This is a genomic window from Rhodococcus sp. NPDC060090, assembly GCF_042729855.1.
Taxonomy (GTDB): Bacteria; Actinomycetota; Actinomycetes; order Mycobacteriales; family Mycobacteriaceae; genus Rhodococcus.
This window is the reverse complement of record NZ_JBHWXB010000002.1, coordinates 337,289-452,631: the sequence shown is the minus strand read 5'-3', so window position 1 is coordinate 452,631 and position 115,343 is coordinate 337,289. Positions and strand designations below refer to the sequence as shown.

Here is a 115,343-nt window from a genome sequence, read left to right as displayed (position 1 = left end):
CCCGGCCACAGCGACAGTGCGGTCACGCCGGTACCGCGCAGGTCGACGGCCATGTCGGCAGCCATCTTGTCCAGGCCCGCTTTCGACATGCCGTACAGCACCGAGTGCAGGTATCCACGCGTGCCGAACGACGAGATGTTGACGATCATCCCGTGGCCCTGCGGCACCATGAGCTGGGCAGCCTCGACCGAGGCGACGTAGTGGGCCCGCAAACCGACGCCGATGAGACTGTCCCAATCATCGACCGGACGCTTCCAGAACGGGTCGGTGAATCCGGCGAACCCTTTGGGACTTGCCCACACATTGTTCACCAGTAGATCGAGCCGGCCGTTCTGCTCGTCGGCGATGCGCGTGAACAACCCGGCGATCTGCTTGTCGTCACGGTGATCGCACTGCACGGCAATGCCATGGCCGCCGCGTTCGGTGATCGCCGCGGCGGCCTTGTCGAGCGGACCGTCCTCTCCGACCGGTCCGCGTGCCGTGACGTAGACAGTCCAGCCGTCGGACCCGAGCGCGCAGGCAATGCCCTTACCCACGCTACGGCTCGCTCCGGTAACGAGCGCCACTTTCCGTTCTGCCGTGTCCCGTTCTGCCATGTACCGTTCTGCCATGTCACTGAACCACTTTCACATCGTCGGTCAGAGTGCGTTCGATCGACCACAACACCTTCACGTGACACCTGGAGATCTTCCACTCGCCATTCTCGATGACGTAGTCGTCGTCGTAGTCGAGCGCAGTGACCCGCTCGGTACGGGCACGAAGATCCACCTGCCGGAACCGCAGTGTCCACGCGCCTGTCGCGAAATCCGGCCTGGTGATCGAAATACTCGGGTGCATTCCGTGGTGCATGTCGAGGATGATGTAGCGGTCGTCGACACGCTGCAGGGCGATTCTGGAGTAGATGTCGACGAGTCCATCGGCGTTGTCGAAACTTCCGAGTGCAGGCCCGTAATAAATATCGGCGCCCTTCGAGACGAAGCACGCCCGCATCGCTTCCGCGTCCTTGGCGTCGCACGCCCGGAAGTATCGATGCTTGAGCATCTTGATTTCCTCGAGCGCTTCGAGACGAGTGAGACGGTCCTCGATGTTGGACATGCGCCTCTCCTTCCAGGCCGGATGTGCGACGGGGCCTCGGATGCCCGTCGCGCCATCCTTACATAGAACTTGTTCTAGAAGTGCCTCGTTTCCCGGTTGACGGAAGGACATCGGCACGTCCGGGGACGTCCTCGTTTGTGACATATACGCATTCGTTCGCACATCTGTGACAGTTCGCGGCCCGACTCCGATAGACCGATTGCATCTCTATCTGCAGGTCACATGGATATCGAAATAGCGGAGGAGTGGTCATGAGCAAGCGAAACATGCGTCGTATGGGTGCTTCCGCACTCACGGCAGCCGGACTGGGTGCGGCAATGCTGGTCGGTGGAGGCGGCGTCGCTAACGCTGCACCGACGTCCACGGATATGACGTGCACGAGCGCGAATCCGCTCCCGTGGTCACCGTCGTTCACGTGGTTCGTCAGGGCAGGGTCCGGCGAATCACTTCCACCGGGCGGCAACGACTTGGTTCCGTCACTTCTGCTCAGCGGCGGCAACGATCTACCTCGCCCGACGGGCGGTATCGTCTCGAGCATCGGACCCAACTGGTATGGCACGCAGGTACTCGTCGACTGGACCAATCGGAACACGGGTGAGTCCGGGCGCAGCGTCAGCGACCAGGCTGCGTGGAGTCCGAACCCTGGCATTCCGATCAACCGGACCTTCACCGGGACGGGAACGGTCGACTTCACCGTCACCGTTCAGACCGGTGGTGGATGGTGGTTCGTCAACACCAAGAATGCCGTCTGCCAGGGCACCATCGATATCGTCGAACGCGACTGGTAGGGCTCCGGGACGAGGCCGCTCGCACCCGGCGCGAGCGGCCTTCTCAGCTCACGAGTACGAGAAGTAGTGCAGCGGCCACGACGACGTCCGGCCCTCGCATCCGTTGCCGGATCAGATCGACAGGTATCTGTCCCACTGCCGTTTCCAGAATCAGACCGTCGTAATCCGTGTGGGGATGCGTCCTTGCCCGGTAGGCTGCCACGCATCCTCCGACCAGGACGATCATCATCACCACGGGATTCATCGCCGCCAGGAACGCCGTCAGGAACGCTGTCGTCGCGGCAGCAGTGATCGGGACAACCATCAGAGGTATCCGCAATGCACGATCACCGGCACCGAGCATCACGCGTAACTCGCCGTTGTCGGATAGGTCCCGTAGTCCACCGCTGAAAACCATTGCCACACCGGACACCAACACGAGTTGAGCCAACGCGGACGCAATGGGCGACAGCATCGCAGCCAGAGCCCATCCCGCGAACACCGCGCCCGCAGCGACCAGAAGCGACGACGGGCGCCGCCGATGACGCAGCGCGTCGCTCCAGATCAACGCACGAGCACGACCCCTCGGCAATGCACGTGACGGACAACGAGCCACCCGCCGCCACGCTCTCTGCTCAGTAGCTCCGGTCAGCACCGACAGGTCCAGACTCGTGAGCGCTACGCTCGCAGCGACGTTCATGTCGGCTCCCACTGCGAGCTCGGCGAGGCCGATACGGCTGCAGACCGACACCGCGGCAATACCGACCGGCAACACCACGACCCAGGCAAGGACGATGGGCGCCCATGTGGCGATCATCGGTACCGCCACGCCCACAGCAGCGCACAACGCCGCCGCAGAACCGGTCACTGCGAACACCGCAGCCAGCACATGGGGCGCCCACGCCGGCAGCACCCTGCATTGGACGAGTACCGCTACAGCGACCACGCCGAGTCCGATACTCGCCCCGAAGACCGTGAGCGGTAACCAGTTTCCCAGTGCTGCGGCAAACGCAGCGAGACGTCCCGCCACTGCACCGGCCACCGCTCCAGTGCACAACACCGTGAGGACGCGCGGGCGGAGCACTGCACCACGGTCGACCGGTGTGGACAGGACCCACCACACTGTGTCACCCCCGGTGGTGACCGGTCCGAGCGATCGCGACGCTGCTGTCGCCACCGCAGCGAGAATCGCGAAGACCGCCCAGCCCCACGTCGCCCCTTGCCCTCGGTCTCCTTCGAACAGAAGCGATTCGGTGAGCACCGTCGGAGGACGCGTCACCAGCCACCACACGAGCCCACCGCAGACGTACGCGCCCAGGACCGACACGAAGATCATGCCCTCGCGGTGTGATCGCGGAATATGACTGCGCTCGAAGCTGCGTCGCAACGAATACACGGTTCGTACTGTGGGGATGGATGCAGGGGTATCGGTCAGCGCCATGAGTCTGCATCCACCGTGTCGTCCGCGACCTCGGAGACGAGGGAGGAATCGTGGGAAACCAGGAGCACGGCGGTGCCTGCGCGCTTCTCGGCGCGGATCGCATCGGTCAGCCAGGCTCGTCCGTCCGCGTCGAGGTGCTGTTCGGGCTCGTCGAGCACAAGGAGCCGGCGCGGACGAACGAATGCCGATGCCAGGGCAAGGCGGCGGCGTTGACCACTCGACATCGTGACCGGGAGCTGGTCTGCCGCATCGGCGAGTGCGACGTCGTCCAGCACCCGCGAGGCCTGCCCGTACGGGTCGGGTACGCCGTGGGCGGTGGCCACGAGCTGCAGGTGTTCATGCGCTGTGAGGTGCGCGAACACGGCAATATCACCGACGACCGATGCCACTGCGGCACGGAATGTCGGTGCAGACTCGTCGACCGGATTGTTCTCGATGGTGATGCTGCCGTGGTCGAGCCGCTCGGCACCGACCACGCATCGCAGCAGTGTGGACTTTCCGGCGCCGTTGGCGCCGACGATCGCGCAGCACACACCGGCCGCGACATCGAAGCTCAGATCGGTGAAGACGCACAAGCCACCGTAGTGACGTTCGGCGTCGCGTATGGACACGACGGGGTCGTGTGACGACATGTGGAGGGGCCTTCCTCGTTACTGACGATGAACGCGAGGAAGCGGGAACCGATCGGTCAGAGAATGGCGGCCGCGACGGTCCCCGCACGGGGACCGGGTGCGCGCGGCCGGGGACGACCGGCGGTGTTCGGATGAGAGTGCCGACGAAGTTCACCGTGTCGACGATGTTCTTCCTCCGTCGGCCCGCGGGTGGTGCGACCGAGCGCGTAGAGCAGGTCGTCGGCGCGCCACACCAGGACGAGCACGGCGACCGCCGCGACGGTCACGAGAAGCCCCGCGAGCAGCGCCGAGGTGTTGCCGGCGGTGGCGAAGTCGATAGTGAGGAATACGGCAGCGGCCCACGACAAGACGAAGAGGATGACCTCTACGCCGTTGCGGGTGCCGAAGAACATGCTGTGCAGTCTATCCGCCCCGCGATGAGGTAAATGCTTGTCTGCAGGCAATCGCTATCGGACACTGCTCGGTATGAACCGCCGAGCGAAAGGCTGCCGAGCGTCGTGAACATCGTGATCGCCCGCAACCCGGACCCCGACTCACGGCTGCCGTTCCTGCTGCGGCTCCCCCTGGCAGGCGGGCTGGTGTTCCGAACCTCCGATACCTGGCCGCGCACCAAAGCCCTGTTCTGCTATCCCGTTCCGATCGACGAATGGCCCGAACATCCCGAGATCGTCGAACAGGTGGGACTGCGTTCCTGTGTGCGTCGCGGTGCTGCGATCGACGTGGTTCTGGACCGGGGACGGGAGAACCGGTCGCAGATCGTGTTCACCAAAGCCCGCGGGCGCGACGCGGTGTTCTGGCAATCACCGCGCACCCGTAAGCAAGCACGTCCGAACGTTCGCACCCCCACCGCTCGGGCCGCCCGGATCTCCGACTTGACGATCACTGTCGATTCCCACGAGCGCTACGCCTACAAGTTCGCAGGCCAGCAGGTTGACACCGTCAGCCGTGCGCTGCCGTGCGGCGACTACGGCCTTTTCGTCGACGACCGGTTGGTCGCTTCTGTCGAACGCAAGTCGCTGCCCGATCTGGTCGGTAGCCTGACCAGCGGCAAGCTCCGCTTCGCGATGGCCGAACTCGCTGCGCTGCCGCGTGCTGCCGTGGTGGTCGAAGACCGCTACTCGGCCGTGTTCAAGTTCGAACGCGTCCGCCCGGCGGTGATCGCGGACGGACTCGCCGAACTGCAGGTGCGCTACCCGAGTGTGCCGATCGTGTTCTGTGAAACCCGGCAACTCGCCGAGGAGTGGACGTACCGCTATCTCGCCGCGGCGCATGACTGGGCCGGCATCGAAGACGCGTCCCACAAGCGCATCATTCCTCAGCAAAGTGGCACTGCCGCTACGGAGCCGTCCACCGCCGAAGTGCGCGCGTGGGCCCGCGGAGCGGGCCTCGACGTGCCCGATCGTGGCAGGCTCCGCCCCGAGGTGTGGGCGGCATGGCGCAACGCCCGTGGCTCGGGCTGACCCGGCCGGCCACCGAACTCGAGCTTGCACTCTCCACGACTTTCGACGCGTGCGAACCGGTTCACGCCGACACACAAACCCGACACGACGTAGAACAACAACGTGCTCGGCACGGTCCGGACATCGACCGCCTCCGCGGCAGCCGGGGTATCGACCTTCGTGGTCGCGTCGTCGGGTACGAAGAGATGCGTCGGCCACAGCGTTCGAATCACACGCTGTGGCCGACGATTCTGCTGATCACAGTCTCCGAGAGGGAAACCCTCCGCTTCCCTCTAGAGGAGCTCGATCACCGCACGGTGCCGAGAAGCTGTGCGCTACCGGTGGAGAGCGTCTCGAGAATGGCGTCGAGATTGTCGATGACTGCCTGCAGGATTTCGGTCATTTTTCCTCCTCGTGTGGACACGGACTCGGTCCGAATTCCTTCTTCTGCATCTGGAAGGATTCCCATCTGCACACATTGCGTACCCAGACCGGGGTGGCCTAATCACCTGCTCCCACAGACCCATTCGGTGATCTATTTCACATAGCTCATCGGTTTGGGACTCGGACGCTCGTCTATGGGCGCGCATCTGAACAAGAAATCGCCGTGGCCGACGTCGAGCCGGCCACGGCGAAGTTCATGAAGCGGTCGCCGTCAACGACGGACGCCACGCCCGGTGACTGCCTTGACCAGGAACAGCAGAATCACCGCACCGAGCAGACAGGTGAGGAAGCTGAAGATCATCCCGCCGCCCTCGACGTCGACTCCAAAGAGGTTCAATAGGAAGCCGCCGAGCAGTCCGCCGATGATTCCGACGACAATGTTGAGGAGAATGCCTTGTTGGGCGTCGGTTCCCATGAATTTGCTACCGATCCAGCCGGCCAGACCGCCGATGATGATCCAGCCGATAATTCCGAGTCCGAGCATGGTGTACAAGTCCCTTCTCGTGCATCAATGCGAGCGATGCCCAGCACAGAGCTTCCCTCCGTGTCGGACATCGACAGCGTTTTGGCTGTATACCCCGCTGCGAAGCGGACTACACATGCCTTCACAGACTTTCGGATGCGCGAGCATCGGTGTTCAACGCTGCAGTTCGACCGCCTTGTCCATCCTTCCCAGCTTGTGGGGGTTGGCCATTCCGTAGATGCGGGTGACCCTGCCGTCTTCGACCACCAAGCTCACCACCACAGTCCGGCCGTTCACGGAGAGGCGCACGCCTGCCGTCCCGTTGATCCGAGTGGTGGTCGCCTCGAACCCTCGGATCTTCGCGGAGCGAATCAGCAGCGGCGCGAGTAGTCCGGCCCCGGTGATCGGCTTCCGCGAGGCCGGGGCCAGCCCTCCACCATCGGCGATCACCACGACATCGGGAGCAAGCACCTCCATCAAAGTCTGCAGGTCACCTGTGGTGACCGCTGCCAAGAACTTGTCGACCACCACCGACTGTTCAAGGGGATCGACCTCCATCCGCGGTCGTCGTGCGGCGACATGTCGACGGGCACGATGCGCGATCTGCCGCACCGATTCCGGAGTCTTGTCCACCGCCGCGGCGATCTCCGCGTACGGCGTATCGAACACCTCCCGCAACACGAACACCGCGCGTTCGGCCGGCGAGAGCGTCTCGAGCACGGTCAACATCGCGATCGAGACGCTCTCGGCGAGTTCGACGTCGTCGGCGACATCCGGACTCGTGAGCAGCGGCTCCGGCAACCACTCCCCGATGTACTCCTCGCGTCGCCGCGCCGACGCCCGTAACTGATTGAGCGCCAACCGCGTCACGATCCGAACCAGATAGGCGCGGGCGTCGTTCACCTCGTCATGGTCCGCCGCGTCCCACCGCAGCCATGTCTCCTGGACGACGTCCTCGGCATCGGCAGCAGAGCCGAGCATCTCGTATGCGACCGTGAAGAGCAGGCTGCGATGGGTGACGAACGGATCACCGATCATGTCTTCGACGCTACGGCGAGCGGAGCAAGATCGCAGCTCGCCGCATATTCCTCAGAACTCACGCCGAGGGCGATGTTGGATCGGGTGGCGAAGTTCGAAAACGCGACGTGTGCCGTCAACTCGACCAGCGCAGCCGGGCCGAGTGCATCGAGCAACCGGGCCGACAACTCGTCGGTGACGGTCGGCGGAGTAGAACTCATCGCTTCGGCATATTCCATCACATCGCGTTCGAGCGGTGCGAACACATCGGACTCGCGCCACCGCGGGACCTCACGTGCCTTCTTCACATCCAGACCCTTCTGGTGTGCTTCGAAATACCCGTAGTCCAGACAGAATTCACATCCGACGAACGCCGCCACCGCCATGTTGGCGAACGACTTCAGATTCTCGTCACATCGGTCCCATTTCTTCACCTTGCGGCCGACACCGAGACTGAAGTTCAGTACCTTCCTGTTGTGCCACAACACGGCTACACCGTCGGGCACGTTGCCGACCATTCGGCGCGACACTCGAGTGACGAGTCCGCCGTAGAATCCGGTCATCTCTGCGGGCGGAATCCTGGTGGTCATCATTCCTCCGATCGAAGTGGCTTCGACATGGAGACACCGGCCACGACGGAAATGTGACACCAGGTCCACATTTCAGGGCTCGAGGACGTAGCGTCCGCGCACCCCACCCTTCGCAACAGCGCGGTGTGCGTCGGCTGCCTGCTCCAACGGCACCACCGCGTGGACTCGAACCGGTAGTTCGCCCGAGACGGTCCGGGCGAGCAGTTCAGCGAGCCGGGGTCCGTCCGGCGTCGTGTCCACTGCAGTCCTAGTGATGCCGCGCTCCGTTGCAGGTTCCCCGTTCGGCCGGACACCGACGAACGCCCCACCCTCGCGGACCAGGGGAATCGCCCGCTCTTGTAACGCTGCAGCGTCGGCGACGGCGTCCCAACCCGGCTCTGCGTGCGTGGTGAAGTCCGCGCCGAGGCTGCGTACGAATTCTTCGTCCTCGCCTCTGGCCAGGCCGGTCACCCGCCAGCCGCGATCGCGTGCGAGCGACAGGAGGTATCCCCCGACCGCACCTGCTGCTCCGGTCACGAGCAGCCGGTCGGCGCCCGCGGGCGCGTCACCCAGAAGGTCGACGATCTGGGCTGCAGCAAGTCCGTTGACCGGCACCGTCGCAGCGTCGATCAGTTCGAGGTCGTCAGGAACGACGGCGACGTCAGCGGCAGCCACGACGAGCTGCTCTGCATAGGTGCCGAAGTCGCGGTCGAATCCCACGACCGCACCTGCGACACGGTCGCCGACGGTCAGGTCTGCCCCCGGCCCGGTAGTGAGGACCGTTCCGGCGAAATCCATTCCCAGGCCGGTGTGTTCGGGTTGGTTGATCAGTCCCGCCGCGTGGAAGAAGCCGCTCGCGACAGCGAGATCGACGGGGTTGACCGACGCTGCTGCGACCCGGACCAGGACCTCACCGGGCCCTGGTTCGAGGGCGGGAACGCCGATGATCTCGATCGAGTCAGGGCCGTTCGGGATACGAATGACGGCTGTGCGAAAAGTGGAGGTGTGCATCGTTTACTCCTCGAGTCTTGCGCTGAATGCGATTCCACTTCACTATTGATGCGTAACTCTCCAGTGGGAAGTAGGCACTTCGAAGTGCGTAACTCACCCTTCGACGGGAAGGATTCCGCGATGCCGACGATGACTGCGGCTCAACAGCGAGCACAGGCGCACGAGGAGTACGACGCATTCCTCGCACAGTGCCCCAGCCGCCAGCTGCTCGACCGGATCTCCAACAAATGGGTTGCGCTGATCATGGCCGCCCTCGGCAGCGACGGCCCCCAGCCGAACGGTGAATGTGCCGGTGAGCCGCGGGCGATGCGCTACTCCGAGTTGTCGCGTCGACTGGCCGGCGTCAGCCAGAAGATGCTCACCCAAACATTGCGCTCCCTCGAACGCGACGGACTGGTCACCCGCACAGTGACGCCCACTGTGCCGGTCACCGTCCACTATGAACTGACCGATCTCGGCCTGTCGCTGCACCAGGTGATACGTGGAATCAAGGTGTGGGCCCAAGCGCACATGGACGAAGTACACGCTCACCGGGAGCAGTTCGACGCCCGCGGCTAGTGAACCGACCCGATCCAGAAGTCGTCATTGATCATTCGTGGCCAGCAGATCGCGCGTGATCTCGAGCTGCCCGAGGTGCTGGGACAGTTCACGCACGATATGCAGTAGAACCCACGTCGGACTGGCAGTCTGTGCGTTGCTCCGCGTAGTGCCTACGGCGGTGCGATCGCGGATGCCTTCGGTCAACGCGATTCTCACCCAGCCGGGGAATCGTCGACGCAGCCGTTCGACCTCATCACACAGGTCTCGCGGGTCACCGTGCGCCTCGAACTCGGCGTCTCGGTCGCGTGGGATGCGTAGCCCGGCGATCAGTGATCCGCCCCAATAGTCGGCCATACCGACACAGTGGGTGACGATGGCATACGGACTGTTCGCGCCGGGTAACGCAGGGGCGGTGTTCGCCTGCTGGAAGCTCATCTGCGACAGGATCTCCCGCATGCGCTCCAGTGACTCGCCCGCGACCGCGACCACGGCCTGATGTACCTCGTCCACGTCGGATTCCACGATGCGACCCTATCCCCGATTCACCGGGCGTCCTCGGCGGCGTAACGGGCGAGCAACTCGCGCTCCGCATCACGCTTCGGGAACACGAAGAACACCAGTGCCGCACCGATCAGAACAATCGCAATCGCTGCCGCATACGCGCGCGTGTCCCCGTCGAGAAACGCCGAACGTGCCGCCGCGATGATCTGCTGCGCGTACTGCGGATACTGCTCCGCGATGTTGGCTGCGCCCGCAAATGATTTCTCCAGCGCGTCCTGCGTCTGCTCGCCGACGGACGACGAGTGCGGATTCGCGGCGATGGTAGCCGCAAACGACGCCGTGTACCCCGCCGTGAGCAGCGCTCCGAGAATCGACTGCACGATCGCGCCGCCGAGGTCGCGTTGCAGATCCGCGGTACCCGACGCCATACCGGCCCGCGACACCGGAACCGACCCCGTCAGCGAATGAGATGCCGGCGTGCCCGCCAGACCCACACCGGCGCCGAGGAACATGAAGCCGAGCGCGACCACCCAGTAGTGGGCGCCCTCATCCCACATCGTCAACGCCACCACCAACCCCAACACGATCGCGACGTATCCCGACAACAATGTGAACCGTGCTCCGTGCGACTCGACGAGTTTCGCCGACTGCGGCGCCACCAGCACCATCACGAATGCCGCAGGCAGCGCCGCCGAGCCTGCTGCCAGGGTCGAGTAGCCGAGCACGTTCTGCAGATACTGCTGGCTGATGTACATCGTCCCCATCAGCGTGCCGAACACGATGATGCCCGCGACCGCCGCGACCCAGAAAATCCGGCGACGAGCGACCTGCAGGTCGAACAATGGGTTCCGCGCCCGTAGCTGCCGAAGTACGAACAGGACACACGCCGCAGCGGCGAGCACCAACGCGGATACCGCGACCGTCGTCATTCCGTCGACCGGCGCGAAGTTGATTCCGACGACGAGCGAGCCGACCAGCACCACCGACACGATTCCACCGAGATGATCGACGGGATCGGTGGACTCGTTGACATGACTCGGCACGAACGCCACCGTCAGCCCGAGCGCCAGAAGCGCCAGCGGAATTGTCACGAGGAAGACCGAGCCCCAGAAGAATCCTTCCAGCAGCGACCCCGCGACCAGCGGCCCGAGAGCGGTGAGCCCGCCGCCGATCGCCGACCACAATGCGATTGCACGGGTGCGCGCGGCACCCGACCACAATGCGGTGATCAGCGCCAACGTCGTCGGGTAAGCCAGGCCGGCAGAGATCCCCCCGACCACACGCGCCAGGAACAGGATCTCCTCGTTCGGTGCAAACCCGGCGACGAGCGACGCGGGGACCGACAGTGCCATGCCGAGCATCAACATGGATTTGCGTCCGTAGCGGTCGCCGATGGCGCCGAGATAGAGCACGGACGCCGCAAGACCGAGCGAATATCCGACAGCGATGAGGTTCAGGCTCGTCTGGGTCGCATCGAACGCCTTCCCGATGTCGGGCAGCGCGACGTTCGCGACAGCGAGATTCAGATTCGCCACCGCTGCGACGAGGATCAGCGACGCCAGGACCAGCGGTGCTCGGGTGGGACTGCCCTCGTGGGGTGTGGTCACAGAACAATGGTGCGCGATTCGCTGTGCGTCCGGTCCCATTCGCGGGAAAGCGCTGTTCGATGGGCGGCCTACACCGACGGGTCCCGATCAGCGGAAACACGACGAGAACCACCGCGTGCACGACCTATCGTCGACCTCGCACGGTGTTCGGTCGGGCGGCGACAAGGGAGATCATGACCTCTTCTACTCCGGTGGATTCCCACAACGAAGGCGTCGAGATCTCTTCCCCACCCACCGGTCATGTGATCGAGGAAGTCGTCGACGCAACACGACGCATCATGGCGTCGGTGCTGCACACCGGACGCGACAACCCGCATCTCGCGCGAATCCGCGACACGTTGCGCGAGATCGCCGACACGCTCGACGGGCACTCCCCCGGCCTCGACTCGCGACTGGTCGAAATGTGGGCGGGGACGGGCCCGACCCGGCACAGTCCGGTCACGGGCATCGACAATCCGATCGCACCTCCCGTGCAACTCCGCGGGTACGACGACGGATCGATCAGTGGTGAAACCACTCTCGGTCTTCCCTACCAGGGCCCACCCGCGAAGGTGCACGGTGGCGTGTCCGCGCTGATCCTCGACCACACACTCGGAGTCGCGAACGACTTCGCGGGCCAGCGCGGTATGACCAAAGAGCTCACGGTTCGGTACCACCGCGTGGCACCCCTGTTCGAGCCCCTGACCGTCAGCGCCCGCCAGGTGTCGCGTGAGGGCCGAGAAATCCACACGACCGGAGAGATCAGCACCGCCGACGGTCAGGTCTGTGTGTCGGCCGAGGGCCTGTTCATCGACAGGTACCTTCCGCGGCCGCGCGCCGAGTGAAGCTCGCAGCCGAGGAGATCCGGGATTTCCCTGATGTGTCGCGGCGCCGACAATGATGCAATCCGATCATGGATTTCGTGACCGCCGCAGATTCGGACCCACCCCACTTCGTGGGTATTTCCGTGGCTGCTGTACTGGTCGCGCTCGTCGTCGTGCTGATCGTCGTCGCGTTCGGTCGGCACCGGAAGCGGATATTCACAAGGCCGGCCATCGGCATCGGCTGCCTGGTCGGCCTGTACCTGATCGTCCGTGGAGTCGCCGAATTCTTCATCATCGACTACCACGATCCGGCGAGCTACCGCGACGACTGGGGTGGTCCGAGTCTGCTCGGAGTCTTCGCGGTCCATACCGGACCGGGGCTCGTCGCCTTGATCGTGGCCGGCTATGCGATCCGCAGGAGACTCACCAACCGCGCAGTCTCGCGATAGGCAGTCTCACGGTGCGGCGCGCCGTCACTTCCTCCAGAACAGATGGTGGGTGACACCGCTCGGACTGGGCACCACGTCGAGGTGGAATCGGTCGAGTAACTCGTCGGGCGATTCCCACAGCCGAAGGCCACTACCGAAGGTCACGGGCGACACCACCACATGCAGGGTGTCGACGAGGTCCGCGTCGAGGAACTCCTTGACGGTGGTGACCCCGCCGCCGAGCCGGACATCCTTGCCGTCCGCGGCTTTCTTCGCCTGCTCGAGGACCGTGGCGGGGTCTCCGCCGATGAAGTGGAACGTGGTGTCGCCCAGGGTGAACGACGGACGCTCGTAGTGGGTCATCACGAACACCGGCGTGTGGAACGGCGGTTCTTCGCCCCACCAGCCGAGCCATTCGTGATCGGCCCAGGGACCACGTTGCGGACCGAACTTGTTTCGCCCCATGATCTCGGCGCCGATGTTGTGTGCGAAGTCGCGTGCGAAATAGTCGTCGAGGCCGCGACTTCCACCGGGCTCGGTGCGATTGGGCCAGCTAGCGGTGGCACCCGCCCACGCGAGCAGGTCGCCGTGGTCGAGACCGAACGGACTCTCGAAACTTTGGTTCTCACCTGCAGCGATGCCGTCGCTCGACACAGTGAAATTCTGGACTCTCAGCAGTTGGCTCATTCGGTTCTCCACGATTCGTCGTTGATGGCACAGAGTGAGACTGCTCGAGTCAGCGAAATTCATCCCCGCGTCGCGACAACGAACGTACTCCCGCGACGGCGGAAACGTAAGGGTCGTGCGTCAGCGAGCCACCCAGAGGCCGGCTAAGAACCGGTGAGCCCGCCGCCGTCGCTCGACCCGGTCGCAATTCCGATGAGAATCGCTAGAAGCGGGTTCAGCACATTGCACCGAAGCGGTTCCGCATTGCACCCCCAATTGTCGATAACCGGGAGTGGCGACACCGGATCCGCAGTAGCAGTCCCCACCGACCCCAGGCAGAGTGACACAGACACAGCACCGACCAGAGCGAGCTTTCTGAACATGATGCACCCTTCGACGTTGTCTCGATCTCGATAATTCGCCTATGTATCGCGGTCGACGGTGCGGTGTTACAGGGCCAATGACACACCACGACAAGCCTTCACGTTGTCGGCCGCGACTGGCAGGAGCATCATGGCTGCATGTCGCTACTCGGTCTCATCACGCTCGTCCTGCACGGAGCTCTCGCCGGCATGTACTACTCGTTCTCGATGTCGGTGATCCCCGGGCTCAAAGCGATCGACACCGACGCAGCCGATCTCGCTATGCGGAGCATGAATCGGAAGATCCTCACCCCGTGGCTGTTCGTACCCTCCTTCGGTGCTCCGATCCTGGCTCTCATATCCGGGTTCTTCGCAGAGGGGTCGTCCGCGCTGTGGTTCTTCGCCGCGGCAGCGGTCAGCTTCGCCGGCTCCCTGATCGTTACCGTCATCGTCAACGTTCCGTTGAACAATTCGCTCGATTCCACACGCATCGGATTCGCTGAGTTCCATCCCCGTTGGAACACATTCAATATTCTGCGTACGGTATCGTCCGTCGCGTCGCTCGTTCTTGTCGGTGGCGGACTCGCCGGCTGAAGCAATTCGGGGAAGGACCGAGATGTGGTCGATATCGACAAGGCGAATCAGGACCACCGTCGTCGCAGGAGCAGTCGCGACGATGCTTGCGGCCACTGCCGGTAGCGGCATCGCATTCGCACAGGAGCAAGCGCCGAGCGACCCTATCGTCACAGCACAATCCCTGCTTGCGGACCCGGTGTCGCCGAATGGCTCCCGGATCGTTTCGAGCGAGATCGACGGACAGTTCCTGACCCTGCAGGTCCACTCCGCCGCGATGCGCAAGGACATCACGGTCCGAGTCCAACGGCCGCGCGACGCGTCTGCGCCTCGACCTGTGTTGTACCTGGTCAACGGTGCCGGAGGCGGAACCGACGCCGCAACGTGGTGGGCCAACACCGACGTCGGTGATTTCCTGAAGACGCAGGACGTCAACGTGGTGATGCCCATCGGCGGCGCGTTCTCGTACTACACCGATTGGAAACGCGAAGACCCGAATCTCGGCCTCAACAAATGGCAGACGTTCTTCCTCGAGGAACTTCCGCCTCTGGTCGACGCAGCACTGGACACCAACGGTGTCCAGGCTATTGCAGCGAACTCGATGACGGCGACCGCAGTGCTCCAATATGCGATCGCCAAGCCGGGTTTCTATTCCGCGGCAGCCGGTTACAGCGGCTGCGCACAGACCTCCGATCCGATCGGCAAGGAATTCGTCAAGCTCGTCGTCGAAACTTGGGGCGGCGGTGATGTCCGGAACATGTACGGCGAGGACGACGATCCGGCATGGGTGGAGAACGATCCTGTGGTCAACGCCGAGGGTCTACGCGGAACCGAGCTGTTCATCTCCGACGCCACCGGGCTCCCCGGACCGCACGAAACCCTCGGCAACGAGTTCACCGTCGTGGAACCGGATGCGAGCTTCGAGAACCAAGCGCTGGCGCTGGCAAACCAGGTCGTGGTCGGCGGAGTGATCGAGGCCGCGGTGCACTGGTGCACGACGAACCTGCAGAACCGCTTGAACGAACTCGATATCCCAGCGACGTTCGACCTACAGCCCAGAGGGACCCATTCGTGGGGATACTGGCAGGACGCCTTCTACCAGTCGTGGCCGCTGCTCGCCGATGCACTGGGCTTGCCGCCTACCCGATGATTCGCCCGATCGGTCAGCGTGTCCGGACCTCGATGAGATCGGGGCCCGCGGGGAAGGGAAGCGTAAACTCCTGCCCGACATCGCCGATCGCGTCGGACACCGCGGTGGTGACGATGACCCTGTCCTCGTAGAGATGCCTGATCCGCACCGTGTGCCCGCGGTAGTGGAATCGGTTCATCAAGAAGCGCAGCCCCACATCGTCGAGAACTTCCTCGGCTGCATTCCAATCGGGAACCGACGGGAGAGCCCGGCCCAGGCGGTCGATGGGAATGAGGTCCGGTTCCCGAGATTCCATGTCGATCCAACCGATGACCTCCCCATCCTCGCGACGGTGCGGAATCCATCGGCTGGGAAGGGAGCTCATGGCCTCACCATATCCGGATGGTTGAGCCGGGCTCTCGGACTTGGCACGTATCGCGGTATGTACCGCCACATCACGGCTGCGCCGACCACACCGAGCGCACCGATCGTCATAGCGCCCGCAGCAAGCGACACCGTCGCAACGGCCCCGACCACCAGCGGGCCGGTGAATGATCCGGTGTCGTGGGTCAGCCGCCACGCGGCGAGGAACTCGGCGCGGCGGTCCCGCGGTGAGACGTCCGCGCCGAGGGTCATCACCAGACCGTTGCTCATGCCGTTGCCGGCGCCGAGCACCACCGCGACGACGATGAGCCACCACAATTCGTGAATCAGCGGAAGGATCAGAAAGGCGGTTCCGAACAGCAACAATGCCGGTATCGCGGTCACGAGGCGACCACATTTGTCCATGAGAACACCCGCGGGGTAGGCAAGCAGCAGGTCCACCGCGCCGCTGATCCCGAACACCAGCGCCACCGTGGCCGGTGCAACGCCGATGTGCTCGGCCCACAGCGGCAGCACCGCTTCACGCGACGCGCGCGATGCTCCGACGAGCATCGATCCCGCGCCCAGCGTCAGGAGCACGACGTGGTGGGATCGCGCGACACCGAGAACTCCGACTCCTCCCCTATCGGAACGCTGCGGCTCCGGGACCGTCGACCTCGCGATGAGGATGCCCGCGACGATGATCGCCACGAACTCCACCATCAATCCGCCTTGGATACCGAATCGATGCACGGCAACGGCCCCGACGAACGGCCCGACCAGAAACCCTGCGCGGTGCATAGCCGCGTTTGCCGAGATACCGCGGGCACGCATGTGTATCGGAAGGGCACCTGCGAGATAGCTCTGCCGGGCCAGGCCCCACACCGCCATCGCGAATCCGGTGAGCACGGCACCGACCGCCAGGATCGCCGGATTCGGGGCCAACAGCGAGACGAGCACACCCGTCGCGCCGAGGACGGTGCCTCCGATGATCGCCCGCTGTTCCCCGAATCGTCCCACGACGGATCCCGACGGCAGATCGCCGAGGACCGCACCGAGTGCGATCATCCCGACGATCATGCCCGCGACAGGTACCGAGGCGCCCAGATCGCGGGCGAGGAGGGCCATCATCGGAGCACCCGCGCCGGTACCCAGACCGAAGATCGCGGACGGTACGAACAGCGAAGTGAAGAATGGACGTAGGCCCGCGGAGGGTTCCGTCTCCCGCGTACGGGCGAACATCGAACTCCTAGTGTGGGATCAGACAGCGTTGAAGGGATCGCCCTCGAGTGCAACGGATTCGGCTCCGTCGGGCCCGACCGGCACATCACCCTCGAGGGTGATGCGGTAGAGCCGACGGTCGTGTTCGGTCGTGAGATCGGACGGTGCCAGATGCACAGCGGAACGGTTGTCCCAGAATGCAATCGAACCCGGCTCCCACTTGAACCGCACGGTGTACTCGGGGCGGCCCAACTCTTCGTAGAAGAGCCCGAGCAGACGACGGCTCTCATGTGCGGAGACACCGGTGATGTACTGAGTAAATCCGGGATTGACGTACAGGGCCTTCTCTCCCGTCTCCGGATGCACACGCACCACCGGGTGCTCGGTCACCAGCGGGCGACGCTCGACACGGCGGACGTAGTTCTCGGTGGGCTTCGCCCCCGCACCCGGTGTGAACTGGTGCACCGCACGTAGTTCGTCAGCCAATCTCTGCACCGGTGCCGACAGACCGTTGTATACCGCCACGGCGTTGGACCACTGTGTGTCACCACCGTAGGGAGGAAGCTCCTCGGCACGCAGAATCGATGCGAACGGCGGATTGACCGCGGCGGTCACATCCGCGTGCCAGCGCACCTTGTCGTAACCACTGCTCTTCGCAACCCGAGCCTTGAACCGATCTCGGAAAATCGGATAGATGGTCGGGTAGTTCTCGTCCGGGATCGAATCGAACAACGGGTGAGCCGGAGTCGGATTGCCGAAATAGGATGCGAACTGCAGGTGCTGGTCGTGGTCGAGGAACTGCTCGCGGAAGAACACCACCTTCCATTTCAGCAAGGCCTCACGGACGGAGTTGATCTCGTCGTCGGTGAGGTCGCGCGTCAGGTCGATACCCCGAATCTCTGCACCGGCGTATCCGGACTGGGGAACGACGTCGAGTCTGGTGGCGGCCTGGGTCATGGTGAACTTCCCTTCATCGGAATTATCTGAGCTGTAGGAACTTCAGAAACTTCAGGTGTCACAGAGCGTCAGGGCAACGGTTGTGGTTCGGATCCGTCCGCGTTGTTCTGTGCGTCGACGATGTCGTTGTAGCGGCCATCGACATAGGATCGGATTTCGACCGCGGTGGCCATGGTTCCGGTCTCGAGCAGTCCGTCGGCGACCGTCTGGAACAGCGCAGTCGACTTCTCGTCGATCGGGTAGTACTTCCCGCTGCCGATGTGGTCGTGCAACGACTTCCCGTCCTCCGGTGTCATCCCCTGGGTTCCCACGTAGTACGCATCGACCCATTCGTCGGGATGAGCAGTGATCCAGTTGTTCGCTGCCACGGACCGTCCGACGAAATCGCCGATGGCTGCGGCTTTCGCAGGATCCCCGAGTGTCTCCCTGCGGACGATCAGCGTGTTGATGCCGGTGTTGATTCCGGTTCCGTCGCCGATGATCGGCGGCGCACCCACCTTGTAGTACTGGACACCGGTGAGGATCGCGGCGTCGACGGCACCCGACGCGAACGTCGGCGCGACCTCGGCGCCGGCGAGCTCGACGGCCTCGATGTCCGTCTTCGGATCGAGCCCCGCCTGAGCGAGGAGACCGGCGACGATCATGTGCCGTCCGGTGCCCGGTGGATACGCGACCTTATTGTCCTTCAGATCGGCGACGGTCTCGATTCCACTTCCGGGCTGTGCGGCGAGGAAGTACCCGCCGCTGCTTCCCGGATTTGCTTCGAGGCCGATAGCGACGATGTCGGTCACGCCACTGGCAACTGCGAGTGGAATGGGAGCCTCGCCGACCGCTCCGATGTCGGCAGCGCCGGAACGGAGAGCTTCGATGACCGCGGGTCCGCCGCTGAAGTCGGCAAAGTCGAGTGAGTACGGAAGTTCCTCGGTGGCACCTGAAAGCTGCAGCGGCAGAGAACGGCTCGCATTCTGCTCGGCGACGACGAGCGAGGTGTCCTCGGCAATGTCATCGCTGCGGTGGGCGATGGTCGCCTCGGCGAGCGCTTCCTGCCCGTCGGCCCCGGACAGACCACATCCGGAGACCGCGAACGCTATCGCCAATGCGGGCAGCAGAAGCCACCGTGATCCTTCTGTATTCGGCACAGCCTGCTCTTTCGTCGTCGAACCGTGGTGGTTGTGCTCTGCACCCAGAGCGAAGAGCCGGCGGATCATTGCGCGTCCGGTTCGTCGCCCACACCGAGCTCGGTGAGCAGCTGACGCCGCAGCTCGTTGAATTTCCCGGAATCGCGGGAACGGGGCTTCGGTATCTCGACGGCTGATGACAGCGAAATCGCACCATCGGTCAGTACGATCACGCGATCTGCCAACAGAATTGCTTCGTCGACGTCGTGGGTGACGAGAAGTACGGCAGGGCGGTATTTGGCCACGAGCTGCTGGAGAAGCCCGTGCATCCTGATGCGGGTGAGCGCGTCCAGAGCACCGAACGGCTCGTCGAGCAGGAGCAGCTCGGGTTCCCGGACGAGGGCCCGTGCGAGCGCCACACGCTGCGCCTCGCCACCCGAAAGCGTGCGGGGCCAGGCCTCGGCCTTGCTTGCGAGCTGAACCTCGTCGAGCGCGGCAAGGGCATCCGCGCGGGTCTGCGCGTTGTCGGGGAGGCCGATATTGACGTTGGTCAGCACCTTCTGCCACGGCAGCAGGCGCGGATCCTGAAAGACGATCGCCTGCTGGGCCGGAACACGGAGGTGCCCCTCCACATCGGCGTCCAGCGCACCCAGTGCCCGCAGGAAGGTCGACTTACCGGATCCGCTCCGACCGAGCAACGCAACGAATTCACCGGGGTCGATGTCGAGGTCGAGACCGTCGAGCACCACCTGCTCGCCGAATACACGTCGCACCCCACGTGCGACGACCACCGGATTCGTCCTGGTCGGTTCGATCAGGTCAGTTCCCATCGAACGACCTCCTCCACGTGAGCAGGCGCGTTTCGAGTGCCCGGACGATGAAGATCGAGATCAGGCCGAGAATCGCATAGACCGCGATGAGCACGAAGACCACGTCGAGCTGGAAGTACTCGCGGGCATCGCTCATCATGCGACCGAGACCACGCTTGGCGTTGATCGTTTCGGCGAAGATCAACGACAGCCACGCGCCGGTCAGCGCCAGCCGCAGCCCGATCAGAAATCCGGGGAGGGAGCCGGGCAGAATCACCCGGCGGATCAGTTCGGCGCGCTGCACACCGAAGGATCGCGCCGCCTCCACCAGTCCGGCATCGACGCTGCGGATGGCCGAGAAGGTGTTGATGTAGATCGAGACAGCAACCGCGAGGGTGATGAGCAGGACTTTCGGAGTCTCGCTGATACCGAACCACACGATGAGCAGGGGAACGAGAGCGAAGTTCGGGACAGCCCTCAGCACCTCCATGTTGGCGTCGACGAAGTTCTCACCGACGCGCGACAACCCGGAGATCAACGCGAGGACCAGCCCGAGCACGATGCCGAACAGCAAGCCGTAGCCCACCCGCAGGAGACTGATGGACATATGCTCCTGCAGTTCGCCGTTCGCAATCAGACGCCACGCTGCGGACAGCACCGACAACGGCCTGGAGAGGGTGTTCTCGCTGAACAACCCGGTGCTCACCACGAGCTGCCAGACCACGATGATCAGGACAGGACCGGTCATGCGCTGTACTGATCGCGGCACGCGGGATGAGCTCTGGGTCTTCCTGCTCAGCACTGTCGGATCGATGAGCGTGGACTCCGCGCCAACGGTCGTCGGCACTCCCACATCCGACTTCCGTGTCCGGTCGAGGATCGTCGCCATCGCTCAGCCCTCCCCGAACGCTGTGCCGGACAACCGGCGTCGCGAGATGGTGGGCGGCATGCGAACTCCCTCGTGACGGTGAATCGGACCCGGAAGTTCAACTCCGGGTGATGTGTTCGTCGAATGTAGAACGCGTGCGCCACGGCGACGACCGTTGAAATCAGCTTGATTACAAGGACTCATCTCACCGAATCGGTCGTACATGCCATAGGTGCACAAACGCCGATCATCTGACAACATCGTCGGATGTCTACTGAGCGCATCGAAGTGCAGCGCACCATCAAAGCCGATCCCGCATCGATATTCTCGGTACTCTGCGACCCCCAGGGCCACGTTGCCATCGACGGATCGGGAATGCTGATGGATGCAGACGGCGACGTCGTGAACTCGGTCGGTGACAGTTTCGTCGTACACATGGACCGTGAAGCCCTCGGCGACTTTCCGATGGGCGAATACGACGTGACGGTGACGATCCAGACATTTGTTCCGGATCGTGAAATCGCCTGGACGATCCTGGGCGCCATTCGTCCGCAGATCGGACACGTCTACGGGTATCGGATCGAACCGGTAGACGGTGGTTCGCTTGTAACGTCCTACTACGATTGGTCCGATATCGACCCGAAGTGGCGTGAGGCAGGGATTTTTCCGGTCATCGCCGAGGGATCGTTGAAATCGACCCTCGGAATCCTCGCGCGCACCGTGCGCCGTGGATATCCGCGCTGATGACCACAACACTGCGGCCTACAACACTGCGGCCTACAACACTGCGGCCTACAACGACGACACAGGTCGTTCGCGTTTTGCGATTTCAGGGCAGCCGGCCGAGCCCTTCCGGGAAGGTCAATCCTGTTTCGGCACCCAATGGTCGTTCTCGAGGTCGTACTTCTCCTTGACTGCTCCGTAGGCGGCGCGCTCGGCGTCCTCGCCTTCGCCGACCCGCTTGGCCGCTGCCTCGTAGGCAGCGCCGTACACCTCCTGCACCTCCTTCGACGATCTACGCAGCGTGTGCGGAAGCTCGAACCGATCCACTTGGACATCCCTTCGCCGGCGACGGACGTGCTGTCATCCATTGTGGGTCGGTTCGCGGCGCCGCGGTGCCGATCGGGCGAGTCGGACGATGAAAGGATCAGGCGATGGCGTCCGTGACCGGTGACTTCGAACTGACGCACGATGAACTGCGCGTAGTGGCTCGCTACGTCGCCGAGTCTGCACAGGTGGTTCTCCCCCGGTTCGAGAACACGCTGCCGGACGATCCCCGTCCTCGTGCCGCACTCGATGCTGCCTGGGAGTTCGTCGACGGTGCACGCCGAAGCAAGCTCCAGCGTGTCACCTCGATGGACGCGCACCGGGCGGCCGGCGACGCTCCCACCGAGATCACCCGCCTGGCCGCGCAAGCCGCCGGGGACGCTGCCTCCGCCGCATACCTTCATCCCATCGCGAAGGCGCACCAGGTCGGGCACATCCTCCGCGCTGCCGCCAACGTGGCTCGTATCGTCGAGATCGAAGCCGGCGGCGACCCTGCAGTCGGGGACGAACTGATCGAAAGAGCGCGCGTACGAGCAACTCCGGTGTTGATCGACGTCCTGTGTCGGTATCCCGTCGCGCCGACAGGCAGGAGCCGCGCTGCGCAACTCATGACCGTCTTGGACGCCTCGCTCCGAGCATCCCGCTGACTCCTGCCTCTACCCGCCGGTTACCCGACCGCGGTCCCCTCCAGTTCGACCAGCAAACTGGGGATCGCCAGCCGTGCCACTCCGAGTAACGTGCTGGTCGGCGCCACCCCGGCGGCGCCCAGCCGCGAGGTCAGTAGGCCGTAGTGGGGGAAGAGCAGGTCGATGTCAGGGGTGTAGACGTTGAGCCGGACGAGGTTGGCAAGGGACATACCGCCCTCGCCGAGCACGGCCTCCAGGTTGTCGAGGCTCAGCGTCAACTGTGCCGCCATGTCGCCGTCATGTTGGGGTTCACCGTCGCTATTCGTCGCAGTCTGCCCTGAGCAGTACAGCGTTCGGGTCTGTCCCGAGACGATCTCGCCCTGGTTGAATCCCATCTCCATCGACCACTTCACCGGATTGACCGCACTACGTTCCATTGCCATATCAGCTCCATTCGATTCGACCGTGCGTACGTCCAGCAGCGTGGAAGCCACTGCGACCGCCTAAGCGTCCCAAATAATTACGACACCTTGTGTCGTATATTCCTGTAGCTTTCGCGTATGCGCGCCGACAGGTTGGTATCGCTGGTCCTGCTGCTGCGCAGGCACGGTCGGCTCAGTGGTGCGACGCTCGCGCGTGAGTTGGAAGTGTCCACCCGTACGGTGCTGCGCGATATCGAGGCGCTGTCCACCGCCGGCGTCCCCATCTACGCCGATCGCGGCCGAAATGGCGGATTCGCGCTGTTGCCCGGTTTCCGAACCGAACTCACCGGACTCAACAACGACGAGGCGCTTGCCCTACTCGTCTCGGCATCACGTCGCGGTGCACAAGTATTCGGGCTCGGTTCGGCGCTGGCGTCGGCCATGCTCAAAGTGATCGACGCGCTACCCGAGGGTCAGCAGGCAATCGCGACAAGAGGAGTCGAGCGAGTGCTCATCGATCCCGAGTCCGACCTTCTCTCGCGTCGAACGCTCGCTGACGAGCTACCCGACTCTGTCGCGACCGAGATCCGGCGCGCGGTATTCGCCGGGCGCCGACTCCGCATCCGATATGCGGCCTTGGGACAGACCCCGGTGTGGCGCACGGTAGAGCCGATCGGACTCGTCACAGTGCGCGATCAGGGCTACCTGCTGGCCACGAAATCCGGGGAGGACCGCACCTACCGACTGTCCCGGGTTCTCGCCGCCGAGGAGCTCTCCGAACCCGCGACACGACCGGATCGGGTCGATCTCGGCGAGGCCTGGCAGAAACGCAGCGTCCGGTTTCGGACCGGCGGCGACCAGATCGTCGTTCAGGTTCTGCTGGACCGGAAACATCGAGAAGAACTGGTGGGCACTGCTCTCGAGATCTGCGCCGAGGACACCGATTCGGGCGGTCGGCTGCGACTGCAGCTGATCTTCCAGGACTTACGACACGCCGAATGGGCACTCTGGCAAGTTGCCTCGCACTCGGAAGTCCTGGCCCCGCAATGGTTGCGCTCGTCATTGCACGACCGTGCCGCTGCGATCGCCACCCTCTACAGCGTCCCGTCCTGACCGGTCAGGAGGTGATCGGACGGCGGAACGAACAGTTCTTGGTTGTTGAGGCCGGGGCGACACCGTTGCATGCATCGCTCAACACACTTATCCCCAGGTGTGGAGAACGGACAAACGCGGCCAAATGGTCGGAGTGTGGACGCGAACGGACGGCTACCCACCGGCGCAGCGCAAGCCCGACCCAGGATGATCGACACAACTGCCGCAGTTCCAGACAAATACAACAGGTACGACCTGTTGTATTTGCCTGGACCGCGTGCGTGTATCCGGATCGAGGAATAAAGCGAGGCCACGCACTCTTTCGAGTTCGTGGCCTCGTTCTGCGCAGTTCGCGGAACTGCTCACTGTGGGCGAAGGGGGACTTGAACCCCCACGTCCCGAAGGACACTGGCACCTGAAGCCAGCGCGTCTGCCATTCCGCCACTCGCCCGAGCAACGCAGGAAACAGTAACACAAGGCATACTCAAACACCGATTCGCCAGGTCAAGACGGTTTTCGGTGTCGGATCACAGCAAAGAACATGTCAGGTTGAACACGCGGAGTAATCCGCCCGGTCGAATCCGAGCAAAAGTGGATACCATGCAGTAGCGAGATCTGCACCCACGACACGCTGTGACCGGAAAGGGGGTCGTCATGGGTATCGCCCAACGCTTCGAGCGAAAGCTCCAGGCTGCAATCGGCGACGCGTTCGCCCGCGTCTTCGGTGGCGGTGTCGTCCCCCAAGAAGTCGAAGCTGCCCTCCAGCAGGAGGCAACCGACGGCGTCCAGCAGCTTGCTCGTGGCCATATGTTGGCCCCGAACAAGTACGTCATCACCATCAGCGACTCCGATCACGAGGCCTTGGCGGCAGATCGGGACTTGACTGTGAAGGCGTTCGCGCGTCACCTTGAGGACTTCATTCGCGAACAGGGATGGCAGACATACGGTGAGATCCATGTTGTATTCGAGTCGTCCTCGGCACTGCACACCGGGCAGTTCCGCACACACGGCTCGGTCGACCCCGAGGCAGGGCGTCCACCGACGCACGCCCCGTCACAGCGGACCCCGCAGAACCGTCCAACAGTGACCCCCGAACCAGGAGTTGGCTCCATGACGCAGAACCCCGGCTACGAACCAAGCCGTGACCCCGCCGAGGCGGAAGCACAGTACGCACGAAACGGTCACGCGCACGGCGGCCAGGATCAGCGCTACGCACAGGGCTACAACGGCGGTTACGCCCCCCAAGGCGGCGGGTACGACGATCAGGGCGGCGGCTACGACCAGCAGGGTTACCAACCGCAGGGCTACGACCAGCAGAGCTACGACCAGCAGGGTTACCAGCCGCAGGGCTACGACCAGCAGGGTTACGGCGGTGCCCAGGGTTACCAGCAGCCCGACCAAGGCGGCTACCAGCAAGACCAGGCCTACGGCCAGCAGCCCGATCAGGCTTACGGCCAGCAGGGCGATCAGGCTTACGGCCAGCAGGCCTACAGCCAGGATTACGGCCAGCAGGGTTACGCCGACCAAGGCTATGCAGACCCCGGCTACCAGGGCCAGCAGGGCTACGCCGCAGGTGCGGCAGGCGCAGCAGGCGCCGGCTACGACCAGGGCTACGCCGATCAGGGTTACGCAGATCCCGGCTACCAGCAGCAGGCATACGGCCAGCAGGGCTACGCCGATCAGGGTTATGCAGACCCCGGCTACCAGCAGGCCGACCCGGGCTACCAACAGCAGCAGGCATACGCGGGTGGCGGCTACCAGCAGCCCCCGGCCGCAGCCGGACGTGTTCTGACGGCAACGCTTCAGCTCGAAGACGGCAGCGGCCGCTACTACCAGCTTCGCGAAGGCAGCAACATCATCGGTCGCGGACAGGACGCCCAGTTCCGTCTCCCCGACACGGGTGTCTCCCGCCGCCACATCGACATCCGCTGGGACGGACAGGTCGCGATGCTCTCCGATCTCGGCTCCACCAATGGCACTACGGTGAACAGTGCTTCGGTGCAGGACTGGCAGCTCGCCGACGGTGATGTGATCCGCGCAGGCCACTCGGAAATCCTGGTTCGCATCCTCTGACCAGGGGGAAAACCGGCTCCCCGGATCCGCAGAACTCGTCCGACGCGCGAGCTGCGGATCTGATTCTGCATGGAGTCGGTCCATGTCCGTATTGTGAGTGACCGCACCGAACCGGACGACCGCGAACCGGTCGCACATGCCGAAGGAGGACATGCCGTGCAGGGGCTGATTCTGCAGCTGAGCCGGGCAGGTTTCCTTCTGCTGTTGTGGCTGTTCGTCTGGGCAGTGCTGCGTGCATTGCGCTCCGACATCTACGCCGGTTCCGCGCGACCACTACCGCGTTACTCCCCCAAGCAGTCGGTATTACCGTCGCTCGGCCGCAACAAGACCGCGAAGTATCTGGTCGTGACCCAGGGCGCACTCGCAGGCACCCGGATCACCCTCAGCACGCAACCGGTGATGATCGGTCGGGCCGACGATTCGACGCTCGTACTCACCGATGACTACGCGTCCACTCGGCACGCGCGGCTGTCTCCGCGCGGCTCCGACTGGTATGTCGAAGACCTCGGCTCGACGAACGGAACGTACTTGGACCGAGCGAAAGTCACCACCGCTGTCCGTGTACCCCTGGGCACTCCCGTGCGCGTGGGTAAGACTGTGATCGAGCTCCGCCCGTGACACTTGTACTGCGCTATGCCGCCCGCAGCGACCGCGGCCTCGTTCGCTCCAACAACGAAGACTCCGTCTACGCCGGTGCGAGATTGCTTGCCCTGGCCGACGGGATGGGTGGCCACGCCGCCGGCGAGGTCGCCTCGCAACTGATGATCGCCGCGCTCGCGCATCTCGACGACGACGAGCCGGGTGGAGACCTCCTCGGCAAACTCGACGACGCGGTGCGTGAAGGTAATGCCGCGATCGCCGATCAGGTCGAGGAAGAACCCGAACTCGACGGCATGGGCACCACCCTCACGGCCATCCTCTTCGCCGGAAGCAAGCTGGGTTTGGCCCATATCGGCGACTCGCGTGCCTACCTGCTGCGCGATAACCAGCTCACCCAGATCACCCGCGACGACACGTTCGTGCAGTCTCTCGTCGACGAAGGCCGCATCACCGCGGAACAGGCCCACACGCATCCGCAGCGTTCGCTGATCATGCGTGCGCTCACCGGCGCCGAGGTGGAGCCGACGCTGACGGTGCGTGAAGCGCGCGCCGGGGATCGCTACCTGATCTGTTCCGACGGCCTGTCCGATGTGGTGAGCGACGAGACGATCGCCAACACCTTGGGCGAGGGCGGCCACGACGAGTGCGCCGACCGGCTCATCGAGCTTGCGTTGCGCAGCGGCGGCCCCGACAACATCACCGTGGTCGTCGCCGACGTCATCGACCTCGATTACGGGCAGAGCAACCCGATCGTCGCCGGAGCAGCGTCCGGTGAAGACGACGACGATGCTCCGCGCCCGAACACCGCCGCCGGTCGCGCCGCCGCGATGCGACCGCCCCGCGCCACCCCTAAACGCGTCATCAACAAGGCCCCCGAAGAACCCAAGAAGCGTCGTAGCCGCTGGTGGGCGCCGCTGATCGCGATCGTCGTGCTCGGCCTGATCGCCACCGGTGGATTCTTCGGCAGGCAGATGATCCAGAACAACTACTACGTCAGTGCCGACGACGCCCGTGTCACGGTGCTGCGCGGACTCCCCGGCAACGTGTTCGGCTACTCGCTACAGGAACCGGCACGCATCGGATGTGTCGCCGACGACGGCGAGCTCACCCTCGTCGATCCGGGCGACGCCCAGTGCCGCGTGATGATGGTCGACGACCTTCAGCCCGCCGCACGCGAACAGGTTCGTGCCGGGCTTCCGTCCGGGTCGCTCGACGAGGCGAGCGTGCAGATGGAACGCCTCGCCGTCCAGGACCTGCTTCCGGTGTGCAAGGTGGAGGAGCCTGAACCGGCGCCGCCTACCACGCCTGCGCCTCCACCGCCTGCGCCCGGCGAACCGGTGCCCGGTGAAGTTCCTGCTCCGCCCGCCGAACCTGGCTCGGAGCCACCCGCGCCGAATGAGCCCGCGCCGAATGAGCCCGCGCCCAGAGACGGTGAACCCGAAACGATTGCGGCACCGGAGCCGGCGCCCGTACCCCAGGTCCCCGGCCAGAACTGCAGGGTGGGCGCCTGATGTCGGTGACCCATGGCGCGGGGGCTTTTCCGAGTCCCCCCGGTGGTTTCGCTCCGGCCCCTGCTCAATCCACGAAGCGCAACACCGAACTGGGACTGCTGCTCGTCGCGATCGGCATCACGACGGTGTCGATGATGCTCGTCGAGGCCTCGCTCGAGCAGGCGCTCACGATGGACCTCGCGAAGTACGGGCTGGCGTACGCCGGGCTGTTCCTCGTCGCGCATCTGGCGGTGAGGAGGTACGCCAAGTACGCCGACCCGCTGCTGCTGCCGATCGTCGCGTTGCTCAACGGCCTCGGCCTCGTGCTGATCCATCGGCTCGACCTCGCCGACCAGGAGAACGCCCGCTATATGGGTCTGTCGGCACCGTCACCCGACGCCAACCAGCAGATCCTGTGGACTGCGTTCGGCATCGCCTTGTTCATCGCTGTCCTCGTCTTCCTGCACGACTACCGACTGCTTGCCCGCTTCAGCTACACCCTCGGACTGATCGGGTTGATCGCGCTCGCCATCCCGGCGTTGCTGCCATCGCAGTTCTCCGAGGTCAACGGTGCGAAAATCTGGATCAAGCTCCCCGGTTTCAGCATCCAGCCGGGTGAGTTCGCCAAGATCCTGCTCATCATCTTCTTCGCGTCCGTGCTCGTGGCGAAGCGCGACCTGTTCACCACGGCAGGCAAGCATTTCCTCGGCATGGACTTCCCCCGCGCACGCGACCTCGGCCCCATCCTCGCCGCGTGGGTCATCTCCATCGGCGTCATGGTGTTCGAGAAGGACCTCGGTACATCGCTGCTGCTGTTCACCACCGTCCTCGTGATGCTCTACATCGCGACGGAACGGGTGGGGTGGCTGGTCATCGGGTTCTCCCTGCTCGCCGTCGGCTTCGTGTTCGCGTACCAGATGTTCGGTCACGTCCGGGTTCGTGTCCAGACGTGGGCCGACCCGCTCGCCGACTACAGCAACACGGGCTATCAGATTTCGCAGTCGCTGTTCGGCCTTGCCACCGGTGGTGTCGCGGGCACCGGCCTCGGTAGCGGACGGCCGGCGCAGGTACCGTTCGCGAAGACCGACTTCATCATCGCCACGATCGGTGAGGAGCTGGGCCTGATCGGGCTCGCCGCGATCCTGCTACTGTTCCTGATCCTCGTCATCCGCGGATTACGCACCGCCCTCGCGGTGCGCGACAGCTTCGGCAAACTGCTCGCCGCCGGTCTGTCGTTCACGCTCGCTGTCCAATTGTTCGTCGTCGTCGGTGGTGTCACGAAACTGATTCCTCTCACGGGCCTGACCACACCGTTCGTCTCGTATGGCGGGTCGTCACTGCTCGCGAACTACCTGCTGCTCGCTCTGCTCATGAAGATCTCGCATGCCGCGCGCGAACCCGCGCAGCCGCGGAAGAAACCGGTGACTCCCATCGCGGAAGCGCAAACGGAAATGATGGGGCGCGAATGAACACTCCGCTCCGCAAGGTCGCGATGGCCGTGATGTTCATGGTCGTCGCGCTGCTTGCCAACGCCACGTACGTCCAGGTCATCAAGGCAGACGACCTGCGCACCGACCCGCGCAACTCGCGCGTGCTCATCGACGAGTATTCGCGTCAGCGCGGCCAGATCTCGGCGGCCGGGCAAGCGCTGGCCGTGTCGATTCCCACCGACAGCCGCTACAAGTACCTGCGTCAGTACCCCGCGACGCCCGCGCAGCCGATGAGTCCGCTCGCCTACGCGCCGGTCACCGGGTTCTACTCGATGCAGTACGGCAGCACCGGCCTCGAACGCAGCGAGGACGAACTGCTCAACGGCTCCGACAACCTGCTCTTCGGACGCCGCTTGTTCGACCTCGTGTCGGGGCGCAACCCGCGCGGCGGCAATGTGGTCTCGACGATCGATCCGGCCATGCAGCAGGTCGCGTACGACGAACTGACCTCCAAGGGGTACACTGGGTCGGTAGTGGCCATCGAACCGGCGACTGGCCGGATCCTCACGATGGTGAGCACGCCGAGCTACGACCCGAACCGGTTGTCGGGCCACGACGGCGCGGCGACGTCGGCGGCATGGGACGAGCTGAACGCCGACCCGGACAAGCCGATGCTCAATCGGGCAATCTCCCAAACCTACCCGCCTGGGTCGACGTTCAAGGTGGTCACGACCGCCGCGGCGCTCGACGCCGGCGTCACCCCCGACGACCAGTTCACCGCTGCCCCGAACATCACACTCCCCGACACGACGACGACGCTGGAAAACTACGGCGGCGCTGCATGCGGCGGCGCACCCACAGTGACCCTGCGCGAGGCATTCGCACGCTCGTGCAACACCGCGTTCGTCGAGATGGGCATCGACACGGGTCGTGAGGCTCTCATCGATCAGGCGGAGGCGCTCGGTGTCGGAGAGACCATGGACATCCCCCTTCCGGTCGCGGAGAGCACCGTCGGGCCGATCCCGGACGGCGCCGCGCTCGGACAGTCCACCATCGGTCAGCGCGACGTTGCGTTGACTCCACTCGAGAACGCGATCATCGCCGCGACCGTCGCCAACGGCGGTGTGCGCATGAAGCCGTACCTCGTCGAACGTCTCGAGGGGCCTGATCTGGCGCTCCTCGAGGAAACCAAGCCCGAATCCCTCGGGCAGGCCATCGACCCGTCGGTCGCGGCAACACTGACCGATCTGATGATCGGCTCCGAAGAATGGTCGGGTGGACAGGGTGCAATCCCCGGTGTTCAGATCGCGTCGAAGACCGGCACCGCCGAGCACGGCAGCGACCCGCGCAACACCCCGCCCCACACGCTGTATATCGGGTTCGCGCCCGCACAACAGCCCACGGTGGCGGTGGCAGTGATCGTGGAGAACGGCGGCGACCGCTCCCTCGCCGCGACGGGCGGCTCGGTGGCTGCACCTATCGGACGGGCCGTGATCTCGGCCGGAATACAGGGAGGCTGACATGGCTTTGTACAGCGGTGCCATGGTCGCCGACCGCTATCACCTCACGCGGCTCATCGCCACCGGTGGTATGGGGCAGGTCTGGGAAGGTCTCGACACACGGCTCGACCGTCGTGTCGCGGTCAAGGTACTGAAAGCTGAGCTGTCCCACGACCAGGACTTCCTGACCCGTTTCCGGTTCGAGGCGCGCACCACGGCGCAACTCAACCACCCTGGCATCGCCGGGGTGTTCGACTACGGCGAGACGACCGACGAGGAAGGGCAGTCCGTCGCCTACCTCGTGATGGAGCTCGTGCACGGCGAACCGCTCAACGCGGTTCTCTCGCGTGTGGGCCGGTTGTCGTTGCCACAGGCCCTCGACATGCTCGAGCAGACGGGCCGCGCGCTCCAGGCGGCGCACAACGCAGGTGTCGTGCACCGCGACGTCAAGCCCGGCAACATCATGATCACCCCGACCGGTCAGGTGAAGATCACCGACTTCGGCATCGCGAAGGCCGTGGATGCGTCACCGGTCACGCGCACCGGCATGGTCATGGGCACAGCGCAGTACATCGCGCCGGAGCAGGCACTCGGCCAGGAAGCGACCTCGGCGAGCGACGTGTATTCGCTCGGTGCCGTCGGATACGAGGTGTTGTCCGGTCGACGGCCCTTCCTCGGGGAAAGCGTCGTCACGGTCGCAATGAAACATGTGCAGGAGACTCCTGCACCGCTGCCCGCCGACCTCCCCCCCGAGGTCCACGACCTCATCGACATCGCGATGACGAAGGACCCGAAGTACCGGTACTCGAGTGGCGGCGAGTTCGCCGATGCCGTGTCGGCCGTGCGGTCGGGCCGGCCTGCTCCTCCACCCGGCAATGTGCCGCCGGTGACGAGCGCGACCCGGGTGCTGCCTCCCGGCGTACCGGGAGCGACCACGACGGTGCCGATGCAGTCGGGGAAGCCGCAGACTCAACAGACGCAGCAGTACGCGCCCACCGCATACACGCAGGGGCCGTACACCGGGGCGTCTCAACCACCGATGTCCGGCCCGCCGCCCTACGGTGCTGCGGGCGCAGTTGCCCCCGCGGGTGGAGGCGACGGCGGCCGGAAGACGCCGAGCCCCACGGCCCTCGCCTGGGCCGCGGGCGTCGCGATCCTGCTTGCAGTCGTCACCCTGTTCATCGTCCTGACCAGCAATGACGAGGACGATCCTGACACCGGGCCGTCGCCGACCACGCAGATCACCACGACGACGCAGCAGCCCACCACGACGACACGTCCACCGCAGTCCACGACGACGTCGGAGTGGACAGCTCCGCTCCCGGTCCCGACGGAACCGCCGACGTTCGAGCCGACGACCACGGTCGAGGTTCCGACGGTCGAACCGACCACCACGGTCGAGGTTCCGACGCCGACCACGACACAGGCTCCCACCACGACCACCGCGACACCCACAACCACGACCGCCACCACGACGCAACCCGTCGAAGGGGAGGAGCCTCCGGGCGACGCTTCAGGTGGCGAAGACGGCGACGGAGGTACGGGAGGCGAAGACCCCTCAGCCAGCAACGGTACGAACAACGCACCGACGGACAACCAAGGAACGTCATGACCACACCGCGCAAGCTCTCCTCACGCTACGAGCTGGGTGAGATCCTCGGCTTCGGTGGCATGTCCGAGGTGCATCTAGCACGGGATCTGAGGCTCGGCCGTGACGTGGCGATCAAGGTTCTGCGCGCCGACCTCGCGCGGGATCCTACGTTCTACCTGAGGTTCCGTCGCGAGGCCCAGAACGCGGCAGCACTGAACCACCCGGCGATCGTCGCCGTGTACGACACCGGTGAAGCCGAAACGGAAGCCGGACCGATTCCGTACATCGTCATGGAGTGTGTCGAGGGCGACACGTTGCGCGACATCGTGCGCGGCGAGGGACCGATGCCGCCGAAGCGAGCGATGGAGGTCATCGCCGACGTGTGCGCGGCGCTCGACTTCAGTCACCGCAACGGCATCGTGCACCGCGACGTCAAACCCGCCAACGTCATGATCAACAAGGCCGGCGCGGTCAAGGTCATGGACTTCGGCATCGCCCGCGCGATCGCCGACGCGGCGAGCCCGATGACCCAGACCGCCGCTGTGATCGGCACCGCGCAGTACCTGTCGCCCGAGCAGGCGCGAGGCGAGCAGGTGGATGCGCGCTCCGATGTGTACTCGGTGGGCTGCGTGCTGTTCGAAATCATGACCGGCGAGCCCCCGTTCAAGGGTGATTCACCGGTTGCGGTTGCCTACCAGCATGTTCGCGAAGACCCGCCGTTGCCGTCGTCGGTGAATCAGCAGGTTCCTGCCGAACTGGATTCGGTGATCCTGAAGGCAATGGCGAAGAACCCCGCCAACCGGTACCAGTCCGCGGCGGAGATGCGCAGCGACCTGATCCGGGTCCTCAGCGGGCAGCGCCCCAGCGCACCGATGGTCATGTCCGACGAAGACCGCACCACCCTGATCGACTCGGTCGATCAGAACACGGGCCGGCACTACCGGCCCGCTGCCGCAACCGGCGGTGCGGGCAGTACCGTCGACGAAGGCGGCGGCGGCTCGGTGCTACGCAAGGTTCTGTTCGGGCTTGCGGCTGTGATCGTCGTGGGCATCGTCGGCGTGTTCCTGTGGTCGTTGGGGCCGGGTTCCACCACGGCGCAGGTGGCCGTTCCCGACGTCCGTAACCTCGCGGCGAGCGAGGCCGAGAGTCAGCTCCAGGAGAGTGGATTCCGGGTGTCTCTCCAGGAGAAACCCGACTCGGTGGTGGCCGAGGGCAACGTGGTCAACACACGACCGGTGCCGGGTAGCCAGGCCGACGAAGGCTCGACGGTCACCCTCGAGGTGTCGAGCGGGCCCGAACAGGTGCAGATCCCGCGGCTCGACGGACTCTCGCAGGAGAAGGCGGCCCAGCAACTCGACTCGGTCGGTCTGCTCCTCGACCCGAACGTGCTGCGAGCACCGTCCGACGAAGACGAGATCGACACCGTCGTCGATCAGAACCCGTCGGCCGGCGCGAACATCGATCGTGCCTCTGCCGTGACCATCACGCTCGGCTCCGGACCGGAACAGGTTCGTGTGCCGAACGTCGTCGGCCAGGCTCAGGAAATTGCCCGCGGCAACATCGAGGGCGCAGGATTCGAGGTCGTCGTCGAACAGGTCGAGTCGAGCGAGGCGGCAGGCACCGTGGTGTCCACGAGCCCGGCCGGCGGCGCCACGACCGATCAGGGCGGCACCGTCACGATCCAGGTGTCCAACGGCGACCGGATCGAAATGCCCGTGCTGACCAATCGCTCGGTGTCGCAGGCCCTGTCGGCGCTGCGTGCGGCCGGCTGGACAGGCTCGGCTGCTCAGCTCGTGCAGACCCGTGAGGCCACGCTCGATGCCGGTCTCGTGGGCACGATCATCACCCAGCAGCAGCCGCCCGGTTCGGAGATCTCCAAGTCCGACACCGTGAGTGTCGGCGTCGGAGTCCTGGGAATCCGGTAGAGTCATCTCGCTACACGAAGGAGCTCGGACCCATCATGGGGCCGAGCTCCTTCGTCTTATGGAAACCGAGGCTTGGTCGCGGCGACGTCAGGCGGCGCCGCCGTCGAGCGCCCGGGCCATGTCGGCTTCGAGCTGAGCGACGAGCGTTTCCTCCGGCGCCCGGCCGCACACCGCGAGCCAGTTCGCCAGCATGCGATGACCGCTCTGGGTGAGCACCGATTCGGGATGGAACTGCACACCGTGGATAGGAAGTTCCGCGTGCCGCAGCGCCATGATCACACCGCTGTCGGTCTGTCCGGTGGCGACGAGTTCGTCGGGCATCGTCTCCGGGAGCACGGTCAGTGAGTGATAGCGGGTCGCGGTGAACGGGTCGGGTAGACCGGCAAGGACTCCGGTGCCGTCGTGGTGCACGAGGCTGGTCTTGCCGTGCCGGAGTTCCGGGGCACGATCGACGGTTCCACCGAATGCGACACCGATCGACTGGTGGCCGAGACACACGCCGAGCAACGGTGTGCGTGAGGCGGCGCAAGCCTTGACGAGATCGATGCTGACACCTGCGCGTTCGGGGGTGCCGGGGCCGGGACTGAGCAGGATGCCGTCGAATTCCTCGACGATCGTCTCGAGTGCACCGGGCGCTGTCAGCCTCTCGTTGTCGTTGCGCCACACTTCTGCCCGGGTCCCGAGCTGACCGAGGTACTGCACGAGGTTGAACACGAAGCTGTCGTAGTTGTCGACGACGAGAATGCGCATGGTGAGAAGAGTACTCACCGGGTTACCGTGCCGAGGCTCCACCGGTGTAGGCGGGGACGGTGAGCTCGGAACCGGCGTGCTGCGTGAATCCCAGACCGTAGCGCGTGGAGTACTGCTTGTAGATACGCACTCCGGGTTCGGCGTCGAGTGACGTCGCGATCTTTGCCGGATCTCCCAGCGCCGTGATGACGTACGGCGGCGAATAGGTGCGGCCGTGCAGTAACAGGGTGTTGCCGATACAGCGGGGTGCCGACGTCGCGACGATCCGCTGGTCCTGCATCGAGATGGCTTCGGCGCCACCCGCCCACATCGCGTTGAGCACGCTCTGTACATCCTGCTGGTGCACGACGAGGTCGTCGGGCGAGGCGTCGGCCGGATACCGGCCGTCGGCGTTGCGCGGTGCATCGGTCAACGTGACGGTGACGCCGGCACCCTGTCGTTCGGTCAGGCCCGCCGGATCTTCGAGCGCAGCGAGCTGCTCGAGCACGGCGGCGACCTCGTCGTCGTCGGTGGCGGCACCACTCTGAATCTGCGCGACCTGCGTGGCCAGCGTGTCGCGGGTGGCGGCGAGGTCGTCCGCTTCGGTCTGCGCCACGCGCACGAGGTCGGACAGGCGCTGCGAATCACTCGCGCGTAGTTCGGTGCCGTCGGAGACCCCACGGGTGGTGCCGAGCAGCAGCCCCGCCACCAGACACACGACGAGGGTCGCAGAGCCCCAGACCAGAGCGCGCAGCCGACCGTCCGACACGTCGAACCTCCATTTCGGCCACTGCGTTAGCGTGTACAGCACAGGTAGATGCCCAACCTACTCTGCCGGCCTGCAGGAGGCGGAGTCGTACAAGCGAGGACACCATGCCCAAGTCGAAGGTCAGGAAGAAGAAGGACGACGCGGTCGAAAGGTCGGTCAGCCGCACACCGGTGAAGGTGAAGGCCGCGCCATCGGGCAGCATCTTCGTCGCCGTGATGCTCGGCCTGATGATCATCGGCTTGCTGTGGCTGATCGTGTACTACCTCGCCGCAGAGCAGATTCCCTTCATGAACAGCCTCGGTGCGTACAACTTCCTCATCGGATTCGGCTTCATGGTGGCTGGTCTGATCATGACGATGAAGTGGCGGTGACGGACTCCTGCGCAGCGGATTACACACGTGTGATTCATCCCCACCTGTGGAGAAACCTGTGCACAACTGTGCGGAAGTAGCGGCATGACCGAGCGATCTTCACTCGAATGGGCGACGCCGCCCGCCGCGATCGCGGCTCTCGCGGTCGGCGGAGTCGTCCTTGCGGTGGCCGCGGTGTTCGCGGTTCCCGACGCGGTGGGCCGGGTCCTGATCGGATTCGCTGCGCTACTCGTTCTTTCGATGGCATTGTCGGCTTCCCGTCAACGTCCTCGCCTCGCAGTACTCGGCGACGCCGACGGATCGGCATCCGGAATCGCGACCACCCGGCTCACCGGTCGTCGCGAATACCCGCGCACGCAGTTGCACCGGGTGCGCATCGTCGAATACCCGCGCCTCGGGCGGCGGGTTCCGATGCTCGAAATCGACACGATCAATCCGGATACCGGCGACGAACGACTGATGATCTTCGGCCGCTGGGATCTCGGCACCGATCCGCGCGACGTGTACGACGCACTCGCGGTGCATGGTCTGGCGCCCGATCACACACCCAACTGAGAGCGCAGGCGTAGCACGGCGAGCACCACCAGTACGAGCCACACCACCGCCGTTGCGCCGAGCGCGATCCATCCCGTGCGGACGATCTTGTTCCGGTCGGTGCCTGCGCCGAGATACTGCGGCGCGTAGAGCAGGGCGGCCGTCGACGCGGCACCCGCGACCAGCCCGCCGAGGTGTCCCCACAGGGAGATGCCGGGGATGGTGATGCTGATGAAGACGTTGAGCGCGACCACGGCGAGGACGGGCGCGGGGCTACGACGCAACCGCAGCAGGATGACGGCCTGCGCGCCGAGCAGACCGAAGACGGCGCCCGACGCTCCGACGGTGACCGCATCGGGCTGCAGGAACATCACGGCGGCGGAACCGCCGACGATCGACACCGCATACACCGCGAGATAGCGGGCCCGGCCGAGCACCAACTCGGTGTCGCGGCCGATGATCCACAGCGCGAACATGTTGACCGCGAGGTGTATCAGGCCGTAGTGCAGGAAGCCGCTGCCGAGCACCCGGATGTAGTCGCCGTCGGCAGCGATCATGGGCGGCCACAGCGCCCAGTCGAGGAACAGGCGTGACGACTGCTCGTTGTTCATCACGCTGCCGGACTGCGCGGCGGTGATCCCGAAGATCGCGACGTTGAGCGCGATGAGGATGTAGGTGACCAGCGGGGTCGGCCGGTCGGTGCGTACGGGCGCACCGGCGACGGTGCGGGCCTGCGGTGCGGAGCGTTGCGCAGTCGCGACACACTCGACGCACTGATGCCCCACCGATGCGGGGCGCAGGCAGTCTGGGCAGAAAGGGCGGCCGCACCGCGTGCACGCGAGCAGTGTGGGGCGGTCGGGGTGGCGGACGCACCGCGGCTGGGACGCGGGGCCGCCCCCCTCGGCCGCCTCGCCCCAGCCGGGGTTCGTCATGTGTTCTCTCTCAGACTGTTCAGACGGTATTTCTGGCTCAGGCGATGGTGATGCTGTTGATCACGATGTCGTCGGTCGGGCGGTCGCCGCGATCGGTTGCGGTGCCGCCGATGGCGTCGACGACCTTCTTCGACTCCGCATCGACGACCTCGCCGAAGATGGTGTGGCGACGGTTCAGGTGCGGGGTCGCGCCGAGCGTGATGAAGAACTGCGAGCCGTTGGTACCCGGGCCTGCGTTCGCCATCGCGAGGAGATACGGACCGTCGAACTGCAGTTCCGGATGGAACTCGTCGCCGAACTGGTAGCCCGGGCCACCGCGACCGGTTCCGGTCGGGTCGCCGCCCTGGATCATGAAGCCGTCGATGATGCGGTGGAAGATCGCGCCGTCGTAGAACGGGCCGGTGGCCTCGCCCTTCGCGTTCTGGGTCTTGTACTCCTTCGAGCCGTCGGCGAGGCCGACGAAGTTCTCGACCGTCTTCGGCGCGTGGTTACCGAACAGGGAGATGACGATGTCTCCACGGTTGGTGTGGAGCGTGGCGGTTGCTGTCTGCTTGGGTGAAGTCACACCCCCATGTTGCCATCCCTGTGTTGTTCGGCGCGGCACTCCTTCCTACTGTGATGCGCGTCCCGCGCTTCTGCCGGGAGGATGGGCCGGTGTGGCAATGTGGAGCCATGACGAGTGTGAGCGAGTCCGTTTCGAAAAGCGCCCTTCCTGAGTCCGTCCGCAACCTCGTACGTCCGATCGACGACACCACCAACCTCGGTGGTGCGCTCCGTGTCGCGGGTGACGGTGCTGTGGCACTGGCTCAGGGCTCTGCGGCAGCCGGTCTCGTCGTCGCTCGCAAGAGTGTCGACGCATCCAAGGAACTCGCCGCTCACGCGCGGCGCGCGCGCGAAGAGGTATCGCCGCTGATCAAGGCCGCCACGGAGAAGGCTCGGGCCGAGAAGGCCGCTGTGCAGAAGAGCGCCCCGAAGTCGCGTGGCGGACGGAAAGCTCTGATCATCACCAGCGTTCTCGGCGCCGTCGTCCTCGGTGGTGTCGTGTTCTACCGCACCCGTCGCCCGTCGTTCCCGCCGGTCGCGGCAGAGGCGCCGCGCGTGCAGGCAGTGCCCAGCGACGACGAGCCCGCGGGCGCCTGAGTCACCGGTCGCCGATGGCGAGGCCTCGGCTGTCCCCCGGACGTTCGGGTCGGCCGGGGTTACCGGTCGGTATCGAATCCATCGAATGGTGTGTCCAGTACCACAGAAGGGCGGATACTCGCGGGTAGACACTCTCTGATGGAGGCGCATCATGACCGGATCCGCACACGTCACCGAAGAACAAGCACGCGCAGTCGCCGAAGAATCACGCGAAACCGACTGGGACAAGCCCTCGTTCGCGAAAGAGTTGTTCCTCGGCCGGCTCACCCTCGATCTCGTCCACCCGTTCCCACGTCCCACCCCCGATGAGGACGCGCGCACCGAAGAGTTCTTGACGAAGCTTCGGAACCTGTGCCGAACCATCGACGGCAGCGTCATCGAACGCGACGCGGCGATCCCCTCCGAGTACGTCGCCGGACTCGCCGCCCTCGGGTGCTTCGGCATGAAGATCAAGCCCGAGTACGGCGGACTCGGGCTCTCCCAGGTGGCCTACAACCGCGCATTGACGCTGGTGGCGAGCGTGCACCCGAGCATCGGCGCCCTACTGTCGGCCCATCAGTCGATCGGTGTACCCGAACCGCTCATGCTCGCAGGGACCGACGAACAGAAGCGCGAGTACCTCCCCCGATGTGCGAAGGGCGCCATCTCGGCGTTCCTGCTCACCGAACCCGACGTCGGTTCCGACCCCGCACGACTCGCATCGACGGCAACGCCGATCGACGACGGCGACGCGTACGAGCTCGACGGGGTCAAACTGTGGACCACCAACGGGGTCGTCGCCGAACTGCTCGTCGTGATGGCACGCGTTCCCCGCATCGACGGCCACAGTGACAAGGCACATCGGGGCGGGATCTCGGCGTTCGTCGTCGAAGCAGATTCTCCGGGCATCACAGTGGAGCACCGCAACACGTTCATGGGGTTGAAAGGCATCGAGAACGGCGTCACACGCATGCACAAGGTGCGGGTCCCCGCGCGAAACCTCATCGGGCGCGAAGGAGATGGGCTCAAGATCGCACTGACCACACTCAACGCCGGGCGTCTCGCCATTCCCGCCATGTGCTCCGGCGCGGGCAAATGGTCGCTGAAGATCGCGCGGGAGTGGTCGTCGGCGCGAGTCCAATGGGGCAGGCCCGTCGGAGAACACGCTGCGGTCGCCTCGAAGATCTCGTTCATCGCCGCCACGACCTACGCGCTCGAGTCCGTCGTGGAGCTCTCCGGACAGATGTGCGACGAGAAGCGCAACGACATCCGCATCGAGGCCGCGCTCGCGAAACTGTGGTCCAGCGAAATGGCGTGCATCATCGCCGACGAGCTCGTACAGATCCGCGGTGGTCGCGGATACGAGACCGCGCAGTCGCTTGCGGCGCGCGGCGAACGTGCCGTGCCGACAGAGCAATTGGTGCGTGATCTGCGTATCAACAGGATCTTCGAAGGGTCGAGCGAGATCATGCGGCTGCTCGTCGCGCGAGAAGCGGTCGATGCGCACTTGAAGGCCGCGGGTGATCTCGCCGATCCCAAGGCTTCCGTCGAAGCGAAGGCGAGGGCCGCAGCGAAGGCGAGTGGTTTCTACGCCAAGTGGCTCCCCAAGCTGGTGACCGGCAAGGGGCAGCTCCCGAAGTCCTACGCCGAATTCGGTGCTTTGGCTGCCCATCTCAGGTACGTGGAACGTTCCTCTCGGAAGCTCGCACGGTCGACGTTCTACGGGATGGCCCGCTGGCAGGCCGGGCTCGAGAAGCGACAGAACTTCTTGGGACGCATAGTCGACATCGGTGCCGAACTGTTCGCGATGGCGGCGTGCTGCGTCCGTGCCGAGCGGCAACGCGCCGACGGGCATCCCGGCGCCGACGATGCCTTCGTGCTGGCCGATACGTTCTGCGACCAGGCGCGCATTCGTGTCGAGGCACTCTTCGACGGGTTGTGGACCAACACCGACGACGCCGACGTCGCGCTCACCCACGGTGTGCTCGAGGGTCGCTACACGTGGCTCGAGAACGGGGTGCTCGATCAAAGTGAAGGTACCGGTCCGTGGATCTCCGAATGGGCTCCGGGAGCATCGGCGTACGAGAACCTCGCGCGGCGCTACGGTGTGTCGCCGAATCCGACCTGAAACGGCGACGAAACGGCCCGCGCTCGAGGAGCGCGGGCCGCATCACATCACGTCATCGGTGGATCAGAATGCCCCGCAGTTCGACGGTGCGGGATTGTCTGCGAAGCGATCATTCATGTACGCCACGGCCTCGGGCATTCCACCGAGCATGGGCAGCGCATGGTTGACGATGAATCCGGGAAGGATCGGCGGAGTGTTGTTCGGGGAGAACTGCACCGTAGCGCCCTGGGCGCACCAATCCAACGCCATCTGCCGACCCTGGCCGTACGGCACGGTGTCGTCCTGAGTGCCGTGCTGCACCAGGACCGGAATCTGGGGCGCCCGCAAGCCGATTCGCTGTTCTGCGATGGCCTCCTGGACCTCCGGGATCCGCCCGATCACCACGCCGAGCGGTTCGCCCGTGCGCGTGTAGTCGCTGGTTTGCTGGAAACCGAAACGGAACAGGGTCTCGGGCAAGCACTGATTCGCTACCGCCGCGAGCATCTCGCGACCACGATCGTTGATCTCGGCGTCGATGACGTCCGCCAGCTTCGGGTAGGCCTCCACCAGACCGTTGGTGGTGTAACCGATGGCGCCCGTGAGGGCGGTGCCGTCGATCTGATCGAGCGTCGCGACCAGGTCTGCCGGCGGAGCACCAGCGTATGCACCCTTCAGATCGAGTTCGGGGGCGTAGCTGGGTGCCAGCTCGGCCGCAGCCGATACAGCGCCACCACCCTGCGAGTAGCCGAAGAGTCCCACCGGGCCGTCTTCCGAGATGGAGGCCTCGGGCAGATTCTGGGCGGCGCGGACGGAATCGAGCACCGCGTGGGCTTCGGCCGCGCGGTTGACGTACGTGTGGTGCCCGGGTGTGCCCAGACCGTCGTAGTCGGTGATCACCACGGCGATGCCCTGCAGCAGCATCGCGTTGATCGAGATCAGTTCGTATTCGGTGAAGAGATCGAGTGGCGGCGTGTACTGCACCACGTGGTTGAGAGCCTTGGACGGTGCGCACTGGTCGCCCTGGCCCTGTGTTCCGGGTGCCAGCGCGATCAGCGGTCGCTCACCCGGCCCGTTCCACGCCATGGAAGGTTCGAGGTAGGTTCCGCTCACTGCGTTCGCGTCGCCGTTGGCGTCGTTACTGCGGTAGAGCAGCCGTGTTCCCTGAGCGGGGAATACGCCGTCGGGCGTGGGCACGCGGATCGCGAGATCGGAAGACTCGGTACGAATGAGGTCGCCCGGTGCTCCGGTCAGTACCTCCGGAGGCTGGTAGAAGTCTCCTTCTGCATTCGCAGTCGCCGGGCCGACCAGCAGACCTGCCAACATCGCCGCAGAAACGAGTCCCGCTGACACCCCCCATCGCACAGTACGACCCGCCATCGATTCCTCCGTTTTGTCAAAAAAGTGTGCCGCCCATCACGGCAGTACGCAATGTAACACGTATCTACTCGGCAGTAGGTTCAAGCTCCGAGTTCTGTGACCTGCCGGAGAGCGCATTCTGCACCCGTATGGTGTCGTCACTGCCCCATCCCTGCGGAACGAGAATTTCTGCCCACAGATCGGCCGCGTCCACCCCGTACGAATGACCGTGCCCGTCGGGTACGTCCGCAGAAAAGACCATGTCCAAGGTCACCTGCCAGAACGTCACGAACGGTATCCAGCGCATCCCCGGGTCCACGTCGGGGCCGAGCGGCTCACGCAACCAATCGGGCTCGTGCAGAATCAGATCGAACGACCACCACGTGATCGGGTCGCTCGCATGCTGCCAGAACACCACACGTGGAAACTCCCACTCGCCCGGAAGATCGGCATCCTCCGGTACGGACGCGAACCGGATGTTCCGCCCGCCGTCGACGATCGGCAGACGCTCGAGGGAACCCTCGTCGCGACCCTCGGTGATCCTCCCCCACGGCTCCGCGAAATTCGGTGTGCCCACGAGCAATGCACCGTCGGTCATGGCAACGAGCGCTTCGCCGGACGCGAAAGCCGCTTGACCACCGTATGATCCGAGACTCTCTCCGAAAACCACGAGTTTCGGTCGTGTGTCCTCGGGAAGTTCCTCCCACCTCGTGTACACCGCGTCGAACAACGCGCGCCCGGCATCCTGGGGGGTTTCGCGATCGGCCAGGAAGGCCAATGGACTCGGCAGGAACGAATACTGCATCGCCGCAATCGCGGAATCACCACCACTCACGAATTCCAATGCACCTGCGACATTCTCGTTGACCCAACCGCGTCCGGTCGTGGTCACCACCGCCAGCACCGCCCGATCGAACGCCCCTGTCCGGTCCAGCTCCGCGACCACCTTCTCTGCGCCTTCCTCGACGGTGCCGACCGACTCCTTGCCCACATACGCACGAATCGGCGTCAACGCGGGTTCTCCGGTGGCAGCGGTGATCTCATCGGTGGTCGGACCACCGGAAACGAAGGTGCGGCCTTCACGTCCCAGCGTGTCCCACGCTTCGAGCGAGTCGGGTGAGCCGGACCGCTCGGGTGCCGTCGGCCGGCTCACCCCTTCTGCCGTCCCGTGATCCGATGCGGCGGCAGACGTCTCCGCGACCGAAAGGATTCCCCGATACACACCGCGATCGAACACCACCACGAGCACCAGTGCGACGACGATGGTCGCGGCAACTTTCGCGACACTGTCAGGTAGGAATCGTGCAGAGATCGCGGACAGCCACACCACCTCGAACCTCAGGAGACGTGCCACGGCGATCAGCAGGAGCGCCACCGCCAGTGAGACGAGCAGAACCGGCAGATACAGAAGGCGTTCGAGCCGTTCGAGGCCGACCAGTTCCCGAACGACCTGCTGCCACCACGACCCGAGGACAAGGAAGGTCGGGATCACCACCAGCGCGGTGACGGCCAGCAGCCACCACCCGCGACGCCGAGTCGTGTCGGTCCACTGTGGGCGCACACCGCACCTGCGCAGAATCCACGCGACAAGGCATCCGATTCCGTATCCGGTAGCGATCGATATTCCGGTCGCGACGCCCTGCAGGTACCACACGCGCGGCAACAGCGACGGCGACATCGACTGGGCGAAGAAGAACAGCGCGACAGCGAGCCCGACCGGATGGGCCGCGCGCCGATAGACGATCTCCTTGAACGACCCGGACTCCGATGCGCCCTCCTGCTGCGTCATCGCTGGAGTGTAAAGCGGATATTCAGGGCATGCGCGGGTTACGGTGGCCCATACGGCGTGCCACGCCCTCCCGGAAGCACAAGGGGGCATGATGTAAGCAAATCGTTACAGGGAGGGTTCGAATGGCAATCGGGGTAGGGCTTCGGATAGGCAGGATTGTCTCCACAGCTGTGGTGGCATCCAACGAACCCGGCACCCCGGATCCCGTTGTCATCGCACGCGACACCGTCCTGCACATCGACCACGACGGCAACTCCCAGCTCGGCGGTTCGACCCGAGCGATCGACGAGGCACGCACCCTTTCCGGCTTCCTGTCGCGCGTCGGCGACCCCGGAGGAATTGCTGCGAGCGACGGCCGTGTCTACCGCGCCGAGGATGCCATGGCGACCGCGGTTCACTGCCTCCTCAACGAATGTCATCCGCTTCCGACCTTCGGAGGCATGGACAGGGACACCGACCCGGGCTACACCGCCACATACCCGTCGCATTGGGATCCGACGAAGGTCTCGGTGCTACGCGCCGCCCTCGACTACGCCGAACTGAGACACGTCGACCTCGTCTCCGATGCCCAGGGCGCCGCAACGTGGTACGCATCGGAAATCTCCGAAACTCCGGGCCTTCTCATCGGCGTCTATCACGTGGACGACGCCGGATCCACGGTCACACTGGTTCGCTCCGGTGTTCCTGCGGGAAAGGCCTTCCGTGTCGCTGCGAAGGGTGCGCCGTCCCCGGCTGCACAACTCGCGACGGCGCTCGGCGCATTCGGGTGGATGCCCCACAACCTCGATGCCGTCGTGGTCATGGGCGACGGACTCATCGCACGCGACCGGTCGCACATTCAGGAGATCGCGAACATCCTCTCGACGAAACTGATGGTGCGGAGCCTCGTCGGCCCGGGGCCCGAGCAGACCGCTGCCCTCGGCGCCGCGATCCTTGCCACCGGGTTCACACCCGCACGAGAAAAGAAGGCGCGCATCGGCCTGCCGCCGTCGTACGACCGGACAGATGTCCTCACCGGAGGATTCGCGCGCATGCGCGAAGCCGAGTCCGACTCGGAGGCAGACATACCGGTGGCTGTTGCCACCACCGGCACGCCTCCGGCCCGAGAGTCGGCGGGAGGCTCCTCAGCAACCGAAATGGTGGGCGAGGATCAAAAAGCACTGAGCACCACCAGTGGCCCCGAGCCACCCGTCGATCCGAAGGTGTCGACGCGTACGTATGCGCTGGCCGGGATCGGTGCAGTGATCCTCGTGCTTCTGGCGCTCGCCTTGATGCTCTGACTATTCGACGCTGATTACTCGACGCTGCCTACTCGGCCGTGTCCGTCCCGGTGATCGAGGCGAGTTCCGCCGCGTCCTCGGCGCCGAACTTCTCTTCGAGAACCTCCGGTGTGTAGTCGAGGTCGATCTCCTGAACGGGCCGCCCACGCGCGGATTCGATCGCCCCGAGGCGACGTTGCGCCCTATCGGCCGCATAGACGACGAACTCCTCGGGCTCGAGTCCGTAGGGCTGTTCGTCGAACTGGTCGTTGACCCACCCGATCATCCCCAGTGCCATGGGAAGCAGCTCGTTCATCCGTTCCTGCACGACATTCCAGTTCGAATCGTCGGCCGCAACGTGTCGCCGGCACGTGAACGTCCCCCAGGCCATGTGACGACGTTCGTCGTCGCCGATGCGCCGCACCAGTTCCTGCATGCCCGGCAGGATCCCCCGCGTCGTGCACACCTTCTGCCAGGCGTAGTAGCCGGTGAGGGCGAGGCTTCCTTCGATCACGTGGTTGTAGGTGACGCTCGCCCGCACCTGGTTCGCGGGTGACGGATCGGAGTCGAGCACCTTCAGACAGTGCGGTAGTTCTTCGTAGAACAGCTGACGGTAGTAGGGGTTGTCGGCCACATACGGATGCAGATCGGACGTGAGGCCCACCTCGTCCATCCACAGCCGGAACACCTGCATGTGTTTGGCTTCCTCGAAGCAGAACTGCGTCAGATACATCTCGTCGCCGATCCTGCCTTCGGCCGCCATCGCCCGGAGGAACGGTTGGATGTCCTGGGTGACCGCCTCCTCGCCGGCAACGAACTGCGCCACGAGGTACGTCGAGCTGCGCTGTTGCTCGGAGTTCAGGTCTGCCCAATCCGCGGCGTCGCGGGAGAAGTCGAGGTCGTGAGGATCCCAGAACTTGGCGTTGCCCTTCGAGAAGAGCCGAAGAGGGAAGGCGTCCCAGTTGAGGCCACCTTCCCTCAGCGACGCAAACCCCTGACGTTGCTGTGTTACCCCGGTCACATCAATCAGGCTAACCCCGTCCGAGCCCGGCGTCACACATTTGGTCAGTTCTCCAAGAGCACATCCCCCGGATATCCATCGGACCCATATCCAGGAGGTATAACGAAGACGGCAGATCCGACCGGGGTGGTCCACATGTTGAGTGCGTCGTGCTCTGCAAGGCGTTGCTGCACGGGAACGAACTGCCGATCCACGTCACCCTGATACGCGGCGAACAGCAGACCTGAGCCGTCGCCGTCGTCGTAGTTGTAGGCGCGGCGGAGGAACTGTTCGTCGGCGCTCCGCGGCCGAGCCCGAGCGACGTGCGACTGCGGCGGAATCACCGGGATCCCGTGGTCGTCGACCGCCTCGAAATCGGCATCCTCGTGCTCGGTGGTGCCGGTCAGAGGCGAACCGTCCGATTGCCTGCGACCCATCACGAGGTCCTTGGCAGGACGGTCGAGCTCGTCCCACGTGTCGAGCTCCATGCGAATGCGACGCAATACGAGTGACGTCCCACCCGTCAGCCAGGCCGGCTCAGCGACATTCCATACCTGACGATCGAAGTCCGGGGTCGCCGGTGGCGGATTGACGGTGCCGTCGACCTGGCCCATCAGGTTGCGCATCGTCAACCCGTCGGGTCTGGTGCCCACGGCATGCCTGAAGCCTCGTTGCACCCACCTCACCGACGCACGCGACCGCACACTCTTGGTGAGCGTGCGCACCGCATGCGACACCGTCACCGGATCGTCGCCACACACCTGCAACAACAGGTCGCCACCCGACCAACGGTCCTCGAGCCTGTCGATGTCGAACAGCGGTAGCGGCCGAAGCCACGACGGTCGTGCAGCGGCCAGATCTGCCGTATCGAACACGGCGCTGCCGTAGCCGACGGTGATGGTGAGCCGCGCGGGATCCACCGCCAGCTCGGGTTCGGTGTCACCCAGCGCCGGCATTCCCTGGCTGAGCCGACGTGTGTCCTCGGCCCACACCTTCATGACCCCGATCAACCCGACACGATCGACATCCGGTTTCAGGTCGAAGGCGACGAACGAGGAAAACGCCTGCGGTGCGGTATCGATCCCTGCCTGGTGCACACCGTGGCAGTCGACAGTGTTCGCTCCCATCCGCTCGGGTTCCCGAGTCGCAGCAGCGACTCCCGCGCCCGCCGCACCGAGACCGACCGCACCCAGCACCGCGGCGCCACCACCCAGCAGACGACGACGACTGAGCTCAGCCACTGTGATCGGCTCCGGCTCCACCTCCGTGCCCGGGCGCGTATTCCTCCTGGGCACCCGCGAAGTCCCGCACCTGGGCTGTGAAGTCCTTCGTGGAACCGTCGTCGAAGGTGAGGGTGAAGCTCACGTCGGCTCCGGGGACGATCGGTCCGGTCAGATCCATGAGCATGAGGTGGTCGCCTCCGGGTGCGAGGCTGTGCACACTGCGGGCCTCGACGACGAACCCGGATTCGGATTCCCGCATCATCACGGCGCCGCCGTCGACCGCGACCATCTCGTGCAGTTCGGTGCTGCCCGCGCTGGGACTCGTTGCCGACACGATGTGCACGTCTTCGTCGCCGGTGTTCTCGAGTTCCGCGAACGCGGCGGTCATGCCGGAGTCGGCTGCCTTCGCCCAGGAGGACGAGACGACGAGCGAGTCTGCGGTGACCGTGTTGTCGCTGTCGGTACTGCAGCCCGCAACGAGAACGGCGGCGGCGGTGAGTAGAAGTGGTGTTCTGAAAGTCTTGATCATCGGGTTTTTCTCCATACTGTCTTCCGGGCATGCGGCCACGCCGATCGCCGCACAGCAGCGATCCCGGGAGGGGCTCGTGAACGAGGTCGAGGTCAGGCCGCGAGAGCCGGTGGACCTCGCGTGCCGAGCCCGGCGGCGGGGAGAAGCACACGACGTGTGCGCGGACGGTGCTCGACCCACGGTGTGACGCGCGAACGCACGGGCGGCGCGGTGTAACCGCGTGGGACGAGACGATGCAGTGCTGCCAGCGCGATGCTGCAGCCGCGCTCTGCGCCGATGATCAGCACAGCCGCGACGCCCACTGCCGCAATGTGCGCGGCGACCATGGCGAGGCTCGGCACGTGTATGTGCCCGGACTCGAGAACGAGTGCGATGTGGCCGAGAATTTGGCCTACCGTGAGGACTGCGATCGCGGAAAGGCGAGTTCCCGCCGCCGTCGCCCCGACCGCAACTGCCGCCGCGAGGAGAAGGGCAACAGAACCCTGACCGGGCGTTGCTCCCCCGCCCGCTGCATGAGCGGCGATACTGACTGCACCGGAAGTACCCCCGACGAAACACCCGCGCGTATGCGCCACGAGCGTGCGTTCGGTGAACATGACCCAATGGTACGTCTGGTACTACGAAGCGTCGTACAGGGCCGTCGTTTCACGTGAAACATGCACCCGGCCCGGGTATCAGCCGACTCACTCTCGCCGCTTGCCTCATGAGATGGTGACGTTCTGCCAGATTGGAAGCCGACCGAGCCGCTTCGGCATACATCCGCGCGGCATCCGCGAGATCACCTGCCTTCTCGTGGAGATACGCCGAGGCTGCGCGGTGTCGCGGCAGATCGGGATCTACTGCGGCCAAGGCCGCGAGCCCTGCCGCAGGACCGTCGGCCTCACCGATCGCGACGGCACGGTTGAGTTCGACGACCGGGCTTCCGGTGAGGCGAAGCAACTCGTCGTACCAACCGACGATCTGCACCCAGTCGGTTTCGTCGACCCGCAGCGCGTCGGCGTGCAGGGCCGCGATGGCGGCCTGGGCCTGGAACTCGCCGAGCCGGTCTCGGGCCAACGCGGCCTGCAGAATCTCGACGCCCTCGGTGATGAGCGAGATGTCCCAGCGGGAGCGATCCTGCTCGGCCAGCGGGACCAGGCTCCCGTCCGCACGCGTACGAGCGGATCGACGAGCGTGGTGCAACAGCATCAACGCCAGCAGCCCGGCGGTCTCCTCGTCGACGTTCGTGCCCGCCAGCTGCCGAGTGAGCCGAATCGCTTCGGCAGCCAGGTCGACCTCGCCTGTGTAGCCCTCGTTGAACACCAGGTAGAGGACGCGTCGCACCGTTGCGAGATTGCCCGTCGATTCGAACCGCACACCAGCGACGGTTCTCTTCGCCCGGCTGATCCGCTGTGCCATCGTCTTCTCCGGCACGAGGTAGGCCGATGCGATCTGCCTGGTCGTCAGACCCCCGACGGCGCGCAGCATGAGTGCCACGGCCGACGTCGGGGTCAGGGACGGATGGGCGCACAGCAGGAACAGATGCAGCGTGTCGTCGGCCGTCTCGGTCGGGCCGGGTGGCGGCTCGATCACGACTCGCTGCTCGCGATCCCTACGCGCCGTCTCGGAGCGATACACGTCGACGAACTTGCGCCACGACACCGCGACCAGCCACCCCTTCGGGTCCGCGGGTGGGCGGTCCGGCCATGCCCGGACCGCCTCGATGAGTGCTTCCTGCACGGCATCCTCGGCGGTCTCGAAGTCGACTCCGCGATGCACGAGGACGCCGATCGCTGCGGGTGTCAGCTCCCTGAGCAGCTGTTCGTCCACGTCACTCGGTGATCGTCGGCGGTGCGGTGAGGAACGGCCGCAGTTCGAGCCACTCGTGGATCGGCTTGCCGCCGGCACCCGGGGCTGCCGACAACTCACCGGCAAGCGTCACGGCGCGCTCATAGGAGTCGACGTCGATCACCATCCATCCGGCGATGAGGTCCTTCGTCTCCGCGAAGGGTCCGTCGGTGACCGGCGGGCGTCCCTCACCGTCGTATCGGACGAACGTGCCTTCGGGTGCGAGGGCCTGGCCGTCGACGAATTCACCGGTCTTTTCGAGTTTCGCCGCGAAATCGTTCATGTACTTCACGTGGTCGTCCACCTCTTGCGGGGTCCACTGATCCATGGGGACACTGTTCACGGATTCGGGTGCGCCGCGGTAATGCTTGAGCAACAGGTACTTCGCCATCGTGGTCTCCTCGGTTCTGCGCAACCCCTATGGCCGCATCCACACCTGGGACGGAGCTGTTCGGCCGGTCTCGACATCGTCGGCAGAATTTCTTCGAAGTTTCTCGTCCCCAAGATCCCACGCGGCCACCGAGTGGTCCACCCCATCGACAATTGATACCCGTGGGGGGTATAGGTACATTGGTCGATGGAACGTCTACCTGCACCGATCGAGAAGAGGAACACATGAGCACCACCACCATCACGGTGACCGGCATGACCTGCGGACACTGCGTTTCCTCTGTCCGTGAAGAAATCGGCGAGATCCCCGGCGTCACCGGAGTGAACGTCGACCTCGAAAGCGGACGCGTCGACATCGAATCGAACACCGTGATCGACACCTCAGCAATCGCAGCAGCAGTCGACGAAGCCGGCTACACGATCGCCGGCTGACCGACTGCGCCAGCGACCACCAGCGAGGAGGACATGGTGAACACCGGCATCGACCAGGCCGCCGGCCGGATCGAACTCGAGATCGGCGGTATGACCTGCGCGTCCTGCGCCAATCGGATCGAGCGCAAACTGAACAAGCTCGACGGAGTCACAGCCACGGTCAACTACGCCACCGAGAAGGCGCGCGTCGATTACGTCGGAGAGGTATCGCCCACCGACCTCGTCGCGACCGTCGAGCAGGCCGGTTACACCGCGTCTCTCCCCGCACCGCCCGCTACCACCGACTCCGAGCCCGTCGCGGAACCGGATCCGACAGCGGCACTGCGGCAGCGCCTGCTGATCTCACTGGTGCTGAGCGTGCCGGTGATCGCCATGGCCATGATCCCGGCATTGCAGTTCCCGAACTGGCAGTGGCTCTCGCTCACCCTCGCCGCTCCGGTCGTCGTATGGGGCGCTTGGCCGTTCCACAAGGCCGCCTTCACCAACGCACGACACGGCGCCGCCACCATGGACACCCTCGTCTCGGTCGGCACCCTCGCCGCACTCGGCTGGTCGGTCTACGCCTTGTTCTGGGGCACAGCCGGGATGACCGGCATGACGCATCCCTTCGAACTGACCATCTCCCGCACCGACGGCGCAGGAAACATCTACCTCGAGGCGGCAGCCGGGGTCACCACTTTCATCCTCGCCGGCCGCTATTTCGAAGCACGTTCCAAGCGTCGCGCAGGAGCGGCGCTACGTGCACTGCTCGAAGTCGGCGCCAAGGAAGTGTCGGTGCTCCGCAACGGTGTCGAACAGCGGATCACGATCGGGGAATTGACCGTCGGCGACGAGTTCGTGGTCCGGCCCGGCGAGAAGATCGCCACCGACGGCGTCGTCGTCGATGGCTCCTCCGCCGTGGACACCTCGATGCTCACCGGCGAATCGGTGCCGGTCGAGGTGGGTCCGGACGACCAGGTCGTCGGCGCCACCGTCAACGTGGGTGGACGGATAGTCGTTCGCGCCACCCGCGTCGGATCCGACACGCAACTCTCCCGGATGGCACGGCTCGTCGAGGACGCTCAAACAGGTAAAGCCCAGGCCCAACGTTTGGCCGACAGGATCTCCGGTGTCTTCGTCCCGATCGTGATCGCCCTGTCGATCGCCACTCTCGTGGTCTGGCTCGTCGCCACCGGCTCGGTCTCCGCTGCATTCACCGCAGCCGTCGCCGTGCTGATCATCGCCTGCCCCTGTGCGCTCGGATTGGCGACACCGACCGCCCTGATGGTCGGCACCGGTCGCGGTGCACAACTCGGCATCCTGATCAAGGGCCCCGAGGTCCTCGAATCGACCCGACGCATCGACACCGTCGTTCTCGACAAGACAGGCACCATCACCGCCGGAAAGATGACCCTCGTCGATGTGATCGTCGCCGACGGCGAGGACACCGACAAGGTGCTGCGTCTGGCAGGAGCTCTGGAGGACTCCTCCGAACACCCCATCGCACAGGCCATCGCCAAAGGTGCCCGCGAGAAGGTCGGCACCCTGCCGAACGCGGAACAGTTCACCAACATCGCCGGACTCGGCGTACAGGGCACTGTGGACGGCCACGCGGTACTCATCGGACGGACGCGGCTGCTCGCCGACTTCGCCCAGCCACTGCCCACCGTCCTCGACGACGCCATGGCAGCCGCTGAGGCCGACGGCAGAACCGCCGTCGCGATCGGCTGGGACGGTGCTCCGCGGGCAGTGCTGGTGGTCGCCGACGTTGTCAAACCCACCTCAGCCGAGGCGATCGACCAGTTGCGCGAACTCGGCCTGACACCGATCATGCTCACCGGCGACAACACCGCTGCGGCGACGGCCATCGCAGCGCAGGTGGGAATCGACGAGGTGATCGCCGAAGTTCTGCCTGCGGAGAAGGTCGAGGTCGTCAAGCGCCTGCAGGATCAGGGCAAGGTCGTCGCGATGGTCGGCGACGGGATCAACGACGCCGCAGCACTCGCTCAGGCCGATCTCGGGCTCGCGATGGGCACCGGCACCGACGTCGCGATCGAGGCCGGCGATCTGACTCTCGTCCGCGGCGATCTGCGGGCGGCAGCGGATGCGATCCGTCTGTCTCGTCGTACCCTCGGCACCATCAAGGGCAACCTGTTCTGGGCCTTCGCGTACAACGTCGCGGCACTACCGCTGGCGGCGATGGGTCTGCTCAACCCGATGATCGCGGGCGCCGCAATGGCCTTCTCCTCGGTGTTCGTGGTCAGCAACAGCCTGCGACTTCGCCGTTTCCGCTGAGCCATAATCGACGAAGTGCCACATGACAGCCAGGAGGACACCATGGCCACCCCCACCCCCGCGGCCACACCACCCGAGGTCCCCGAGGCCGACTGCCATGAGCACGCAGGCCACGGATACATCACCGAGAAGGACGCCTATCTCAAGCGACTCAAGCGCATCGAGGGCCAGGCCCGCGGACTTCAGAAGATGGTCGAAGAAGAGAAGTACTGCATCGACATCCTCACGCAGGTCTCGGCGATGACCAAAGCTCTGCAGGCCGTCGCGATGGGCCTGCTCGAAGACCACATCAGTCACTGCGTCGTCGACGCCGCCGTCGCCGGTGGTCCGGAAGCGGACGCGAAGATCAAAGAAGCAGCCGACGCCATCGCCCGGCTGCTGCGGTCCTGATCGGAAACTTTCCTCCCGTCTCTTGGGTTTCCGTTGGCTCTGAACCTGCGGAAACCCAGGGAAGCGGAGGAAGGTTCGTTACAAACGAGTGAAGGGCGCTTCCGATTTCTCGGAAGCGCCCTTCAACTGTGGAGCCTAGGAGATTCGAACTCCTGACATCTGCCTTGCAAAGGCAGCGCTCTACCAACTGAGCTAAGGCCCCGTATGCCGAACTACCGGCTGGGTACCGCGTGCCACTCATCCTCGCTCCGAAGCATCCGGGCGATTCCGAAGACTGCCAGAACGACCGTTCCCACCACGATGAGAACCTTCATTCTGACTGCCCTTTCGGCACGGGGAGTGGGCCTAGGAGGACTTGAACCTCCGACCTCTTCGTTATCAGCGAAGCGCTCTAACCGCCTGAGCTATAGGCCCTCGAACCGAGATGGAACACTACCCCACCGATACTCGAAGAACAAAATTGCCTCGATGGGGCAGCGTTCCTGCAGGTCAATCCGGATCTGCCAAAGTGACCTGAACACCACTGACGAGGTCACTGCACAGGTTGTAGATGAACGCACCGAGCGTCGCGAGCGCGGTCATCAACACCATGTTGGCCAAACCGATCACCGTCGCGTAGCCGAACACCTGACCGACTGTGATAAGGCCGTCACTACCCGACTCCGACACGAGGTCGGTGAAGGCGCTGTTCAACCGATCCCATACGCCCATACCCGCGAGCACGCCGTACAACAGGCCCACCGCGATCATCCACACGAAGAACAGCGACAGGGAGATGATCGCGGACACCTTGAGCATCGACCACGGGTCGATGCGTCGCAGCTGCACGGTCGCCCTGAGCGGGTCACCCGCAGCAGGCGCCACGACGACCGGGCTCGCATGCGGAGTTTCCACCGCCACCGGAGCAGCAGGCGTCGGGTGCTTGACGCTCGACAGATCCGGCAGGTCCTTCGCCAGATCCTTACGCTCGATGTGACGTGTCGGTCCATCGATGACCGCGGCCTTGGCCTTCGCCGCGGAACGGTCGGACCCCTGCGCACCCCCGGCCATGGACGCCGCAGTGCCGGTGACGACGGGTCGGGTCGGAGCAGAGCTACTCTTCGCAGCAGCGGGCTTACCCACGACCGGCTGAGGCCCCGTCGCGGGACGCTGAGAGCCCCCGGAAGGGCGCTTCGCGGTCTTCCCCAGGCCCGGGCCCACCCCGGGGAGATTCGTCTGCGGAGTGTTCTGCTGGGACTGATCTTGTGGCGCAGCCGCCTGCTTGTTCGTCGCCGGCTGCTGTCCACGCTGCCACGGCGGAGTCTGACCCGACGGACGCGCCGTCGGGTTCGAACGCTGCACCGGCCGCATGGCCTGGTCCGCGGCGGGAGCCGACTCGCTCTTGCCTTGATTCGCGCCCTTGCCCTGATTCGCGGCGGCGGGCTCCGACGGCGCGGCCGGGGTCTTCGACTCTGCAGCAGGCTTCTCGACGGGTTTCCCCGACGGAGCGTCCGGCTTCGCGGCGTCCCCAGCAGGCTTTACCTGCTCGGACGGCCGCGCATTCGACGACTGAGTGTTCGACGACTGAGTGTTCGACGACTGAGTGTTCGACGACGTGGGCGCCTTCTTCTCAGTGCCCTGACCGCTCGATTCGGTCTCCACCTCCCGCCCGTTCCGATTCTCGGGCTTCCGGGCGGATGGTCCCTGGTCGGATCCGTTCGGTCCCTTGGGAGCACTCACTTACGACTCCTTCGATTCGGATGCGTCGATCTCCTCGGGCTCGTCGGCGTTGCGTGCAATCGCAAGCAACATGTCGCCGTCACCCAGGTTCATCAAACGCACACCCTTGGTCTGTCGGCCTGCCTTGCGCACCTGCTTGGCAGCAGTACGAATGACCCCGCCACCGGACGTGATCGCGTACAACTCATCGTCGTCCTCGACGATCACTGCACCGACCAGGGTGCCACGTCGCTTGTCGTACTGGATCGTCAGAACACCCTTACCGCCACGGCCCTGGACCGGGTAGTCCTCCATCGACGTGCGCTTCGCGTAACCGCCCGACGTCGCGACCAGGAGGTATGTGCCCTCCTTGACGACATTGAGCGACAACAGCTTGTCTTCGCCGTTGAACCGCATGCCCTGGACGCCGGACGTCGCACGACCCATCGGACGCAATGCCTCGTCGGTGGCCGAGAAACGGATGGACTGGCCCAGCTCCGACACGAGCAGCAAGTCGTCCTCGGACGAGCACAACACGGCGCCGACCAACTCGTCCTCGTCGCGCAAGTTGATCGCGACGATGCCGCCCGACCGGTTGGAATCGAAGTCCGACAGACGCGACTTCTTCACCAGGCCGTTGCGGGTTGCGAGCACCAGGTACGGCGCGTCCTCGTACGTCTTGAGCCTGATGACGCCCTGGATCCGCTCGTCCGGCTGGAATGCCAGCAGGTTCGCCACGTGCTGACCACGAGCCGTGCGGTTCGCTTCGGGAAGCTCGTACGCCTTCGCGCGGTAGACGCGGCCCTTCGTCGTGAAGAACAGCAGCCAGTCGTGCGTCGACGTCACGAAGAAGTGCTTGACGATGTCGTCCTGCTTGAGGTCTGCACCCTTGACACCCTTGCCGCCACGCTTCTGCGACCGGTACAGGTCGGTGCGGGTGCGCTTGGCGTAGCCGGTCTCGGTGATCGTGACCACCACGTCCTCGCGGGCGATCAGGTCCTCGTCGGCCACGTCGCCGTCTGCAGGAACGATGCGGGTGCGACGGTCATCGCCGTACTTCTCGACGATCTCCTCGAGTTCCTCGCGGACGATCGCGCGCTGCCGCTCGGGCTTGGCGAGGATGTCCTTGTAGTCTTCGATCTCGCGTTCGATCTCGGAGAGGTCGTCGACGATCTTCTGACGTTCGAGCGCAGCGAGACGTCGCAGCTGCATCGCCAGGATGGCATCGGCCTGGATCTCGTCGACATCGAGGAGATTCATCAGTCCGGCGCGCGCGATGTCGACCGTCTGCGACGCACGGATCAGGGTGATGACCTCGTCGAGGGCGTCGAGCGCCTTGACCAGGCCGCGCAGGATGTGTGCACGTTCCTCTGCCTTCCGCAGCAGGTAGCGCGTCCGGCGGACGATGACCTCGACCTGGTGGTTCACATACAGCCGGATCATCTGGTCGAGGCGCAATGTGCGCGGCACCCCGTCGACGATCGAGAGCATGTTGCAGCCGAAGCTCGTCTGCAGCTGCGTGTGCTTGTACAGGTTGTTCAGCACAACCTTGGCAACGGCGTCGCGGCGGACCGTGACGACGATGCGCATGCCGATGCGGTCGGAGGACTCGTCGTGGATATCGGAGATACCCGCGATCTTCGCGTCGCGCACCTGCTCCGCGATCGACGTGATGAGATTGTCCGGGTTGACCATGTACGGCAACTCGGTGATGACGATGAACGATCGCCCCTTGGAGTCCTCTTCGATCTCCACGACGCCGCGCATCTTCACCGAACCACGACCGGTGGTGTACGCGTCATGGATACCCTGCGAACCGGTGATCAGGCCCGACGTCGGGAAGTCGGGGCCCTTGATGTGTTCCATGACTGCCGCGAGCGTGGCCTCTTCATCGGCCTCGAAGTTCTCGAGCGCCCAGTAGATCGCGGCAGCGATTTCACGCAGGTTGTGCGGGGGGATGTTGGTCGCCATACCGACCGCGATACCGCCCGAACCGTTGATCAACAGGTTGGGGACACGGCTGGGGAGTACCGTCGGCTCTTGGGTACGACCGTCGTAGTTCGGCTGGAAATCGACCGTCTCATGGTCGATTTCCCGCAACATCTCCATCGCGAGCGGGGTCAGGCGACACTCGGTGTACCGCATGGCGGCCGCACCGTCATTGCCTCGGGAACCGAAGTTGCCCTGGCCGTCCACGAGCGGGTATCGCATCGACCACGGCTGCGCGAGACGCACCAGCGTGTCGTAGATCGAGGAGTCGCCGTGCGGGTGATAGTTGCCCATCGTCTCGGCAACCGCACGCGCAGACTTCACGTAGCCGCGGTCGGGGCGGAAGCCGTTGTCGAACATCGCGTACAACACGCGTCGGTGCACAGGCTTCAGACCGTCACGCACATCGGGCAGGGCACGGCCCACGATCACGCTCATCGCGTAATCGATGTAGCTGTTCTGCATTTCCTGCTGAATGTCGACGGGCTCGATGCGGTCGTGCCCCGGACCCTCCGGCGGCAACGTGGTGTCGGTCATGAGCTCCTTCTTCTACTCGGCTCGAACGTCCGATCCGAGCTCTGGCCCGACGAACGTCTCGCAACCACCCGAGTCTATAGGTGCAGGTCAGCTACCGCCGCCAAGGACAGGCACTTTCTCCGAACCAGCGCCCCTACCGGACGTCGTTCATCCAGTCCGCGATCGCGTACTCGCGCTCCAGATCCTCGTCGCTCGGGGCCGCCATCAGCAGGACTACCGTGGCTGCCAGAACAATGATGCCGACCACGAAGCCCGGGAACAGCAACGTCATCGCGGCCATTCCCTCGGGCATCGTCGCCACCGGATCCATGACCACGGACACGCCCGCCATACCCGTGTAGTGCAACGCCACAACCGCACAGCCCATCAACGCAGCGGCCGGGAATCGTACTGCACGGCGATCCACGTTGAGGCTGAGCCACAGGGCCGTGAAGGAGGCAACGATGCCGATAGCAAACGAAGCAAGGACGTAGGGCAGCGACTGTTCGAGCGTGCCCTCGACACGCACCGCCGCCATGCCGCTGTAGTGCATCGCTCCCACCGCGAGGCCCATGATCAGGCTGCCGAGCGGCAGCCGCAGCTCGTCGGGCAGCCACTGCATCCACGGCTCGTCGGCGTCGACGACCGTGAGTCCGAACCAGGTGGCGCCCACCGCGAGCACAACGGACAGCAGTGTCAGCCCGAGGTTGTAGCGGACGATTGCTCCCGGCACCTCGAAACCGAGCATGCCGGTGAAGTGCATCAGCCAGACGCCGACCCCGCCGATCGCGACACTCGCCAATGCGGTCCAACGTCTTTTGTCCTGGCGGTAGATGGCCGTCCTCGCCCGCCGAGCACAGGTCAGGCCGATGTAACACCCCAAGATGGAGGTCAGCCACGCGAGGAAGAAGACCCACATTCCCATGGAGAAGTGGTGAAGTTCGTGCGCCATGATGTTCCTTCGGAGACCGTCACGTCTCTTCGTGGACGTGACGTGGGTCGACATTCGACCGCGCCCCCGACGCAGTCGTAACCCTATGTCACACACACCGAAAAAACTATGCGCAAGAACCTCCAGAGAGGCCGATCCGACTCTGCCACAGTGGTTGTGATCCGAACGGCACTATTTCGAAGCTCAACTCGGACCTCCGTACTCGGACATGGAAACGACGGCTCCGCGGGTTGACGTAGTGCGCGCTGTGCGCGCACCCGCCACCCCGACGAACACCCCGGTCGCCGAGGTGGTGTTGGCCTACACCGTCATCCATGCCGTCATAGCGGACGGCTACAGACCCGAATCCACTACTGAGCCACCGGTTGATGCAATTTCCGAAGTGCGTACTCGGTGACGGTGACAAGTGCCTGCTTGGCCGATTCACGCGAGCGAGCGTCGATCGACACGATCGGCACCTCCGGAGAAATGGCCATAGCCTGGCGGATGTCCTCGAGCGGGTACCGCGGCGCATCGTCGAACTCGTTGATCGCGACGATGAACGGGAGGTTGCGCGCCTCGAAGAAGTCGACAGCGGCAAAGCTCTCGTCCAATCGACGAGTATCGATCAACACGATGGCACCGATGGCACCTCGGATGAGGTCGTCCCACATGAACCAGAACCGATGCTGCCCCGGTGTACCGAAGAGGTACAGCACGAGGTCTTCGGCCAAACTGATTCGACCGAAGTCCATGGCCACGGTCGTGGTCGACTTCTGCGGCGTTGCCGCAAGGTTGTCGACGCCATCGCTGGCGTTCGTGACGAGCGCTTCCGTGCGGAGCGGAACGATCTCCGACACAGCCCCCACCAGCGTGGTCTTACCGACACCGAATCCGCCGGCGATCACGATCTTGGTCGAGGTCACGCGCTTCGTAGCGTTAGAGTTCGCGAAGTCCACTGAGGACCCTTTCAATCAGCTCACGACGCTCCGCGTCGCTCGAATCGTCTTTCAGCGTGGCCAGGATCTGTACATGTCCGGCTTCGACGAGGTCGGCGACGAGCACGCGCGCAACGCCGAGCGGCACACCCACCCTCGCCGCGATCTCGGCGACCGACGGGGACTCCTTGCACAGTTCCAAGATCGTGGCGTTGATGTTGTCGAGATCCCGGGCTCGACTGTCCGTACCCGGGATGGCTTGGATCAAAGCTTCCAACGCCAGTTCGACCGCAGGACTGGTGCGTCCCGAAGTCAGCGAGTATGGCCGGACCAGACTCGGCTGGTCCGGCACTGACTCCGGATTGCGCGGTTCCATGGCCACCTCGACGTCAGGACCCCAGGCCGACCCGAGGCGTCGCCTCGACCGACGCACCCACGCGGTCGACCAGGAGCGCCATCTCGTAGCCGACCTGTCCGATATCACATTCCGAAGCAGTGAGCGCAGCGAGGTGCGAACCATCGCCGACGCTCATCAGCAGCAGGTAACCGTGCTGCATCTCGACGACGGACTGCAGCACTCCGCCGCCGTCGAATAACTGTGAAACCCCGTTGGAGAGGCTCGCGAGCCCGGATGTCACCGCAGCGAGCTGCTCGGCGCGGTCGACCGGAAGATGTGCGCTGGCAGCCATGAGGAGACCGTCGGCCGACACGAGGACCGCATGCGAGACACCGGGGACTTCGCGCGCAAAGTTGGAAACCAACCAGTCCAATGGACGAGCTACATCGGATCCATGATCAATGTTCATCGAACTCCCTGTTCATTGTTCTCGCGATTACTTGTCGTCGCCGAGGAACGCCCATTACGGACACCCTGCTGGTGGCGACTGAGATTGGCCCGAATGGATTCCGGGTCACGACGTCGAAGTGCGCGCTGTTCTGCGGTCGCAGGTTCGCGCACAGCACCCGGCACGAGGCGTTCGCCCGGCGCGCGGCGGGGAAGACCGGAGGTGGTGTGTTCCTCCACCGGAACATCCGCTGCACGCTGCGCTGCCTGCCATCCGGAGTCGGCAACCGAATGCCACTCACGCTTTCGCCGATCGTCGGGAAGGTTCGTCGGATCGACGAGCCAGTCCGACATCATGTCGGAGAAGATCGGACTGCCTGCAGCGGAATGCGGTTTCAGCGCACCGGCATCGGGACGTGGCTGGAAGAACGACGCGGTCTTCGCAGAATTCGTGCGGTAACGATGCCGAGCGGCATTCTGCGCATCGCTCTGCTCCGACACCGAACCACCGTCGGCGATGCTTGCCGGCCGGGCCCCCGACTGCGGGATACGCGGCGAAGAACCGGGCTGCCGACGCGGGAGGCCGAAGGCTCCGCCACGACGATTCTCACCGGACTGGCGTTCGGTGCTGGGCGGCGGACCTGCCTGCAGAGGCGCCACTCCCGGTGCTTCACCGGGACGCCGCTGCGGTAGGCCGGACGGGGTGACCGGCGCCGGACGCGAATCCTGATCGCTTCGACCCGGCTGTGCGACACCACTATTCGTATCGGCGTGTCCGCCCTGGTTCTGGGGCGGCAGACCCGGCGTCGAGCCTGGCTGACGCTGCGGCAGACCCGGAGTGGAGCTCGGGTTCCGCTGCGGCAAACCCGACTCGGGCGCATCCTGCGGCGGCCGTACAGCCCGCACCGGAACACCGGGGGTTGCACCCGGGCGACGCTGCGGTAGGCCGGAACTCGCAGAGCCGGGTTCGCCCTGACCGGACGGGTGATCCTGCGGAGCCCGGTCGTGTGCCGGACGACGCTGAGGCAGTCCCGACTCACGAGACGGCGGGGTCACCAGAGCGTGGGCTGCCTTGCTCGAGGATTCGCGATTCTGCTCGACCGGGTTCTGCGCGCCATGAGCCGGTGCCTCACGGCGCGACGACTCCTGATCCGGTGCACCGAACTGCGCCGACGCGGCCTGTGCTCGCTGCTCCTGCTGCTCGCGCTCGAGGTTCTCGCGACGCCGGTTCTCGGCATTCGGATCCGCGGGCGAGCGGTTGGCGCGCGACGGGAGTGCCGAGGCGAGTGCCGCCGCGGCGTCCGGCTGGATGCGGCGCGGAGTCTGCTTGCCATCCGGCTGTGGCAGGCCCGAGGTCGAACCGGGGCTGCGCTGCGGCAGACCGGGTGTCGAACCGGGGCTGCGCTGCGGCAGACCGGTCGGCGCCTGCTCGCGCGGCTGCTGCCGAGAGGGAGCGGGCGGTGCAGAGTGGAACGCCTGCGGCTGAAACTGTGGCTGCGGCTGCGGCTGTTCGCGGTACACAGGTTCCGACTGCCGCTGTTCCCGGTATGCAGGTGTCTGCTGGAACCCCGCCGCAGCGGTGTCCGGGCGACGGATCTCGGTGACCTGGTCGTCGACGCGGGATTCCTGACGCGAGTCGGCGCGGACCGGCAGGTACTTCGGAATCGGTTCCGAATGTTCGCGGTCCGGTGTCGTGGAGACGGCAGGCGCGGGCAGAGCGAATTCCTGCTTCTGCTCGACCGAGATCTCCTCGGACTCACCGTCGACGACGACGGGGTCCGGCTGGGCCAGTGCCAGCGGCGACATGAGCAGAACGTCGGGAATGTGGACGCTCGCAGTGATACCGGGATTGCGTGCGGTGTCGAACGTCGGCCGCAGGCGCACGGTGAGCCCGTGGCGATCTGCAAGCCGCGAAGTCACGAACAGACCCATGTGACGAGCAGTATCCGGACCGACCTCGCCGCCCTGACGGAGGCGATCGTTGATCAACTCGAGTTCATCGGCCGGGATACCGATACCACGGTCGGCGATCTCGACGAGCAGACCACCGTCGACGGCACGCGCGAAGCTGAATGTGACGGTGCTGTCCGGCGGGGAAGCACGCAGTGCGTTGTCCACCAGCTCTGCGAGCAGGTGGACGATGTCCGTCGCCACAGCACCACTGAGTGCACCGTCCGGGGTGGAACCGATCTCGACTCGCTGGTAATCCTCGACCTCGGACATCGCTGCGCGCAGGATGTCTCCGAGCTGCACCGGGGCGGACTGCCCACGACGCATCCGGGTACCGGAGAGAATCAGAAGGTTGTCGCCGTTTCGGCGCATACGTGCCGCGAGGTGATCGAGCTTGAACAAGCTCTCCAGCCGGGACGGGTCCTTCTCCTCGAACTCGAGTTGCTCGATGAGCCCGAGCTGCTGTTCGACGAGCGACTTGCTTCGACGCGCAAGCGTCTCGAACATATCGCTGATCTGCAGGCGGAGGTGAGCCTGCTCGCCGGCGAGGCGCAGTGCCTGTCCGTGCATGTCGTCTACGGCGCGGGCGAGCTGACCGATCTCTTCGGTCGTGTGCACCGGCACCCGAGTGAATTCGATGTCGTCGATGCTGTCGCCGACCTTGATCCGGTCGATGGCTTCGGGGAGTTCCTGACGCGCAACCTTGAGCGTTCCGTACCGCAGTCGGCGGATCGGGCCGACCAGCGACCGCGACACGAGCAGCGCGAGGACGAGAGCGACGAGCAGTGCGGCGAGAACGAACGCGGTATCGCGGAGTGCGGCCGAACGAGTGTCCGACGCACGATCGATCACAGTGGAAGTGATCGACTGCGAGGCGTCGTTGATGATGTTGGAGTAGACGTCGACACTGCGGAGCATCGAGGCGCGCAGTTCCATCAAGGGAAGCGGACCCTGGCCCGCAGCCTCCACCATCGCGGTGCGTTCGTCGATGCCTCCGCGCAGTTCGGCGATCTGCGAGTCGGCAAGTGGGTACGAACGGGCAAGGAGATCGAGCATCGCGAGCTCGCCACCGGACGCGGTCACGAGCGCGGTGCCGGAGGTCGACGGATTCTCGATGATCTCGATGATTCCGAGCACCTGACCGAACAGGTAACGCTGCGAATACCACGCGTTGATCAGGCGAGTCCCGTGATTCAGAACCTCCGGGTCGTCGATCTGGTCGAGAATCGCCTCCACGATGCGGTTGAGGTTGTCGCGGACCTCGTTGTAGACCCGGGCGATCTGTGCAACCGGAACCGGACCTGCCCGCATCTGCCCGTAGAGCGTTTCTGCGGCGGCGACCGTTTGAGTGAGGTCGGCGGTGACAGCAGGATCGAATTCGGGGTTCTCTGCGAGCGGCCTGATCTTTTCGAACGAAACCCGGAGTGCCTCGAGGTCGTCCGGTCCGGCCGTGCCGGATGCATTGGTGGCGGTGGAAGTTGCGAAAGCAGTCGAGAAGTCGACGATGTCGGGCACAACCACGACTTGGTCAGCGGCGGACGAAAAATGGACCGCGTTGCTGAGTTCCGCTTCGACGCGGAGTCCGCCGAGGACCATCGCCACTGTTACAGGAACGGCGAGGACGGCGGTGACCTTCCTGCGAAGACCCCACCCCTCGATGCTCCACCACCGCTGCCGGCGCGGTGACTCGTCACTCATGGATTACAGCTCTCCTTCCAACCCGTTCGCGCCGGGCGACGAGCATTCACAACCAACCCACTCGACCGGTGAGCTTGATTTCCGCTGGAATGCAGTCGAACGAGACGTTTCTGGGTGAGGGCACCATATCGGGACATACAGGGGATATGGAAGACGGGTTTCCACATACGCCGGGTGATTCCCTTCATGGCCCTGTTCGGCGGCCACGCATACGGATGGCCGTTTGGAGTGTACTCATGAGTAACCGCGGAATGTAAGCGGCATTAGTCCGAAATGAGAGTATCAGTAAGGCCTGCGACATGATGTACCACACATCGCAGGCCTTATTGACTCGACACGCCGATTGCAGCGCCAGATCACCGCTCCGTCGTCCGACAGGGTCAGACGTCGAGGAAGCGCACATCCTTCGCATTGCGCGTGATGAAGCTACGCCGCGCCGCGACATCCTCACCCATGAGCACGCTGAACAACTCGTCGGCCGCCGCAGCGTCGTCGAGAGTGACCTGACGCAGGACGCGCACGGTCGGATCCATCGTGGTCTCCCACAGTTCCTTGGCGTTCATCTCACCGAGGCCCTTGTAGCGCTGGATGCCGTCGTCCTTGTTGATCTTCTTGCCTGCCGCGAGTCCACGCTCGAGAAAGCCGTCGCGCTCCCGATCCGAGTACGCGAACTCGGGATCCGAACGCTGCCACTTGAGCTTGTACAGCGGCGGCTGGGCCAGGTACACGTGGCCGTGCTCGACGAGCGGACGCATGAAGCGGAACAACAAGGTGAGCAGCAGCGTCGCGATGTGCTGTCCGTCGACGTCGGCGTCGGCCATCAGCACGATCTTGTGGTACCGCAGCTTCGCGATATCGAACTCTTCGTGAATACCCGTACCGAACGCCGTGATGATCGACTGGACCTCGGTGTTCTTCAGCACCCGGTCGATGCGTGCCTTCTCGACATTGATGATCTTTCCGCGCAGCGGGAGAATCGCCTGATACATCGAGTCGCGACCGGACTTCGCCGAACCACCTGCGGAGTCGCCCTCCACGATGTAGATCTCGCACTTGCTCGGGTCCTTGGAGCGGCAGTCCGCGAGCTTGCCGGGCAGGCCGCCGATGTCGGTGGCACTCTTTCGACGCACCAACTCCCGGGCCTTTCGCGCCGCGACACGTGCCTGCGCCGACGACACGGCCTTGGTCACGATGGTCTTGGCGTCGGCCGGGTTGGCCTCGAGCCAGTGCGAGATGTGCTCGTTGCACGCCTTCTGCACGAACGACTTGACCTCGGTATTGCCGAGCTTCGTCTTCGTCTGACCCTCGAACTGCGGCTCGGCGACCTTCACCGAGATGATCGCGGCCAGACCCTCGCGGATGTCGTCACCGGTGAGGTTGGGATCCTTGTCCTTGAGGAGCTTCTTCTCCTTCGCGTACCGATTGACCACGCTCGTGAGCGCCGCACGGAAACCTTCCTCGTGCGTGCCACCCTCGTGAGTGTTGATGGTGTTGGCGAAAGTGTGGACGGACTCGGAGTAACCCGAGTTCCACTGCATCGCCAGCTCGAGCTCGTGGCCGGTGCCCTTCGCAGTGAACCCCACCACAGAATTGTGGATCGGCGTCTTCGTGCGATTGAGATGCCGGACATAGTCCTCGAGACCGCCCGGGTAGTGGTAGACACGAGTCTTGGTCTTGGGCGCAGGCGGCTCGGCTGCCTCTGCGGCCTCGTCCTCGGCAGTCTTCGGCGCTTCGGCGGTCTCCGCGACGATCTCGTCGGTGATCTCCTCGGGAAGCACCCGCTCATCGGTGAGCGTGATCGTCAGGCCCTTGTTGAGGAACGCCATCTCCTGCAGGCGCCGCGCAACCGTCTCGAAGTTGTACTGCGTGGACTCGAAGATCTCGTCGTCGGCGAAGAACCGCACCGTCGTTCCGGTGCGCTTGGTCGCCTCTCCCCTGATCAGCTCACCGGGCTTCGAGTTCGTGTAGGTCTGTTCCCAGTGGTAACCGTCGTTGTCGATCTCCACCTCGAGCGTGGTGGACAACGCATTGACGACGGAGATACCGACACCGTGCAGGCCGCCCGACACCGCGTACGCGTCGGAATCGAACTTGCCGCCTGCGTGGAGCTGAGTGAGCACCACCTCGACCGTGGGCACGCCCGAAGAGTGCATGCCCACCGGGATACCACGGCCGTCGTCGACGACCTCGACGCCACCGTTCTCGAGAAGGGTCACCTCCACCTTCGTGGCATGACCCGCCATCGCCTCGTCGACCGAGTTGTCGACGACCTCCCAGATGAGGTGGTGAAGACCACGCTCTCCCGTGGAGCCGATGTACATGCCGGGACGCTTACGAACCGCCTCGAGACCCTCGAGGACGGTGATGGAAGACGCACCGTAGTCACTCTTGTTCTTGTTCGACTTCTCGGCAGCCACGGGTGGGTAGCTCTCCTTTTCCGCCTCGGCCTCGCACACATGCGCGCGGCGCATTCTTGTCCATTCTACTTGGCCGGAGCACATATGCCCCCGGCGACACAGAGCGCCGTTGCCGCACCGCTGACGTCCCCGCAGTCGGCTCGGCGCGGACCGGCGAAAGTGAATTCCTACATCGCCGGGTTTTCGGCCCTCGCACGGAGAGCGGGCATGTGTCTAGCCGTAGGTGTCGCGTGGGCCGCGACCACGGACGTGCCGTTCACCCTTGCGCCAACTCGGCGCGGTGGGGCCGGTGATTCGCAGTTCCTTGACCACACCGTGTCCCACGGACGCCGCGATCTTCGCAAGGATCTGCGATTGGATCATCCGCAATTGCGTCGCCCACGCGGTCGACTCCGCAGAGACGTGCAGAATTCCGTCGCGCAGAGTGGTGGGTTGCGCGTGCGCAGCGATGTCCTCGCCCACGACCCGCGACCAACTGCCCAGCACCGTACCTTCCGACACATGCGAGGACCAGCCACGCTGCTTCGCGATCGAGCCGGTCAACGCGCCCAGCCGCTGAGGGTCACGGTCGTCGGGTCCCGGACCCGACCACCCTCTCTTGCGACGACGTGGCCGCACCCGGCCACTCGAGGCACGCCCCTGGCCGACCGCTTTACCGCTGGCCTTCGCGGCAGCTCGAGCCTCCTCGAGCGCGCGCCGCGCCAGATCCACTCCGCGGAGCTCGGGTTCTGATTCGTTGCCCTTCGAGCCGATTGCGTCATCGTCGGTCATCGGATACCTCCCCGAGCGATTCTCCTCGCGCCGCCGCGCTCAGCACCGAGATTCGGCCCCGTTCCGTCTCCTCGGCATGCACGACGAACCGTGCACCCGCCAGCTCGGACGGCACATCCTCCGGTACCGCCGCGGTGATGAGGACCTGTTCCGCCGTCGCCGCGACCGACACGAGCGCGACTCGGCGACGACGATCCAACTCGGCGAACACGTCGTCGAGCATGAGCACCGGATCCGTACCGTCCGACCGGAGCAGAGCAAACGCGCCGAGGCGCAGCGACAGAGCGAACGACCAGGATTCTCCGTGGCTCGCATACCCTTTCGCCGGCTGATCACCGAGGATCAAGTCGAGGTCGTCGCGATGGGGACCGACCAGGCACACGCCCCGGTCGATTTCCTTGGCACGCATCTCCGACAGCCTGCGGCGGAACGCGGCCTCGATGAGTTCGCGGTCGTCGTGCTCGGGCTTCCTCGAAGGATCGGCGAACTCTGCAGGCAGCACATCGCCGAGGCTGCTTCGATACCGCAGGACCGCCGGACGTGATTCCGGTGCGATGGACCGGTAGGACTCGACGACATGTGGCGCGAGATCGTGCAGCAACGCGATTCGTGCGGCGAGCAACTCCGAACCGTGCGCCGCGAGATGCCCGTCCCACACATCGAGCGTCGCCAGCGCGCTCGCGCCATCACTCGAGCGGGTACCTCTACGTAGTGAACCACCGGCGGTCTTGAGCAGCGCCGAGCGCTGACGCAGAACCTTGTCGTAGTCCGCACGCACCCCGCCGAGACGGGGAAAACGGGTGGTGAGCAGTTCGTCGAGGAACCGACGACGGTCGCCCGGGTCGCCGCGGACCAGGGCCAGATCCTCGGGTGCGAACAACACCGTCCGGAGGATCCCGACGATCTCCCTCGGCCGTCTGGCAGGCGACTGGTTGATCCGGGCCCGATTGGCCTTACCCTCGTTGATCTCGATGTCGATACCCAGCTCGCGGCCGTCGTTGACGACCACAGCGCCCACGAACGCGCGGGAGGCGCCGGCCCGCAGGAGCGGAGAATCGGACGACACGCGATGTGACGACAGGCCCGACAGGTACCCGAGGGCTTCGATGATGTTGGTTTTGCCGTGTCCGTTGGGCCCGACGAAAACCGTTGGGCCCGGAGTCAAATCGGCCGACGCGGTCTCCCATGACCGGAAATCGCGCAGCGCGAAGGTGCGAACGTACACGGACCGTCCACTTTCTGCCCGCCGGTCAGCCCGGCAGGCGAACCGGCATCAAAAGATAGGTGTAGTCGCTGTCGGGGGCAGCGAACGTGCCCGACTCGTCCGGCACCGGCTCCTCGTCGGTGGCAGGCCGCAGCACGGCCGGACGGCTCGACGTGGTGAACCCGAAGGACACCTTGTCGGTGTGCAGCGACGTCAGACCATCGAGCAGGTATCCGGGGTTGAACGCGATGACCATCGGTTCGCCGTGGAACTCGGCCGGATGTGATTCCTCGGCGCGTCCCGCGTCGTCGCCGCCGGCCGAAAGCAGCACACTGCCCTCGCTGAACTCGAGTCGGACCTGAGCTCCACGCTCGGCCACGAGAGCGACACGCTTGATCGCCTCGACGAGAGGTGCGATCTCGACGGTGGCCATCGCGGTGTGCTCGTTGGGGAGCAGCTGACGGAACTTGGGGAATTCTGCATCGAGGAGACGTGTGGTGGTGCGTCGGCCGTCCGCGACGATGCCGAGCAGACCGTCGGCGCCGACGGATGAGCCGCTGCCGAGAGCCAGCTGAACCACCGGACTCGACGCTCCACCAACAGTTTTCGCGGCCTCGGAAAGGGTTTTCGCAGGAACCAGCACAGCCGAGCTGATGCTCTCACCGGTGGGCATCCACTCGAGCTTGCGCACCGCGAGCCGGAAACGGTCGGTGGCCGCAAGCACCATGTCGGTGCCCTCGATCTCGACGCGGATACCGGTGAGCATCGGAAGCGTGTCGTCTTTGCCTGCAGCGACCGCGACCTGGCCGATGGCCTCGGCGAAGAGATCGCCGGCCAGCGCACCGGTCTGCTGCGGAAGTTCGGGAAGCTGAGGGTAGTCCTCGACGGGCATCGTCGGCAGCGAGAACTTCGCGCTACCGCAGGTGATGAGCACACGGGTGCCGTCGAGGACCACGTCCACGGGCTTGTTCGGGAGTGACCGGGTGATGTCGGCGAGCAGCTTGCCCGACACGAGCACCTTGCCCGGAGTGATGACCTCTGCGGGGACGTGCACCTGCGCCGAGACCTCGTAGTCGAAGCCCGAGACGGTCAGGCCTTGCTCCTCGGCGCCGAGGAGCACTCCACCGAGCACCGGAACCGGTGGGCGCGACGGGAGGCTTCGTGCCACCCATGCGACAGAGTCGGCGAAGTCCTCGCGAGCAACACGAAACTTCATGCTTCCAAGCTCCATCGCCCGGGGGATCCTCTCTCGATCGTGGTCATCGACAAGTCTTACGAGTCTGACACACGGCCCCGACTCCACTTCTCGGCGTCGGGGATGCGGCTCCACGGTAGGCGCTCAGGCTTCGCTTGGAAAGCCGGAGACCGTTGCGGGCGCGCGACTCTCGAGGGCCTGTGGACTCGAGGAATCCACACACCTGTTTTGAAAGAGTATTTCTGAGAAGAACTCACAGAAGTAGTAATAGGTCCTGTGGAATCTGTGGACGAACGACGGTCTACGCTGGTGGGACGACCTTCTCGAGGGGGTTCAACTCGAGGATGAACTCGAGGAATTCTCGAGGATGAATGTGGACGCCTCGAGACTGTTCTACTTCTGTCCACCGTTCGTCCACAAAGATCCCACGTTCTGCACACCCTTGTCCACAAGTGTGAGTGTGTTTGCTTTCTCGAGATCCGGGACGGAATCGGTGGTTTACCCACAGGCTGTGGACAGAAAAAATCGGGAGCGTCGTGTCGACGCTCCCGATTCCCGAGTGCTCTTGCGATGTGTCTCCGCTAGCGCTTCGAGCGCTGCTTGATGCGGGCAGTGAGTTCCTGCACCTGATCGTAGATCTTGCGTCGCTCGGCCATTTCCTTGCGAATCTTCTTGTCCGCGTACATCACTGTGGTGTGATCGCGTCCGAAGGTCTGGCCGATCTTCGGTAGCGACAGATCGGTCAGCTCACGGCACAGATACATGGCGATCTGCCTGGACTGGGCCAACGGGCGTGCCTTACCCGGTCCGCACAGGTCGTCGATCGAGATACCGAAGTATTCGGCGCACACCGCCATGATCGTCGCGGCGTTGATCTCGAGTGCCGACGAGTCGGGCATCAGATCCCGTAGCACCACTTCGGCGAGGGTCAGATCGAGTGGCTGCCTGTTGAGGGAGGCGAACGCTGTGACCCGGATGAGCGCGCCCTCGAGTTCGCGGATGTTGCGTTCGATCCGGCTGGCGATGAGCTCGAGCACATCGTGAGGCACGTCGAGCCCGTCCATCCGTGCCTTCTTGCTGAGGATGGCGATACGCGTCTCGAGTTCGGGCGGCTGGACGTCGGTGATCAGGCCCCACTCGAATCGGGTCCGCAGCCGTTCCTCGAGCGTGGCCAGCTGCTTGGGCGGACGGTCCGAGGAGACGACGATCTGCTTGTTCGCATTGTGGAGAGTGTTGAACGTATGGAAGAACTCCTCCTGGATGCCTTCCTTACCTTCGATGAACTGGATGTCGTCGACGAGGAGGATGTCCGTCTCGCGGTAACGACGCTTGAACGCGACCTTGCGGTCGTCGCGCAGGCTGTTGATGAAGTCGTTCGTGAACTCTTCCGTCGAGACGTACTTCACCCGCAGCCCGGGGAAGAGCCGCTGTGCATAGTGCCCCGCAGCGTGCAGAAGATGCGTCTTGCCGAGGCCGGACGCCCCCCAGATGAACAGGGGGTTGTAGGCGCGGGCCGGAGCTTCCGCGATCGCCACGGCGGCGGCATGCGCGAAGCGGTTCGACGCACCGATGACGAAGGTGTCGAACGTGTACTTCGCGTTCAGGCTGCTGCTGCCGATGGCCGGCGTTTCGGGCGGCGGCGGCTGTGTGAAGTACGACGGCCAGGACTCACGCACCGCGGTGAGAGCCTCGTGATCGTCGTCGACCTCGTCGACGTCCCCGTGGTCGGATTCGAGCGGCTCGTGGTCGTATCCCGGTCCGAAACGGCGATGGTAGGGAGCTCTGCCGTCGCCGGCGGACATCGCATCGCGGGGTGCCCGTCGATCCCGAGGTTCGGTGTCGCGACGTGCGGTTTCCCGGATTCTGCCCTCACGTGAGGGCAGATCGTTCGGGATGCCCTCGAGAGGCAACGTGTCGCGGGGTTCGGCGTAGGGATCCTCGGCGGGGTCGTCGACCCGTTCGCGGGGTTCGACGCGGACTCCGAGTCCTTCGACACCCTGACCGAGATTGCGGTTCAGCACGCGCAGGATGGGTTCGCGCAGATCGCGCTCGATCGATTGCTGTGCCAGCGTGGACGGCACCGAGAGCAGGGCGAAGCCCTGGGCCAAGGTGATGGGTTTGACGAGGTTGAGCCATGCTTTCTGACTTTTCGACAACTCGCCGTTGTCCACAGTGAGCTCGGAAACGACGTCCGCCCACACATCGGCAAGCGCGTTAGGCTCGTCGTTCACGAAGCTTCCTCCCACAGAGTCGACCGGATTTCCACATGATTATCCACAGGTGTGGACAACCAGGGAAAACAGCCCGGTCGGGCTGGGGATGAATCGACCGAATCATTCACTTGCGTGGGCCACGCGACGGCGTGAGTCGTCGGCGCGAACGCCGGGTGCAGTGGCCTGGAGGAACTGCACTGGTCTGTAGGAGCTACTGGTCTGTAGGAGCTGCAGTGGTCTGTCGTGACTACTGTGGCACACGATGGAAAGATGACACCGATCCCCCTCGACGTCATGGTCGGCAGCCTACCGCAGGTGACCTCGGCCACGTGGCGTCTCGAGAGGAGTCGGTGAATTTCGGTCGGCGTGTCGGATTGCGCGATCTGCATCGCCGCGGTTTGATTTCGCGCCCGGACCCGAGTAGCCTCGAACAGTCACTCGTACTGCAGTGGCTGGTCCATGCTGTGTCACAACGCGTGGGCTATGCGAAATTCCGTAAACGTTGGACCTATGGCGCCTCACTGGTGCCGCAATTATCGAGGAGTGTTGACCGTGGCCAAGGGCAAGCGGACGTTCCAGCCGAACAACCGACGCCGCGCGCGTGTTCACGGCTTCCGTCTCCGGATGCGGACCCGTGCGGGCCGCGCAATCGTGACAGCGCGTCGCCAAAAGGGCCGCGCTTCCCTCACCGCCTGATCCCGTTACCGGGAGCTCGGGGTGTTACCTGAGCCGTATCGATTGCGGCGCCGTTCGGATTTCTCCGACGCTGTGCGCCGTGGTCGTCGTCAAGGGCGCCGAGATCTGGTTGTCCACGCTCTACAGCGGGAACAACCGGATTTCGTGGTGAATGGTGTCGACGGTCCGCGTTTCGGGCTCGTCGTGAGTAAGGCTGTCGGGCCGGCGGTGATTCGACATCGAGTCGCACGCCGGCTTCGTCATATCTGTGTCGAGCTCGTCGAGTCGATTCCTGAAGGCACCGATGTGGTGTTGCGTGCGCTGCCCGGAGCGGCCACTGCTGAATTCCGGGATCTCGAGCGGCAGGTCCGCTCGGGATTGCTGCGACTCGGGGTCCTCGACAGCGAGGAGCGGTAGTGAATTCGCCCGTGTGGAGTACTGCGCTGCGATCTGTTCGTACTGCGCCGGCTCGGGCATTGATCTTCTGCATCGAGCTCTATCGCGTCTATGTGTCGCCCACTCGGATGCCGACCTGTCGATTCTTTCCCACCTGCAGCGAATACGCGGTCGACGCGCTTCGGATGCGGGGTGTCGTCGTCGGTTCTGTACTGACGGCTGTGAGACTGCTCAAGTGTGGGCCCTGGCACTCTGGCGGATGGGATCCGGTACCGGAGCGCCGGCGCCGACCATCCCCAGCGGGAACCTGAGCAGCGCCTGAAGACCTGAGACCGACGCCGTTGCGTGGCGATCATGGACGACCAGAGGAGTACCCAGAGCCGTGCTCGACTTCATCTACTATCCCGTGTCTTGGATCCTGTGGGTCTGGCACAAAGCCTTCTCGTTCGTGTTGGCACCCGACAGTGGGCTGACATGGGCGCTCTCCGTGGTGTTCCTCGTCTTCACACTGCGCGTCATCCTGTACAAGCCGTTCGTGAAGCAGGTTCGCACGACACGCCAGATGCAGGAACTGCAGCCGCAGATCAAGGCCTTGCAGAAGAAGTATTCGAACGACCGCCAGCGCCAAGCGCTCGAGATGCAGAAGCTGCAGAAGGAACACGGTTTCAACCCGCTGATGGGTTGTCTTCCGATGTTGCTGCAGGTTCCGGTGTTCATCGGTCTGTTCCACGTACTTCGCTCGTTCAACCGCACCGGTACCGGGTTCGGTCAGCTCGGTCTGACCCCGGAAGAGAACGCGCAGCTCGGGAACTACGCCTTCAGCCCGGACGACGTCCAATCCTTCCTCAGCGCTCGTCTGTTCAATGCGCCGATCTCGTCGTGGATCACTCAGCCGATGGAATCGCTTCAGGCGTTCACCGTCGATGGAGGTTCTCTACCGACGCGCTGGGAGATCGGGGCTGTGGCGGTCCCGCTGATGGTGATCGCGGGTATCGCCACGCACTTCAACTCGCGGGCCTCGGTGGCCCGTCAGAGCACGCAGGCCGCGGCCGCACCTCAGGCCGCGATCATGAACAAGCTCGCCCTGTATGTGTTCCCGCTCGGTGTGATGGTCGGTGGCCCGTTCCTGCCCATCGCGATCCTTCTCTACTGGGTGAGCAACAACGTCTGGACCTACGGCCAGCAGCACCTCGTCTTCCGCCGGATCGACCGTGAAGAAGAAGAGAAGCGTCAGGCGGCGCTCGCTCGTCGGAACGAGAACGCGCCCAAGCCGGGTGCACGCCCGAACAAGAAGAAGAAGGGCGGCGCTGCAGCCGCAGCAGCGGCAGGTGCAGCAACGACATCCGACGATTCCTCGAATGACGAGGCAAAGGATTCCGACGCGGTGTCCGACACCACGGAGCAGGCCGGCGAAGTGTCGCTGAAGAAGACCGATCCCCAGAGCGGCGGGAAGGGTACCGGTGCCAGCACACCGAAGCCTGGTAGCCGTCCCAAGAACTCCAAGCGCAAGCGGCGCTGACCGAAGTAGAAGAGAGCTGAAATATGGCCAGTGACCTGGACAAGGTGCAAGAGGATCTCGAGGTGGCCACCGAGCCGCGGGATGCCGAACTCGACGCCGATGACGACGATGATCTGATCGAAGAGGGCGAGATCGCCGGCGACTACCTCGAACAGTTGCTCGACGTGCTCGACTTCGACGGCGACATCGACCTGGACGTCGAGGGCGACCGTGCTGTGGTGAGCATCGACGGCGGCAAAGACCTGTCCAAGCTCGTGGGGCGGAGCGGTGAGGTTCTCGACGCGCTCCAGGAACTCACGCGACTGGCGGTGCAGCAGGCCACCGGCGAGCGCAGCAAGTTGATGCTCGATGTTGCCGGTTGGCGCGCGGGTAAGCGTTCTGAACTGAGTGCTCTCGGTGCGTCGGCCGCGAAGCGGGTCCTCGAGTCGGGCGAGCGCGAGGAGCTCACCCCCATGACGCCGTTCGAGCGCAAGATCGTGCACGACGCCGTTGCGCAGATCGACGGAGTGTCCAGCGAGAGCGAAGGCGCCGAACCCAACCGGCGAGTCGTGATCATCCGCGACTGATCAACAGCTGATTCGAAGAGGAGCCCGGCCGGCCCGGGCTCCTCTTTTTCATCGGTAGGCACCACGAGTTGGGCCAACAGTTTGTTGCACTACCCGTGTACGGGAGAGGATGTTTCACGTGGAACACGACGAGTCCGATTTTCTCGCAATCGCTCACCGCATCTTCACCGACCGCTTCGACCTTGCGCAGCGCTACTACGAGTCGTTGTCGACGGACGGCGTCGAACGCGGACTCATCGGGCCGAGGGAGATCCCGCGGTTGTGGGAGCGGCACATCCTTAACTGTGGAGTGGTCGGTGAATTGATCGAGCAGGACGAGACGGTGGTGGATGTCGGTAGCGGTGCCGGCCTTCCCGGCATTCCGCTTGCGATCGCCCGACCCGATCTTCGGGTGACACTTGTCGAGCCGTTGCTGCGGCGTTCTGTGTATCTCGCAGAGTTCGTCGAGACACATGGACTCGAGAACGTGCTCGTGGTGCGCGGCCGCGCAGAGCAGCCGGGAGTGATCAAGGAAGCGGGAGGCGCCGACGTGGTGACGTCGCGGGCGGTGGCTCCGCTCGCCAAACTCGCCAAGTGGTCGTTACCGCTCATTCATGAGGGTGGCCGGATGCTTGCGCTCAAAGGGAGTTCTGCGGCCGAAGAAATCGAGCGCGACCGCGACGAACTCGCAAAGCTCGGCGCCGGCAACCTCGAGGTACTCGAGTGCGGTGCGGGACTCCTCGAGGTTCCCACGCTTGTGGTGAAAGCCGAACGTATTGCTCGGCCTCAGCGGCGCCGAAAGAATCGATGAGCTGTTTCACGTGAAACGTCAGAGCGAATCCCCTCCCCTCCTCATGGAGCGGAGGGGATTTCCGGTTCTCGAGTCCGCAGGAATCGGGGATGTCGAACGTCGTGTTTCTCGAGTCCGATCATGAAGGAAAGTGCGTTGCGGGAGGGCAATGGGATACCCGAGGTAGTTTCGTCACTGTGACGGTTCATCTCGCTGTGGACTGCTCGATTATTCTAATCTTTCTAAAGTTGTTGTTATTCAGCATATTCGGTGAATCTAGGCTTCAATCATGTTCCAATAGAGTGGGTTTCGCGGTTTCTCCTGAAGAATCCCGGATCATCCGGCCGGCTCCGGGTCTCCCCTGGCTTACGGAGGGGCTGATGTTTCACGTGAAACAAAGCATCTCTCGACGTCGTTTCACGTGAAACATTCAAGTCGCGTTTCACGTGAAACATGACCCAACGCGGTGTCGACGTCGCCACCGAGGATTCTTTTGACATACTTGTGCCCGAGTGAAGAAGTGGATGCGCGACGCGTGCCGGGGGTGCACGTTCACGGATCCCAGCTCGAGCATCACCCCTTCGCGAGTCCGCGTCTTCGTCCGCGACCGCCGCGCATAGCGCGTGCCGGATGTGCGGAGGATGTAGCGTGCAAACCGAGCGGATCTACGTTTAAGGAGCGTTCTATGTCGGGTGGATCTGAATCCGCTGTTTCACGTGAAACCGAGGCTGCACACGAAGACGACTTCTTCCCGGTCCCCATCGACAGCTTCACGTCGATGGACACTCCGATCGGTGCGGCGGCCCATCGCGCCAGCCAGGTTCTGCACCCAAGTGAGGCTCACGCCCTCCCCAAGCCGCGCGAACGTCGCGTCTTCACCATCGCGAATCAGAAGGGCGGAGTCGGTAAGACGACCTCCGCCGTCAACCTTGCCGCAGCGCTCGCGGTCCAAGGACTCACCGTCCTCGTCATCGACCTGGATCCTCAGGGGAATGCCAGCACGGCATTGGGAGTTCCGCATCACTCCGGCGTCGCGTCGAGTTACGAGATCCTTCTGGGTGAGGTGGCCGCTGCCGAGGCGGTGCAGCAGAGCCCCCACAGTGAACGACTCTTCTGCATCCCGGCGACGATCGATCTGGCAGGCGCCGAGATCGAACTCGTCTCGATGGTGGCCCGCGAGAACCGGCTGCGAAATGCGATCACCAAGGAAGCCCTCGGCGACCGCGACTACGACTACATCATCATCGACTGCCCGCCGTCGCTCGGACTGCTCACGGTGAACGCCCTCGTTGCGGCGAAGGAAGTTCTCATTCCCATCCAGTGCGAGTACTACGCGCTCGAGGGTGTCGGTCAGCTCCTCCGCAACATCGAACTCGTGCAGTCGCACCTCAATCCCGACCTGCATGTGTCGACCGTGCTCCTGACCATGTACGACGGCCGGACCAAACTCGCGGACCAAGTTGCGGCCGAAGTGCGTCGGCACTTCGGCAACGCCGTCCTCCGATCCGTGATTCCTCGCAGCGTGAAGGTCTCCGAAGCTCCCGGATACGGGACGACGGTTCTCGATTACGATCCAGGTTCGCGCGGTGCGATGAGTTATCTCGACGCAGGGCGTGAATTGGCGGCACGCGGGCTTCAGGACACACAGGGGAACCAATGAGTGCGACACGTAAGGGTGGACTCGGGCGCGGTTTGGCGGCATTGATCCCGACGGGCCCGCCCGTCGAGATACCCGACGATCCTGCATCCGAGACAGGCGCTGAAGGCACGACGGGTGTCGCAGTGAAAGCGGATTCTGCCGGGTCGGTGGCACCCGCCTCCGAGAAGAAGCCGCCATTCGCCAAATCGACGCTCACGCGGCGTCCCGGTGGCACCTCCGGCCTGGCGAGTTCCCCGGCAGGTCTCGGGACAGCCGCCGCCGACGTCATCATCGGCGACGGGAAGCCGGCCGCGAATGCAGAGTCGAACGGTCTCGACTCGACGCCCGCGGGCTCGGACGTGAGTGAGTCGGAGAAGCAGACGGGAAGCGAGCCCCTCCCCTCCCCCACCGGGGCGGTGTACCTCGAGATACCGATCGACCGCATCGAGCGGAACCCGAAGCAGCCGCGGCAGGTCTTCGACGAAGAAGCGCTGGGCGAGCTCGTGCACTCGATCCGAGAATTCGGACTCATGCAGCCGATCGTCGTGCGCCGGATCGAGGGCGACCGGTTCCAGCTCATCATGGGCGAGCGGCGTTTGCGCGCGTCGCAGCAGGCAGAGCTCGAAACCATCTCGGCGATCGTCCGCGACACAGAGGACAACGCGCTCCTCCGCGACGCGCTCCTCGAGAACATTCACCGCGTGCAGCTAAATCCACTCGAAGAGGCCGCCGCGTATCAGCAGCTGCTCGAAGAGTTCGAAGTCACCCACGAGGAACTCGCCGCACGCATCGGCCGCTCTCGTCCGGTGGTCACGAACATGATCCGGCTCCTCAAGCTCCCCATCGCCGTCCAGCGTCGTGTCGCGGCGGGTGTGCTCTCGGCCGGACATGCTCGCGCGCTACTCTCCCTCGACGGCGGAGCGGACACCCAAGAGGTGCTTGCCGCCCGGATCGTGGCGGAGGGGATGTCGGTGCGTGCCACCGAGGAAGCCGTGGTCCTCGCGAATCGTTCCGGCACTCCGGACGCGGCGGCTCCTGTGCGGCGGAAGCCGATCCAGATGCCGGGACTGCAGGACGTCGCCGAACGGTTGTCGTCGTCATTCGACACTCGCGTCACCGTGAGCCTCGGTAAGAGGAAGGGGAAGATCGTGGTCGAGTTCGGGTCGGTCGACGATCTCGAACGCATCGTGACCCTGATGGAATCGCAGAAGTTGGGCACCCAGCAGAACCCTTCTTGACTTCCCTGCTGGAGCAGGACGACTGTCTAGACCAGAGGTGGAGGCGAAGGAATCTCGTGTCGACACGAGTCACGCCGCTCTCGTTGAGTGGTATCGATCAGTTGCCGAGGCACTCCCGGCGATGTGTGTTCTGGGAGATGGACCCCGGCACTGTCGATGATGCCCGTGGATTCTCGGACCCCGAATTCGAGAAGGAAGCGTGGCTGTCGACGGTGATGCTGGAGTGGGGGTCGTGTGCGCAGATCGCGACCGTCGACGAGAAAGTTGCCGCGTGCGCGTTCTACGCGCCGCCCAACATGGTTCCTCGCGCGCAGTTGTTTCCCACATCCCCGGTCAGTGCTGACGCAATCCTCCTGACGACCATGCGGATCGAACCGCACGCCGAAGGGTTCGATATGGGTGCCGACCTCATTCGTGCCGTCGTGGACGATCTCGTACGACGGAACGTGCGTGCGCTCGAAGCGTTCGGGGTCCGAGTGGATCCCGAGCTGGATGCGGTCGGTGACAGTCCGTGCGCGACGGCAGCGAACGCATGCTCCCCCCGTGAGTGCATGATCTCCGCTGATTTCCTCGAGGACATGGGGTTCGACGTGGTTGCGCCGCACCACCGGTTCCCGCGACTGCGGCTCGAGCTCGACCGCGACCACGGCTGGAAAGAAGAGGTCGAGGCTGCGTTGGATCGACTGATCGAGGCTGCGTCGATCACGGTCGAGGATCTCGCCGGCCGGACCACGGTGGGGGCGCAGTAGCGGACTCCCGCACCAGGACGAAAGAACGGGCCCCCTCGGTGAGGGGGCCCGTTCTTCTCGGAGTGTGGATTCGGCTACGGAGTGTGATTCAGCGCGTCTCGGTGATCGACAGCTCTTCGGCGAGCAGCTCGGCGAAAGTGTACGTGCCGGTCGGTTGGTCGTCCTGACCGAGCAGGTACAGACGCTTGACGGCGATGAGCACAGCCTCGGCGATCGTGTCGCGGTGACGGGGGTCGGCGAGCACCATGGCGTCCTGCGCGTTGGTGAGGTAACCGAGATCGATCTGGATCGTCGGCATGTTCGTCAGCCGCAGTAGATCCCAGGTCCGTCCGTGGCTGCGGCAGTCCTGGAGAGGTGTGCGCGCGACGATCTCGCGCTGGATGTACCCGGTGAGTACCTGTCCGATCATCGATTCGGAGCCGTGCGAATTGCCGTAATGGAAGCTGGCGATACCGCTTGCCGAGAGGTTCGAACTCGCATCACAACGCAGCGAGATCATCAGGTCGGCGCCGAACGCGTTGGAGGTGCCGGCGCGCTCGATGTCGGTGGGGTTCGCGTGGTACGGCCGCGACAGGAAGGTTTCCATGCCGGTGGCAGCCATGCGCCCTTCGAGCCGGCGGGCGAGATCCCACAGGATGTCGGCCTCGGAGATGGTGCCGTGCGGACTGCGGAGGATGATGCCGTGGTGATTGCCACCGAGGCCCGGATCGATCACGATCCGCTTACCGCTGAGCTGCGGACCGGACCGCCGGACGATCTCTTCCTCACTGATGGCGTGCGGCGACCCGCCGGAGACCCGGGTCCCGAGGAGTTCGAGTGCCCGCAGGGTCTCGGGCCCGCAGATTCCGTCGGGTGCGAGACCGATCTCCTTCTGGAAGGAGCTGAGCCCGGCGTGGGTTCGGGGGCCGAAGTATCCGTCGACCCGATCCACGTAGAACCCGAGATCCTGCAGACGGGTCTGGAGCGCTGCCACATCGTCGCCGTAGAGGGGTGCGGACAACTGATAGATCAAGGTGCGGGCGCCGAGGCGGTACGACGCTTCCTTGAGGGACCGGTACGTCGCCGGGCCGACTATGCCGTCGACGAGCAGACCACGCTGTTGCTGGAAGGCACGCACGGCGCCATCGAGCTCGTGATCGAAGGCGACATCGGAGCCGACCCACTCGTCGGTGGCCTCTGCTCCTCCGTGGAGAAACCCTAGTCCGGCGAGTGTGTTCCGGATCTCTGCGACAGCAGGACCGTGGTCGCCGTGACGAAGAGGGCGCATGTGTCGGGGGCCTTTCCGTGCTGACCGGAGTGCCCTGCACGCGCGGGGCAGCATCGAACGGAATTGTCTCAGATGCACCCGAGGACGATGTTCACGGGCGCATGGTCGATCCTGGGACGTTACTACAGGACCTCGTCGAGCTCCCGGAGCAACGCCGCTTTACCCTTCGCGCCGACGATCGTTTTCACCGGCTTGCCACCGGAGAACAGGATCATGGTGGGAATGGACATCACCTGGTAGTCGCGAGCCGACGACGGGTTGGCGTCGATATCGAGCTTGGCGATGGTCAGCTTCTCGCCGTGCTCACCCGCGATCTCCTCGAGAACCGGGGCAACCATCTTGCAGGGGCCGCACCACGTCGCCCAGAAATCGACGAGTACAGGCTTGTCGGCCTGCAGTACGTCTTCGACGAACGACGAGTCGGTGATGTTGACGGTGTTTGCCATTCTGGTTCTCCTGGTGGCTAGTGGAGTGGTGAGGGATCAGGTGACGAAGATCAGACGGTGCCGAAGATCAGACGGTGCCGAAGATCAGACGGTGCCGATCACGCTTCGACAGCGACCGGCTCGAACGCCTCGCGGTTGGCGACGAGCCAGCGCTCGGCGTCGATGGAGGCGGAGCACCCGGTACCCGCGGCGGTGATCGCCTGACGGTAGGTGTGGTCGACGAGGTCGCCGGCAGCGAAGACGCCGGGCACGGACGTAGCGGTGCTCGGCGAGGAGACCCGCACGTAGCCCTCGTCGTCGAGATCGACCTGACCGGCGACGAGTGAGCTCCGCGGATCGTGGCCGACGGCGACGAACAGACCGGTCACCGGGAGATCGCTGCGTTCGCCCGTCACGGTGTTCTCGATGACGAGGTTGGTGACGCTGTTCTCACCCTGGACCTCGGCGACCGCGGCGTTGGTAAGGAAACGAATCTTCTCGTTCGCGCGTGCACGTTCGAGCATGATCTTCGACGCGCGGAACTCTTCGCGGCGGTGGATGAGCGTGACGCTGCGTGCGAAGCGGGTGAGGAAGGTGGCCTCCTCCATAGCGGAGTCACCGCCGCCGACGACAGCGATGTCCTGATCGCGGAAGAAGAAGCCGTCGCACGTTGCACATGCCGAGACACCGCGGCCGAGGAGCTTCTCCTCCCCCGGCACGCCGAGGTAACGCGGCTCGGCACCCATCGCGAGGATGACGGCGCGTGCGCTGTAGGTCTCGCCGTTCGCGACCACGGTCTTGACCGGACCCGTCAGGTCCATTTCCTCGACGTCCTCGGTGCGGATGTCGGCACCGAATCGCAGAGCCTGCTCACGCATCTGGTCCATCAGTTCGGGGCCCATGATGCCTTCGCGGAAGCCGGGGAAGTTCTCGACGTCGGTGGTGGTCATGAGTTCGCCACCGAACTGGGTTCCTTCGAACACGAGCGGGGAGAGTTCGGCGCGAGCCGCGTAGATCGACGCGGTGTATCCGGCCGGTCCCGAGCCGACGATGATGAGGTCGTGGATCGTGGGCGAAGTCGTCATGCGAGCCTTCCGAGGTCGAGTGCGGGGGTGGGGACGCAGTGCGCGGCCACAGTCGTCCGTGCAGGTGAGGCCACGGCCGAGCTTGAAAGTATCAACACCAGGGTAAACGGTGTTGTTCCCCGCTCGCCGTGCCTCACGCCACAGTCGGCGCGGACGACCCCCGGGCAGACCCCGGAAGTGCTCGATCGGACGATGGACGTCAGATGGTTGTCGGGATGTCCCGCAGTGTTTCGCGGATGACGCAGCGGGTGCCGGTGTAGATGGTCGGCATGCACTTGTTGCAGTGGATGCACAGTCCCTCGCTGGCGGTGGAATCACGGAATTTGTTGACGACATCAGGGTCGCGCAGCAGTGCCCGCCCCATCGCGACGAACTCGAACCCTTCGTCGAGCGCGTTTTCCATGGTGTCGAGCCGGTTGATGCCGCCGAGCAGGATCAGGGGCAGAGACAGTTCCGAGCGGAATTGCCGTGCCATCGGCAGGAAGAACGCTTCCTCGAACGGAAGTTTCGGAAAGATCTTCGGCCCGTAGAGCTTCAGCCCCCACCCGACGACCTTGGCCTGCGATGCCACGAACTCTTTCATCGGGACGTCGCCGCGGAAGAAATACATGCCGTTCAGGAGGGAGCTGCCGCCCGTGAGTTGCATCGCGTCGATGTGGCCGTCGGCCTCGATGAGTTGTGCCATCGGCAGCGACTCGTCGAGCCACAGTCCTTGGGGTACTCCGTCGGTCATGTTGAACTTCGCGATCACGGCGATCTTGTCCCCCACCGCGCGTCGTACTGCCTCGAGCACCCGGCGCGGATATGCGGTCCGGTTGGCGATGCTGCCGCCGTAATGATCCTTGCGCTTGTTGAGGTTCGGGCTCATGAAAGAGCTCAGGAGATAGTTGTGTCCGAGGTGGACCTCCACGGCGTCGAACCCGGCATCGACCGCATGACGGGCTGCTGACGCGTAGGAGTCGACGATGTCGTCGAGTTGCTCGAGGGAGGCGCCGCGGACGAGACCCATTGCGGGTGCGCTGATGCGTGTGGATGGTGCGATGGTGCTCATGCCGTTCGAGATCTGGTTGGCGACGAGCCCGGCATGACCGATCTGCGCGGACGCGAGCGCCCCCTCGGCGTGTACGGCCTCGGTGAGTCGTCGTAGGCCGGGGACGGAGGCACTGTTGAGGACGAGCGTGTCGCGGTGGACGCGACCCCTCTCGGAGACCGAACAGTAGGCGACGGTGGTCAACGCTGTTCCGCCGCGCGCGACCTCGGCGTGGAACTCGATGAGCTGATCGCTGACCGCTCCGCGAGGCATGACGCCTTCGAACGTGGCGGCCTTGATGATTCGGTTGCGGAGGGTGAGCGGTCCGAGCCGGGCAGGCTCGAAGACGGTGGGTCGCGGCGAAGTCATGCCCCTACTTTCGATGCCAGTGGTACCGTAATTATGATCCGACTATAGCGCGCGTGGCATCGCCGACGCCATGATCCGTCCCAAGAGAAATGCAGACTGTATGTCAGACGTTGCTCCCGGGCGTCCCCGCGACCCCCGCATCGATGCCGAAGTGCTCGACGTTGCCCGTGAGATGCTCGTCGAGGTCGGATGGGACGGCTTGAGCATGCGTGCGCTCGCCGCACGCGCAGGTGTCGGCCGAGCGACCTTGACGCGACGTTGGCCCACCAAGGCTCACCTGGTTCTCCACGCGCTACTCGGCTCTGCACCCGACCTCGAACCGTACAGCGGAATCGACCGCCGCGGCTGGATCGAATGGGTCGTCACCGGCAGCGTCGAACTCTTCGCACGACCTGAGGTGCGTGCTGCCCTACCCGGCCTGCTCGCGGCGTTGCGCGACCACGAAGACCTCCGGAACGCGCTGTGGCGCACGTTCAGTGGTCCCAGTACGGCCCTGTTCGCCGGAGAGACCGATCACGACTCCGAAATCGATGCACGCGCAGTCCTGGTCATGGCTGCCGGATCGGCACTCTTCGCGGGTCTTATCGCGGCAGAGGACGACACCCCGGAGTTGCGAGCGCGGATCCTCGAGTTGCTGCTTCCCGTCGCCCAGGAATGATCGTCACCCCATAACCTCCACCTGGATCGTCGCCGGATCGTTCGCCCCACACCGAGTGCCCACCACCAGCGCCGTGATCTGCGGTGCCTGCGGGCCTCCGAGCAGGATTGCGACGGCATCGGAGTCGCCGACCCGGATCTCGCGCGACCCGAGAATCGGGCTTATCGGAGAAAATCCGTTCGCGGACAAGCATTCTCGCAGCCGTTCGCCTTCGGCCAGCGGTCCGAGACCGACGTCGCCGACGATGGCACGCAGCGACGCCGGGGTGAGTGCGTTCTCGCCCGAAGGAGAATTGCCCTGCGACGGTGAGGTACCGGATGCGAGCGGAGGCACGGTTGTATCGTCGGCGGCGCCGATTCCGCGGAAGACGAGAGCGAACACGACCGCGAGCGCTGCCGCGGCACCGATACCCGCCACCGCGAGCATCCGAGGATCGCGGCGTGGCTTTCCCCTCTGTTCGAGGCCCATCTGTTCGAGTCCGCGCCGTTCGAGACCCCGCAGTGTCGAGTCGAGACGCGCGGCGACATCGGGCGGTATCGGCTCGGCTGCGGGTACCTCACCCCACGTCCGTAGTCGGGCCTGTACGGCGTCGAGCCGGTCGATCACAGCCATCGCGTCACGGTCCTGCCGCACGAGCGGCCACAGCCGCTCGGCGAGCTCGTCGTCCACTACTCCCGCGTGGAGATCAGCGAGTAGATCGTCGGAGTACGGCGGACGTGGAATTTCGTCCTCGTTCATGCGCAGCTCTCCTCGGCGACTCGGGTGCCCTCACCAGAGTAGGACGTACGCGGTTCACGATCGGTTCCCTCTGAATCGAAGGTCGTCGAGAACGGAGGCAAGTTTCTTCCGCCCGCGTGCGCATCGGCTCTTGATCGTGCCCTCGGGAACACCGAGTCTGCGAGCGGCTTCCTTCACCGAATAACCCTCGACATCGACAGTCACCACGGCCGCGCGTTGATCGGGAGGGAGCGTGAACAACGCGGTCTCGATGTCGAGGGCGATCTCGAGATCGGATATCCGATCGTGTTCGTCGCGGACCTGTTCGACGTCATCCGGATAACGGGTAGCGATCGGACGTACTCGGTTGCGGCGGATGCGGTCCAGGCACGCGTTGACGACGATGGAGTGCAGCCAGCTGCGCACTGCTGCATCTTCCCGATACGTGGCGGCCATCCGGTGAGCCGAGAGCATCGCGTCCTGCAGGGCGTCGGCGGCGTCCTCGTGCGAATAACTCGTGCGTTTGGCGACGTGCCACAGCTGGTCGCGATGCCGCGACACCAACGTCTCGAACGCGTACCGGTCCCCGGCGACATGCGCTGACAACAATTCTGCATCCGACATCTCTCCGACGTCGGGTACAGCGATTTTTTCGATCCCCCCGAAAATTCGCACGCGCGGATGGTATCCGATGTGCCGGATGAATCCCCGTTGTGCGCGTTGATCCTAATTCGCAGCGGTGAACGTGACCTCGGAAATTGCACTCTTGTGGCTGCCACCGCTCATGCTCAGATCCGTGATCCACAGCAGCACATGCGATGTACCCCCGTCGGCCTCGACCGGAATCTCGGTCTCTCCCGAACCCAGTGTGGCCGAACCGATTACCTGGGTCTGATCCAGAGACGACTGAGCCGACGGTGCACTTCGCACCTCGAGCACGGTGCCGGGCGAGTCGGTCGTGACGGTCACCGACGACAACGTTGATGTGTCGGCGAGCGAGACCAGAAGACCCACGCCGTTCTTCAACGACGGGAACGGGTCGAAGTAGGCGTCTGTGCTCCACTTCGTGCTCGGGTCGCCGTCGATGGCCTGCGACGCGGTCGCCGGAGAATCGGGGGTGCCCTGCGGCGAGAAGACGGTGACCGACGTCGCGGCGACGGGGCCGGCGGCCACCGGTGCCGCCGAGGGCACGGTCTCGCCGCCGCTGTTGCCCGGCGTCGCGGGGGCCTCGGCCGTCGGGGTGAGACCGAATTCCTGGCTGGTCAACGGCGCATTGTCGGTATCGCCTGCGAGCAGGTTGGTGATCCACCAGCCGATCAACGCGAGGATGATCACGGTGATGACGCCGAGGCCGACGAGCGCCATGAGCATCCGCTCGGAATGCTTCTTCTTTTCCGCGAGTGCTTCCTGATCGGCGAGGGCGTGGTTCTCGACTGCGGTCGTTCGCTGTCCGAGCCGCAGCGCGGGAATCATGTCGGTCTTCTGATCGACCACCGATGCCTGGTCGAGGATGTGCTGCACCGTGGCGGCCGTTCGAATGCCACCGTCGGTGGACAACGCACGCACCGCGACCGCGGAGATCTCGAACGGAACGTCCGGACGGATGGTGCGAGGTTCCACGGGAACACCGTCGTGACTGCGCTGGGCGATCGGCATTCCACCGACCGTGCCGCCACTGCGCGCCGGAGCTGTCCGGCCGGCACCCGGGATGCCGGGTTCGTCGAGCGGCCAGCTCCCGGTGATCAACCCGTACAAGGTTGCGCCCAGGCCGTGGACGTCGGAGATCGCGTCGGCGTCCGAGAACGTGGCCGGGAATGCGAGCACCGCGTCGCCCGCGACACTGATGCGAACCCGGTCGGGGTGGTCGATCGACAATGCGCTGCCACCACGGTGCGTGGCCTCGGCTGCCGAGGCGAGCGCCCGCACGGCACGGGCCGCGCCGATCGGAGACGGATCGGTGGTCGACATCTCTTTCAGCGACCGGCCCGGTGTCCACTCCGCGACTACGATGCCGCCCGAGCTGCCGCGCACGACGTCGAGCACACGCGCGAGACCCGGTGAGTTTATGCGTCCGAGACGCAGCGTTCGCGACAGCACGGCCTGAGGCGAGTCGGGTCCGGTGGCATCGGCGGCGCTTTGGTCGGCGTCGACGAAAGTCAGAGCCACCTCACGATCGAGCTTGACGTCGAGTGCCTGCCAGAATCGCAGCCCTCGCGCGCCGCCGTGAGGCGCGAGCAGCCGGTAGCGGCCTCCCGCCACCGACGCCCCCGCGATGAGGTCGGGTCCGCGCATAGCGCGCCGAGGTGCGCTGCCCGACACGCGGACCGGCGGCAACTGCGGCGAACCGATCGGGATGACGCCCGTGTCGGTGTGGGTATCGCGCGGCGGTGCGGCGTCCGGGTTCCGGGCACTGGGATTCCGTGCCCCGGACGCGGAAATACGGTTCGCTGAATCGAGCGTGGACTTGCCGGCAGCGTGGTCGTCGCTCACCCTCACTCCTTCGTTGTCGACTCGTCCACCTTCTGTACGGAGACGGGGATCGCCGGGAGCCGCGAAGTATCGCGGTCCACGCCGCCCGGGTCGAATCTCTTGCCCAGAGTACGGGAGTTGCGCCCGTCCATCGACGGGACGGGGCAAGTCCCGAATCGCGGGAATGACCTCTGTGATCGCGTCGTACGGTCCGACTCCGTACTCCCCGTAGTCGATACGCGGGAGCACAACGGTGCGTTCCACGTCGGTTTCGGGGTAGTCGTAGCGCCGCGGAGCGGGGAGCGGTCCGGTCGGCGGTGGCGTCCTCGGGTCGGCGCCGACGCCGGCAACCCCCGATGTATCATCCGGTGCGCCGCCGCGCAGCGCACCCACCTTGCGCCTGATCATTGCCTCGATCGAGAGGATTTCGGGAACCTTCAGCAACCACATTCCGATGAGGGCGACCAGGATCATGAGCACCCCGGTGATACCGACCCGCACGAAGGAGCCGAGACCGCCGAAGCGCTCGCTCAAAGCGTCGAGTTGAAGCAATCTGTCGGCGAGCAATACCACCGCGGCGCCGGCCGCAGACGCGAACAGCACATGCCAGACCGTCCGTCCGACATTCGCCATATGCAGGTCGCCGAGCGTGCGATGCAGCAGGAATCCGCCGATGAACGCGCCCACCGTGAACGCCACACCTGTCGCGACACCGAGCAGGACGACGACCTGACCGCCGTTGCTCGCGATGACGGGCGCCAACGCCGACAATCCGATCTTGACCGCGGTGATGCCCAGAATGATCCACGTGGGTGTCCACGCCTGTTCTCGCGCGTAGAACACGCGGAGGTGGATCAACACGAGCGAATACGGGATGAGGGTGAACGCGGACCAGCTCACCGCACGGCCGAGCAGTTCGGCGTTGCCACTGCCGAAGTTTCCGTAGCCGTACAGGGCGGCGCCGATCTGCGGACCGGCGATCGTGAGGAAGGTGACGATGGGAATCAGCGAGATCATCGTCAGGCGGGTCGCGACGGAAAGGTCGTCGACTACGGCGGGCGTGTCGCCGTCGGCGGCGTTGCGGCTCAGGCGCGGCATGATCGCGGTGAGTACGGTGACGCCGAGCACGCCGTACGGCAGCTGCAGGAGCAGCCACGCATTGTTGTAGATGGCCGGACCGGCCTCGTCGGCCCCCGACGACACCCGGGTCGCGAAGACCATGCCGGCCTGGCTGATCAGCACGTACATGATGATCGCGGCGGCCATGCCGCCGAACTGGCGGAGCCGGTCGTCGAGCCCCCACAGCGGTGTGAGGTTGACGCCTTCCCGGCGCAGAGCAGGGATCAGGCACAGAGCCTGGGTGACCACACCGAGGAGCACGCCGAGCCCGAGGACCAGCAGTTTCGGGTCGCTCATCTGCACCGGGTCGAGAGTGATCTCGCCGGGCATCAAGTAGTACAGGACGAGCACGCACAGCACGACGACGTTGTTGAGCACCGGCGCCCACGCACCGGGTTTGAACACCTGCCGGGTGTTGAGAATGCCCGTGAACAATCCCGACATGCCGTAGAAGACGATGGCAGGCAGCAACAGATACGACAGAGCCGTCGTCAGTGACGTCGAGACCTCACCCGAATCGTCGAGGAAGACGTGTGTGGTGAGGAGCGGGGCCGCTGCGACGGCGAGCACCGTCGCAGTGCCGAGGAGCACCAGCGCGGCGGTGAACAACCGCCGGATGAAGGCCTCACCGCCGTCGGGGTCCTCCCGTTCGGCGCGGACGAGCACCGGCACCACGATCGAGGTGAGCACGGCACCGAGCACGAGCTCGGAGATCATGTTCGGGATCTGGTGAGCGACCGTGAACGAGCTCGCAACCCCCGCACCGAGCAGAGTGAGGATGAGCAGTTGCTTGAGGAAGCCCGTGATGCGGCTGATCAGGGTGGCGATCGCGATCGACCCGGTCGCCGCGAGCAGACTCTGGGGCTTACGGGGCCGAGCCGACCCGGTGATGTCCGGGGACGTCGTCGGTCCCTGCGGAGCGCTGTGACCGGTGGTTGCCCCGGTGCCGCTGCGGGTGGGGTTCCCGGTCATGTCTCTCCATACCCTTCATCGGCCGGATCCGGCTCCCCCCGGAATCGGTGCAGAAGTCTCCGCCCCGCCAGGAACAACAGGAGTGCTCCCGCACAGCCCGTGACGATGGCGAGCACCTGACCGTACGCATTGGAACGTACCGTCACCTGCGTGGGGCTGCCGAGTGACAGACCGGATTCGGTCGTGAGCGCGAACTCGACCTCGATCTTTCTCGAGTCGCTGATCTCGGCGGGCACCGTGAGTGTGCGGCTGCCCCGCGGGGGAAGCTGGGTGGGACCGATGTCGGTGATGTCCATTGCGTTGGGTACGTCCACATGCAGCCGGACGGTGATGCCCACGGGCAGATCGTTGCGGGCCACGAGCAGAAGTGGACTCTGCTCCGAGGTGAGGGTGAAGACACCGCCGGGAGCAAGGACCGTGACCGAGTCGAACATGCGATCAACTGCCTCGCGGGCTTCCGTCGACCGCCGTTCGGCATCGACAGCAGCTGCGTCCGGATCAGGCCCGCGGCGCCCGGCCAGCGTCATCGAGCGCAGCATGTCGTTCCGCAGCGGCGCGGTGAATGCACTCGGGGTCAGCTGGGCCTGCGGATCTTCGACGAAGGCCTCCTCGAGCCCGTCGAGACGAGGCATCTGCGCCGAGGCCTCGTGTACCACCGATGCGGGCGCACCGTCGGTGATCGCCTGCTCCGGATACGTCAGGAGCGACGCCACCGGGTCGGTCGCGGTCGCGGCGGCCGCGGCGATCATCGCCTCGAACGGCCGTGCCGTCGCGAGTCCCGATCTCATCAGCGTCGACACCATCGACAGGGCCTGCGCAGCATCGTCGGCAGACGCCGACCAGACCTGCGGCGGCGCGAGCACCACCGAATTCGGTCCGGCCGGTGGTGTGGTCACCGACGACGCACTCAGTGCGGGCCAGGCGATGGCGCCGAGTGCGTCCTGGAGTCGCGCCGTCGTCGAATCGTCGGTGAGGGTGTACCGCGACGAATCTGGTACGTACGAGGGAGTCTGCGGTTCGTCGCCCATCGCAGCGAGCGCGGCACCCGCGGCGCTGTCGAACAGACCCGCCGTCAATCCGTCGACACCGCTGATGCGGACCCCCGCCGCGCCGGGATCGGCGTTCTGCACGGCCTCGTCGGCGAGCAGTGCGGTCACCGGCCCGTTCGCCGCGATCACCGCGGCTGCCTTCTCGGTGAGCACACCGGAATCGGGCCAGACCACCGAGCCCACCGAGGAGATGCCGAGAATGGAATCGATGATCCGGGCGGGCGAGTCGAGTGCGGATTCGATCAATGAGGCGTTGCCGGTCTCGGCGAGCGCCGTCAGGTCGACCTGGGCGTACGGCACGGCGGTCGTGCACATCTGCGCGGACAGGGCCCGTAGACGTTCGAGCCACGCGATCGCCGCGTCGGTGCCCGTGCCGGGCCGTGCGTCGCCGATCGGGTCGGAGGGATCGGCCACCACCAGGTAGTCGCGGGTCATGTTCGCGACCGTGGCCAGCAGATCCGGGTCGATCGCGAGGCACATCGCACCCGCGACCTGATCCTTGTTCGCCACGGCGTCCTCCGCGACACGCAGCAGACCGTCGAGGCGACCACCTTCGGCGAGGGAGGACGCAAGATCGTCGTCGACGAGGCGGACGGGGTCGGTCACGGATCCGGGCACTCCTGCCGCCACCCGGGGGCGGTCGGCGAGCGGCCACAGCAGCGTCGTCGCGACGGGACTCGACAGGTCGGCAGGCACCGCCGGAAAATCCTTCTCCCCGGCTCCGAGGGACGTTTCCCCGAGCGAGGTGGGCCCACTCGTGTCGGTGTCGGCGTCGACCTCGTCGGCGGCGGGCACTCCGAGGACGGGAAGCAGGAACCGGGCGTCGTCGAGGCGCGCCTGACCGCCGTACTCGGGGGCACCGTTGACGTTGACGAGCAACGGGTACACACCCGGAGCGGTGATGTTCAGGGACGGGGTGAGGTCGGAGCGCAGCGGGAGTTCGAGAGTGAATTCCTCCGTCCCCCCCTGTTCGAGACGGTCGGAGACCACCTCGAATTCCCCGACGGTGTCGTATCCGGCCTGATCCAGCGTCAATGCACTGCGTAGGGTCGCGGAATCTGCGACAGCCTGCGCCCGCTGCAGACGCACCCACACATCTTCGACATCGCGATCACCGATATTGGTGACGGTGCCGGTCACCGATACGACCGGGCCACTGGCAAGCGACACCGTCGACGGCGTGACCTCGTCGATGTCCAGTCGGAGGAACTGCGGTTCGTCGGTAGTCTGCGCGGTCGCGGAGTCGGGAATCGGCCCACCCAGAGCTACGAGGACCAGCGCAAACACAGCGAGGACCACGGCGCCGGTCCGAGAGAACACCACCGTCATCCGAGCGCGGCCCCCGGCTCGTCGGTGTCCTTCAGCTGGTCGGTGTCCTTCAGCCAGGAGGGGTCGATGTCGGCGATGAGTTGGTCGGCGATGTCGGCGAGTTTGCGTTCGTCCGCGTACGCGAGCCGCGTCCGCAACTCGGTCAGTGGCACCCAGGCCACCTCGGTGACCTCGATGTCGGCGTCGGAGAGTTCACCGCCGAGGTATCGGAGGAGATAGTGATGGACGGTCTTGTGGACGCGGCGCCCTTCCGTCACGAACCAGTAGTCGATACTGCCGAGCTCGGCGAGGACCTTGCTGCGCACACCGGTCTCTTCGTGGACTTCGCGCATCGCGGTCTGCTCTGCCGTCTCGCCCTTCTCGATGTGGCCCTTCGGCAGTGACCACAACAGGCGGCCGCGGCGGTCGGTGCGACCGATCAGAGCAGCGCACAGCTTGTCGGTGGGGCCGCCGAGGCCGTCGACGACGAGACCGCCCGCCGACGTCTCCCGCACAGTCCGCATCCGCGTGTGCGGCGTCGAAGCCGACGAGGCTGCGCCTCCACGCACGGGTGATTTGCCGCCCGAACCACGCCGCCGCGGATTGCGGCGGTTGCGGTTGGCACGTTCTGCGGGCGACACCTGATCGATAGTAGTTGTAACGGCCACTGTGCCGGTTCAGCCACACGTCGGTGCCTGTCCGACCACGAGCGTGGGCCGCTCGGTAAAGTTCGAAGACGTGAACTCTCCCACTACGGACGCCGATCGCCGCGCCCGATTGCTCGCAGGCGCCGACTCGACGCTGCGCGCACTTTCGGATGTCCTGGCTCCGCTCGGGGCGCGATTCGCCGAGGCGGGGCACGAGCTGTACCTGGTGGGCGGCAGTGTCCGCGACGCCGTACTGGGAAGATTGGGCACCGACCTCGATTTCACCACCGACGCTCGCCCCGAACTCGTGCAGGAACTTCTTCGCGGATGGGCCGACCATCAGTGGGACACCGGCATCGACTTCGGCACGGTCAGCGCGTCGAAAGGCCCCGAACAGATCGAGATCACCACGTTCCGCAGCGACGCGTACGACCGCGTCACCCGCCACCCCCTCGTCGAATACGGCACGCGGCTCGAGGACGACCTGGTACGCCGCGACTTCACCGTCAACGCGATGGCCGTCCGGATCGGACCCGACGGAGCCGGCGAGTTCGTCGACCCTCTCGGCGGGATGGATGCGCTGGTGGCAGGGGTGCTCGACACACCCGCGCGCCCGGAGGACTCCTTCCACGACGACCCGCTGCGGATGTTGCGTGGCGCGCGGTTCGTGTCACAACTCGGGTTCACGCTCACCGAGCGGGTGAACACGGCGATCGTGCAGATGGCCGACGAGATCCTGCGGATCAGCGCCGAACGCGTCCAGGCGGAACTCGACAAGCTCATTCTCGGTGCCTTTCCGGTCGAGGGCATCGACATCATGGTCGAAACGGGACTCGCGCAGCGCGTGATTCCGGAGATCCCCGCGATGAAACTCGAGATCGACGAACACCACCAGCACAAGGACGTGTACTGGCATTCGCTCACGGTCCTGAAGCAGGCGATCGACCTCGAGGACGGCGACCCCGATCTGGTGTTGCGCTGGGCGGCGCTTCTGCACGACATCGGTAAGCCCGGCACCAAGCGCAACGAGACGGGTGGCGGCGTGAGTTTCCACCACCACGAGGTGGTCGGTGCGAAGCTCGTCCGCAAGCGGATGCGGGCCCTGAAGTACTCCAAGCAGATGATCGAGGATGTGGGTCAGCTCGTATTCCTGCATCTGCGGTTCCACGGGTACGGCAAGGGACAGTGGACGGATTCGGCGGTGCGTCGTTACGTGCACGACGCCGGGCCTCTTCTGCCCAAGCTCCACAAGCTCGTGCGCGCCGACTGCACCACCCGAAACAAGCGGCGCGCTGCGTCGTTGCAGGCCACCTACGACGACCTCGAGCATCGCATCGCCGTGATCGCCGAGCAGGAGGACCTCGCGCAGGTGCGTCCGGATCTCGACGGCAACGCGATCATGGAACTGCTGGGGATTCCCGCGGGCCCTCAGGTCGGGAAGGCGTGGAAGTTCCTCAAGGACCTGCGACTCGATCGCGGACCGCTCGAGCGGGACGAGGCCGAGGCCGAACTCCTGAAGTGGTGGCACGAGCAGCCGAAGGCGTAGGTGTTTCTGTCTCCTCACACGGGCCATCCGGCGCGGTGAGCCAGATGTCACAGCCTGCTCACCGCGTTTGATCCTCCCGCAACACCGCGTCCGCAGCATGGACACCGGGCCATTCACGAGACGGCGCCGGGCAGGAGCTGGGAATGCAGGACGTGATCACAAAGGTGAGAACCGCCTGCTCGTATTGCGGCGTGGGATGCGGGATGGTGCTCGAGGTCGGTATCGACCCGAGCACCGGAACGAGGCGTGTCCTCGAGGCATACGGAGACAAGGAGCACCCCACCAACAGGGGTCGTCTGTGCACGAAAGGCGCCACGAGCGCCGCGATGCTCGCCGGGGGCGGGCGACTCGAGACCGCGCGCGTGCGCCCCGAACGCGGTGCCGATCCCGTCCCGATCGCGCTCGGGACGGCAATTGCCGACACCGCGCGCCGCCTGAACGCCATCATCGACGAACACGGTCCCGACGCGGTCGCGATCTACGTGTCGGGGCAGATGTCTCTCGAGTCGCAGTACCTGGCGAACAAACTGGCGAAGGGATTCATCGGTACCAACGGCATCGAATCGAACTCGCGGTTGTGCATGGCGGGCGCAGGCACCGGATACAAGCAGTCGCTCGGATCCGACGGGCCACCGGGATCGTACGAGGACTTCGACCACGCCGACGTGTTCTTCGTGACCGGCTCCAACATGGCCGACTGCCATCCGATCCTTTTCCTGCGGATGATGGATCGCGTCAAGACCGGAGCGAAGCTGATCGTCGTCGACCCTCGGCGCACCGCGACGGCCGACAAGGCCGACCTGTTCCTGCGGATCTTCCCGGGAACCGACCTCGCCCTCCTCAACGGTCTGCTGCACCTCATCGTCGAAAACGGCCAGGTGGATCGGGAATTCATCGACGAATACACCGACGGCTGGGACGCGATGGAGGAATTCCTCGCCGACTACCCTCCGGACGTGGTCGCGGAGATCACGGGAATCGACGAAGCCGACATCCGCACCGCAGCGCAGTGGATCGGGGAGGCAGGCAACTGGATGAGTTGCTGGACGATGGGACTCAACCAGAGCACCCACGGCACGTGGAACACCAACGCGATCTGCAATCTGCATCTCGCTACCGGCGCGATCTGTCGCACCGGTAGCGGCCCGTTCTCCCTCACCGGCCAGCCCAACGCCATGGGCGGACGCGAAATGGGTTACATGGGGCCGGGTCTGCCCGGTCAACGCAGTGTGCTGTCGGAGGCGGATCGTGTGTTCGTCGAAGATCGGTGGGGTGTACCGCGCGGCACGCTGCGCACCGAGGTGGGTACCGGCACGATCGACATGTTCGAGAAGATGGCGGCCGGCGAGATCAAGGCCTGCTGGATCATCTGCACCAACCCTGTTGCGACCGTACCCAATCGGAGGACCGTCCTCGAGGGTCTCGAGAGGGTCGAACTCATAGTCCTGCAGGACAGTTTTGCCGAGACGGAGACAGCGGATTACGCAGATGTCTTGCTGCCCGGAGCTCTGTGGTCCGAATCCGACTACGTGACCGTCGGTTCCGATCGAACCCTGAATCTCATCGGGCAGGCGGTCGACCCCGTGGGCGACGCGCTGCCCGACTGGGAGATCATCGCGCGGATCGCCACCGAGATGGGATTCGGAAGCGCTTTCGACTACTCCAGCTCCGACGAGATCTTCGACGAGATCGCCGGATTCGCGAACCCGGACACCGGATACGACCTGCGCGGAGTCACCTACGACCGATTGCGCGAGGAACCCGTGCAATGGCCGTGTCCGCCCGGCGCCGCCGACCGCAATCCCATCCGCTATCTCAACGACGGGACCGTTCGTCCTCGGCTCGTACACGGAGACGGCACGGTCCCGCGCTTCGCCTTCGCGACTCCCGACGGACGGGCCCGGTTCTTTCCGCGTCCGCACGTGCCTGCCGCCGAACTCCCCGACGACGACTTCCCGCTGATCCTCAACACCGGACGGGTACAGCACCAATGGCACACCCTGACGAAGACCGGCCGGGTCGCCAAGCTCAACAAGCTCGAGCCCGGACCGTTCGTCGAGATCAACCCGGACGACGCGACGCGACTGGCGATCGTCGACGGCGATCGCGTCGAGATCACCTCCCGCCGTGGTCGTGCGGTACTGCCCGCGGTGGTCACCGACCGGGTGACTCCGGGCAGCTGTTTCGCGCCGTTCCACTGGAACGACAAGTTCGGCGAAGGCCTCACCATCAATGCCGTCACCAATGATGCGACCGACCCGGTGTCGCACCAGCCCGAATTCAAGGTGTGTGCGGTCGCATTGGTGAAGGTGGAGACACCGGAGGAGGTTGTCGCAGACCCCGCAGACCCCGCAGACCGTGTCTCGTCCGTGATCGGCCTCGGCGACATCGCACCACCCATGCTCGACGAGACCGAACGAATCTACCTGTCGGGCATGCTCGCCGGGATCCGCTCGAGCGAGCTCGGTGGAGTTCCGGTGCTTCCGGCGTCGGCGCCGTTCTCTGCCCAGAAGCGCGCCTGGATCGAGGGTGTGCTTGCGGGCGTCTATTCACGGGGATCCGAGTCCGTCGATCCTGTTCCTGAGCCGGACGGGACACCGGTTGTGGTGGCGTGGGCATCGCAGACCGGCAACGCCGAGGAATTCGCGAGAACGTGCGTCGAGCGCCTGCGGTCTGCGGGATGTGCAGTGCGCTCGATGTCGTTGAACGAGCTGGATAATTCTGCATTGGAGGATATTTCGACTCTGGTCATCGTCGCGAGTACTTTCGGGGACGGAGAGGCGCCGGACAGTGGTGGCAGATTCTGGAAGTCGCTGAACGGCGATGATTCTCCTCGTCTCACCGATCTGAAGTACGCGGTTCTCGCGTTCGGCGATTCCAGCTTCGACGACTTCTGTGGTTTCGGGAGAAAACTCGACGAGCGGCTGACCGAGCTCGGTGCGATTCCGCTTCTCCCCCGGGTCGACTGCGAACCCGATTTCGAGGAACGGTCGGCGCAGTGGCTCGGCGATCTCGAATCGCACCTCGGTGGCACCATCGCGCCTGCGCGAGAAGTGGTCACCACTTCGGTGCCTGCGGTTCCGGTCTACTCGCGGCGGTCTCCGCTGATCACCCGACTCACTCGCAATGTGCGACTCAGCGGTACGGGTTCATCGAAGGAGGTGTGCCAGTTCGGCTTCGAGCTGTTCGACCCGGACTTCGAATACAGTGCAGGCGACGCGCTCGGTGTGGTGCCCACCAATGGCCCGGACACCGTGGACGAGTGGCTGCAGGTCACCGTGCTCGATGCAGAGACGCCCACCGAGATCGCGGGTCTTCCGACGATCCCGCTGCGCGAGGCGGCGACACGACATCTCGACATCACCAGGGTGACACCCGATCTGTTGAAGTTCGTGCAGCAGCAGACCGGAAGTGCCGAGCTCGCAAAGCGCCTTCGGCCGGGCAACAAGCTCGAGTTGCAGCGGTGGCTGTGGGGTAAGCAGGCAATGGACGTGATCGCCGAATATCCGTTCAAAGCGCCACTGGACGAATGGCTGCCGTTGCTCGAGCGCCTCCAGCCGCGCATGTACTCCATCTCGTCGAGCCCGAAGATCGATCCTCGGGAAGTGCAACTGACGGTGTCGGTGGTGCGGTACAACAACGACGGGCGAGGGCGTGCAGGAGTGTGCTCGAGTTTTCTCGCCGATCACAGCAAGGGCGCGGACATCCCGATCTTCGTGCAGCGCAGCAACCATTTCCGGCCGCCGTCGTCGCCGGATACGCCGATGATCATGGTGGGGCCGGGGACGGGAATTGCGCCGTTCCGAGCGTTCCTCCACGATCGTCGGGAGTCGGGCCACACGGGTCGTAATTGGCTGTTCTTCGGCGACCAGCGAATCGACACCGACTATCTGTACCGGGATGAGATCGAGGCGATGCATTCGGACGGTTTCCTCACCGAACTCGACCTTGCCTTCTCCCGGGATCAGCGACAGAAGGTCTACGTGCAGGATCGCATGCGCGAACACGGTGCGCTGCTGTGGCGGTGGCTCGAGGACGGCGCCCACTTCTACGTGTGCGGTGACGCGGCGCGGATGGCGAAGGACGTGGACGCGGCACTGCGCGATGTGGTGCAGGCACACGGCCGGCTCGACCAGGACCAGGCCACGGCATATGTCGACGGACTCGTCGCGGAGAAGCGTTACGTGCGCGACGTGTACTGAACGATCTCGAGTTCCCCATCAAGATCGGCTCGTTTCCCCCTCGAGCCGTATTCGATCCGTCTACAGTCCGTTTCGGAACACATGTGGCGCCGATGATTCGGGGAGAAGTGCAGTGCAACTCGGGGTCGGGGACGTTTCACAGGAAGTATCCACAGGTGATCTGCCCGAATGGAACGAGGTGGATTCGCTCGTCGAGGCTGCGTATCGGCGCTACCGGGCTGTCGGGGACGGCGCGGTGGCCGAGTACATTCCGGCACTCGCCGAGGCCGACCCCGATCGATTCGGTGTGTGCGTGGTGGGTGTGGACGGCGGTGTTCATGCGTCCGGCGACACGCGTGTCGAGTTCTCGATCCAGTCGATCTCCAAGGCATTCGTCTACGCCCTCGCATGCCAGGAACTCGGGCACGAACTCGTCCGCGAACGCGTCGGGGTGAACAACTCCGGGGCGGCCTTCAATTCCGTCATCGCGATCGAACTCAACGACGGACACCCGATGAACCCCATGGTCAATGCGGGGGCGCTGGCAACGACAGCTCTTGTACCGGGCGCGTCTGCGGACGAGCGATGGGACGCGATCCTGACGGGATTGTCCGAGTTCGCAGGGCGACCACTGGAACTCGACGACGGCGTCCACCGGTCCGAATCCGAGTCGAATCAGCGCAACCGCGCGATTGCTCAGTTGCTCGCGAGCTATGGGCGAGTCGCACTCGATCCCGACGAGGTCGTCGATGTCTACACGAAGCAGTGCTCGCTGAAGGTCGATGCCCAGGACCTCGCGGTCATGGGCGCAACCCTCGCGGACGGCGGCGTCAACCCGCTCACCGGTAGGAGAGTCGTCCCGCCCGGAGTATGCCGCGACACGCTGGCCGTTCTGTCTGCGACAGGGCTGTACGAGCGCTCCGGGGAATGGCTCTTCGAAATCGGGTTGCCTGCCAAATCGGGCGTTGCGGGCGGCATCGTGTCGATTGCGCCCGGCAAGTGCGGAATCGGCGTGTTCTCACCGCTCCTCGACTCCGCAGGAAACAGCATTCGAGGCCAGCGGGCGACTGCATATCTGTCGAGGGTGCTGGGCCTGAACATATTTGCTTCCGCTGCACATTCTCGACAGAAAGGAATCCGCCGATGAGCACCGGACACGACACGGCGACGGTCGAACAGCACAACTCGTGGCTGCCGATGATCGGGCTGTTCCTCGGGCAGATCCTGATGTCGTTCAATGTGGCTGCATTGCCGGTGTCCATCGGTGGCATGGTCGACGATTTCGGTGCGCCACCGACGGCAGTGAGTACTGCCATCGTCATGTACGGGATCGGTGTTGCCGCGCTGGTGATGCTCGGTGCGAAACTCGGCCATCGTTTCGGATGGGTTCTCGTGTTCCGCATCGTCGTCGTCATGTTCGCGGGTTCCTCGTTGATGATGATCTTCGCGCCGACCATCGAGTTCGTCATCGCAGCGCAGGCACTCGCGGGGATGTCGGCGGCGATCATCGTTCCGGCACTGGTTGCGTTGATCGCGGAGAACTATCACGGTAGCCAGCAGGAGACTGCCATCGGTTCGCTGGGATCGGCCCGCGCATTCTCCGGGATGAGTGCATTCCTCATCGGTGGTGCGCTCGGCGCGACCGTCGGGTGGCGTCCGGTGTTCGGGATCGTGCTGGCAATTGCGGTCGCGGTGTTCGTCTTCAGCTTCACCCTTCGCTCCGATCGGGGTAATTCGTCGGTCGAGATCGACGTGGTCGCCGCGATGCTGATCGGCGTCGCGATCGTGGTGCTGACCCTGGGGTTCAACAATCTCAACGGCTGGGGTCTGCTCATCGCGCGTGAGGGTGCGCCGTTCGACGTCGTCGGCTTGTCGCCGGCACCGATCCTCATCGTCCTCGGCGTCGTTCTCGGTCAGGCCTTCCTGGTGTGGACGCGACAGCGAGTGCGTATCGGCAAGGTTCCCCTGGTGAGCCTGTCTGTGATCGGCTCCTCCCGTGAACGCGCTGCGCTCTATGCGATGTTCGTGGTGGTCGCGCTGGAAGCCGCACTGAATTTCACCGTGCCGTTGTACATCCAGATCGTTCAGGGGCGGTCGGCGTTCGACACCTCGCTGGCGATGATGCCGTTCAATCTCACGGTGTTCGTCACCGCCACTTTGATCGTGCGTTTCTACAAGCGCTTCAGTCCCCGGGCGATCGGGATGTTCTCGTTCGGTCTGACGACCGCCGCACTGATCTGGTTGGCGTTCGTCGTCACGAACGACTGGGAAACCCTGCCGACCATCGCGGGTCTGATCGTCTTCGGGGTGGGCCAAGGGGCGCTGGTCACCCTGGTGTTCAATGTGCTCGTCACGTCGGCTCCCAAGGAGTTGGCGGGAGACGTGGGCTCCATCCGGGGAACAGCCCAGAACTTGGCGTCTGCCGTGGGCACCGCGGTTGCGGGAGCGATGCTGGTGACGATCCTCGGGCTCAATGTCGCTCAGTCGGTGGCCAACGATGTCGAGATACCGGAGTCCGTGGTCGCGGAGGTCGACCTCGACGACGTCAACTTCGTGAGCAACGACCAACTTCGGGCGGTGCTCGGTGAGACGAGTGCCTCACCTGCGGTGATCGACGCAGCCGTCCAGATCAATACCGATGCCAGACTGAGGGCGCTCAAGACCGGGCTGCTGATCCTTGCCGGAGTCAGCGCCGTCGCGATCCTCCCGGCCTCGCGGCTCCCCGCATACAAGCCGGACGAGATTCCGGACCCGAGTCCTGAATAGGGCTGTGGGACCGTCGTTTTTGTGATCGAATCTATGCGGCAGGGTTATGGAACTGTGATGTGAGGTAGCGTGGTCAGCGCCGCGTCGGGGACTTGGTGCGGTCTCGTTCGGTCGGTGCGGCACGTCCCATCCGGATTTGGGACATCGATTCGGCGTGCCGTACGGAGATACGGATGTCGCACGAACTGCACCATTTCTCGATGGGGATGTGGGTCTTCTTCCTGGCCTACCTCACGTCGGTCGTCGGATCGTACGTGGGTCTGTCCTGCGTGCGTCAGTCCTTCAAGGATGAACGCAAGAACGCCAGAATGTGGTGGCTCGCCATGGCGTCGCTCGCCATCGGTGGCGTGGGGATCTGGTTGATGCACTTCATCGGGATGATGGGATTCGCGGTACCGGGCTCCACGATCCGATATGCCCTCGCACCGACGTTGTTCTCCATCGTGCTCGCGGTCGGCGCGACGCTGTTCGGGCTCTGGGTTGTGGACTCACGTGCCGGATGGAAAACGCGGGTGCCTCGCGGTGTCCCGCTTGCAGTGGGCGGCCTGGTGATGGGCCTGGCCGTCAGCTTCATGCACTACAGCGGTATGGCCGCGATCCGGATCAGGGGGACGATCGATCACGATCAGGCTTTCGTGGTGGCCTCGGTCGTCATCGGTATCGTCGCGTCCACAGCCGCGCTGTGGCTCGCCGGTGTGGCGGAACGTCTCGTTGCTCGGGCCGCCGCGGCACTGATCATGGGATGCGCTGTCGTGGCGCTGCACTACACGGGTATGGCCGGAGTGAACGCCACGGTCGATGCGAGCGCGCCGGAACCCGCCGGACAGACGGTGCTGTCACTTCTGTTCCCGGCCTTCGTGATCGGTATCGCTGTGCTCGCAGCGCCCATCGCTGCGCTGCTACTCGCCCCGAACCGCGAGGACCGTCTGCGGGAAGCCGCTGTCGCGCAGTGGACGGGTGAGAACGACGACCTCGTCGAGGCGCACGCGGCACCGGTGCTCGCCGATCCCTCACATAGGGTCGACGGGTATGGAACCGACGGGCACGATGAGAAAGCGCGGGTCAAGATCTTCCCGACAGGGCTGCAGCAGCGGACTCGCGCAGGAGACATGACGGGTCGGGACCGGCAGCCGCGGGATGCCGGGGGTGCACTGCGTCAGTGACACGCTTGTATCTCCGCATATTCGGAAGTATCTTCGATTTCATGACGAATGTGCGGATCAAGGACGCCGCGACGCTGCTCGGGGTCAGTGATGACACCGTTCGGCGCTGGGTCGATCAAGACCTGCTGTCGGCGACCAAGGACGATTCGGGACGCAAGGTGATCGATGGCGGCGAGCTCGCCGCCTTCGCTCGCTCCCAGGCCGCGGCGGCGCCCGATCTGCTGGGCGTCGGCAGCTCTGCCCGCAACCGCCTGGTCGGCCTCGTCACCCGGGTCGTGTCCGACACCGTGATGTCGCAGGTGGAGATGCAATGCGGCCCCCACCGGATCGTCTCGCTGATGAGTACCGAGGCCGTCGAGGAACTAGCTCTCGAACCGGGCAGCATCACGGTCGCCGTCGTCAAGTCCACCAACGTCATCGTCGAGACCCCCGGGGGGCAGGCATGAAGACTCGTGTCGTCGTAGCAGCATCGGCGGCGATCGCCTGTGCGTTCGCTCTGACATCCTGCGGGAGCAACGACTCCACCGAGGCGGGCGCCGAGACGCTGACGGTGTTCGCAGCGGCATCTCTGCAGAACACGTTCACCGAGATCGGTGAGCAGTTCGAAGCAGCGAATCCTGGCGTGACCGTGGAATTCTCGTTCGCCGGGTCGTCGTCACTCGTGACGCAACTCGTGGAGGGCGCGCCGGCCGATGTCTTCGCCGCGGCCGACACGAAGACCATGGGTGATGTGGTCGATGCGGGGCTCGCGGCGGGTGAGCCCGGCGATTTCGCGACCAACGTCCTCACCATCGTTACCGAGTCCGGGAACCCCGAGAACATCACGTCGCTGGAAGATCTCACCCGCGAAGGCCTGTCCGTCGTCGTGTGTGCACCACAGGTTCCGTGCGGGGCGGCCACCGAACGTGTCGAAGAATCCTCCGGTGCGACCCTCACCCCGGTCTCGGAGGAATCCTCGGTCACCGACGTGCTCGGCAAGGTCACGTCGGGGCAGGCAGATGCCGGTCTCGTCTACGTCACCGACGCGAAAGATGCGGGTGAGTCGGTGACCGCGATTCCGTTCCCCGAATCCGCCGGTGCGGTCAACACCTATCCGATCGCCCGGCTCGCCGACACCGACAACGCCGAGCTGGCAGCGGAATTCGTCGACTTCGCCACCGGAGAGCAGGGTCGTGCAATCCTCGCGGAGGCAGGATTCGGCGCACCGTGAGCGCGGCGCGCACATCCACGGGGATTCCGTCGTGGATGTACGTGCCTGCCGCGGTGGGGTTCGCCTTCATCGCGGTCCCGTTGGCAGCGATGCTGCTCACGGTCGACTGGGCGAACTATCCCGCGCTGATCACGTCCGAGGCTTCGCTCGACGCACTCGAACTCAGCCTCGTGACCGCGTCACTCAGTACACTGCTGTGCATAACCCTGGGGATACCCATGGCTCTGGTGCTGGCGCGCAGTACCTTCCGGGGTCTGCGGGTGGTACGCGCGCTGGTGCTTCTTCCACTCGTGCTGCCACCGGTGGTCGGGGGTATCGCCCTGCTCTACACCTATGGTCGCCGCGGTCTGATCGGTGAACACCTCGAGGTGTTCGGTATCAACATCGCGTTCTCCACCACTGCGGTAGTGGTAGCGCAGACATTCGTCGCATTGCCGTTCCTCGTGATGAGCCTCGAAGGTGCCTTGCGCACAGCGGGACACCGATACGAGAACGTCGCAGCGACACTCGGCGCCCGGCCCACCACGGTCTTCCGTCGCGTCACCCTGCCCCTCGTGCTGCCCGGACTCGCATCCGGTGCGGTCCTCGCATTCGCCCGCGCGCTCGGTGAATTCGGCGCGACCCTCACCTTCGCAGGAAGTCTGCAGGGCACCACACGCACACTTCCCCTCGAGGTCTATCTGAGACGCGAGACCGATCCCGATGCGGCGGTGGCCTTGTCGCTGCTGCTCATCGTCGTCGCTCTGGTGATCGTCGTCGCCGTGCACTCGCGACGCCCGAAAGGATCGGATCAGTGAGCCGGCTGCAGGTACGGACGAGCGTCGACATGCGTGACTTCACCGTGGATCTCGAGGTGGACGCGGGAAGTACCGTCGCGGTTCTCGGACCGAACGGAGCCGGTAAGTCCACGCTGCTCGGTGTGATCTCCGGACTACTCCGGCCGGACCGGGGTCGCGTCGAACTGGGAGACCGGGTCCTCACCGACATCGAATCGGGCATCGCGGTGCCTCCCTACGCTCGTTCGGTCGCGTTGCTTGCGCAACAGGCACTCCTGTTTCCCCACCTGACCGCCGCCGACAACGTGGCATTCGCGCCCCGCAGCGCCGGGAAGGGGCGTCGCGCTGCACGAGAGATCGCGATGCGCTGGTTGAAGGCGGTCGACGCCGTCGAACTGGCCGATCGCACACCGCATCAACTTTCGGGTGGGCAGGCTCAGCGCATCGCGGTCGCGCGGGCTCTTGCGGCGGATCCAGAACTGCTCCTCCTCGACGAACCGATGGCCGCACTCGATGTCGCCACCGCGCCCGCGGTGCGATCGCTGCTGCGCAGGGTGCTGCGCGAGGAGGGTCGTACAGCGCTGATCGTCACACATGATCCCCTCGATGTGCTGGCTCTCGCCGATCGTGTGATCGTCGTCGACGGCGGACGCATCGTCGAGGACGGCACCGCGTCGCGGGTCCTGACCCGGCCACGCAGTGCGTTCGGCGCACGGATCGCCGGAACGAACCTGCTGGACGGGACAGTCGGCGACGATGGTCTCGTCACGGAAGTCGGTGTCGTGCAAGGACTCGCCGACGACGACTGCACCCCCGGCGCCGCGGCGGCCGCGGTGTTCCCGCCGTCTGCGGTCGCCGTCTACACCGAGCCTCCGCACGGAAGTCCGCGGAATGCGTTGCGCGTCGAGGTCGGTGAGCTCGAGGCCCGTGGCGCGACGGTTCTGGTGCGCGCGTCGGGAGGATTGACGGCCGAGATCACGACGGCCGCAGCCGCCGACCTGACGCTCGAACCGGGAGCGACGGTGTGGTTCGTGATCAAGGCCACCGAGATCCGGATCCACCGGGCACGATGATCATTCGGGCGGCGTGATCAGCTCCTGTTGTCGATCCGATAGCGCCTGATCGCGAGCACACCGATCACACCGAGGACGTATACCGCTGCACCGGCCACAGCAAGTGCGGGTGTGCGGCCGTCCGGTGCCACCACGAAAGCCGCTGCCGCGATCGCGGCCAGGAACGCGATGTTGAATACGGTGTCCTGCAACGCGAAGACCTGCCCGCGCCGTGCGTCGTCGATATCGATCTGCATCGCCGCGTCGCCGGTGAGCTTGATCGTCTGACCCGCGACTCCGAGCAGGAAAGCGGCGATGAGTAGCGGTCCCTGAGCCACGGTTGTGACGAACAGGAGTTGCACTACCGCCGCGACGATCAACCCGAGGGTGACGGTGCGCGGCCGGCCGAGTCGCGGGATGAGGAACGGCGCGGCGAGCGCGGCGACGAGCATGCCGAGTGCGGTGGCGGCGACTGCGACACCGAACCCGGCGAATCCACCTGGCAGCGACGTCTCGTGTTCGGTGTCGCGGAGCACGAGCACCATGATCAGGGTGTCGATGCCGAAGACGATGCGGTGTGCGCCGATTCCGATCATGGCGGCGGCGACACCGGGGAATTCCCAGACCGCTGTTGCTCCGGTGCGCAGCCCCCCGACGATGGTGCGTACCACCGCCCGCGGTCGCGCGCCGTCCGGTCCCAGCGCATGGTAGGCGAATCCTCCGGCTGCCACTGCGCCGATCACGGACCCGGATGCTCCCAGCGCAACGGCGATTCCGGAACCGAGGTCGCCGGCACCGACGAGAGCGATGGTGGTGACCGCGGCTCCGGCGCCGGCGGCGGAGACGACGGAGCCCGCGGTTGCGAGCACGGAATTGACCGGGACGAGCCAGGATTGGTGCACCACGTGCGGGAGCGATGCCGAGACTCCGGCGAGCACGAAGCGACTCACTCCGACGGCGGCGAGTGCGAGCAACATCAGTGGTGTCTGTGGACCCCCGGTGAGGAGCACGGTCGCGGCCGCAAGAATGAACATGCCGCGTAGCGCGTTGGCCCACACCAGCACGAGTCGGCGGTCCCAGCGATCGAGGAGCGCGCCGGCGAACGGGCCGATCACCGAGTACGGGAGGAGGAGAACGGCGAACCCCGCGGCGATGGCGACGGGGTCTGCGTGCCGTTCGGGATTGAACAGGATCGCTCCGCCGAGGGCCGCCTGGAACATGCCGTCGCCGAACTGGCTCGCGAAGCGGACGATCGTCAGGCGTACGAGGCCGGGCGATCCGCGGAGGGCGGAGACCGTCGATTGCCACGCCTGCCGCTTCGAGTCCTGCACAACCTCCGAGACTATCTGTGCGGTAGGCGGCCTACCGGGCACGGTGTCGAAGGCGGCCTATCGGGCACGGTCCTGCCACCAGCGGACGGTCGTGTCTGCGGCGTCTGCGAGCGGTGTGGGAGACAGGCCGAGCGCAGCTTCGGTGCGGCTCGAGTCCATGACGAACGGGTCGGTGAACATGTAGACGGTCTCTGCGAGCTCTCGCATGTCGCTGTTCACGACCGCACCGGCACGCACGACCCAGGTGGGGATGGTCCCCACCTTCGGAGCAGGTATTCCTGCGGCGGTGGTGAAGGCCGTGGCCAGCTCGCGCTGCGTCACCGCGGGCGCGGTGGGTGCGTGCAGCACGCGGTTCCACACTCCGTCGTTGCCTGCGGCGGCGATCATCGCGGCTGCGAGGTCGGGAACGTAGGTGAACGAGTGCGGTGTATCCGCTGACCCGAGTACCCGTGAGGTCTTTCCGGCGAGAACCGTGGGGACCATGCGTTCGCCCGCGTGGGCATTCAGTACGTGAGGTCCGAAGAAGTCCGATGCGACCACGCTGACCGTCGGGGTGGAGTGTGCGTCGCGGGCGGCGAGCAGGCGGGCGCGCACACCGAGTTTGCCTCGGGTCGCGTTGCGGGGTGAGTCCTCGGTCATGACCTCGTGCGGCGAGCTGTACGAGTAGAGGCTCTCGGGGAACACGACGACCGCACCGACGCGACCGGCGGCGTCGAGTGCGACCTGTTCGGCGGCGGGCAGTTCCCTTTTCCACGCCTCGGCGGAATAGGCCGAACCGTGGATGCACAGGTACAGCGCGACGGCGCTGTCGCCGTCAGGGCCGGTGAGCGCGTCGTCGAGGGCGTGGGGGTCGTTGACGTCGACGCGCAGGCGCTCGATGCCGGGGTGGTCGGGTCCGCTTCCCGAGCGGGTGAGGACGCGGACGCGATGACCCTGTGCGGCGAGTTGTTCCGCGACGGTGGTGCCGACCGGTCCTGCGCCGGCGACTACATGGAGCTTCGACATGGTGTCCGCCCTTCGTTGAGTGTGAGCACTGCTCTCTGTTCTGGAATCAGACTGCACCGCCGCACCGGCCATGTCAAGAGCAGTGCTCACATTTGTTGACAGTGCTCGCGTTTGTCGGTCAGGCTGGAAACATGACGACACCTCGCGCACAAGCGCGCACACGCACCATGGCCGAGATCCTGCGGATCGGCCGCGACCACCTGGCGACCGAAGGCGCAGCCGCACTGTCGCTGCGTGCCGTCGCGCGCGACCTGGGCGTGGTGTCGTCGGCGATCTACCGCTACGTCGCAAGCCGCGACGAGTTGCTCACCCTCCTGGTGGTCGATGCGTACGACGAACTCGGAGACGCTGTCGACGCCGCGGTCGCCGCCGCAGACGGCCCGGTCGAGCAGTTCCGTGCGCTCGGCCGCGCAGTGAGGGAATGGGCGCTGCGCGAGCCTGCGCGCTACGCGTTGCTGTTCGGCAGTCCGGTCCCGGGTTATCAGGCTCCCGCCGAACGCACGACCGAACCCGGCACCCGGGTCATCGTTCGGCTCGTCGGAATCCTGGCGGACGCATATGCCGTCGGTGCGTTGCAGTCGACCGACTCCGTTCCGGTCCCGGACTCGCTGTCGGCGGACTTCTCGCGGATCCGAACTTCATTCGACATCGACCTACCCGACGCGGTCATCGCCCGCAGCGTTCTGGTGTGGACCGGGCTGTTCGGCACGGTGAACTTCGATGTGTTCGGTCAGTACGGAGCCGACACCTTCACCGACGAGTCGGCGCTGTTCGAGCATCAGCTCTCGGTTCTCGCGGAAACGGCCGGGTTCGTGACCGCATCGCAACAGCCGCGGTGAGAGAATGACAGGGTGGCGCAGCATCAGGACGACCCCGAGGATCGCACCGCACCGTCGACTCCCAAGGTCCGTGCGGGAAATCTGCTCATTGCCGGCACCGCCCTCACGGAACCCACCTTCCGCCGCACCGTGATCTACGTCATCGAACACAACGAGTCCGGTAGCTTCGGTGTCGTACTCAATCGCATCAGCGACACCGCCGTCGGCGCAATGCTCCCCCGCTGGGCTCCGCTGTCTGCGCGGCCGGGCGCTCTGTACGTGGGTGGCCCGGTGCACCGGAATTCGGCGCTGTGTCTCGGCGCTGCGCGCCCGGGCGCCAAGGTCGACAACGTGAAGGGTGTTCGCAGGATCGACGGCCGGATCGTGTTGATCGACCTCGACACCGACCCCGAGACCCTCGTCGAACATGTCGAAGGAGTGCGGATCTTCGCCGGTTATGCGGGGTGGAGTGCCGGTCAGCTCGACGGCGAACTGAGCAACGACGATTGGATGGTCGTCTCCGCCCGGCCCCGCGACATCCTGGCCCGGGCCGACATCGATCAGTGGGCGAGTGTGCTGCGCCGCCAGCCGCTCCCGATGGCGTTGCTGGCGACCCACCCGATCGAGATCGAGCGGAACTGAGCAGTCAGACGGTCTCGCGGCGGTCGGCCAACGTATTGATCGCGCCCGCCATCTCCTCTGCGCGATCGGTCGTGATCGTGAGTTCGTGACCGGATTCGGCGGTGATCACCAGTGCCGGCCCGGTGTTGGTGACCAGCCCGTACCGGTTCGGGCGCTTGATCCGCAGCCCCCAGCCGCCCCAGTCCTGGAACGGCCGCGTCTCGGTGACCTTCGCGCCGATGATCTCGTCGAGGTCGTAGTCGAGCGCGGAGGCGCCGAGGTTGCGCACCGACACTCCGCGTTCGTCCACGCGCACTGTGAATCGGAGCAGGCTCAGGATCAGGAAGGCCGACGGGAGTGCGATGGCCATGGGCCACCAACTTCCCATCACGGCGCACACGATGAGCACGGGAACGAGTACGAGAAGCGCGAGCACCGCGGTGGTGAACCGGCCGGTACCGACCTCATCGACGATGGGCAGCTCGACCGGGCCGCGCGGCAGTGACGGATCGGGTGTCGTCGTCGACGATGGGCGTTCCCGGTAATCGCGGAGCATGCTCGCACCGAGCCACCCCACCGCGACACCGAGACACATGCCCAGCCCGAGGGACCACGCGGGAAACGGCACTGTCGCCGGGTCGGATACGTCCAGCTGCGCCGCCAGAGTCGCGACATACAGCGTCGCCATCAGGAATGTCACCGCCAGCCCGGTCACCAGCATGTAGCGGCGCATCATCAGCTGTGCTTGGGCGAGCGCGGCGATCGCGCAGCATCCGCCACCGACCAGCGCGATGAGCAACGCCATCGTCCACGCCCCCGTCATCGGGCTCGCGAACGAGTCGGGGGTCGAGCCCGACCAATGGGATGCGACTTCAGCAGGGAGTCGAGGTTCCCACGTGACGGTGAGCACCAGGACGACGAGTGCACACAACAATGGGATTCCGAGCCCGAACAGGGCCCCAGCGGGATCGACGACGCGACGACGGGTCATCGACACAGGATAGGGATCACTACTGCGCGAGGGCGCGCGGGCGAGAGATCAGGCGGTCGGTTCGCACATGCCGCGCAGGCTGCACGCACCACACGACGTGCCGCACCCATCCGATTCGGCCGGCTTCGTCGCTTCCGCGACCCGAGCAGCGATGGAACCACCGGCGCCAGCGGTGATCAGCGCTGCAACGACGGTGACGACGACGGCGATCACACCGCCGACCGTGGGCAGCGTCAACGTGGCGACACCACCGAAGACGCAGAGCGCAGCCGCACCGAGCATGCTGGGCGCAGCGACCTTGTTGGTCATGGCGAAGGTGGTGTCGTCGCGCAGCGACTCCGGCGTGCGCACACCCGCCCAGCGGTTGCGCGGCAGATTGCCGGTCAGCGCCGCGACACCGACCGCGCCGATGGCGAGGGCGATAAGGAAAAGCAGAATGGCGACGATCAGCACCCGATCAGGATACCGCCGTGTGTGGCCACCCCACCCCTCGGGTAGGTGCACGTTCTACCCTGGTTGGAGCCCACAAACGCCGGCCGAGTAGATAGCGATCACCGTGACCCGTCCAGTTCCGCCTTCCACACAGCCACACGGTGCTGCACCGCAGCAGTCGTCCGACGCCACCCCGCAGCACCGCTACACCGCTGAACTCGCGGGGCAGATCGAGCAGCGCTGGCAGGAGCTGTGGCGCGAGCGCGGCACGTTCCATGCCCCCAATCCTGTGGGTGAGCTCGCTGGTGAGGTGCCTGCCGACAAGTTGTTCGTGCAGGACATGTTCCCGTATCCGTCGGGCTCGGGTCTGCACGTCGGGCATCCGCTCGGTTACATCGCGACCGACGTCTACGCCCGCTTCCATCGGATGCAGGGCCACAATGTGCTGCACACGCTCGGCTACGACGCATTCGGCCTGCCCGCCGAGCAGTACGCGGTGCAGACGGGCACCCATCCCCGCACCACCACCGAAGCCAACATCGTCAACATGAAGCGGCAGCTCGGGCGTCTGGGGCTCGGCCACGACGACCGCCGCTCCGTCGCGACCACCGATGTCGACTTCTACCATTGGACGCAGTGGATCTTCCTCACGATCTACAACGCGTGGTACGACACCTCCGCAGGCAAGGCCCGCCGGATCGGCGAGCTCGAGGCCGAATTCGCCGACGGCACGCGCGCCCTCGACGACGGCCGCGACTGGGCGTCACTGTCGGCCAGTGAGCGCGCCGCGGTCCTCGACTCGTACCGCCTCGTCTACCAGTCGAATTCGCTCGTCAACTGGTGCCCCGGGCTGGGCACCGTGCTGGCGAACGAAGAGGTCACGGCCGATGGCCGCTCGGAGCGCGGCAACTTCCCGGTGTTCCGGAAGAACCTGCGCCAGTGGATGATGCGCATCACCGCGTACTCCGATCGTCTCATCGACGATCTCGAGCACCTGGACTGGCCCGACAAGGTCAAGTCCATGCAGCGCAACTGGATCGGCCGCTCGAACGGCGCCCAGGTGGCCTTCGCGGTCGACGGTGCCGATGCTGCCGTCGAGGTCTTCACGACCCGCCCCGACACCCTCTTCGGCGCCACCTACGTCACGCTTGCACCCGAGCACGCTCTGGTCGACGAGATCGTCGGATCGGCGTGGCCTGTCGATGTCGACGAGCGTTGGACCGGTGGTGCGGCGACCCCCGCCGACGCCGTTGCTGCGTACCGGGCCGCGATCGCCGCGAAAACCGACCTGGAGCGGCAGGAGTCGAAGGAGAAGACCGGTGTGTTCCTCGGCGCGTACGCCGTGAACCCGGTCGATGGTGAGAAGCTTCCGATCTTCATCGCCGATTACGTGCTCACCGGCTACGGAACCGGCGCGATCATGGCTGTTCCCGGTCACGACCAGCGCGACTGGGAGTTCGCGACCGCGTTCGGGCTGCCCATCCGCGAGGTGATCTCGGGCGGCGACATCACCACCGAGGCGTACACCGGCGACGGTGCGCTCGTGAATTCCGGTCTCCTGGACGGGTTGAGCGTCGACGACGCGAAGAAGACCATCACCGCGAAGCTCGAGGAGGACGGAACCGGCTCCGGCACTGTTCAGTACAAATTGCGCGACTGGCTCTTCGCTCGCCAGCGGTACTGGGGCGAGCCGTTTCCGATCGTCTACGGCGAGCAGGGTGACGCACACCCACTGCCCGATTCGATGCTGCCCGTCGAACTTCCGGAGGTCGAGGACTACGCACCGGTGTCGTTCGACCCGGATGATGCGGATTCCGAGCCGTCGCCTCCGCTCGGGAAGGCCACCGACTGGGTGAACGTCGAGCTCGACCTCGGTGACGGACTGCAGCGCTACACCCGCGACACCAACGTGATGCCGCAGTGGGCAGGTAGCTCGTGGTACCAGCTGCGCTACATCGACCCGACGAACGCGGAAGAGTTCTGCGCCAAGGAGAACGAGGCGTACTGGATGGGTCCGCGACCCGACCTGCACGGTCCGAACGATCCGGGCGGCGTCGACCTGTACGTGGGTGGTGTCGAGCATGCGGTGCTGCACCTGCTGTACTCGCGGTTCTGGCACAAGGTGCTTTTCGACCTCGGCTACGTCAGCTCGTCCGAGCCGTACCGTCGCCTGTTCAACCAGGGGTACATCCAGGCCTACGCGTACACCGATGCGCGTGGCGTGTACGTCCCGGCCGACGAGGTGGTCGAGCGCGACGGCACGTTCTTCTGGACGGGTCCGGACGGTGAGCAGGAAGTCGCCCGCGAGTACGGAAAGATGGGCAAGTCGCTCAAGAATTCCGTTGCGCCCGACGAGATCTGCACCGAATATGGTGCCGACACCCTGCGTGTGTACGAGATGTCGATGGGTCCGCTCGACCAGTCGCGTCCGTGGGCGACCAAGGACGTCGTGGGTGCGTCGCGGTTCCTGCAGCGCGCGTGGCGTCTGGTCGTCGACGAGGAGAGCGGCGCTGTCCGCGTCACCGACGACGAGCCGGGCGACGACACACTGCGCGCGCTGAACAAAGCTGTCGCCGGCGTGACCGACGATTACGCTCACCTGCGCGACAACACCGCGATCGCGAAGCTGATCGAGTACACCAATCACCTGACGAAGCAGTACCCGTCGGGTGCGCCGCGCAGTGCCGTCGAGCCGCTGGTACTCATGCTCGCTCCGGTCGCACCGCACCTCGCAGAGGAGCTGTGGTCGCGGCTCGGGAACACCGAACCGCTTGCGCACGGACCTTTCCCGACCGCCGACGAGAAGTGGCTGGTCGAGGATTCAGTCGAGTACCCGATCCAGGTCAACGGCAAGGTTCGTAGCCGCATCACTGTTGCGGCCGACGCGACCCCCGACGCGATCGAGGCTGCGGCGCTCGCCGACGAGAAGATCGTCGAACTGCTGGGCGGTGCTGCTCCGCGCAAGGTGATCGTGGTACCAGGCAAGATGGTCAACATCGTGAAGTAGGAGGTCGGCCAGTTCGAGTGTGCAGTTGTTGTCGCGACACGCCGGGAAGATCAACGACAACTGCACACTCGACATGCTCGGCCGAGTCTGGTAGTCCTGGAAACAGCGTCGCGTGTCGATGACGGACTGCGTCAGGCATGGAGGCGTGGAACTCCAAGGGACTTCCTTTGACCATCTCACTCAACCACACGATCGTCGCTGCGAACGACAAGCAGCATTCGGCGTATTTCCTGACTACCCTGCTCGGTCTTCCGGATCCGGTTGCCGCCGGGCATTTCCTTGCCGTGCAGCTCGACAACGGAGTCACTCTCGACTTCGCGGAGCCACCGCCGCATGTCGAGTTTCCGCCTCAGCACTATGCGTTCCTGGTGTCCGAGGACGACTTCGACAAGATCTACGCGCGCATCCTCGAACAGAAACTCGAGCACTGGGCCGACCCCCGGCAGTCGGCACACGGGATCAACACCAACGATGGCGGACGCGGAACCTACTTCCTCGATCCGTCCGGCCACTTTCTCGAGATCCTCACCCGGCCATACGGTTCGGGCGGGTAGCCGACTACCGAAGCTGCTCGTGCACGAAATCGAGCACGTCGCCGAGCACGTCGTCGCGGTTCGTTTCGTTGAAGATTTCGTGTCTTGCACCGGGATACTGCTTGGACGACGAACCGCGACCGGCGAACGTCGCCCAGCCGGTCGCGGTGCCGTCGACGGGGACGAGTGCGTCGTCGCTGCCGTGTAACCAGAGCACCGGCACGGTGTCGACGGTTCCCGCTGCGGTGATGGTGTCGAGGCAGTCCTTCAGTGCCTCGACGGTGCGGCGCCTGAACGGTCCGTGCCACACGAGTGGATCGTCGACATAGTCGCGGCCGACCTCCGGGTCGCGCGACAGGGTCGCGGGATCGATGGGGGCATCGGGAATTTCGTCCGCAGCGAGAAGTGCGTCGACGGCGGCCCACGAGCCGAGGACCGGGCCGGACAATACGACCGCGGTGAGTTCGTCGCCGTGGAGTTGGGTGTAGCGCGCGGCGATCATGCCGCCCATCGAATGACCGATGAGTACGACCGGGAGGCCGGGGTGTTCGCGTCGCGCGGTGAGGTCGAGGAGCCGGAAGTCGTGGACGACGTCCTCGAAGTTCTCGACGAGGACCCGCTCGCCGTCGCTGAGTCCGTGCCCGATGTGGTCGACGGCGTATACGACGGCGCCGTCGGAGGTCAGGCGCGTCGCGACGTAACCGTATCGACCGGAGTGTTCTCCGTATCCGTGGGCCAGTAACGCGATGTAGCGCGGCGACTCCGGTTCCCAGCGTCGTGCGGCGAGCATCGTCGTGTGACCGGCAATGGTGAATGCTGTGTCTTCGGTGGTAGAGGCGTCGCTCATCGTCGGCATTCCTGTCGGTGGGAACGGATGGTGCGCACAGGATCGCACGTTCGGCCTCTGGTCGAGGGAGGCATCGTGCACTACCCTCCGAAATAGAACATGTTCCAACTTTGGAGGGGGCACGATGGCACCGACCCGTGAAGCGATCCGCGACACCGTCGAGAACTACGTCCGCGCGGTTGCGAAGGGCACCACCGACGACGTCCTCGCGCTCTATGCGCAGGGCGCGACCGTCGAAGATCCGGTCGGGACACCGGAGCGCACCACGGAGGCCGAGATCCGCGAGTTCTACAGCGTGATCGAGCCGCTCGATCAGATCGGTGAAGTGCTCACCCTCAAGATTGCCGAGAACAATGCGGCGTTCCTGTTCCGCCTGGTCACGCACCTCGGCGAGCAGAATCTGGTGATGGAGGTCGTCGATGTCATGACATTCGACGACGACGCGA

108 protein-coding genes and 3 tRNA genes (2 of these 111 running past the window's edge) are annotated in these 115,343 nt (G+C 65.0%); 50 read left to right on the top strand and 61 right to left on the bottom strand.

Annotated elements, in window-relative coordinates; all coding sequences use genetic code 11:
• On the bottom strand, positions 1-596 hold the 5' portion of the coding sequence (locus ACFWCF_RS04540; protein WP_378557667.1) for an SDR family NAD(P)-dependent oxidoreductase. The gene continues 256 nt to the left of window position 1, outside the view; 596 of the gene's 852 nt are visible here — the first part of the coding sequence; the start codon lies at positions 594-596; its stop codon lies beyond the left edge, outside the window.
• Positions 597-612: 16 nt separating this feature from the next.
• Entirely contained in the window at positions 613-1,095 is a 483-nt protein-coding gene (locus tag ACFWCF_RS04535) for a nuclear transport factor 2 family protein (protein ID WP_378557664.1), read from the bottom strand.
• Positions 1,096-1,346: 251 nt separating this feature from the next.
• On the opposite strand from ACFWCF_RS04535, the gene ACFWCF_RS04530 reads away from it, so the two are divergent.
• The gene (locus tag ACFWCF_RS04530) at positions 1,347-1,883 is read left to right on the top strand and encodes a hypothetical protein (RefSeq protein ID WP_378557662.1); all 537 of its coding nucleotides are present in this window, start codon (positions 1,347-1,349) and stop codon (positions 1,881-1,883) included.
• 43 nt (positions 1,884-1,926) lie between these two features.
• On the opposite strand, the gene ACFWCF_RS04525 is transcribed toward ACFWCF_RS04530, so the two are convergent.
• From ACFWCF_RS04525 to ACFWCF_RS04515, 3 genes are read right to left on the bottom strand one after another with little or no spacing between them, the layout of a single operon-like run.
• Complete coding sequence (locus tag ACFWCF_RS04525) at positions 1,927-3,303, bottom strand: DUF6297 family protein (RefSeq protein ID WP_378557659.1); 1,377 nt, start codon at positions 3,301-3,303, stop codon at positions 1,927-1,929.
• Positions 3,294-3,935, bottom strand: coding sequence for an ATP-binding cassette domain-containing protein (locus ACFWCF_RS04520; RefSeq protein WP_378557656.1), 642 nt, complete (start codon positions 3,933-3,935; stop codon positions 3,294-3,296). Before ACFWCF_RS04520 ends, ACFWCF_RS04525 begins: the two co-directional genes overlap by 10 nt.
• 56 nt (positions 3,936-3,991) lie before the next feature.
• Positions 3,992-4,327 (bottom strand): DUF6412 domain-containing protein, encoded by a 336-nt coding sequence (locus tag ACFWCF_RS04515; RefSeq protein WP_378489710.1) that lies wholly within the window; start codon positions 4,325-4,327, stop codon positions 3,992-3,994.
• A gap of 105 nt (positions 4,328-4,432) precedes the next feature.
• On the opposite strand from ACFWCF_RS04515, the gene ACFWCF_RS04510 reads away from it, so the two are divergent.
• Positions 4,433-5,395 (top strand): ERCC4 domain-containing protein, encoded by a 963-nt coding sequence (locus ACFWCF_RS04510; protein ID WP_378557653.1) that lies wholly within the window; start codon positions 4,433-4,435, stop codon positions 5,393-5,395.
• 634 nt (positions 5,396-6,029) lie between these two features.
• Here the strand turns inward: ACFWCF_RS04510 and ACFWCF_RS04505 are convergent.
• The 4 genes from ACFWCF_RS04505 to ACFWCF_RS04490 form a co-directional block, all read right to left on the bottom strand.
• Positions 6,030-6,302, bottom strand: a complete 273-nt coding sequence (locus ACFWCF_RS04505) for a GlsB/YeaQ/YmgE family stress response membrane protein (RefSeq protein WP_378489730.1) — start codon at positions 6,300-6,302, stop codon at positions 6,030-6,032.
• Between the two features lie 153 nt (positions 6,303-6,455).
• On the bottom strand, positions 6,456-7,319 hold the full coding sequence (locus tag ACFWCF_RS04500; protein WP_378557650.1) for an RNA polymerase sigma-70 factor: 864 nt from the start codon (positions 7,317-7,319) through the stop codon (positions 6,456-6,458).
• Positions 7,316-7,888, bottom strand: coding sequence for a carboxymuconolactone decarboxylase family protein (locus ACFWCF_RS04495; RefSeq protein ID WP_378557742.1), 573 nt, complete (start codon positions 7,886-7,888; stop codon positions 7,316-7,318). Before ACFWCF_RS04495 ends, ACFWCF_RS04500 begins: the two co-directional genes overlap by 4 nt.
• 72 nt (positions 7,889-7,960) lie before the next feature.
• Entirely contained in the window at positions 7,961-8,878 is a 918-nt protein-coding gene (locus ACFWCF_RS04490; RefSeq protein ID WP_378557647.1) for an NADP-dependent oxidoreductase, read from the bottom strand.
• A gap of 120 nt (positions 8,879-8,998) precedes the next feature.
• Between ACFWCF_RS04490 and ACFWCF_RS04485 the strand changes: the two genes are divergently transcribed.
• Positions 8,999-9,436: a winged helix-turn-helix transcriptional regulator gene (locus tag ACFWCF_RS04485; protein WP_378557644.1), complete on the top strand. Its 438-nt coding sequence runs from the start codon at positions 8,999-9,001 to the stop codon at positions 9,434-9,436.
• A 24-nt stretch (positions 9,437-9,460) separates the two neighbouring features.
• On the opposite strand, the gene ACFWCF_RS04480 is transcribed toward ACFWCF_RS04485, so the two are convergent.
• Complete coding sequence (locus ACFWCF_RS04480) at positions 9,461-9,940, bottom strand: DinB family protein (RefSeq protein WP_378557641.1); 480 nt, start codon at positions 9,938-9,940, stop codon at positions 9,461-9,463.
• A gap of 20 nt (positions 9,941-9,960) precedes the next feature.
• Positions 9,961-11,565, bottom strand: coding sequence for an MFS transporter (locus ACFWCF_RS04475; protein ID WP_378557638.1), 1,605 nt, complete (start codon positions 11,563-11,565; stop codon positions 9,961-9,963).
• Positions 11,566-11,699: 134 nt separating this feature from the next.
• Here ACFWCF_RS04475 and ACFWCF_RS04470 point away from each other — a divergent pair, with 134 nt between their 5' ends.
• Both ACFWCF_RS04470 and ACFWCF_RS04465 read left to right on the top strand, forming a co-directional pair.
• Positions 11,700-12,350 carry a PaaI family thioesterase gene (locus ACFWCF_RS04470; protein ID WP_378557635.1) on the top strand — a complete coding sequence of 217 codons (651 nt, stop codon included), beginning with the start codon at positions 11,700-11,702 and terminating at the stop codon, positions 12,348-12,350.
• Between the two features lie 68 nt (positions 12,351-12,418).
• Complete coding sequence (locus tag ACFWCF_RS04465) at positions 12,419-12,778, top strand: hypothetical protein (RefSeq protein ID WP_378557633.1); 360 nt, start codon at positions 12,419-12,421, stop codon at positions 12,776-12,778.
• Between the two features lie 24 nt (positions 12,779-12,802).
• Here the strand turns inward: ACFWCF_RS04465 and ACFWCF_RS04460 are convergent, their stop codons facing one another.
• Entirely contained in the window at positions 12,803-13,444 is a 642-nt protein-coding gene (locus tag ACFWCF_RS04460) for a dihydrofolate reductase family protein (RefSeq protein ID WP_378557631.1), read from the bottom strand.
• Between the two features lie 500 nt (positions 13,445-13,944).
• On the opposite strand from ACFWCF_RS04460, the gene ACFWCF_RS04455 reads away from it, so the two are divergent.
• Positions 13,945-14,379 (top strand): DUF1772 domain-containing protein, encoded by a 435-nt coding sequence (locus tag ACFWCF_RS04455; protein WP_378557629.1) that lies wholly within the window; start codon positions 13,945-13,947, stop codon positions 14,377-14,379.
• Between the two features lie 82 nt (positions 14,380-14,461).
• Positions 14,462-15,508, top strand: coding sequence for an alpha/beta hydrolase (locus ACFWCF_RS04450; protein WP_378557627.1), 1,047 nt, complete (start codon positions 14,462-14,464; stop codon positions 15,506-15,508).
• A gap of 13 nt (positions 15,509-15,521) precedes the next feature.
• Here ACFWCF_RS04450 and ACFWCF_RS04445 read toward each other — a convergent pair whose 3' ends face one another.
• The 6 genes from ACFWCF_RS04445 to ACFWCF_RS04420 all read right to left on the bottom strand — a co-directional run bounded on the left by ACFWCF_RS04445 (position 15,522) and on the right by ACFWCF_RS04420 (position 20,703).
• Positions 15,522-15,872, bottom strand: a complete 351-nt coding sequence (locus ACFWCF_RS04445; RefSeq protein WP_378557624.1) for a hypothetical protein — start codon at positions 15,870-15,872, stop codon at positions 15,522-15,524.
• Positions 15,869-17,092, bottom strand: a complete 1,224-nt coding sequence (locus tag ACFWCF_RS04440; protein ID WP_378557621.1) for an MFS transporter — start codon at positions 17,090-17,092, stop codon at positions 15,869-15,871. Before ACFWCF_RS04440 ends, ACFWCF_RS04445 begins: the two co-directional genes overlap by 4 nt.
• 18 nt (positions 17,093-17,110) lie before the next feature.
• Positions 17,111-18,028, bottom strand: coding sequence for a TauD/TfdA dioxygenase family protein (locus ACFWCF_RS04435; protein ID WP_378557618.1), 918 nt, complete (start codon positions 18,026-18,028; stop codon positions 17,111-17,113).
• 68 nt (positions 18,029-18,096) lie between these two features.
• A complete protein-coding gene (locus ACFWCF_RS04430) occupies positions 18,097-19,167 on the bottom strand; it encodes a PhnD/SsuA/transferrin family substrate-binding protein (protein WP_378557615.1) in 1,071 nt (356 codons plus the stop codon).
• Between the two features lie 65 nt (positions 19,168-19,232).
• Entirely contained in the window at positions 19,233-19,976 is a 744-nt protein-coding gene (locus ACFWCF_RS04425; protein WP_378557612.1) for an ABC transporter ATP-binding protein, read from the bottom strand.
• Positions 19,966-20,703: an ABC transporter permease subunit gene (locus tag ACFWCF_RS04420; protein WP_378557609.1), complete on the bottom strand. Its 738-nt coding sequence runs from the start codon at positions 20,701-20,703 to the stop codon at positions 19,966-19,968. Before ACFWCF_RS04420 ends, ACFWCF_RS04425 begins: the two co-directional genes overlap by 11 nt.
• A 64-nt stretch (positions 20,704-20,767) precedes the next feature.
• Here ACFWCF_RS04420 and ACFWCF_RS04415 point away from each other — a divergent pair, with 64 nt between their 5' ends.
• Positions 20,768-20,920, top strand: a complete 153-nt coding sequence (locus ACFWCF_RS04415) for a hypothetical protein (protein WP_378557606.1) — start codon at positions 20,768-20,770, stop codon at positions 20,918-20,920.
• Positions 20,921-21,090: 170 nt separating this feature from the next.
• Positions 21,091-21,567, top strand: coding sequence for a polyketide cyclase (locus ACFWCF_RS04410; RefSeq protein WP_378489692.1), 477 nt, complete (start codon positions 21,091-21,093; stop codon positions 21,565-21,567).
• 117 nt (positions 21,568-21,684) lie between these two features.
• On the opposite strand, the gene ACFWCF_RS04405 is transcribed toward ACFWCF_RS04410, so the two are convergent.
• Positions 21,685-21,873, bottom strand: a complete 189-nt coding sequence (locus ACFWCF_RS04405) for a ChaB family protein (RefSeq protein WP_378489691.1) — start codon at positions 21,871-21,873, stop codon at positions 21,685-21,687.
• Between the two features lie 104 nt (positions 21,874-21,977).
• On the opposite strand from ACFWCF_RS04405, the gene ACFWCF_RS04400 reads away from it, so the two are divergent.
• Positions 21,978-22,517 carry a putative immunity protein gene (locus ACFWCF_RS04400; RefSeq protein ID WP_378557603.1) on the top strand — a complete coding sequence of 180 codons (540 nt, stop codon included), beginning with the start codon at positions 21,978-21,980 and terminating at the stop codon, positions 22,515-22,517.
• Positions 22,518-22,537: 20 nt separating this feature from the next.
• Here ACFWCF_RS04400 and ACFWCF_RS04395 read toward each other — a convergent pair whose 3' ends face one another.
• On the bottom strand, positions 22,538-22,933 hold the full coding sequence (locus ACFWCF_RS04395) for a RidA family protein (protein ID WP_378557739.1): 396 nt from the start codon (positions 22,931-22,933) through the stop codon (positions 22,538-22,540).
• A 123-nt stretch (positions 22,934-23,056) separates the two neighbouring features.
• Here ACFWCF_RS04395 and ACFWCF_RS04390 point away from each other — a divergent pair, with 123 nt between their 5' ends.
• The gene (locus tag ACFWCF_RS04390; RefSeq protein WP_378557600.1) at positions 23,057-24,031 is read left to right on the top strand and encodes a helix-turn-helix transcriptional regulator; all 975 of its coding nucleotides are present in this window, start codon (positions 23,057-23,059) and stop codon (positions 24,029-24,031) included.
• 347 nt (positions 24,032-24,378) lie between these two features.
• On the opposite strand, the gene ACFWCF_RS04385 is transcribed toward ACFWCF_RS04390, so the two are convergent.
• Positions 24,379-24,461, bottom strand: a tRNA-Leu gene (locus tag ACFWCF_RS04385).
• 203 nt (positions 24,462-24,664) lie between these two features.
• On the opposite strand from ACFWCF_RS04385, the gene ACFWCF_RS04380 reads away from it, so the two are divergent.
• The 7 genes from ACFWCF_RS04380 to pknB all read left to right on the top strand — a co-directional run bounded on the left by ACFWCF_RS04380 (position 24,665) and on the right by pknB (position 34,618).
• Positions 24,665-26,083, top strand: coding sequence for an FhaA domain-containing protein (locus ACFWCF_RS04380; protein WP_378557736.1), 1,419 nt, complete (start codon positions 24,665-24,667; stop codon positions 26,081-26,083).
• 156 nt (positions 26,084-26,239) lie between these two features.
• Positions 26,240-26,701: an FHA domain-containing protein gene (locus ACFWCF_RS04375; protein ID WP_054713680.1), complete on the top strand. Its 462-nt coding sequence runs from the start codon at positions 26,240-26,242 to the stop codon at positions 26,699-26,701.
• Positions 26,698-28,194, top strand: coding sequence for a PP2C family protein-serine/threonine phosphatase (locus tag ACFWCF_RS04370; RefSeq protein ID WP_378557597.1), 1,497 nt, complete (start codon positions 26,698-26,700; stop codon positions 28,192-28,194). Before ACFWCF_RS04375 ends, ACFWCF_RS04370 begins: the two co-directional genes overlap by 4 nt.
• Entirely contained in the window at positions 28,194-29,642 is a 1,449-nt protein-coding gene (locus ACFWCF_RS04365; RefSeq protein ID WP_378557594.1) for an FtsW/RodA/SpoVE family cell cycle protein, read from the top strand. Before ACFWCF_RS04370 ends, ACFWCF_RS04365 begins: the two co-directional genes overlap by 1 nt.
• Complete coding sequence (locus ACFWCF_RS04360) at positions 29,639-31,123, top strand: peptidoglycan D,D-transpeptidase FtsI family protein (RefSeq protein ID WP_378557591.1); 1,485 nt, start codon at positions 29,639-29,641, stop codon at positions 31,121-31,123. The genes ACFWCF_RS04365 and ACFWCF_RS04360 overlap by 4 nt, the downstream gene beginning before the upstream one ends.
• A gap of 1 nt (position 31,124) precedes the next feature.
• On the top strand, positions 31,125-32,714 hold the full coding sequence (locus tag ACFWCF_RS04355; protein ID WP_378557588.1) for a serine/threonine-protein kinase: 1,590 nt from the start codon (positions 31,125-31,127) through the stop codon (positions 32,712-32,714).
• Positions 32,711-34,618: a Stk1 family PASTA domain-containing Ser/Thr kinase gene (pknB, locus tag ACFWCF_RS04350; protein WP_378557585.1), complete on the top strand. Its 1,908-nt coding sequence runs from the start codon at positions 32,711-32,713 to the stop codon at positions 34,616-34,618. The genes ACFWCF_RS04355 and pknB overlap by 4 nt, the downstream gene beginning before the upstream one ends.
• A gap of 87 nt (positions 34,619-34,705) precedes the next feature.
• On the opposite strand, the gene ACFWCF_RS04345 is transcribed toward pknB, so the two are convergent.
• Positions 34,706-35,368, bottom strand: coding sequence for an aminodeoxychorismate/anthranilate synthase component II (locus ACFWCF_RS04345; protein WP_378557733.1), 663 nt, complete (start codon positions 35,366-35,368; stop codon positions 34,706-34,708).
• Between the two features lie 22 nt (positions 35,369-35,390).
• A complete protein-coding gene (locus ACFWCF_RS04340) occupies positions 35,391-36,116 on the bottom strand; it encodes a DUF881 domain-containing protein (protein WP_378557581.1) in 726 nt (241 codons plus the stop codon).
• Between the two features lie 104 nt (positions 36,117-36,220).
• On the opposite strand from ACFWCF_RS04340, the gene crgA reads away from it, so the two are divergent.
• Positions 36,221-36,487 carry a cell division protein CrgA gene (gene crgA, locus ACFWCF_RS04335; RefSeq protein ID WP_378557578.1) on the top strand — a complete coding sequence of 89 codons (267 nt, stop codon included), beginning with the start codon at positions 36,221-36,223 and terminating at the stop codon, positions 36,485-36,487.
• An 84-nt stretch (positions 36,488-36,571) separates the two neighbouring features.
• Complete coding sequence (locus ACFWCF_RS04330) at positions 36,572-37,042, top strand: PH domain-containing protein (protein WP_378557575.1); 471 nt, start codon at positions 36,572-36,574, stop codon at positions 37,040-37,042.
• Here ACFWCF_RS04330 and ACFWCF_RS04325 read toward each other — a convergent pair.
• Both ACFWCF_RS04325 and ACFWCF_RS04320 read right to left on the bottom strand, forming a co-directional pair.
• Complete coding sequence (locus ACFWCF_RS04325; protein ID WP_378557572.1) at positions 37,027-37,953, bottom strand: rhomboid family intramembrane serine protease; 927 nt, start codon at positions 37,951-37,953, stop codon at positions 37,027-37,029. The genes ACFWCF_RS04330 and ACFWCF_RS04325 overlap by 16 nt on opposite strands.
• A gap of 37 nt (positions 37,954-37,990) precedes the next feature.
• Positions 37,991-38,518, bottom strand: a complete 528-nt coding sequence (locus ACFWCF_RS04320; protein ID WP_378489678.1) for a peptidylprolyl isomerase — start codon at positions 38,516-38,518, stop codon at positions 37,991-37,993.
• A gap of 116 nt (positions 38,519-38,634) precedes the next feature.
• Between ACFWCF_RS04320 and ACFWCF_RS04315 the strand changes: the two genes are divergently transcribed.
• On the top strand, positions 38,635-39,093 hold the full coding sequence (locus ACFWCF_RS04315) for a hypothetical protein (protein ID WP_378557569.1): 459 nt from the start codon (positions 38,635-38,637) through the stop codon (positions 39,091-39,093).
• Positions 39,094-39,244: 151 nt separating this feature from the next.
• Positions 39,245-41,200, top strand: coding sequence for an acyl-CoA dehydrogenase family protein (locus ACFWCF_RS04310; RefSeq protein WP_378557566.1), 1,956 nt, complete (start codon positions 39,245-39,247; stop codon positions 41,198-41,200).
• A gap of 63 nt (positions 41,201-41,263) precedes the next feature.
• On the opposite strand, the gene ACFWCF_RS04305 is transcribed toward ACFWCF_RS04310, so the two are convergent.
• Both ACFWCF_RS04305 and ACFWCF_RS04300 read right to left on the bottom strand, forming a co-directional pair.
• The gene (locus ACFWCF_RS04305) at positions 41,264-42,556 is read right to left on the bottom strand and encodes a lipase family protein (protein WP_378489675.1); all 1,293 of its coding nucleotides are present in this window, start codon (positions 42,554-42,556) and stop codon (positions 41,264-41,266) included.
• Between the two features lie 64 nt (positions 42,557-42,620).
• Positions 42,621-44,324: an alpha/beta hydrolase gene (locus tag ACFWCF_RS04300; protein ID WP_378557563.1), complete on the bottom strand. Its 1,704-nt coding sequence runs from the start codon at positions 44,322-44,324 to the stop codon at positions 42,621-42,623.
• 122 nt (positions 44,325-44,446) lie between these two features.
• Here ACFWCF_RS04300 and ACFWCF_RS04295 point away from each other — a divergent pair, with 122 nt between their 5' ends.
• Entirely contained in the window at positions 44,447-45,604 is a 1,158-nt protein-coding gene (locus tag ACFWCF_RS04295; RefSeq protein ID WP_378489673.1) for a hypothetical protein, read from the top strand.
• Positions 45,605-45,632: 28 nt separating this feature from the next.
• Here the strand turns inward: ACFWCF_RS04295 and ACFWCF_RS04290 are convergent, their stop codons facing one another.
• From ACFWCF_RS04290 to ACFWCF_RS04265, 6 genes are all read right to left on the bottom strand, one after another.
• Entirely contained in the window at positions 45,633-46,604 is a 972-nt protein-coding gene (locus ACFWCF_RS04290; protein ID WP_378489672.1) for a R2-like ligand-binding oxidase, read from the bottom strand.
• Between the two features lie 44 nt (positions 46,605-46,648).
• Positions 46,649-47,824, bottom strand: coding sequence for a Dyp-type peroxidase (locus ACFWCF_RS04285; protein ID WP_378557559.1), 1,176 nt, complete (start codon positions 47,822-47,824; stop codon positions 46,649-46,651).
• Positions 47,817-48,335 carry a copper chaperone PCu(A)C gene (locus tag ACFWCF_RS04280; protein ID WP_378557556.1) on the bottom strand — a complete coding sequence of 173 codons (519 nt, stop codon included), beginning with the start codon at positions 48,333-48,335 and terminating at the stop codon, positions 47,817-47,819. The genes ACFWCF_RS04285 and ACFWCF_RS04280 overlap by 8 nt, the downstream gene beginning before the upstream one ends.
• 92 nt (positions 48,336-48,427) lie before the next feature.
• Positions 48,428-48,931 carry a hypothetical protein gene (locus ACFWCF_RS04275; RefSeq protein WP_378557553.1) on the bottom strand — a complete coding sequence of 168 codons (504 nt, stop codon included), beginning with the start codon at positions 48,929-48,931 and terminating at the stop codon, positions 48,428-48,430.
• Between the two features lie 49 nt (positions 48,932-48,980).
• A complete protein-coding gene (locus ACFWCF_RS04270) occupies positions 48,981-50,144 on the bottom strand; it encodes an RNA polymerase sigma factor (protein ID WP_378489668.1) in 1,164 nt (387 codons plus the stop codon).
• Position 50,145: 1 nt separating this feature from the next.
• Positions 50,146-50,553 carry a YciI family protein gene (locus ACFWCF_RS04265; protein WP_378489667.1) on the bottom strand — a complete coding sequence of 136 codons (408 nt, stop codon included), beginning with the start codon at positions 50,551-50,553 and terminating at the stop codon, positions 50,146-50,148.
• Between the two features lie 224 nt (positions 50,554-50,777).
• Here ACFWCF_RS04265 and ACFWCF_RS04260 point away from each other — a divergent pair, with 224 nt between their 5' ends.
• The 3 genes from ACFWCF_RS04260 to ACFWCF_RS04250 are packed head-to-tail and all read left to right on the top strand — an operon-like array spanning position 50,778 to position 53,648.
• Positions 50,778-50,984, top strand: a complete 207-nt coding sequence (locus ACFWCF_RS04260; protein ID WP_378489666.1) for a heavy-metal-associated domain-containing protein — start codon at positions 50,778-50,780, stop codon at positions 50,982-50,984.
• A gap of 33 nt (positions 50,985-51,017) precedes the next feature.
• Positions 51,018-53,258 carry a heavy metal translocating P-type ATPase gene (locus ACFWCF_RS04255; protein ID WP_378557550.1) on the top strand — a complete coding sequence of 747 codons (2,241 nt, stop codon included), beginning with the start codon at positions 51,018-51,020 and terminating at the stop codon, positions 53,256-53,258.
• Between the two features lie 42 nt (positions 53,259-53,300).
• Positions 53,301-53,648, top strand: coding sequence for a metal-sensitive transcriptional regulator (locus tag ACFWCF_RS04250; protein WP_378557547.1), 348 nt, complete (start codon positions 53,301-53,303; stop codon positions 53,646-53,648).
• A 129-nt stretch (positions 53,649-53,777) separates the two neighbouring features.
• Here ACFWCF_RS04250 and ACFWCF_RS04245 read toward each other — a convergent pair.
• From ACFWCF_RS04245 to dnaA, 14 genes are all read right to left on the bottom strand, one after another.
• Positions 53,778-53,850, bottom strand: a tRNA-Ala gene (locus tag ACFWCF_RS04245).
• A 138-nt stretch (positions 53,851-53,988) separates the two neighbouring features.
• Positions 53,989-54,062 (bottom strand) — tRNA-Ile (locus tag ACFWCF_RS04240).
• 75 nt (positions 54,063-54,137) lie between these two features.
• Positions 54,138-55,367 carry a DUF3566 domain-containing protein gene (locus ACFWCF_RS04235; RefSeq protein ID WP_378557544.1) on the bottom strand — a complete coding sequence of 410 codons (1,230 nt, stop codon included), beginning with the start codon at positions 55,365-55,367 and terminating at the stop codon, positions 54,138-54,140.
• Positions 55,368-57,872, bottom strand: a complete 2,505-nt coding sequence (gyrA, locus tag ACFWCF_RS04230) for a DNA gyrase subunit A (RefSeq protein ID WP_378557541.1) — start codon at positions 57,870-57,872, stop codon at positions 55,368-55,370.
• A 133-nt stretch (positions 57,873-58,005) separates the two neighbouring features.
• Complete coding sequence (locus ACFWCF_RS04225) at positions 58,006-58,803, bottom strand: MHYT domain-containing protein (RefSeq protein WP_378557538.1); 798 nt, start codon at positions 58,801-58,803, stop codon at positions 58,006-58,008.
• Between the two features lie 350 nt (positions 58,804-59,153).
• Positions 59,154-59,708 (bottom strand): ATP/GTP-binding protein, encoded by a 555-nt coding sequence (locus ACFWCF_RS04220; RefSeq protein WP_054715879.1) that lies wholly within the window; start codon positions 59,706-59,708, stop codon positions 59,154-59,156.
• Between the two features lie 13 nt (positions 59,709-59,721).
• Complete coding sequence (locus ACFWCF_RS04215; protein WP_378489660.1) at positions 59,722-60,096, bottom strand: DUF742 domain-containing protein; 375 nt, start codon at positions 60,094-60,096, stop codon at positions 59,722-59,724.
• Positions 60,097-60,109: 13 nt separating this feature from the next.
• Entirely contained in the window at positions 60,110-60,526 is a 417-nt protein-coding gene (locus ACFWCF_RS04210) for a roadblock/LC7 domain-containing protein (protein ID WP_054805599.1), read from the bottom strand.
• Positions 60,523-64,152 carry an ATP-binding protein gene (locus tag ACFWCF_RS04205; protein WP_378557535.1) on the bottom strand — a complete coding sequence of 1,210 codons (3,630 nt, stop codon included), beginning with the start codon at positions 64,150-64,152 and terminating at the stop codon, positions 60,523-60,525. The genes ACFWCF_RS04210 and ACFWCF_RS04205 overlap by 4 nt, the downstream gene beginning before the upstream one ends.
• 380 nt (positions 64,153-64,532) lie before the next feature.
• Positions 64,533-66,569, bottom strand: a complete 2,037-nt coding sequence (gyrB, locus tag ACFWCF_RS04200) for a DNA topoisomerase (ATP-hydrolyzing) subunit B (protein WP_378489726.1) — start codon at positions 66,567-66,569, stop codon at positions 64,533-64,535.
• 213 nt (positions 66,570-66,782) lie between these two features.
• Positions 66,783-67,340: a DUF721 family protein gene (locus tag ACFWCF_RS04195; protein WP_378557532.1), complete on the bottom strand. Its 558-nt coding sequence runs from the start codon at positions 67,338-67,340 to the stop codon at positions 66,783-66,785.
• On the bottom strand, positions 67,327-68,565 hold the full coding sequence (gene recF, locus ACFWCF_RS04190; protein ID WP_378557529.1) for a DNA replication/repair protein RecF: 1,239 nt from the start codon (positions 68,563-68,565) through the stop codon (positions 67,327-67,329). The genes ACFWCF_RS04195 and recF overlap by 14 nt, the downstream gene beginning before the upstream one ends.
• A 25-nt stretch (positions 68,566-68,590) precedes the next feature.
• Complete coding sequence (gene dnaN, locus ACFWCF_RS04185) at positions 68,591-69,775, bottom strand: DNA polymerase III subunit beta (RefSeq protein WP_378489656.1); 1,185 nt, start codon at positions 69,773-69,775, stop codon at positions 68,591-68,593.
• A gap of 545 nt (positions 69,776-70,320) precedes the next feature.
• Positions 70,321-71,970 carry a chromosomal replication initiator protein DnaA gene (gene dnaA / locus ACFWCF_RS04180; protein WP_378557526.1) on the bottom strand — a complete coding sequence of 550 codons (1,650 nt, stop codon included), beginning with the start codon at positions 71,968-71,970 and terminating at the stop codon, positions 70,321-70,323.
• 534 nt (positions 71,971-72,504) lie between these two features.
• Here dnaA and rpmH point away from each other — a divergent pair.
• The 9 genes from rpmH (at position 72,505) to ACFWCF_RS04135 (ending at position 79,503) form a co-directional block, all read left to right on the top strand.
• Positions 72,505-72,648 (top strand): 50S ribosomal protein L34, encoded by a 144-nt coding sequence (gene rpmH, locus ACFWCF_RS04175; protein WP_054809984.1) that lies wholly within the window; start codon positions 72,505-72,507, stop codon positions 72,646-72,648.
• Between the two features lie 21 nt (positions 72,649-72,669).
• Complete coding sequence (gene rnpA, locus ACFWCF_RS04170) at positions 72,670-73,044, top strand: ribonuclease P protein component (RefSeq protein WP_378557523.1); 375 nt, start codon at positions 72,670-72,672, stop codon at positions 73,042-73,044.
• Positions 73,044-73,334 (top strand): membrane protein insertion efficiency factor YidD, encoded by a 291-nt coding sequence (gene yidD, locus ACFWCF_RS04165; RefSeq protein WP_378557520.1) that lies wholly within the window; start codon positions 73,044-73,046, stop codon positions 73,332-73,334. Before rnpA ends, yidD begins: the two co-directional genes overlap by 1 nt.
• A 71-nt stretch (positions 73,335-73,405) precedes the next feature.
• On the top strand, positions 73,406-74,542 hold the full coding sequence (gene yidC, locus ACFWCF_RS04160) for a membrane protein insertase YidC (protein WP_378557517.1): 1,137 nt from the start codon (positions 73,406-73,408) through the stop codon (positions 74,540-74,542).
• A gap of 23 nt (positions 74,543-74,565) precedes the next feature.
• Positions 74,566-75,108, top strand: coding sequence for a protein jag (locus tag ACFWCF_RS04155; RefSeq protein ID WP_378557514.1), 543 nt, complete (start codon positions 74,566-74,568; stop codon positions 75,106-75,108).
• A 109-nt stretch (positions 75,109-75,217) separates the two neighbouring features.
• The gene (rsmG, locus tag ACFWCF_RS04150) at positions 75,218-75,898 is read left to right on the top strand and encodes a 16S rRNA (guanine(527)-N(7))-methyltransferase RsmG (protein ID WP_378557512.1); all 681 of its coding nucleotides are present in this window, start codon (positions 75,218-75,220) and stop codon (positions 75,896-75,898) included.
• Between the two features lie 664 nt (positions 75,899-76,562).
• Positions 76,563-77,537, top strand: a complete 975-nt coding sequence (locus tag ACFWCF_RS04145; protein ID WP_378489649.1) for a ParA family protein — start codon at positions 76,563-76,565, stop codon at positions 77,535-77,537.
• The gene (locus ACFWCF_RS04140) at positions 77,534-78,754 is read left to right on the top strand and encodes a ParB/RepB/Spo0J family partition protein (protein ID WP_378557510.1); all 1,221 of its coding nucleotides are present in this window, start codon (positions 77,534-77,536) and stop codon (positions 78,752-78,754) included. The genes ACFWCF_RS04145 and ACFWCF_RS04140 overlap by 4 nt, the downstream gene beginning before the upstream one ends.
• Positions 78,755-78,810: 56 nt before the next feature.
• Positions 78,811-79,503, top strand: coding sequence for a GNAT family N-acetyltransferase (locus ACFWCF_RS04135; protein WP_378557508.1), 693 nt, complete (start codon positions 78,811-78,813; stop codon positions 79,501-79,503).
• A gap of 88 nt (positions 79,504-79,591) precedes the next feature.
• On the opposite strand, the gene ACFWCF_RS04130 is transcribed toward ACFWCF_RS04135, so the two are convergent.
• The 4 genes from ACFWCF_RS04130 to ACFWCF_RS04115 all read right to left on the bottom strand — a co-directional run bounded on the left by ACFWCF_RS04130 (position 79,592) and on the right by ACFWCF_RS04115 (position 83,679).
• Positions 79,592-80,770 (bottom strand): N-acetylmuramoyl-L-alanine amidase, encoded by a 1,179-nt coding sequence (locus tag ACFWCF_RS04130; RefSeq protein ID WP_378557506.1) that lies wholly within the window; start codon positions 80,768-80,770, stop codon positions 79,592-79,594.
• Between the two features lie 122 nt (positions 80,771-80,892).
• Positions 80,893-81,216 carry a thioredoxin gene (trxA, locus tag ACFWCF_RS04125; RefSeq protein ID WP_378489645.1) on the bottom strand — a complete coding sequence of 108 codons (324 nt, stop codon included), beginning with the start codon at positions 81,214-81,216 and terminating at the stop codon, positions 80,893-80,895.
• A gap of 98 nt (positions 81,217-81,314) precedes the next feature.
• On the bottom strand, positions 81,315-82,280 hold the full coding sequence (trxB, locus tag ACFWCF_RS04120) for a thioredoxin-disulfide reductase (RefSeq protein WP_378557504.1): 966 nt from the start codon (positions 82,278-82,280) through the stop codon (positions 81,315-81,317).
• Positions 82,281-82,479: 199 nt separating this feature from the next.
• Complete coding sequence (locus tag ACFWCF_RS04115; RefSeq protein WP_378557502.1) at positions 82,480-83,679, bottom strand: NADH:flavin oxidoreductase; 1,200 nt, start codon at positions 83,677-83,679, stop codon at positions 82,480-82,482.
• Between the two features lie 100 nt (positions 83,680-83,779).
• Between ACFWCF_RS04115 and ACFWCF_RS04110 the strand changes: the two genes are divergently transcribed.
• The gene (locus tag ACFWCF_RS04110; protein ID WP_378557500.1) at positions 83,780-84,337 is read left to right on the top strand and encodes a helix-turn-helix domain-containing protein; all 558 of its coding nucleotides are present in this window, start codon (positions 83,780-83,782) and stop codon (positions 84,335-84,337) included.
• Between the two features lie 3 nt (positions 84,338-84,340).
• On the opposite strand, the gene ACFWCF_RS04105 is transcribed toward ACFWCF_RS04110, so the two are convergent.
• The 5 genes from ACFWCF_RS04105 to ACFWCF_RS04085 are packed head-to-tail and all read right to left on the bottom strand — an operon-like array spanning position 84,341 to position 92,612.
• A complete protein-coding gene (locus tag ACFWCF_RS04105; protein WP_378557497.1) occupies positions 84,341-85,075 on the bottom strand; it encodes a hypothetical protein in 735 nt (244 codons plus the stop codon).
• 54 nt (positions 85,076-85,129) lie between these two features.
• Positions 85,130-85,729, bottom strand: a complete 600-nt coding sequence (gene sigM, locus ACFWCF_RS04100; RefSeq protein WP_378557494.1) for an RNA polymerase sigma factor SigM — start codon at positions 85,727-85,729, stop codon at positions 85,130-85,132.
• Positions 85,730-85,780: 51 nt separating this feature from the next.
• A complete protein-coding gene (gene murJ / locus ACFWCF_RS04095) occupies positions 85,781-89,614 on the bottom strand; it encodes a murein biosynthesis integral membrane protein MurJ (protein WP_378557491.1) in 3,834 nt (1,277 codons plus the stop codon).
• Positions 89,611-91,992, bottom strand: coding sequence for a DUF6049 family protein (locus ACFWCF_RS04090; protein ID WP_378557488.1), 2,382 nt, complete (start codon positions 91,990-91,992; stop codon positions 89,611-89,613). The genes murJ and ACFWCF_RS04090 overlap by 4 nt, the downstream gene beginning before the upstream one ends.
• A complete protein-coding gene (locus ACFWCF_RS04085) occupies positions 91,989-92,612 on the bottom strand; it encodes an NUDIX hydrolase (RefSeq protein WP_378489637.1) in 624 nt (207 codons plus the stop codon). Before ACFWCF_RS04085 ends, ACFWCF_RS04090 begins: the two co-directional genes overlap by 4 nt.
• Before the next feature lie 97 nt (positions 92,613-92,709).
• Between ACFWCF_RS04085 and ACFWCF_RS04080 the strand changes: the two genes are divergently transcribed.
• From ACFWCF_RS04080 to ACFWCF_RS04040, 9 genes are all read left to right on the top strand, one after another.
• The gene (locus tag ACFWCF_RS04080) at positions 92,710-94,164 is read left to right on the top strand and encodes a CCA tRNA nucleotidyltransferase (RefSeq protein WP_378557485.1); all 1,455 of its coding nucleotides are present in this window, start codon (positions 92,710-92,712) and stop codon (positions 94,162-94,164) included.
• A gap of 143 nt (positions 94,165-94,307) precedes the next feature.
• Entirely contained in the window at positions 94,308-98,366 is a 4,059-nt protein-coding gene (locus tag ACFWCF_RS04075) for a molybdopterin-dependent oxidoreductase (RefSeq protein WP_378557482.1), read from the top strand.
• Positions 98,367-98,478: 112 nt separating this feature from the next.
• Positions 98,479-99,492 carry a glutaminase A gene (glsA, locus tag ACFWCF_RS04070; RefSeq protein WP_378557479.1) on the top strand — a complete coding sequence of 338 codons (1,014 nt, stop codon included), beginning with the start codon at positions 98,479-98,481 and terminating at the stop codon, positions 99,490-99,492.
• Complete coding sequence (locus tag ACFWCF_RS04065) at positions 99,489-101,111, top strand: MFS transporter (RefSeq protein ID WP_378557477.1); 1,623 nt, start codon at positions 99,489-99,491, stop codon at positions 101,109-101,111. The genes glsA and ACFWCF_RS04065 overlap by 4 nt, the downstream gene beginning before the upstream one ends.
• A 173-nt stretch (positions 101,112-101,284) precedes the next feature.
• Positions 101,285-102,274 (top strand): MHYT domain-containing protein, encoded by a 990-nt coding sequence (locus ACFWCF_RS04060; RefSeq protein ID WP_378557475.1) that lies wholly within the window; start codon positions 101,285-101,287, stop codon positions 102,272-102,274.
• Positions 102,275-102,315: 41 nt separating this feature from the next.
• Positions 102,316-102,720 (top strand): molybdopterin-binding protein, encoded by a 405-nt coding sequence (locus ACFWCF_RS04055; RefSeq protein WP_378557472.1) that lies wholly within the window; start codon positions 102,316-102,318, stop codon positions 102,718-102,720.
• Positions 102,717-103,484, top strand: coding sequence for a molybdate ABC transporter substrate-binding protein (gene modA, locus ACFWCF_RS04050; protein ID WP_378557470.1), 768 nt, complete (start codon positions 102,717-102,719; stop codon positions 103,482-103,484). Before ACFWCF_RS04055 ends, modA begins: the two co-directional genes overlap by 4 nt.
• A gap of 35 nt (positions 103,485-103,519) precedes the next feature.
• Positions 103,520-104,281 carry an ABC transporter permease gene (locus ACFWCF_RS04045; RefSeq protein WP_378557730.1) on the top strand — a complete coding sequence of 254 codons (762 nt, stop codon included), beginning with the start codon at positions 103,520-103,522 and terminating at the stop codon, positions 104,279-104,281.
• Entirely contained in the window at positions 104,278-105,333 is a 1,056-nt protein-coding gene (locus ACFWCF_RS04040; RefSeq protein WP_378557468.1) for a sulfate/molybdate ABC transporter ATP-binding protein, read from the top strand. The genes ACFWCF_RS04045 and ACFWCF_RS04040 overlap by 4 nt, the downstream gene beginning before the upstream one ends.
• 17 nt (positions 105,334-105,350) lie before the next feature.
• Here the strand turns inward: ACFWCF_RS04040 and ACFWCF_RS04035 are convergent, their stop codons facing one another.
• Together ACFWCF_RS04035 and ACFWCF_RS04030 are read right to left on the bottom strand one after the other, a co-directional pair.
• Positions 105,351-106,643, bottom strand: coding sequence for an MFS transporter (locus tag ACFWCF_RS04035; RefSeq protein WP_378557465.1), 1,293 nt, complete (start codon positions 106,641-106,643; stop codon positions 105,351-105,353).
• Positions 106,644-106,700: 57 nt separating this feature from the next.
• Positions 106,701-107,648: an NAD-dependent epimerase/dehydratase family protein gene (locus ACFWCF_RS04030; RefSeq protein ID WP_378557462.1), complete on the bottom strand. Its 948-nt coding sequence runs from the start codon at positions 107,646-107,648 to the stop codon at positions 106,701-106,703.
• Positions 107,649-107,779: 131 nt separating this feature from the next.
• On the opposite strand from ACFWCF_RS04030, the gene ACFWCF_RS04025 reads away from it, so the two are divergent.
• Together ACFWCF_RS04025 and ACFWCF_RS04020 are read left to right on the top strand one after the other, a co-directional pair.
• Complete coding sequence (locus ACFWCF_RS04025; RefSeq protein ID WP_378557459.1) at positions 107,780-108,487, top strand: TetR/AcrR family transcriptional regulator; 708 nt, start codon at positions 107,780-107,782, stop codon at positions 108,485-108,487.
• Positions 108,488-108,499: 12 nt separating this feature from the next.
• The gene (locus ACFWCF_RS04020; RefSeq protein WP_378557456.1) at positions 108,500-109,108 is read left to right on the top strand and encodes a YqgE/AlgH family protein; all 609 of its coding nucleotides are present in this window, start codon (positions 108,500-108,502) and stop codon (positions 109,106-109,108) included.
• Between the two features lie 4 nt (positions 109,109-109,112).
• On the opposite strand, the gene ACFWCF_RS04015 is transcribed toward ACFWCF_RS04020, so the two are convergent.
• Together ACFWCF_RS04015 and ACFWCF_RS04010 are read right to left on the bottom strand one after the other, a co-directional pair.
• A complete protein-coding gene (locus ACFWCF_RS04015; protein ID WP_378557454.1) occupies positions 109,113-110,078 on the bottom strand; it encodes a DUF1648 domain-containing protein in 966 nt (321 codons plus the stop codon).
• Positions 110,079-110,126: 48 nt separating this feature from the next.
• Positions 110,127-110,531 (bottom strand): SdpI family protein, encoded by a 405-nt coding sequence (locus ACFWCF_RS04010; protein ID WP_378557451.1) that lies wholly within the window; start codon positions 110,529-110,531, stop codon positions 110,127-110,129.
• A gap of 103 nt (positions 110,532-110,634) precedes the next feature.
• On the opposite strand from ACFWCF_RS04010, the gene leuS reads away from it, so the two are divergent.
• Both leuS and ACFWCF_RS04000 read left to right on the top strand, forming a co-directional pair.
• Positions 110,635-113,517, top strand: coding sequence for a leucine--tRNA ligase (gene leuS, locus ACFWCF_RS04005; protein WP_378557448.1), 2,883 nt, complete (start codon positions 110,635-110,637; stop codon positions 113,515-113,517).
• Positions 113,518-113,654: 137 nt separating this feature from the next.
• On the top strand, positions 113,655-114,071 hold the full coding sequence (locus ACFWCF_RS04000) for a VOC family protein (RefSeq protein ID WP_378557445.1): 417 nt from the start codon (positions 113,655-113,657) through the stop codon (positions 114,069-114,071).
• 4 nt (positions 114,072-114,075) lie between these two features.
• On the opposite strand, the gene ACFWCF_RS03995 is transcribed toward ACFWCF_RS04000, so the two are convergent.
• Positions 114,076-114,897: an alpha/beta hydrolase gene (locus ACFWCF_RS03995; RefSeq protein ID WP_378557442.1), complete on the bottom strand. Its 822-nt coding sequence runs from the start codon at positions 114,895-114,897 to the stop codon at positions 114,076-114,078.
• 124 nt (positions 114,898-115,021) lie between these two features.
• Here ACFWCF_RS03995 and ACFWCF_RS03990 point away from each other — a divergent pair, with 124 nt between their 5' ends.
• On the top strand, positions 115,022-115,343 hold the 5' portion of the coding sequence (locus tag ACFWCF_RS03990; RefSeq protein WP_378557439.1) for a nuclear transport factor 2 family protein. 62 nt of this gene lie beyond the right edge of the window; 322 of the gene's 384 nt are visible here — the first part of the coding sequence; its start codon is at positions 115,022-115,024; its stop codon lies beyond the right edge, outside the window.

Excerpts from the sequence above, each read along its gene's own strand:
- ACFWCF_RS04255 (WP_378557550.1), top strand. The coding sequence starts at position 51,018 with ATGGTGAACACCGGCATCGACCAGGCCGCCGGCCGGATCGAACTCGAG.
- ACFWCF_RS04060 (WP_378557475.1), top strand. The coding sequence starts at position 101,285 with ATGTCGCACGAACTGCACCATTTCTCGATGGGGATGTGGGTCTTCTTC.
- ACFWCF_RS04390 (WP_378557600.1), top strand. The coding sequence starts at position 23,057 with ATGCGCGCCGACAGGTTGGTATCGCTGGTCCTGCTGCTGCGCAGGCAC.
- ACFWCF_RS04395 (WP_378557739.1), bottom strand. The coding sequence starts at position 22,933 with ATGGAACGTAGTGCGGTCAATCCGGTGAAGTGGTCGATGGAGATGGGA.
- murJ (WP_378557491.1), bottom strand. The coding sequence starts at position 89,614 with ATGACCGGGAACCCCACCCGCAGCGGCACCGGGGCAACCACCGGTCAC.
- crgA (WP_378557578.1), top strand. The coding sequence starts at position 36,221 with ATGCCCAAGTCGAAGGTCAGGAAGAAGAAGGACGACGCGGTCGAAAGG.
- ACFWCF_RS04225 (WP_378557538.1), bottom strand. The coding sequence starts at position 58,803 with ATGGCGCACGAACTTCACCACTTCTCCATGGGAATGTGGGTCTTCTTC.
- ACFWCF_RS04505 (WP_378489730.1), bottom strand. The coding sequence starts at position 6,302 with ATGCTCGGACTCGGAATTATCGGCTGGATCATCATCGGCGGTCTGGCC.
- ACFWCF_RS04055 (WP_378557472.1), top strand. The coding sequence starts at position 102,316 with ATGACGAATGTGCGGATCAAGGACGCCGCGACGCTGCTCGGGGTCAGT.
- ACFWCF_RS04030 (WP_378557462.1), bottom strand. The coding sequence starts at position 107,648 with ATGTCGAAGCTCCATGTAGTCGCCGGCGCAGGACCGGTCGGCACCACC.
- ACFWCF_RS04000 (WP_378557445.1), top strand. The coding sequence starts at position 113,655 with ATGGAGGCGTGGAACTCCAAGGGACTTCCTTTGACCATCTCACTCAAC.
- ACFWCF_RS04500 (WP_378557650.1), bottom strand. The coding sequence starts at position 7,319 with ATGATCGGTGATCCGTTCGTCACCCATCGCAGCCTGCTCTTCACGGTC.
- ACFWCF_RS04210 (WP_054805599.1), bottom strand. The coding sequence starts at position 60,526 with ATGAACATTGATCATGGATCCGATGTAGCTCGTCCATTGGACTGGTTG.
- ACFWCF_RS04535 (WP_378557664.1), bottom strand. The coding sequence starts at position 1,095 with ATGTCCAACATCGAGGACCGTCTCACTCGTCTCGAAGCGCTCGAGGAA.
- ACFWCF_RS04280 (WP_378557556.1), bottom strand. The coding sequence starts at position 48,335 with ATGATCAAGACTTTCAGAACACCACTTCTACTCACCGCCGCCGCCGTT.
- ACFWCF_RS04305 (WP_378489675.1), bottom strand. The coding sequence starts at position 42,556 with ATGGCGGGTCGTACTGTGCGATGGGGGGTGTCAGCGGGACTCGTTTCT.
- ACFWCF_RS04025 (WP_378557459.1), top strand. The coding sequence starts at position 107,780 with ATGACGACACCTCGCGCACAAGCGCGCACACGCACCATGGCCGAGATC.
- ACFWCF_RS04490 (WP_378557647.1), bottom strand. The coding sequence starts at position 8,878 with ATGCACACCTCCACTTTTCGCACAGCCGTCATTCGTATCCCGAACGGC.
- ACFWCF_RS04330 (WP_378557575.1), top strand. The coding sequence starts at position 36,572 with ATGACCGAGCGATCTTCACTCGAATGGGCGACGCCGCCCGCCGCGATC.
- ACFWCF_RS04530 (WP_378557662.1), top strand. The coding sequence starts at position 1,347 with ATGAGCAAGCGAAACATGCGTCGTATGGGTGCTTCCGCACTCACGGCA.
- ACFWCF_RS04115 (WP_378557502.1), bottom strand. The coding sequence starts at position 83,679 with ATGACTTCGCCGCGACCCACCGTCTTCGAGCCTGCCCGGCTCGGACCG.
- ACFWCF_RS04075 (WP_378557482.1), top strand. The coding sequence starts at position 94,308 with ATGCAGGACGTGATCACAAAGGTGAGAACCGCCTGCTCGTATTGCGGC.
- ACFWCF_RS04250 (WP_378557547.1), top strand. The coding sequence starts at position 53,301 with ATGGCCACCCCCACCCCCGCGGCCACACCACCCGAGGTCCCCGAGGCC.
- ACFWCF_RS04415 (WP_378557606.1), top strand. The coding sequence starts at position 20,768 with ATGAGCGTGGACTCCGCGCCAACGGTCGTCGGCACTCCCACATCCGAC.
- ACFWCF_RS03995 (WP_378557442.1), bottom strand. The coding sequence starts at position 114,897 with ATGAGCGACGCCTCTACCACCGAAGACACAGCATTCACCATTGCCGGT.
- ACFWCF_RS04090 (WP_378557488.1), bottom strand. The coding sequence starts at position 91,992 with ATGACGGTGGTGTTCTCTCGGACCGGCGCCGTGGTCCTCGCTGTGTTT.
- ACFWCF_RS04110 (WP_378557500.1), top strand. The coding sequence starts at position 83,780 with ATGTCAGACGTTGCTCCCGGGCGTCCCCGCGACCCCCGCATCGATGCC.
- ACFWCF_RS04515 (WP_378489710.1), bottom strand. The coding sequence starts at position 4,327 with ATGTTCTTCGGCACCCGCAACGGCGTAGAGGTCATCCTCTTCGTCTTG.
- trxA (WP_378489645.1), bottom strand. The coding sequence starts at position 81,216 with ATGGCAAACACCGTCAACATCACCGACTCGTCGTTCGTCGAAGACGTA.
- ACFWCF_RS04365 (WP_378557594.1), top strand. The coding sequence starts at position 28,194 with ATGTCGGTGACCCATGGCGCGGGGGCTTTTCCGAGTCCCCCCGGTGGT.
- ACFWCF_RS04015 (WP_378557454.1), bottom strand. The coding sequence starts at position 110,078 with ATGACCCGTCGTCGCGTCGTCGATCCCGCTGGGGCCCTGTTCGGGCTC.
- ACFWCF_RS04465 (WP_378557633.1), top strand. The coding sequence starts at position 12,419 with ATGGATTTCGTGACCGCCGCAGATTCGGACCCACCCCACTTCGTGGGT.
- ACFWCF_RS04310 (WP_378557566.1), top strand. The coding sequence starts at position 39,245 with ATGACCGGATCCGCACACGTCACCGAAGAACAAGCACGCGCAGTCGCC.
- ACFWCF_RS04300 (WP_378557563.1), bottom strand. The coding sequence starts at position 44,324 with ATGACGCAGCAGGAGGGCGCATCGGAGTCCGGGTCGTTCAAGGAGATC.
- modA (WP_378557470.1), top strand. The coding sequence starts at position 102,717 with ATGAAGACTCGTGTCGTCGTAGCAGCATCGGCGGCGATCGCCTGTGCG.
- ACFWCF_RS04215 (WP_378489660.1), bottom strand. The coding sequence starts at position 60,096 with ATGGAACCGCGCAATCCGGAGTCAGTGCCGGACCAGCCGAGTCTGGTC.
- ACFWCF_RS04440 (WP_378557621.1), bottom strand. The coding sequence starts at position 17,092 with ATGTTCGCCCGTACGCGGGAGACGGAACCCTCCGCGGGCCTACGTCCA.
- ACFWCF_RS04475 (WP_378557638.1), bottom strand. The coding sequence starts at position 11,565 with ATGGGACCGGACGCACAGCGAATCGCGCACCATTGTTCTGTGACCACA.
- ACFWCF_RS04520 (WP_378557656.1), bottom strand. The coding sequence starts at position 3,935 with ATGTCGTCACACGACCCCGTCGTGTCCATACGCGACGCCGAACGTCAC.
- ACFWCF_RS04045 (WP_378557730.1), top strand. The coding sequence starts at position 103,520 with ATGTACGTGCCTGCCGCGGTGGGGTTCGCCTTCATCGCGGTCCCGTTG.
- ACFWCF_RS04460 (WP_378557631.1), bottom strand. The coding sequence starts at position 13,444 with ATGAGCCAACTGCTGAGAGTCCAGAATTTCACTGTGTCGAGCGACGGC.
- ACFWCF_RS04130 (WP_378557506.1), bottom strand. The coding sequence starts at position 80,770 with ATGCGCCCTCTTCGTCACGGCGACCACGGTCCTGCTGTCGCAGAGATC.
- ACFWCF_RS04105 (WP_378557497.1), bottom strand. The coding sequence starts at position 85,075 with ATGAACGAGGACGAAATTCCACGTCCGCCGTACTCCGACGATCTACTC.
- ACFWCF_RS04470 (WP_378557635.1), top strand. The coding sequence starts at position 11,700 with ATGACCTCTTCTACTCCGGTGGATTCCCACAACGAAGGCGTCGAGATC.
- ACFWCF_RS04265 (WP_378489667.1), bottom strand. The coding sequence starts at position 50,553 with ATGGCGAAGTACCTGTTGCTCAAGCATTACCGCGGCGCACCCGAATCC.
- ACFWCF_RS04435 (WP_378557618.1), bottom strand. The coding sequence starts at position 18,028 with ATGACCCAGGCCGCCACCAGACTCGACGTCGTTCCCCAGTCCGGATAC.
- ACFWCF_RS04295 (WP_378489673.1), top strand. The coding sequence starts at position 44,447 with ATGGCAATCGGGGTAGGGCTTCGGATAGGCAGGATTGTCTCCACAGCT.
- ACFWCF_RS04425 (WP_378557612.1), bottom strand. The coding sequence starts at position 19,976 with ATGGGAACTGACCTGATCGAACCGACCAGGACGAATCCGGTGGTCGTC.
- ACFWCF_RS04155 (WP_378557514.1), top strand. The coding sequence starts at position 74,566 with ATGGCCAGTGACCTGGACAAGGTGCAAGAGGATCTCGAGGTGGCCACC.
- ACFWCF_RS04355 (WP_378557588.1), top strand. The coding sequence starts at position 31,125 with ATGGCTTTGTACAGCGGTGCCATGGTCGCCGACCGCTATCACCTCACG.
- ACFWCF_RS04325 (WP_378557572.1), bottom strand. The coding sequence starts at position 37,953 with ATGACGAACCCCGGCTGGGGCGAGGCGGCCGAGGGGGGCGGCCCCGCG.
- ACFWCF_RS04345 (WP_378557733.1), bottom strand. The coding sequence starts at position 35,368 with ATGCGCATTCTCGTCGTCGACAACTACGACAGCTTCGTGTTCAACCTC.
- ACFWCF_RS04450 (WP_378557627.1), top strand. The coding sequence starts at position 14,462 with ATGCTTGCGGCCACTGCCGGTAGCGGCATCGCATTCGCACAGGAGCAA.
- ACFWCF_RS04485 (WP_378557644.1), top strand. The coding sequence starts at position 8,999 with ATGCCGACGATGACTGCGGCTCAACAGCGAGCACAGGCGCACGAGGAG.
- gyrA (WP_378557541.1), bottom strand. The coding sequence starts at position 57,872 with ATGACCGACACCACGTTGCCGCCGGAGGGTCCGGGGCACGACCGCATC.
- ACFWCF_RS04455 (WP_378557629.1), top strand. The coding sequence starts at position 13,945 with ATGTCGCTACTCGGTCTCATCACGCTCGTCCTGCACGGAGCTCTCGCC.
- ACFWCF_RS04445 (WP_378557624.1), bottom strand. The coding sequence starts at position 15,872 with ATGAGCTCCCTTCCCAGCCGATGGATTCCGCACCGTCGCGAGGATGGG.
- dnaN (WP_378489656.1), bottom strand. The coding sequence starts at position 69,775 with ATGGAGCTTGGAAGCATGAAGTTTCGTGTTGCTCGCGAGGACTTCGCC.
- ACFWCF_RS04275 (WP_378557553.1), bottom strand. The coding sequence starts at position 48,931 with ATGTTCACCGAACGCACGCTCGTGGCGCATACGCGCGGGTGTTTCGTC.
- trxB (WP_378557504.1), bottom strand. The coding sequence starts at position 82,280 with ATGACGACTTCGCCCACGATCCACGACCTCATCATCGTCGGCTCGGGA.
- ACFWCF_RS04380 (WP_378557736.1), top strand. The coding sequence starts at position 24,665 with ATGGGTATCGCCCAACGCTTCGAGCGAAAGCTCCAGGCTGCAATCGGC.
- ACFWCF_RS04195 (WP_378557532.1), bottom strand. The coding sequence starts at position 67,340 with ATGACCGACGATGACGCAATCGGCTCGAAGGGCAACGAATCAGAACCC.
- pknB (WP_378557585.1), top strand. The coding sequence starts at position 32,711 with ATGACCACACCGCGCAAGCTCTCCTCACGCTACGAGCTGGGTGAGATC.
- ACFWCF_RS04065 (WP_378557477.1), top strand. The coding sequence starts at position 99,489 with ATGAGCACCGGACACGACACGGCGACGGTCGAACAGCACAACTCGTGG.
- ACFWCF_RS04525 (WP_378557659.1), bottom strand. The coding sequence starts at position 3,303 with ATGGCGCTGACCGATACCCCTGCATCCATCCCCACAGTACGAACCGTG.
- ACFWCF_RS04400 (WP_378557603.1), top strand. The coding sequence starts at position 21,978 with ATGGCGTCCGTGACCGGTGACTTCGAACTGACGCACGATGAACTGCGC.
- ACFWCF_RS04420 (WP_378557609.1), bottom strand. The coding sequence starts at position 20,703 with ATGACCGGTCCTGTCCTGATCATCGTGGTCTGGCAGCTCGTGGTGAGC.
- ACFWCF_RS04360 (WP_378557591.1), top strand. The coding sequence starts at position 29,639 with ATGAACACTCCGCTCCGCAAGGTCGCGATGGCCGTGATGTTCATGGTC.
- ACFWCF_RS04410 (WP_378489692.1), top strand. The coding sequence starts at position 21,091 with ATGTCTACTGAGCGCATCGAAGTGCAGCGCACCATCAAAGCCGATCCC.
- ACFWCF_RS04260 (WP_378489666.1), top strand. The coding sequence starts at position 50,778 with ATGAGCACCACCACCATCACGGTGACCGGCATGACCTGCGGACACTGC.
- ACFWCF_RS04140 (WP_378557510.1), top strand. The coding sequence starts at position 77,534 with ATGAGTGCGACACGTAAGGGTGGACTCGGGCGCGGTTTGGCGGCATTG.
- ACFWCF_RS04495 (WP_378557742.1), bottom strand. The coding sequence starts at position 7,888 with ATGACCACCAGGATTCCGCCCGCAGAGATGACCGGATTCTACGGCGGA.
- rsmG (WP_378557512.1), top strand. The coding sequence starts at position 75,218 with ATGTTTCACGTGGAACACGACGAGTCCGATTTTCTCGCAATCGCTCAC.
- ACFWCF_RS04205 (WP_378557535.1), bottom strand. The coding sequence starts at position 64,152 with ATGAGTGACGAGTCACCGCGCCGGCAGCGGTGGTGGAGCATCGAGGGG.
- ACFWCF_RS04145 (WP_378489649.1), top strand. The coding sequence starts at position 76,563 with ATGTCGGGTGGATCTGAATCCGCTGTTTCACGTGAAACCGAGGCTGCA.